The organism is Acinetobacter sp. WCHAc010052, assembly GCF_002165295.2.
GTDB classification, from domain to species: Bacteria; Pseudomonadota; Gammaproteobacteria; order Pseudomonadales; family Moraxellaceae; genus Acinetobacter; species Acinetobacter chinensis.
Genome location: NZ_CP032143.1, coordinates 2935725 through 3051067 on the forward strand (window position 1 = coordinate 2935725; position 115343 = coordinate 3051067).

107 protein-coding genes, 1 tRNA gene and 1 pseudogene (2 of these 109 cut by a window edge) are annotated in these 115343 nt (G+C 42.0%); 44 read left to right on the plus strand and 65 right to left on the minus strand.

Features of this window, described 5'->3' with window-relative positions; genetic code table 11:
- On the minus strand, positions 1-1317 hold the 5' portion of the coding sequence (gene znuD, locus CDG61_RS14335) for a zinc piracy TonB-dependent receptor ZnuD (RefSeq protein WP_087550599.1). 792 nt of this gene lie to the left of the window's left edge; 1317 of the gene's 2109 nt are visible here — the first part of the coding sequence; its start codon is at positions 1315-1317; the stop codon falls past the left edge of the window.
- Between the two features lie 144 nt (positions 1318-1461).
- Here znuD and CDG61_RS14340 point away from each other — a divergent pair, with 144 nt between their 5' ends.
- The 6 genes from CDG61_RS14340 to CDG61_RS14365 all read left to right on the plus strand — a co-directional run bounded on the left by CDG61_RS14340 (position 1462) and on the right by CDG61_RS14365 (position 8725).
- Positions 1462-2226 (plus strand): DUF4184 family protein, encoded by a 765-nt coding sequence (locus CDG61_RS14340; protein ID WP_087550648.1) that lies wholly within the window; start codon positions 1462-1464, stop codon positions 2224-2226.
- A gap of 236 nt (positions 2227-2462) precedes the next feature.
- The gene (gene aspS / locus CDG61_RS14345; protein WP_087550598.1) at positions 2463-4250 is read left to right on the plus strand and encodes an aspartate--tRNA ligase; all 1788 of its coding nucleotides are present in this window, start codon (positions 2463-2465) and stop codon (positions 4248-4250) included.
- A 366-nt stretch (positions 4251-4616) separates the two neighbouring features.
- Complete coding sequence (locus CDG61_RS14350; RefSeq protein WP_087550597.1) at positions 4617-5495, plus strand: lysophospholipid acyltransferase family protein; 879 nt, start codon at positions 4617-4619, stop codon at positions 5493-5495.
- Between the two features lie 105 nt (positions 5496-5600).
- A complete protein-coding gene (locus tag CDG61_RS14355) occupies positions 5601-5819 on the plus strand; it encodes a hypothetical protein (RefSeq protein ID WP_087550596.1) in 219 nt (72 codons plus the stop codon).
- A gap of 113 nt (positions 5820-5932) precedes the next feature.
- Positions 5933-6955, plus strand: a complete 1023-nt coding sequence (locus tag CDG61_RS14360; protein WP_087550595.1) for a glycosyltransferase family 2 protein — start codon at positions 5933-5935, stop codon at positions 6953-6955.
- 69 nt (positions 6956-7024) lie between these two features.
- Entirely contained in the window at positions 7025-8725 is a 1701-nt protein-coding gene (locus CDG61_RS14365; protein WP_087550594.1) for a glycosyltransferase family 25 protein, read from the plus strand.
- Between the two features lie 58 nt (positions 8726-8783).
- Here CDG61_RS14365 and rfbC read toward each other — a convergent pair whose 3' ends face one another.
- Genes rfbC through rfbB form a run of 4 tightly spaced genes read right to left on the minus strand, consistent with a single transcriptional unit; the run spans position 8784 to position 12177 of the window.
- Entirely contained in the window at positions 8784-9338 is a 555-nt protein-coding gene (gene rfbC / locus CDG61_RS14370; RefSeq protein WP_087550593.1) for a dTDP-4-dehydrorhamnose 3,5-epimerase, read from the minus strand.
- Entirely contained in the window at positions 9335-10219 is an 885-nt protein-coding gene (rfbA, locus tag CDG61_RS14375; RefSeq protein WP_087550592.1) for a glucose-1-phosphate thymidylyltransferase RfbA, read from the minus strand. Before rfbA ends, rfbC begins: the two co-directional genes overlap by 4 nt.
- Positions 10216-11109 carry a dTDP-4-dehydrorhamnose reductase gene (gene rfbD / locus CDG61_RS14380; RefSeq protein WP_087550591.1) on the minus strand — a complete coding sequence of 298 codons (894 nt, stop codon included), beginning with the start codon at positions 11107-11109 and terminating at the stop codon, positions 10216-10218. Before rfbD ends, rfbA begins: the two co-directional genes overlap by 4 nt.
- A gap of 6 nt (positions 11110-11115) precedes the next feature.
- Positions 11116-12177 carry a dTDP-glucose 4,6-dehydratase gene (gene rfbB / locus CDG61_RS14385; RefSeq protein ID WP_087550590.1) on the minus strand — a complete coding sequence of 354 codons (1062 nt, stop codon included), beginning with the start codon at positions 12175-12177 and terminating at the stop codon, positions 11116-11118.
- 221 nt (positions 12178-12398) lie between these two features.
- On the opposite strand from rfbB, the gene CDG61_RS14390 reads away from it, so the two are divergent.
- Positions 12399-13277, plus strand: a complete 879-nt coding sequence (locus CDG61_RS14390; RefSeq protein ID WP_087550589.1) for a lysophospholipid acyltransferase family protein — start codon at positions 12399-12401, stop codon at positions 13275-13277.
- A 134-nt stretch (positions 13278-13411) separates the two neighbouring features.
- Positions 13412-14308 carry a glycosyltransferase family 2 protein gene (locus CDG61_RS14395; protein WP_087550588.1) on the plus strand — a complete coding sequence of 299 codons (897 nt, stop codon included), beginning with the start codon at positions 13412-13414 and terminating at the stop codon, positions 14306-14308.
- Between the two features lie 25 nt (positions 14309-14333).
- On the opposite strand, the gene CDG61_RS14400 is transcribed toward CDG61_RS14395, so the two are convergent.
- The 4 genes from CDG61_RS14400 to CDG61_RS14415 form a co-directional block, all read right to left on the minus strand.
- A complete protein-coding gene (locus CDG61_RS14400) occupies positions 14334-15110 on the minus strand; it encodes a glycosyltransferase family 25 protein (protein WP_087550587.1) in 777 nt (258 codons plus the stop codon).
- Between the two features lie 7 nt (positions 15111-15117).
- Positions 15118-15882 (minus strand): glycosyltransferase family 25 protein, encoded by a 765-nt coding sequence (locus tag CDG61_RS14405; protein WP_087550586.1) that lies wholly within the window; start codon positions 15880-15882, stop codon positions 15118-15120.
- Positions 15879-16877: a Stealth CR1 domain-containing protein gene (locus CDG61_RS14410; protein ID WP_087550585.1), complete on the minus strand. Its 999-nt coding sequence runs from the start codon at positions 16875-16877 to the stop codon at positions 15879-15881. Before CDG61_RS14410 ends, CDG61_RS14405 begins: the two co-directional genes overlap by 4 nt.
- 202 nt (positions 16878-17079) lie before the next feature.
- Positions 17080-17856 (minus strand): glycosyltransferase, encoded by a 777-nt coding sequence (locus CDG61_RS14415; protein ID WP_087513142.1) that lies wholly within the window; start codon positions 17854-17856, stop codon positions 17080-17082.
- Positions 17857-18141: 285 nt separating this feature from the next.
- On the opposite strand from CDG61_RS14415, the gene CDG61_RS14420 reads away from it, so the two are divergent.
- Both CDG61_RS14420 and CDG61_RS14425 read left to right on the plus strand, forming a co-directional pair.
- Positions 18142-19311: a nucleotide sugar dehydrogenase gene (locus CDG61_RS14420; protein WP_087513141.1), complete on the plus strand. Its 1170-nt coding sequence runs from the start codon at positions 18142-18144 to the stop codon at positions 19309-19311.
- Positions 19308-20330: an NAD-dependent epimerase gene (locus CDG61_RS14425; protein WP_087550584.1), complete on the plus strand. Its 1023-nt coding sequence runs from the start codon at positions 19308-19310 to the stop codon at positions 20328-20330. The genes CDG61_RS14420 and CDG61_RS14425 overlap by 4 nt, the downstream gene beginning before the upstream one ends.
- 151 nt (positions 20331-20481) lie before the next feature.
- Here CDG61_RS14425 and CDG61_RS14430 read toward each other — a convergent pair whose 3' ends face one another.
- The 3 genes from CDG61_RS14430 to CDG61_RS14440 all read right to left on the minus strand — a co-directional run bounded on the left by CDG61_RS14430 (position 20482) and on the right by CDG61_RS14440 (position 25563).
- Positions 20482-21408 (minus strand): branched-chain amino acid transaminase, encoded by a 927-nt coding sequence (locus CDG61_RS14430; protein WP_087513139.1) that lies wholly within the window; start codon positions 21406-21408, stop codon positions 20482-20484.
- Between the two features lie 35 nt (positions 21409-21443).
- On the minus strand, positions 21444-24188 hold the full coding sequence (gene glnE, locus CDG61_RS14435) for a bifunctional [glutamate--ammonia ligase]-adenylyl-L-tyrosine phosphorylase/[glutamate--ammonia-ligase] adenylyltransferase (protein ID WP_087550583.1): 2745 nt from the start codon (positions 24186-24188) through the stop codon (positions 21444-21446).
- 97 nt (positions 24189-24285) lie between these two features.
- Positions 24286-25563: a sensor histidine kinase gene (locus CDG61_RS14440; RefSeq protein ID WP_087550582.1), complete on the minus strand. Its 1278-nt coding sequence runs from the start codon at positions 25561-25563 to the stop codon at positions 24286-24288.
- A gap of 568 nt (positions 25564-26131) precedes the next feature.
- Here CDG61_RS14440 and CDG61_RS14445 point away from each other — a divergent pair.
- Both CDG61_RS14445 and CDG61_RS14450 read left to right on the plus strand, forming a co-directional pair.
- The gene (locus CDG61_RS14445) at positions 26132-26326 is read left to right on the plus strand and encodes a hypothetical protein (protein ID WP_087550581.1); all 195 of its coding nucleotides are present in this window, start codon (positions 26132-26134) and stop codon (positions 26324-26326) included.
- A 17-nt stretch (positions 26327-26343) separates the two neighbouring features.
- Positions 26344-26766 carry a hypothetical protein gene (locus CDG61_RS14450; protein ID WP_087550580.1) on the plus strand — a complete coding sequence of 141 codons (423 nt, stop codon included), beginning with the start codon at positions 26344-26346 and terminating at the stop codon, positions 26764-26766.
- On the opposite strand, the gene CDG61_RS14455 is transcribed toward CDG61_RS14450, so the two are convergent.
- Together CDG61_RS14455 and CDG61_RS14460 are read right to left on the minus strand one after the other, a co-directional pair.
- Positions 26763-27176: a TIR domain-containing protein gene (locus CDG61_RS14455; protein WP_087550579.1), complete on the minus strand. Its 414-nt coding sequence runs from the start codon at positions 27174-27176 to the stop codon at positions 26763-26765. The two genes, CDG61_RS14450 and CDG61_RS14455, sit on opposite strands and share 4 nt — an antisense overlap.
- Before the next feature lie 24 nt (positions 27177-27200).
- Entirely contained in the window at positions 27201-28031 is an 831-nt protein-coding gene (locus tag CDG61_RS14460) for a hypothetical protein (RefSeq protein ID WP_087550578.1), read from the minus strand.
- A 48-nt stretch (positions 28032-28079) separates the two neighbouring features.
- Here CDG61_RS14460 and CDG61_RS14465 point away from each other — a divergent pair, with 48 nt between their 5' ends.
- Entirely contained in the window at positions 28080-28379 is a 300-nt protein-coding gene (locus CDG61_RS14465; RefSeq protein ID WP_087550577.1) for a hypothetical protein, read from the plus strand.
- Positions 28380-28415: 36 nt separating this feature from the next.
- Here CDG61_RS14465 and CDG61_RS14470 read toward each other — a convergent pair whose 3' ends face one another.
- Both CDG61_RS14470 and CDG61_RS14475 read right to left on the minus strand, forming a co-directional pair.
- On the minus strand, positions 28416-28922 hold the full coding sequence (locus tag CDG61_RS14470; protein WP_087550576.1) for a TIR domain-containing protein: 507 nt from the start codon (positions 28920-28922) through the stop codon (positions 28416-28418).
- Complete coding sequence (locus CDG61_RS14475) at positions 28922-29917, minus strand: caspase family protein (RefSeq protein WP_087550575.1); 996 nt, start codon at positions 29915-29917, stop codon at positions 28922-28924. Before CDG61_RS14475 ends, CDG61_RS14470 begins: the two co-directional genes overlap by 1 nt.
- A gap of 166 nt (positions 29918-30083) precedes the next feature.
- Here CDG61_RS14475 and CDG61_RS14480 point away from each other — a divergent pair, with 166 nt between their 5' ends.
- Positions 30084-30692, plus strand: coding sequence for a recombinase family protein (locus CDG61_RS14480; protein WP_087550574.1), 609 nt, complete (start codon positions 30084-30086; stop codon positions 30690-30692).
- A gap of 71 nt (positions 30693-30763) precedes the next feature.
- Here CDG61_RS14480 and CDG61_RS14485 read toward each other — a convergent pair whose 3' ends face one another.
- The 3 genes from CDG61_RS14485 to CDG61_RS14495 all read right to left on the minus strand — a co-directional run bounded on the left by CDG61_RS14485 (position 30764) and on the right by CDG61_RS14495 (position 32851).
- Entirely contained in the window at positions 30764-31027 is a 264-nt protein-coding gene (locus CDG61_RS14485) for an AlpA family transcriptional regulator (protein ID WP_228199585.1), read from the minus strand.
- 99 nt (positions 31028-31126) lie between these two features.
- Positions 31127-32074 (minus strand): phage/plasmid replication protein, II/X family, encoded by a 948-nt coding sequence (locus CDG61_RS14490; protein ID WP_087550573.1) that lies wholly within the window; start codon positions 32072-32074, stop codon positions 31127-31129.
- Positions 32075-32320: 246 nt separating this feature from the next.
- Positions 32321-32851 (minus strand): hypothetical protein, encoded by a 531-nt coding sequence (locus CDG61_RS14495; protein ID WP_087550572.1) that lies wholly within the window; start codon positions 32849-32851, stop codon positions 32321-32323.
- A gap of 170 nt (positions 32852-33021) precedes the next feature.
- Here CDG61_RS14495 and CDG61_RS14500 point away from each other — a divergent pair, with 170 nt between their 5' ends.
- Positions 33022-33423, plus strand: a complete 402-nt coding sequence (locus tag CDG61_RS14500; protein ID WP_087550571.1) for a DNA-binding protein — start codon at positions 33022-33024, stop codon at positions 33421-33423.
- 9 nt (positions 33424-33432) lie between these two features.
- Here CDG61_RS14500 and CDG61_RS14505 read toward each other — a convergent pair whose 3' ends face one another.
- On the minus strand, positions 33433-34725 hold the full coding sequence (locus CDG61_RS14505; protein WP_087550570.1) for a tyrosine-type recombinase/integrase: 1293 nt from the start codon (positions 34723-34725) through the stop codon (positions 33433-33435).
- Positions 34726-34882: 157 nt separating this feature from the next.
- Positions 34883-34969, minus strand: a tRNA-Leu gene (locus CDG61_RS14510).
- Positions 34970-35145: 176 nt separating this feature from the next.
- On the opposite strand from CDG61_RS14510, the gene queA reads away from it, so the two are divergent.
- The 7 genes from queA to secF all read left to right on the plus strand — a co-directional run bounded on the left by queA (position 35146) and on the right by secF (position 42578).
- Positions 35146-36183, plus strand: coding sequence for a tRNA preQ1(34) S-adenosylmethionine ribosyltransferase-isomerase QueA (gene queA, locus CDG61_RS14515; protein WP_087550569.1), 1038 nt, complete (start codon positions 35146-35148; stop codon positions 36181-36183).
- 16 nt (positions 36184-36199) lie between these two features.
- Positions 36200-37231: a hypothetical protein gene (locus tag CDG61_RS14520; protein ID WP_087550568.1), complete on the plus strand. Its 1032-nt coding sequence runs from the start codon at positions 36200-36202 to the stop codon at positions 37229-37231.
- 17 nt (positions 37232-37248) lie between these two features.
- Positions 37249-37815, plus strand: coding sequence for a LemA family protein (locus tag CDG61_RS14525; RefSeq protein WP_087513134.1), 567 nt, complete (start codon positions 37249-37251; stop codon positions 37813-37815).
- 264 nt (positions 37816-38079) lie between these two features.
- A complete protein-coding gene (tgt, locus tag CDG61_RS14530) occupies positions 38080-39210 on the plus strand; it encodes a tRNA guanosine(34) transglycosylase Tgt (RefSeq protein WP_087550567.1) in 1131 nt (376 codons plus the stop codon).
- Between the two features lie 104 nt (positions 39211-39314).
- Positions 39315-39644, plus strand: coding sequence for a preprotein translocase subunit YajC (gene yajC / locus CDG61_RS14535; protein WP_087513132.1), 330 nt, complete (start codon positions 39315-39317; stop codon positions 39642-39644).
- A 53-nt stretch (positions 39645-39697) separates the two neighbouring features.
- Positions 39698-41599, plus strand: coding sequence for a protein translocase subunit SecD (gene secD / locus CDG61_RS14540; protein ID WP_087513131.1), 1902 nt, complete (start codon positions 39698-39700; stop codon positions 41597-41599).
- Between the two features lie 10 nt (positions 41600-41609).
- Entirely contained in the window at positions 41610-42578 is a 969-nt protein-coding gene (gene secF / locus CDG61_RS14545; RefSeq protein WP_087550566.1) for a protein translocase subunit SecF, read from the plus strand.
- Positions 42579-42676: 98 nt separating this feature from the next.
- Here the strand turns inward: secF and CDG61_RS14550 are convergent, their stop codons facing one another.
- From CDG61_RS14550 to cysM, 5 genes are all read right to left on the minus strand, one after another.
- Positions 42677-43324, minus strand: a complete 648-nt coding sequence (locus tag CDG61_RS14550; protein ID WP_087550646.1) for a 4'-phosphopantetheinyl transferase family protein — start codon at positions 43322-43324, stop codon at positions 42677-42679.
- Between the two features lie 81 nt (positions 43325-43405).
- Positions 43406-45712: a RelA/SpoT family protein gene (locus tag CDG61_RS14555; RefSeq protein ID WP_087550565.1), complete on the minus strand. Its 2307-nt coding sequence runs from the start codon at positions 45710-45712 to the stop codon at positions 43406-43408.
- Between the two features lie 29 nt (positions 45713-45741).
- The gene (gene rlmD / locus CDG61_RS14560) at positions 45742-47133 is read right to left on the minus strand and encodes a 23S rRNA (uracil(1939)-C(5))-methyltransferase RlmD (RefSeq protein ID WP_087550564.1); all 1392 of its coding nucleotides are present in this window, start codon (positions 47131-47133) and stop codon (positions 45742-45744) included.
- Between the two features lie 6 nt (positions 47134-47139).
- Positions 47140-47961: a 3'-5' exonuclease gene (locus CDG61_RS14565; RefSeq protein ID WP_087550563.1), complete on the minus strand. Its 822-nt coding sequence runs from the start codon at positions 47959-47961 to the stop codon at positions 47140-47142.
- Between the two features lie 32 nt (positions 47962-47993).
- Positions 47994-48914, minus strand: a complete 921-nt coding sequence (gene cysM / locus CDG61_RS14570) for a cysteine synthase CysM (RefSeq protein ID WP_087513126.1) — start codon at positions 48912-48914, stop codon at positions 47994-47996.
- 154 nt (positions 48915-49068) lie between these two features.
- Between cysM and CDG61_RS14575 the strand changes: the two genes are divergently transcribed.
- From CDG61_RS14575 to rsfS, 5 genes are all read left to right on the plus strand, one after another.
- Entirely contained in the window at positions 49069-51879 is a 2811-nt protein-coding gene (locus CDG61_RS14575; protein WP_087550562.1) for an ATP-binding protein, read from the plus strand.
- Positions 51880-52000: 121 nt separating this feature from the next.
- Positions 52001-52789, plus strand: coding sequence for a crotonase/enoyl-CoA hydratase family protein (locus CDG61_RS14580; RefSeq protein ID WP_087513124.1), 789 nt, complete (start codon positions 52001-52003; stop codon positions 52787-52789).
- A 26-nt stretch (positions 52790-52815) separates the two neighbouring features.
- The gene (locus tag CDG61_RS14585) at positions 52816-53685 is read left to right on the plus strand and encodes an NAD(P)-dependent oxidoreductase (RefSeq protein ID WP_087550561.1); all 870 of its coding nucleotides are present in this window, start codon (positions 52816-52818) and stop codon (positions 53683-53685) included.
- Between the two features lie 25 nt (positions 53686-53710).
- The gene (locus tag CDG61_RS14590; RefSeq protein ID WP_087513122.1) at positions 53711-54493 is read left to right on the plus strand and encodes a hydroxypyruvate isomerase family protein; all 783 of its coding nucleotides are present in this window, start codon (positions 53711-53713) and stop codon (positions 54491-54493) included.
- Between the two features lie 87 nt (positions 54494-54580).
- Positions 54581-54982, plus strand: a complete 402-nt coding sequence (gene rsfS / locus CDG61_RS14595; protein ID WP_087513121.1) for a ribosome silencing factor — start codon at positions 54581-54583, stop codon at positions 54980-54982.
- Between the two features lie 52 nt (positions 54983-55034).
- On the opposite strand, the gene CDG61_RS14600 is transcribed toward rsfS, so the two are convergent.
- The 6 genes from CDG61_RS14600 to CDG61_RS14625 form a co-directional block, all read right to left on the minus strand.
- Positions 55035-56276: an ammonium transporter gene (locus CDG61_RS14600; protein ID WP_087550560.1), complete on the minus strand. Its 1242-nt coding sequence runs from the start codon at positions 56274-56276 to the stop codon at positions 55035-55037.
- Positions 56277-56432: 156 nt separating this feature from the next.
- Positions 56433-57092, minus strand: coding sequence for a hypothetical protein (locus CDG61_RS14605; protein WP_087550559.1), 660 nt, complete (start codon positions 57090-57092; stop codon positions 56433-56435).
- Between the two features lie 10 nt (positions 57093-57102).
- Positions 57103-58395, minus strand: a complete 1293-nt coding sequence (locus CDG61_RS14610; protein ID WP_394357255.1) for an ammonium transporter — start codon at positions 58393-58395, stop codon at positions 57103-57105.
- Between the two features lie 277 nt (positions 58396-58672).
- Entirely contained in the window at positions 58673-60127 is a 1455-nt protein-coding gene (locus tag CDG61_RS14615; protein ID WP_087550557.1) for an NAD(P)(+) transhydrogenase (Re/Si-specific) subunit beta, read from the minus strand.
- Positions 60128-60130: 3 nt separating this feature from the next.
- Positions 60131-60451, minus strand: coding sequence for a proton-translocating transhydrogenase family protein (locus CDG61_RS14620; RefSeq protein WP_087550556.1), 321 nt, complete (start codon positions 60449-60451; stop codon positions 60131-60133).
- A gap of 11 nt (positions 60452-60462) precedes the next feature.
- Positions 60463-61590 (minus strand): Re/Si-specific NAD(P)(+) transhydrogenase subunit alpha, encoded by a 1128-nt coding sequence (locus CDG61_RS14625; RefSeq protein WP_087550555.1) that lies wholly within the window; start codon positions 61588-61590, stop codon positions 60463-60465.
- Positions 61591-62505: 915 nt separating this feature from the next.
- On the opposite strand from CDG61_RS14625, the gene CDG61_RS14635 reads away from it, so the two are divergent.
- The gene (locus tag CDG61_RS14635) at positions 62506-63429 is read left to right on the plus strand and encodes a DMT family transporter (RefSeq protein ID WP_087550554.1); all 924 of its coding nucleotides are present in this window, start codon (positions 62506-62508) and stop codon (positions 63427-63429) included.
- 48 nt (positions 63430-63477) lie between these two features.
- On the opposite strand, the gene soxR is transcribed toward CDG61_RS14635, so the two are convergent.
- Positions 63478-64011: a redox-sensitive transcriptional activator SoxR gene (soxR, locus tag CDG61_RS14640; RefSeq protein WP_322887954.1), complete on the minus strand. Its 534-nt coding sequence runs from the start codon at positions 64009-64011 to the stop codon at positions 63478-63480.
- Between the two features lie 65 nt (positions 64012-64076).
- On the opposite strand from soxR, the gene CDG61_RS14645 reads away from it, so the two are divergent.
- Both CDG61_RS14645 and CDG61_RS14650 read left to right on the plus strand, forming a co-directional pair.
- The gene (locus CDG61_RS14645; protein WP_317024027.1) at positions 64077-64505 is read left to right on the plus strand and encodes a RidA family protein; all 429 of its coding nucleotides are present in this window, start codon (positions 64077-64079) and stop codon (positions 64503-64505) included.
- 22 nt (positions 64506-64527) lie between these two features.
- Complete coding sequence (locus CDG61_RS14650; RefSeq protein ID WP_087550552.1) at positions 64528-65718, plus strand: MFS transporter; 1191 nt, start codon at positions 64528-64530, stop codon at positions 65716-65718.
- A 50-nt stretch (positions 65719-65768) separates the two neighbouring features.
- On the opposite strand, the gene CDG61_RS14655 is transcribed toward CDG61_RS14650, so the two are convergent.
- From CDG61_RS14655 to CDG61_RS14710, 12 genes are all read right to left on the minus strand, one after another.
- On the minus strand, positions 65769-66413 hold the full coding sequence (locus tag CDG61_RS14655) for a HEPN domain-containing protein (protein WP_087550551.1): 645 nt from the start codon (positions 66411-66413) through the stop codon (positions 65769-65771).
- 594 nt (positions 66414-67007) lie between these two features.
- A complete protein-coding gene (locus tag CDG61_RS17700) occupies positions 67008-67352 on the minus strand; it encodes a hypothetical protein (protein ID WP_004723194.1) in 345 nt (114 codons plus the stop codon).
- Positions 67353-67381: 29 nt separating this feature from the next.
- Complete coding sequence (locus tag CDG61_RS14665; protein ID WP_004644575.1) at positions 67382-68455, minus strand: ArsO family NAD(P)H-dependent flavin-containing monooxygenase; 1074 nt, start codon at positions 68453-68455, stop codon at positions 67382-67384.
- A 101-nt stretch (positions 68456-68556) separates the two neighbouring features.
- The gene (gene trxB / locus CDG61_RS14670; RefSeq protein ID WP_086178438.1) at positions 68557-69510 is read right to left on the minus strand and encodes a thioredoxin-disulfide reductase; all 954 of its coding nucleotides are present in this window, start codon (positions 69508-69510) and stop codon (positions 68557-68559) included.
- 17 nt (positions 69511-69527) lie between these two features.
- Positions 69528-70232 (minus strand): arsenical resistance protein ArsH, encoded by a 705-nt coding sequence (arsH, locus tag CDG61_RS14675; RefSeq protein WP_000174605.1) that lies wholly within the window; start codon positions 70230-70232, stop codon positions 69528-69530.
- A gap of 5 nt (positions 70233-70237) precedes the next feature.
- Positions 70238-71281, minus strand: coding sequence for an ACR3 family arsenite efflux transporter (gene arsB / locus CDG61_RS14680; protein ID WP_004723197.1), 1044 nt, complete (start codon positions 71279-71281; stop codon positions 70238-70240).
- A 7-nt stretch (positions 71282-71288) separates the two neighbouring features.
- On the minus strand, positions 71289-71762 hold the full coding sequence (locus CDG61_RS14685; protein WP_087550550.1) for an arsenate reductase ArsC: 474 nt from the start codon (positions 71760-71762) through the stop codon (positions 71289-71291).
- Positions 71763-71768: 6 nt separating this feature from the next.
- Positions 71769-72089 (minus strand): metalloregulator ArsR/SmtB family transcription factor, encoded by a 321-nt coding sequence (locus tag CDG61_RS14690; protein WP_087550549.1) that lies wholly within the window; start codon positions 72087-72089, stop codon positions 71769-71771.
- A 58-nt stretch (positions 72090-72147) separates the two neighbouring features.
- Positions 72148-72582 (minus strand): arsenate reductase (glutaredoxin), encoded by a 435-nt coding sequence (gene arsC / locus CDG61_RS14695; RefSeq protein WP_087550548.1) that lies wholly within the window; start codon positions 72580-72582, stop codon positions 72148-72150.
- A 167-nt stretch (positions 72583-72749) separates the two neighbouring features.
- Positions 72750-74579 (minus strand): ferrous iron transporter B, encoded by a 1830-nt coding sequence (feoB, locus tag CDG61_RS14700; protein ID WP_086178441.1) that lies wholly within the window; start codon positions 74577-74579, stop codon positions 72750-72752.
- Complete coding sequence (locus CDG61_RS14705; RefSeq protein WP_086178442.1) at positions 74569-74823, minus strand: FeoA family protein; 255 nt, start codon at positions 74821-74823, stop codon at positions 74569-74571. Before CDG61_RS14705 ends, feoB begins: the two co-directional genes overlap by 11 nt.
- A gap of 10 nt (positions 74824-74833) precedes the next feature.
- A complete protein-coding gene (locus CDG61_RS14710) occupies positions 74834-76129 on the minus strand; it encodes a cation transporter (protein ID WP_086178443.1) in 1296 nt (431 codons plus the stop codon).
- An 86-nt stretch (positions 76130-76215) separates the two neighbouring features.
- Between CDG61_RS14710 and cadR the strand changes: the two genes are divergently transcribed.
- A complete protein-coding gene (gene cadR, locus CDG61_RS14715) occupies positions 76216-76608 on the plus strand; it encodes a Cd(II)/Pb(II)-responsive transcriptional regulator (protein ID WP_005312186.1) in 393 nt (130 codons plus the stop codon).
- Between the two features lie 117 nt (positions 76609-76725).
- Here cadR and CDG61_RS14720 read toward each other — a convergent pair whose 3' ends face one another.
- The 4 genes from CDG61_RS14720 to CDG61_RS14735 form a co-directional block, all read right to left on the minus strand.
- Positions 76726-77655, minus strand: a complete 930-nt coding sequence (locus CDG61_RS14720) for a hydrolase or metal-binding protein (protein ID WP_087550547.1) — start codon at positions 77653-77655, stop codon at positions 76726-76728.
- A gap of 183 nt (positions 77656-77838) precedes the next feature.
- A complete protein-coding gene (locus CDG61_RS14725; protein WP_086178445.1) occupies positions 77839-78882 on the minus strand; it encodes a YqaJ viral recombinase family protein in 1044 nt (347 codons plus the stop codon).
- A 143-nt stretch (positions 78883-79025) separates the two neighbouring features.
- Positions 79026-80072, minus strand: a complete 1047-nt coding sequence (locus tag CDG61_RS14730) for a DUF932 domain-containing protein (protein WP_086178446.1) — start codon at positions 80070-80072, stop codon at positions 79026-79028.
- Between the two features lie 66 nt (positions 80073-80138).
- The gene (locus CDG61_RS14735) at positions 80139-80363 is read right to left on the minus strand and encodes a hypothetical protein (RefSeq protein ID WP_086178485.1); all 225 of its coding nucleotides are present in this window, start codon (positions 80361-80363) and stop codon (positions 80139-80141) included.
- A 699-nt stretch (positions 80364-81062) separates the two neighbouring features.
- Between CDG61_RS14735 and CDG61_RS14745 the strand changes: the two genes are divergently transcribed.
- The 3 genes from CDG61_RS14745 to CDG61_RS14755 all read left to right on the plus strand — a co-directional run bounded on the left by CDG61_RS14745 (position 81063) and on the right by CDG61_RS14755 (position 85116).
- Positions 81063-81479, plus strand: coding sequence for a hypothetical protein (locus tag CDG61_RS14745; RefSeq protein WP_087550546.1), 417 nt, complete (start codon positions 81063-81065; stop codon positions 81477-81479).
- A gap of 49 nt (positions 81480-81528) precedes the next feature.
- Positions 81529-82119 (plus strand): hypothetical protein, encoded by a 591-nt coding sequence (locus CDG61_RS14750; RefSeq protein ID WP_087550545.1) that lies wholly within the window; start codon positions 81529-81531, stop codon positions 82117-82119.
- 453 nt (positions 82120-82572) lie between these two features.
- A complete protein-coding gene (locus CDG61_RS14755; protein WP_087550544.1) occupies positions 82573-85116 on the plus strand; it encodes an AAA family ATPase in 2544 nt (847 codons plus the stop codon).
- Between the two features lie 61 nt (positions 85117-85177).
- On the opposite strand, the gene CDG61_RS14760 is transcribed toward CDG61_RS14755, so the two are convergent.
- Positions 85178-86092 carry a YagK/YfjJ domain-containing protein gene (locus tag CDG61_RS14760; RefSeq protein ID WP_087550543.1) on the minus strand — a complete coding sequence of 305 codons (915 nt, stop codon included), beginning with the start codon at positions 86090-86092 and terminating at the stop codon, positions 85178-85180.
- 475 nt (positions 86093-86567) lie between these two features.
- Between CDG61_RS14760 and CDG61_RS14765 the strand changes: the two genes are divergently transcribed.
- Positions 86568-87428: a hypothetical protein gene (locus CDG61_RS14765; protein WP_228199586.1), complete on the plus strand. Its 861-nt coding sequence runs from the start codon at positions 86568-86570 to the stop codon at positions 87426-87428.
- A gap of 20 nt (positions 87429-87448) precedes the next feature.
- Here the strand turns inward: CDG61_RS14765 and CDG61_RS14770 are convergent, their stop codons facing one another.
- Positions 87449-88354: a hypothetical protein gene (locus tag CDG61_RS14770; RefSeq protein ID WP_086178453.1), complete on the minus strand. Its 906-nt coding sequence runs from the start codon at positions 88352-88354 to the stop codon at positions 87449-87451.
- A gap of 141 nt (positions 88355-88495) precedes the next feature.
- Between CDG61_RS14770 and CDG61_RS14775 the strand changes: the two genes are divergently transcribed.
- Complete coding sequence (locus tag CDG61_RS14775; protein ID WP_086178454.1) at positions 88496-88768, plus strand: pyocin activator PrtN family protein; 273 nt, start codon at positions 88496-88498, stop codon at positions 88766-88768.
- Here CDG61_RS14775 and CDG61_RS14780 read toward each other — a convergent pair.
- Positions 88752-89900, minus strand: a complete 1149-nt coding sequence (locus CDG61_RS14780; protein ID WP_086178455.1) for a tyrosine-type recombinase/integrase — start codon at positions 89898-89900, stop codon at positions 88752-88754. The two genes, CDG61_RS14775 and CDG61_RS14780, sit on opposite strands and share 17 nt — an antisense overlap.
- 133 nt (positions 89901-90033) lie before the next feature.
- Here CDG61_RS14780 and dusA point away from each other — a divergent pair, with 133 nt between their 5' ends.
- Positions 90034-91056: a tRNA dihydrouridine(20/20a) synthase DusA gene (gene dusA / locus CDG61_RS14785; RefSeq protein WP_087550541.1), complete on the plus strand. Its 1023-nt coding sequence runs from the start codon at positions 90034-90036 to the stop codon at positions 91054-91056.
- Between the two features lie 6 nt (positions 91057-91062).
- Here dusA and CDG61_RS14790 read toward each other — a convergent pair whose 3' ends face one another.
- A complete protein-coding gene (locus CDG61_RS14790) occupies positions 91063-91731 on the minus strand; it encodes a CDP-alcohol phosphatidyltransferase family protein (protein ID WP_087550540.1) in 669 nt (222 codons plus the stop codon).
- Positions 91732-91761: 30 nt separating this feature from the next.
- Positions 91762-92169 carry a hypothetical protein gene (locus CDG61_RS14795; protein ID WP_087550539.1) on the minus strand — a complete coding sequence of 136 codons (408 nt, stop codon included), beginning with the start codon at positions 92167-92169 and terminating at the stop codon, positions 91762-91764.
- 135 nt (positions 92170-92304) lie between these two features.
- On the opposite strand from CDG61_RS14795, the gene CDG61_RS14800 reads away from it, so the two are divergent.
- The gene (locus CDG61_RS14800) at positions 92305-92979 is read left to right on the plus strand and encodes a lysophospholipid acyltransferase family protein (protein WP_087550538.1); all 675 of its coding nucleotides are present in this window, start codon (positions 92305-92307) and stop codon (positions 92977-92979) included.
- Positions 92979-93920 (plus strand): phosphatidate cytidylyltransferase, encoded by a 942-nt coding sequence (locus CDG61_RS14805; protein ID WP_416240691.1) that lies wholly within the window; start codon positions 92979-92981, stop codon positions 93918-93920. Before CDG61_RS14800 ends, CDG61_RS14805 begins: the two co-directional genes overlap by 1 nt.
- Positions 93921-93947: 27 nt before the next feature.
- Here the strand turns inward: CDG61_RS14805 and CDG61_RS14810 are convergent, their stop codons facing one another.
- The 9 genes from CDG61_RS14810 to CDG61_RS14850 all read right to left on the minus strand — a co-directional run bounded on the left by CDG61_RS14810 (position 93948) and on the right by CDG61_RS14850 (position 108155).
- A complete protein-coding gene (locus tag CDG61_RS14810; protein ID WP_087550644.1) occupies positions 93948-94724 on the minus strand; it encodes a ThiF family adenylyltransferase in 777 nt (258 codons plus the stop codon).
- 112 nt (positions 94725-94836) lie between these two features.
- Positions 94837-96024 carry an MFS transporter gene (locus CDG61_RS14815; RefSeq protein ID WP_087550536.1) on the minus strand — a complete coding sequence of 396 codons (1188 nt, stop codon included), beginning with the start codon at positions 96022-96024 and terminating at the stop codon, positions 94837-94839.
- Between the two features lie 107 nt (positions 96025-96131).
- Positions 96132-98891, minus strand: coding sequence for an aconitate hydratase AcnA (gene acnA / locus CDG61_RS14820; protein ID WP_087550535.1), 2760 nt, complete (start codon positions 98889-98891; stop codon positions 96132-96134).
- 119 nt (positions 98892-99010) lie between these two features.
- Positions 99011-99832 (minus strand): TatD family hydrolase, encoded by an 822-nt coding sequence (locus CDG61_RS14825; protein WP_087550534.1) that lies wholly within the window; start codon positions 99830-99832, stop codon positions 99011-99013.
- Positions 99832-100785: an RsiV family protein gene (locus tag CDG61_RS14830; protein ID WP_087550533.1), complete on the minus strand. Its 954-nt coding sequence runs from the start codon at positions 100783-100785 to the stop codon at positions 99832-99834. The genes CDG61_RS14825 and CDG61_RS14830 overlap by 1 nt, the downstream gene beginning before the upstream one ends.
- 64 nt (positions 100786-100849) lie before the next feature.
- Entirely contained in the window at positions 100850-101668 is an 819-nt protein-coding gene (locus CDG61_RS14835) for a hypothetical protein (protein WP_087550532.1), read from the minus strand.
- A gap of 91 nt (positions 101669-101759) precedes the next feature.
- On the minus strand, positions 101760-103349 hold the full coding sequence (locus CDG61_RS14840) for a peptide chain release factor 3 (RefSeq protein WP_087550531.1): 1590 nt from the start codon (positions 103347-103349) through the stop codon (positions 101760-101762).
- A 268-nt stretch (positions 103350-103617) separates the two neighbouring features.
- The gene (locus tag CDG61_RS14845) at positions 103618-105687 is read right to left on the minus strand and encodes an EAL domain-containing protein (RefSeq protein WP_087513737.1); all 2070 of its coding nucleotides are present in this window, start codon (positions 105685-105687) and stop codon (positions 103618-103620) included.
- 272 nt (positions 105688-105959) lie between these two features.
- Positions 105960-108155 (minus strand): carboxy terminal-processing peptidase, encoded by a 2196-nt coding sequence (locus CDG61_RS14850; RefSeq protein WP_087550530.1) that lies wholly within the window; start codon positions 108153-108155, stop codon positions 105960-105962.
- A gap of 234 nt (positions 108156-108389) precedes the next feature.
- Between CDG61_RS14850 and nagZ the strand changes: the two genes are divergently transcribed.
- The 4 genes and pseudogenes from nagZ (at position 108390) to CDG61_RS14870 (ending at position 112532) form a co-directional block, all read left to right on the plus strand.
- Positions 108390-109412, plus strand: a complete 1023-nt coding sequence (nagZ, locus tag CDG61_RS14855; protein ID WP_087550529.1) for a beta-N-acetylhexosaminidase — start codon at positions 108390-108392, stop codon at positions 109410-109412.
- 99 nt (positions 109413-109511) lie between these two features.
- A complete protein-coding gene (locus CDG61_RS14860; protein WP_087550528.1) occupies positions 109512-110384 on the plus strand; it encodes a class I SAM-dependent methyltransferase in 873 nt (290 codons plus the stop codon).
- Between the two features lie 248 nt (positions 110385-110632).
- Positions 110633-111950 (plus strand): annotated as a pseudogene (locus CDG61_RS14865) (alpha/beta hydrolase).
- Between the two features lie 222 nt (positions 111951-112172).
- Positions 112173-112532, plus strand: coding sequence for a hypothetical protein (locus tag CDG61_RS14870; RefSeq protein ID WP_087550527.1), 360 nt, complete (start codon positions 112173-112175; stop codon positions 112530-112532).
- A 46-nt stretch (positions 112533-112578) separates the two neighbouring features.
- On the opposite strand, the gene wrbA is transcribed toward CDG61_RS14870, so the two are convergent.
- Positions 112579-113175 carry an NAD(P)H:quinone oxidoreductase gene (wrbA, locus tag CDG61_RS14875; protein ID WP_087550526.1) on the minus strand — a complete coding sequence of 199 codons (597 nt, stop codon included), beginning with the start codon at positions 113173-113175 and terminating at the stop codon, positions 112579-112581.
- Between the two features lie 110 nt (positions 113176-113285).
- Between wrbA and CDG61_RS14880 the strand changes: the two genes are divergently transcribed.
- Positions 113286-114533, plus strand: coding sequence for a YihY family inner membrane protein (locus CDG61_RS14880; protein ID WP_087550525.1), 1248 nt, complete (start codon positions 113286-113288; stop codon positions 114531-114533).
- Positions 114534-114579: 46 nt separating this feature from the next.
- Here CDG61_RS14880 and CDG61_RS14885 read toward each other — a convergent pair whose 3' ends face one another.
- Positions 114580-115343, minus strand: partial view of a DMT family transporter gene (locus CDG61_RS14885; RefSeq protein ID WP_171405651.1) — the 3' portion only. Its footprint extends 148 nt past the window's final position; the window shows 764 of its 912 coding nt (coding positions 149-912); its start codon lies off the right edge, out of view; its stop codon occupies positions 114580-114582.

The following is a 115343-nucleotide window of genomic DNA, read 5'->3' on the forward strand; positions in this document are numbered from 1 at the left end:
CAGTCGCGTCCCAAGTTCCACATGGAAATCTCCGAACTGCTTATGTTCCAGTGCAAACAGCCCCCATTTCTGGGTTTTATTCGGATCAAGAAAAGATTCTTCGCCCGTAATATTCAACTTCTGCTGGCTGTACTGCATACCGAGCACACCTTCCCAGTCGGCTACAGGGTTATGAACAAGCTCCAGGCGGGCATCATATCCTTTACTTTTAAACGTGGTTGCAACTTCATTTTCTTCAAGCTCATCATGCTTATAATCTGTATAGCCAGCATGTACGCGTAACTTTTCAAAACCTGCAAATGGCTGGTTCAGTTCACTACGGAAGTCGTAACGCTCAGACTTCAGATCCACCCAGGGACCAGTATGATCTTCTTCATCATGTGCATGTGCTGAATGATCATGACCATCGGCATGGTCACTGTGTCCATCACAGTGCAGATGGTCATCATGTGGATGACAGGACTCATATTCATGACTGTGTCCTGGCAAACCATACTGATCTTCACGGCGGCTATAGGAAACGCCGACAAAACCACGATCATGAATCCATGACAGCCCTAAACCTGTGCTTTCACCTTCGGCAAAGGTGTTGCCGACTCTGCGATGTTTTTCGCTGTGTAATTCGTGAATATGGTTTCCACTGGCATCTTCAGACTCATGCATATGCTCAGTGACATAACCAGGCGCGATATAATCATTTGCCTTTCGTTTCAGACCCTCAACATGTACAGCGAACTGATCACCAAGTGCGGCAGTTACAGATGCTGCTGCAAGCTTTTCATCACTGCCTGAGTTATAACGCAGTCCCACCTGCCCTTCGTATCCCTTTTCAGGCATCTGAGTCGGGATTTTCTGATCCGTGACATTGACCAATCCTCCCACAGTCCCTGCACTGTACAGCAGCGTCGAAGGACCACGAATCACTTCCACCTGCTTCGCCAGAACCGGATCGACTGTTACTGCATGATCGGGGGACAATGCCGATGCATCCATCACATCTGCCGTATTCTGCAGTACTTTGGCTCTGACACCATCCTGCCCACGGATAACAGGTCGGCTTGAACCTGAACCGAACTGATTACTGTAAATACCAGCTTCCTGTCCAACAGCATCCCCAATCGTAACCCCTTTTTCCTGTAACTGTTCATGTTTCAGCACAGTATCAGCCACAGCAAAATCAGCAGCACTCTGTTCAAGTGGATGTGCTTTAAAGCGTAAAGTTTCCAGTTGCTGTGCCTGTCTGGATGGTTCATCAGCGAAAACAGCCGGTGCAATCACTGCAAAAATGGAAAGCGTAATCAGATTTTTATAAAACATGAGCGGTCAGAATGAATAATTTAAAGTAATGTTATAATATAACATAAACATTATTTTGCAATAAAAAACAGCTTATTCATTTATCTTTCATTTATGCTGTTCAGCTCACTTCTATCTTTCATGATGTATTTCAAAGATTTTTTAATGCCGTTTACACTTTCTCATGCCGTGCTTGCCCCACCACTTGCCAAACTCAGCCGGTATACCTTACCGACCGCAGCTTTAGCTATTGGTTGTATGGTGCCCGATTTAATCCGTCTTTTTATCAATGATCACAGTGGCTTTACCCATCTATGGCGCTCTGTTCTTTATATTGACCTGTGGATTGGACTGGCATTCTGCGTACTGTGGTATGGGCTTTACCGCCCTGTTGTTTACCGTTTCCTGGGTATACAGCACAGTCTGAATCTGAACAGTTTCAGTACATTGCTGAAATTCAGTGCAGGAACGGTCATTGCCATCGTTGTGGGAACGGCAACGCATATTATCTGGGATGGTCTGACTCATGTGGATTTTCGGACTTTTGCCTTCAGGGAATTTCTCAGTCAGCCTGTAACACTGTTCAATGCAACCTACCCCATGCACCGTGTTCTTCAGATTGGAACATCCTTTGTGGCTTTGCCCTTTTTACTGTGGATGTCTGTTCATTATTATAAAACTTACCGTCAGTACCGACCTGTTCAGTCCAAAGTTAAATATTATGCCCACTGGCTGATCATACTGAGTATCTGTGCAGGCAGTTTTTCTGTATGGGATTATGCACAGTATTTTTCATCTGAACTGTGGAATTCTGATCTGTATTTCTTTACAGGAAAATCCATTAACGAATTTACTCAGGCAGCTCTGCTTGTCTTCAGCTTTGGCTGCGCACTGTTTCTGTTCCTGGATAAAAATGGCTACCTGGACTGAGTTGCAGCAGTAAAAGCTCTCCTCCTGTTTCCATTCTGAATATCAGGCATACCATAAAAACACAGCGACCTGTATCCCGATCAGGAATAGCTCAGCAATTTTTGCGTTTTATCACAGTTTTCCCCTTTGCTCCTTGAGACTGAACGTTCAAAGAGGCATAATCGTACCTTATTTTAAAGGCGATACGCTGTTTACGTACCCGCTTCCTTAACCCATATAGTTGGATTTCTAACGCTATGATGCGAACTCATTACTGCGGCTCATTGACTGAAGCCCAAATAGACCAGACCGTAACTTTATGCGGCTGGGTACACCGTCGCCGTGACCACGGTGGTGTAATCTTCCTTGACATGCGTGACCGTGACGGTCTTGTGCAGGTCGTGATTGACCCAGATACCCCAGAAGCATTTGCAACTGCGGACAAAGCACGTTCAGAATTCGTATTAAAAATCACTGGTCGTGTACGTCGTCGCTATGAAGGCACAGAAAATGCCAATATGGTGAGTGGTCAGATCGAAGTTTTAGGTAAAGAAATTGAAGTTCTTGCTGCGTCTGAAACTCCTCCATTCCCTCTGAATGATGAGAATGCCAACATTTCTGAAGAAGTACGTCTGAAATATCGCTTCCTTGATATCCGTCGTCCTGAAATGATTGACCGTTTACGTTTCCGTTCAAAACTGACTAACCTGATCCGTAACTATTTCGAAGAAAATGGTTTCTTAGACGTTGAAACACCTGTATTAACACGTGCTACACCAGAAGGTGCGCGTGACTATTTAGTGCCAAGTCGTGTATCCAACGGTAGCTTCTACGCACTTCCACAGTCACCACAGCTGTTCAAACAGTTGTTAATGGTGGGTGGTATTGACCGTTATTACCAGATTGCGAAATGTTTCCGTGACGAAGATTTACGTGCAGACCGTCAGCCTGAATTTACTCAGATCGACGTTGAAACATCGTTCATGAGTGACGATGACATCATGGATCTGATGGAACGTTTAACAGTGAAGATGTTCAAAGAACTTCTTAATGTTGAATTCGACAAATTCCCTCGTATGACTTATGCAGACGCAATGCGTGACTATGCATCTGACAAACCGGATATGCGTATTCCTTTGAAACTGGTTGACGTTGCAGACATGATGCAGGACGTTGAGTTCAAAGTGTTCGCAGGTCCTGCTAAAGATCCTAAAGGTCGTATTGTTGCACTTCGTGTACCAGGTGCAGGTGCGCTTCCACGTAGCCAGATTGATGAATATACTAAATTCGTTGGTATCTACGGTGCGAAAGGTCTGGCTTATATCAAAGTCAACGAACTTGAAAAAGGTATCGAGGGTCTTCAGTCTCCAATCGTTAAATTCATCGAGCCAATCGTGCTGGATCTGTTGAAACGTGTTGGCGCTGAAAATGGCGACATCGTATTCTTCGGTGCAGATAAAGCCAAAGTTGTGAACGATGCAATGGGTGCTTTACGTATCAAAGTCGGTCATGACATGAAACTTGCAACTTGCGAGTGGGCACCGCTTTGGGTTGTTGACTTCCCAATGTTCGAAGAAACTGATGATGGTAAATGGACTTCTGTTCACCACCCATTCACACTGCCAAAATCAAGTGTTGAAGAAGTGAAAAACAATCCAGGTGCTGCGCTTTCAGTTGCGTATGACATGGTACTGAACGGTACTGAAGTGGGCGGTGGTTCACTGCGTATCTTCAACCTTGAAATGCAGAAAGCAATCTTTGAAGCGCTTGGCATTGGTGAAGAAGAAGCAGAAGAAAAATTCAGCTTCCTGCTTAACGCTCTGAAATTCGGTGCGCCTCCTCACGGTGGTCTGGCATTCGGTCTTGACCGTTTAGTGATGCTGATGACGGGTTCATCTTCAATCCGTGACGTGATTGCATTCCCGAAAACCAAAACAGCTGAATGTCCATTGACACAAGCGCCTGCACCAGTTGAACCAAATCAGTTGCGTGATCTGGGTATTCGTTTACGTGAAAAACCAAAAGCTGAAAACAAAGAAGCTTAATTCTTTCTGATCAGTAAAAACCCTGCCATCGCGCAGGGTTTTTTATTGATCACACAACTGGACTGATAACCAGTAAACATATTTCAGAAATATAAATGCAGAATGATATTTTCAGATAGCTTATTTTAAAAAAATTAATGTATGATCAATCCCTTATACTCATTCAATGACAACTTATTCCAGTACTGCTTTATCAGTTTGTTCCAGCTGTTCTTTTAGTAGGTGAATAGATTTTATTTCATTGTTTTATATCAACTTTAATATATTTTTTAAACACTTTATGAACACCCTCTGCGCTGTCTCATCAGATGGGCTTTATATCCGTGTTTTATCAAAAAAATATGTGCCGTGCAGGCAATTTTATTTATGTATTTTTTCCTTAAACTGATTGCACAGTTACCCCTGAACTTTTTACAGTCTTTTGCGGCTGCCTTTGCCTGGTTACTGTATCGCACCAATTCCAGCATGTGCAGAGTCACGACTGTCAATCTGCAGATTGCCTATCCTGAACTGGATCAGGAACAGCTCCAGCAGCTGGTTCAGACAAATCTAAGCAGCCAGTGCATGACTTATCTTGAGTTTATTAAATGTTGGGGAAATTCTGCCGAATACAGCTTAAGTCTGTTAAAAACAGTTCATGGTGCCCATTATTTTGAAGAAGCGCTGGCGAGTAAAAAAGGAGTCATTCTGGTCGTTCCACACCTGGGGAGCTGGGAATTACTGAATGCCTGGATTAATGTATTTGCCAATCCGGTCATCATGTATAAACCAGCAAAAGAGGAAGGCTTTAACCGCTATATGCTGGAAGCCCGTCAGAAATTCAATGCAACGCTGGTACCTACAGATGATACGGGTGTCCGGGCTATTTTTAAGCACCTGAAACAAGGGGGTGTAACGGTCATTTTACCCGATCATATTCCTAAGGCTTCTGGAGGCATTTACTCTGACTTTTATGGTGAACGTGTTCTGTCCACAACTCTTGTGTCCAAACTTGCCAGTAAAACTCAGTGTCATGTTCTGGGCTTGAGCTGCCTGCGCAATACTGACCGATCAGAATTTACTGTCCACTGCAAACCACTCTCTGATGAAATTTTATCTAAAGACCTGCAGCTTTCGGTCGATACCTTAAATGCTGAAATGCAGCAGATGATTGATGTTGCACCGGAGCAGTATATCTGGGGTTATAAACGCTTTCGTAATATTGAAGGAAAAGAAAATATTTATCATCGTCCCTCTGAAAAATAAAGTCCGGTCAATCATATTTCCACATACAATACCGTACAGCTTTTAATTTGAGATATAGTTTCTAAAATGACATAATGAGCGGGTTAAATTCAGAGGTGAAACCACATGGCCATGCGTCCTGCTGTCCTTCGTCATACCATTATTATTATTGTATTCTCAGTTGTACAATGGGGTTTCATGCGTTATATCCTGAACCATCAGCTGTTTAACCTGGATACTTACCAGCGCATTCTGTATTTCAGTATGAGCAGTTTTATTGCAGGTTTCTTTATTATTGCCGCGCTGATTTATCTGGTACTGAAAGGCAATACCGATACAAACTGATGATGTAAAAGGCAATTACACGGCGTTTATTACACATTACATGCTCTATTCCTTTGTAATTACTGTATATTACTCACGATCATTTAAATACTTAAAAAAAGGTTTTATTTCAAGTGTTTGTCAGTGTAATTGTACCAAGCTACAACCATGCGCCTTATTTAAAAGAGCGCATCGACAGCATTCTTCAGCAGAGCTACAGTAATTTTGAGCTGATTCTGCTGGACGATCTCTCACCTGACAACAGCTCAGAAATTTTAGAAACATATAAAAACCATCCTAAAGTTTCACACTGTATTATCAATGAACAGAACTCCGGTTCAACATTCCATCAGTGGAATAAAGGTATTGCTTTAGCAAGGGGTGAACTGATCTGGATTGCAGAATCAGATGATATTGCCTCACCTGAATTTCTGGAAAAACTTGTTCCTCAGTTTGATCATAATCCCAGCCTGGTTCTTGCCTACTCTCAGTCATACAGAATGAGCAGCGAAGGGGTCGTTACAGGTGACTGGAAAGACCATACAGATTCACTGGATGCTGAACAGTTCAGCCATGACTTTCACATGAATGGCTGGGAATACATTGACCGTTTTCTGAATACAAAAAATACTGTTCCCAATGCCAGTGCTGTGCTGTTCAGAAAACAGACCTATCTTGATGTTGGAAAAGCCTGTTCACATCTGAACCTTATTGGAGACTGGTCAATATGGGCAAAGATTATCTCTCAGGGCGAGCTGTTTTTTTCCAGTGAATGTCTGAATTACTTCAGATACCATACTTCCAGTGTAATTGCCAAAGCTCAGAAGACCGCAGGTCCTTTTAAGTTACGCAGACAGGTGATTCAGTTCCGACTGGAAATTTCAAAGTTCTGGGAGTCCCATAAAAACAGCAACCCTACCGCTTTAAAGATCTACCAGGATAATCAGAAACACCTGTTTAAAGAAGTAAACAGAAACTGCTCTTTTGCAGTCCGCCGCAGACACTTTCATGAAATTATCCCAACGGCGCAACAGGCACTCCAGATATTACCGGTCTATTCACGCCCTGTGTTTATTTTAAAGTTCACAGTGAAGCTGGTATACTCTGTAATCATTGATGCGCCGATACAAAAAATTGTGAAGAAAAACCAGAGTTAGTCCAGTCAGACCTCCTCTGATATAAGTACAAGTTTTCCATTCCTGACCATCTAATTCTGAGTCCTTTCAATGAATGAGTTTCTAAAAAATTTACGTTACATTTACAATAAACAGGGCAGCATCGGAAAAACATGGCAACTCTTCAGACGGGAATTCAATCAGAATGGTATGCAAGGGGTCAAAATCATCTGGAAAAAGTCTGAGTGTGAACATTATTTTAAACAATGGAAAAATCAACCAGATCAGACGGTCACTATTGTTGCTACACCGCATACCATCTTCATTTCTGAACTGATTTCACAGGCATTAAATCAGATCAGCATTAAAAATAGCATTAAAATCGGCAATGACTTTAATGAGTATGATCACTCACTGCATATTGTTGTCTGTCCCCAGTCATTCAAACATTTACCCAAAACCTATATTGCTTTTCAGATGGAGCAGACTGTTTCTGATCGCTGGTTTGGTCCTGAACAGATGAATAAACTGAAACAGTCTCTATTGGTAATGGATTATTCTCTCAATAATATTGAATTTCTTGGACAGCATTTACCCCTGTCCCAACTGTACTATTCACCAATTTCACCTATAGAACTGAATACATCTGAACCCCTGGAAAACTTTGAATATGATGTTCTGTTCTATGGCGATACCAATAATGAGCGCAGACAGCAGTACCTTCAGGAACTTCAGAAAAAATTCAGAGTTAAAATCATTAATAATGCCTTTGGTAAAGAAATATGGCAGGAAATAAAAAAAGCCCGTATTGTTATCAACATTCATTATTATGAAGGTGCATTACTTGAAACAACCCGTCTGTATGAATGCCTTTCAAATAATGCCTTAGTCATTTCAGAAAAAAGTGCAGACTTTGATCAGCATGATGATCTGATCAATCTTGTCGATTTTGTTGAAATTGGTGATATTGATCAGATGATTCAAAGAGTTGAATACTGGATAAACAACTCCGAAAGCTATACTGATCAAAAAAATAAAATTTCTGCTTATATCCAGCAGGATCAGAACGTCTTTAATTTTTATTTTTATCGAATTCTGCTGTCACTGGGATTAATTGATTTTAAGCTGATGTACGGCATGACCAGTAAAATATGGCAACCTGATTCACAGTTCTGGTGCCTGGGCTTACCAGAATCCACGCTCAGACAAAAAGAATTCACCATAGAAAAACAGAAATACAGCAAAAATATCTGGCACTTCCCTGGTATCAGGCACAGTACCCCCTGGATTGGTTGTGGTCTCAGTTATAAGTATATGTTGCAGTATGCGAAAGATCATCAATGGAAGCAGATCACGATCTGTGAAGATGACGTTCTGTTTCCTGAACACCTGAATAAGAGTCTTGAACAGATTGAGAAATTTCTGATCAACCAGGAAATAGAATGGGATATTTTTTCAGGGCATATTACAGACCTTGATGATCATGCCAGAATTAAACCACTCCATAAAACTGCTGATTGCGATTTCATTGCTTTAAACAAAACAACGGGAATGGTATTCAATATTTATAATGATAAATTTTTCAGTTATTTAACACAATGGGATGAAAATGATGAAAATCTTTCTATCAATGCCATTGATCGCTATATTGAACGTAAAGCAGATTTAAGTGTTATTACGACCTTGCCCTACCTTGTAGGACATAAAGAAGATGTAGAGACTACGCTTTGGGATAGAAAGCACTGCAAATTCAGCTATCAGGATATGACCGAAAAAAGCCAGCAGGCATTAATCAACAAACTGGATCAATAAATTTCAACACAATAAAAAGCCTGATAACTCATCAGGCTTTTTATCACTTAATTTTTATTTATTGCGTCTTAAATGGACTGGCAATCTGATCCTTTTCACTGACCAGTACATTTTCAACAGATGCCAAAGGCCATTCTATTGCAAGGTCAGGGTCATTCCAGATAATTGCACCTTCACTTTCTTTATTATAGTAATTGGTTGTTTTATAAAGAAACTGAGTATTATCTTCGAGTGCAATAAAGCCATGAGCAAATCCCTCTGGAATCCAGAACATCGTTTTATTTTCTGCACTCAGTTCCACACCAACCCATTCACCGTATGTTTCTGAATCAGGTCGAATATCAACAGCTACATCCCAGGCTTTACCCTGTACCACTCTGACCAGTTTCCCTTGTGCAAAAGGTTCACGCTGATAATGCAGTCCACGTAAAACACCTTTCTGAGAAAGTGAATGGTTATCCTGGACAAATTCAGGAACAGGCAGATTCAATTCCTGTAATGCAGCAGAAAACTTTTGCTGATTGAAGCTTTCCATAAACCAGCCTCGTTCATCACCAAATACAGCGGGTTGCAGGATTAATAAGCCTTTAATTTTTGTTGTTTCAATTTTCACTTTATTTCTTCCAGCACTTTATACAGGTATTGTCCATATTCGGTTTTCTTCAATGCATCAGCGCTCAGCTTAAGCTGTTCTGCACTGATCCACCCCTGATGAAAGCCGATTTCCTCAAGGCAGGCAACTTTCAAAGACTGACGTTTTTCAACGGTATATACAAACTGACTGGCTTCAAGCAGGGACTCATGAGTACCCGTATCAAGCCATGCAAAACCACGCCCGAGCAGTTCAACATTTAAAGAGCCATCTTTCAGATATGCATTATTGATATCTGTAATTTCCAGCTCTCCCCGTGCAGAAGGTTTAACCTGTTTAGCAAATTCAACGACTCGCTGATCATAGAAATACAGCCCTGTCACTGCATAGGCAGACTTTGGATTTTCAGGTTTTTCTTCAATACTCAGAACTTTACCGTCTGCATCAAACTCCACAACACCAAAGCGTTCCGGATCAGTCACATGGTAACCAAATACGGTTGCACCCTGTTCCCGTATATTTGCTGCACTCAGCTGTTTACTGAAACTTTGACCATAATAGATATTGTCTCCCAGAATCAGGCAGACATGATCATTTCCAATAAACTCTTCACCTATAATAAAAGCCTGAGCCAGTCCATCTGGAGACGGCTGTTCTTTATAACTGAGTTCAACACCAAACTGTGAACCATCACCCAGCAGCTTCTCAAAATTTGGCAGATCTTCTGGTGTGGAAATAATCAGCACTTCACGGATACCTGCAAGCATCAGCACTGAAAGCGGATAATAAATCATTGGCTTATCATAAATTGGAAGCAGCTGTTTAGAAACGCCCTTAGTAATCGGGTGTAAACGTGTACCTGATCCACCTGCCAGAATGATGCCTTTACGTTTAATACTCATGTGTTGAGTAACTCCATTAATGTTCTTTTTACACCTGCCTGCCACTCAGCCAGATTCAGGTTAAATGTCTGTTGAATTTTCTGATTGTTCAGTCTTGAATTATGGGGACGTACAGCAGGTACGGGGTATTCTGAAGAAGGAATCGGTTTTACATTCTGAATTTTCAGCGTATGTCCGACTGATTTTGCCTGTTCAAAGATATACTGAGCATATCCATACCAGGTCGTTTCCCCACTTGCAACAAGATGATAAACCCCCAGTTTTTCATCACCTATGCATACCTGTGGAATAATCTGTGCTGTCACATCTGCAATCAGTTCAGCAGATGTCGGTGCTCCATGCTGATCATCAATAACAGATAACTCTTCCCGCTGAGCTGCCAGGTTCAGCATGGTTTTCAGAAAGTTTTTACCTTGCCTTGCATATACCCAGGAAGTTCTGAAAATCATATACTTACAACCAGACTCAATAATTGCTTTTTCGCCTGCTGCTTTTGTCAGACCATATACATTCAAAGGCGCAATACTGTCAGATTCTGAAAATGGTTCTGTACCCTGCCCATTAAATACATAGTCTGTAGAATAGTGAATAAGCAATGCACCCATCTGCCTGCAGCTATCCGCTATGCTGGCAACAGCATCTGTATTTACCAGCTGCGCAGTTTCCTGATCACTTTCAGCCTGATCCACAGCTGTATAAGCTGTCGCATTCACCACGATACCTGGATTCAGGCGGATCAGGGTTTCGCATACTTTTTCAGGCTGAGTCATATCTCCTGAAAGACCTGATTCACCATGCCGATCCAGGGCAATCACCTCACCTAACGGAGCTAAAGCTCTTTGAAGCTCCCATCCAACCTGACCATTTTTACCGAGCAGTACTATTTTCATGATCGGTCAACCCTGATACTGCTTAGTTAACCAGGACTGGTATTCGCCACTCTGAATATTCTGAACCCACAACTGATTGTTCAGATACCACTCCACTGTTTTACGGATACCAGACTCAAAGGTCTCCTGTGGTTTCCACCCAAGTTCAGTGGCAATTTTTGAAGCATCAATCGCATATCTTAAATCATGCCCTGGACGATCTTTCACAAAAGTGATCTGATCAGCATACGGTTTTCCACTCTTCGATGGACTTAATTCATCCAGAATACCGCAGATGGTTCTGACCACTTCAATATTCTGTTTTTCATTGTGACCACCAATATTGTAGGTTTCTCCCACCACACCCTCAGTCACGACTTTATACAGTGCGCGGGCATGATCTTCCACAAACAGCCAGTCACGGATCTGCTGACCATTTCCATACACAGGCAAAGACTTACCCTCAAGTGCATTCAGAATCACCAGAGGAATCAGCTTTTCAGGGAAATGGTACGGTCCATAATTATTTGAACAGTTGGTGACCAGCACCGGTAATCCATAAGTTCTGTGCCATGCTCTGACCAGATGGTCTGAGCTGGCTTTACTTGCAGAATAAGGCGAACTTGGCGCATAGGATGTAGTTTCAGTAAACAGATCTGTCGTCCCTTCAAGATCACCATAGACTTCATCCGTCGAAATATGGTGAAAACGGAAACTGTCTTTCTGCTCAGCAGCTAAGGCCATCCAGTATTTACGGACAACTTCCAGTAAAGTGTACGTCCCAACAATATTGGTCTGAATAAATGCGGCAGGACCATCAATTGAACGGTCTACATGCGACTCAGCCGCAAGATGCATGACCACTTCAGGTTGAAACTCCTGCACCACCTGCTCAAGTGCAGCTTCATCACAGATATCAATCTGTCTGAACTGATAGGCAGGTGAGTTTTCAATTTCTGTCAGCGATTCGAGATTACCGGCATATGTTAATTTATCTACATTACAGACTTGATTGGCAGTATTTGAAATAAGAAACCGAATCAATGCTGAGCCAATAAATCCAGCCCCGCCAGTCACAAGAATACGCATGTTTTTCTAACCCTTTAATCCGGTGATCCTGAATATCAATTATTTAAAAAATAAAAAGTTACTTATCGCATTATTCTATCAAAAAAATAGATATTTTCGTTGAGCACTTTGAATTAAATTACACTGTTTTACTGTGTTACAGCACAACAACCACGACTGTCTTTAAGTCAAAAGAAATTTTACAGTAGAATAAAGTCATTAATTTTTTAAACCGTTGATACATGAGTTTACTGTCTATCTTCCGCTTTACTCCAATGCCTGCACTGAGAGCTGTTGCCAGAACAGCTGCCAGCATCATCAACAGTCAGAAAGATAAGGGAATGTTATGGAAGTCCCGTGTCAATATTGCGCTGTGTTATCCGACACTGAGCACAGATGAACAGGAACAGCTGGCACGCAGCAGCGTTGTGCACCAGTGTCTGAGTTATGCTGAATCGCTCAAATGCTGGGCTATGCCAACAGAGTGGAATATCCGACAGATTAAAAATGTACATAACCTGAGTATTCTTCAGGATGCATTGAATGACCCCAGAGGGGCTTTGATTATTACACCGCATCTGGGCAACTGGGAAATCATGAATCCATGGGTACATCAGTACGGCACACCCACCATTATGTACAAGCCTATAGATAACCCCACAATGGAAACCTTTGTGCGTAAAGCCCGTGAACGTCTGAATACCACTATGGTTCCGACAGATGCAAATGGTGTTAAAGCGCTGTTTAAAAATCTGAAACAGGGTGGATTCAGCGTAATTCTCCCCGATCATGTGCCTCAGCCTTCTGGTGGTATTCCCTCTCCGTTCTTTGGAATTCCAACTCTGACCAGCACTCTGAGCTCAAAACTTGCGCAAAAAACACATTGCCGTCTGATTTCAATGGTCTGTTTAAGACGGGCTGAAAATGATGGCTTTGATATTTACATTGAAGATATAGGGACTGAAGAGATGTATAGTCGGGATACTGAAACCGCTGTAGCAGAACTGAATCTTGCCATCGAAAAAATGATCAACCGCTGTCCTGAACAGTATATGTGGGGATACAAAAGATTCCGCGGTACAGCTGAAACCCGGAATCTTTATTCGGCAAATCATGGATAACTCCTTTCACAGATACTGACATCTTCAGGTTATATTTCGTTCTGAGTACGTATCATGAGCTTAATTTTCCTGAGGTGTTTACAAATATGTTAATCTCTGACTATCACTGAAACTCTGTATCAAACTGCCCGCTCATGCAACTTTCCATACTCATTGTGAATTACAATACCGAAAAATTTATAGAGCAGTTCCTGCTGGATCTGACTCAACAGACACTGCCTCATTCTGAATATGAAGTCATCATTACCAATAACGTACAGAACAGCACACTCCACGATACCCTGCAGCAAAACAGCTCACTTGAACAGATTAGTTTAAAAATTATTGCTTCTGAAACCAATATCGGTTTTGGTCGCGCCATGAATCTTGCTGCATCACATGCACAGGGCGAGCATCTGTTAATTGCCAATCCTGATCTCAGAATGCTGCAGAATGACTATCTTGAAAAACTTCTGAATCAGGCTGAGACTTATAATAATTATGGCGTGATAACCACTCAGCAAATCAATGATGATCAGAAAGACACCTCTGAATATCATCAGTATGAATTTGGACATACGATTCCAGCAACTGAACAGTCTTCTGAAGCAGTATGGTTCTGCGGTGCTCTCATGCTGCTGAAAAAATCTGTCTATGAAAAAATTTCCGGATTCGATCCAGATTTTTTTATGTACTGTGAAGATGAGGATCTTTGCTTAAGAGTTAAAAAGTTAAATCTGCCACTGGTTAAAATTAACGAATTAAAAATTTATCACAAAGGTGGTTCCAGCGAACCTTTAAAAAACTATGCGTTTTATCACCGCTGGTTCAGATCACAGGTTTTATTTGCATATAAGCATTATCCTGAGAGTGAGTTTCAGCAACTTCTGGAAAAACTTGAAACCCGATCCCGCAAAAAATCTTTTCTTTATTATCTTTTAAGCTTTACCGGAAACAAAAAATATATCAGCCGTAAAGAAAAATGGGCAGCTATGCTTGACTGTGTCCGTAAGACAAGACAGGAGTCTGTGGAATGGCTCTACTTTAAGTAAAGCCATCTTCAGCGAATTTTTATATCTAGCGGAACTCAATACTTTTTTTGAACAGAAAGGTATTGAGCTGACTCCAAACCCTTTTGAGCTCACGCACCAGCTTCATTAAAGGTGTACGGGCTTCACTTTCAGACTTCCGGCGTACCACCCTTTGTTTCTCAAGCGTACTGCCAAAATTATCATTTTTATTTTCAATCAGATAACTCTGCATACAAAGTGCAGGCTGTAACTGATAGAGACCTGAAAAAAGATCAGCATGATAAATTTTATCAAAAAGAATATGATCCAGTGGTTCAGTAATCCTGTGTTCTTTCAAAATGGCAAGCAGGCTTGCAGCGGCATATCCAGACAATATATAACCCGCCGCTCCCAGGTGTCTTGAGCGCAGTTCATACATACTCCGCCCATCTGCCAACTCACTGACCCTGTTTCCCAGAATGGCTTTTTTAGAAAATGCTTCGAGCTTAATCACATCCCATCCCGACTGAATCCATTCTGCATCATTCAGAAACTGTGCTGCATTTTCTCCAAGGTAGACATCATCTTCAAATACAGCCAGATAAGGAATATTCTCATCCACCATTTTTTTCCAGATAGCAACATGGCTCATAAAGCACGCCAGTTCACCTGGTGAAAGCAGCTGCTCGTCGACTTTCAGCTGCATTTTTTCTGCAAGAGGTGCAGCCAGATCAGGCGTCAAAGCATCAAAAAACTCATACTTAACCAGTTGCTGTGAAAACTGCCGTTCAATATGTTCTCTGCGCTCTGTTGCCGTTTTTAAACTGATAACTAAACTTTTCATGCTTCAATTACTGACCTGTCAATAAATGCTTAACGGCATAGATACGGTCACGCCACATCCGTTTCTGCTTTTTCAGCTCGTACGATGAACTGCGGTTTTCTTTCTGTTTTCGGGAAATACCCTGTGAAGCCACTGTCCCCAGAATGTCACTGTCCAGACCTGCAGGTCTGACCAATGCAGGCCATATACCCAAGCCCTTACCATTTTTACTCAGCCAGGTCTGGAAAAAAATATCTACCGGCATGGTCATGGTTCTACCCTGACGGACAAACTCCTCAGCACCTTTTCTGGACCAGATCAGTCCCAGTCCCCGAATCGGGAAATAATAAGCATGCCAGAGACTGTGCTCTCCAATCTGAGTCACATCTCTGGACAGTTTTTTCTTCTTTGCAGCAATATTGATCAGATACCAGTCCAGTTCTGGATGGGTATGCAGATAATCAAGCAACGCATCCAAGGTGGTTTTAAATTCTGAAGTGATTTTCATATCATCTTCAAGAACCACCAGATAATCAGCATCCGATTTCAGGAATTTTTCAGCACAGCCATAATGACTCAGATAACAGCCCAGTTCAGAATTGAGCAGGCTTCTGCCAATCAGACGCTGAGTTTCAGCAACATCATGATTTTCAAAATCAGCTAATGCTTTGCCACGACCGTCATAAGCCGAAAAGCGCTGAAAAGGCCAGTTAACATCATTTAACTGTGCAGTTGCTCTGGCCAGTCGGTCATCACTGCCATCCAGATTAATCAGATAAGTTTCAACTTTCATGCATGATTTCCTGCTGCGTCAAATGAAAGAACGGATGCCGGCAAAAAGTCACCCAGTTTATTGATCATTGCCTGACGGATCTGTGCTGCCGGTTCAGGCTGTAACTGATCCAGACTTTGGATACAGCCATACAGAATATTTTCGTTTTCTGTGGCCTGAATAAACTGCTGCACACTGGCTTCATTTTTCAGATATGCCAGATCCAGATCAGCTTTCAGCACCGCCTGATCTGCCTGAATTTTCAAATGATTCATCAGTGTGACAGGATTAATCTGCTCCACACTTCTGAATCTGAATTTAATCTGTGTTTCAAGCCGTTCAGGGTGTGTCAGCAGATAATCTTTCAGTATGTTCCGATCAATAATGTGCGGATAATGGTGTATCTCAAAAAACCTGTTCATGCCCAACACGTCTGCGCTCAGCATCTGAGCAATCATATGTTTAGGCTGGACAGGCTTTCCTGTCTGTCGCTGTAGAAACTGACGGTATTTCAGCTTCAGTTTCAGGGCAAAATTACTCTGCCAGTGACCATAAGTCACAATCTTATGATTTTCAAGAAAATTTTCGACTTTTGCAGGCGCATTAAAGAAAAAATCATCATTCAGGTAAATAAAATAATCAGACAGCCCCTGAATATTCCACAGCATGGATTCAATCGAACGGGTATTGAACGTTGGCAGATACTGGGCATAACCTGCAAAAATTTCCTGATGATCAACAACACGGATTTTATCGGCAGCACAGAGTCCCTGCTCTGCAAATTCATCAATAAATGCAGGTCTTTGCTGATCAGTTACAACATAAATATTTCGACAAAACGGTACATATTTCAAAATAGACGCAATATTGAAATAAATTTCATCATTACTGGCAAATCGGGTGTCGCTGACTGCATCAGATGGATCTTCGCCGGTCAGGAACTGATGACGCTTGCGCTTTAAAGCCTGATCATTTCCATCTACCCATGCAATCACAATATCAACTGGCTGCACCATTTCACCTCTATTACCCATTCTGAAACAACAAACCTCACAGCAACCGGATCATCTGTATCCGCCTTTTGTGTATGAGGATATGCATCTGTATTTTTAGAGCCCGAAGGTATGTATCAGATACCTCAGGTCAAGTCTGCCAGACTGTCCATTTCTGAATCATGATCATGATGCAGAAACGATGCATTATCTGACTGCTACAGCATCACTGCCATGCTGCTTTAATCCAGTCTGACGGCAGAACATAGCGGTACCATTTCCCACCACCACCATTAATGGCATCAGGTGGGTTGATTTCACCATGAAATATAATGATTTTGACATCTTTCGGTTTAACCGGTGGTTTGAAATACGCCATTGGGATTTTCTGGAGACAATGATACTTGTAGCTTTTACACCAGCTGTCAGGCCAGTAAGACAGCTTTTTCTCACGGTCTACATACCAGGACAGATAAGCCTGCTCATTACGGAATTTTTCGCGGATTTCATCGAAATGCTCACGGAAATACGGCATCAGCCCAGGGAAAGCCCCCAGTTTAAAACGGTATACCGAACTGTTACCTGTAATCCGCCATGGACGTTTCCAGTCATGAATAATCAGGAAGTCTCCGGGATGCGTAAAAAAACTGTCAATGTTATCTACAATCACCACATCCAGATCCAGGAACAGCGCATTGCCTGTCAGTCCATACAGATCGGGTTCAAATGTGGACAGTTTATTCCAGCCACGCTCAGGGCTGCCCGGTGGTAAATCCAGAGGAGGAATAGGAAAGCATTTTACTTCAGGCACAATACCTTCGGTACGGTCAGTCAGGCAGACGAGCTGAAAATCGACAGTCGTATGTCTTTTCACCATATTATAAAGGCGGTTGACATACTCTGCGCCATATTTGGTTCCCCATTTCATGCACAGCACAATATTCTGATTCTGCGTCTGCTGTTCTGAACCTGGGGACAGAATTTCATTTTCATTTAAAGACATGTCTGACCATCCATCATTTTTACTCTGCCATCATACCATCAGTCACAAAAAGTTACTGTACTGGTTTATGTTCTGCACAGCATCTCAGCTACAGGATTATGATATTATGCTGTCATATCTCATCCCACATGCTTTACTTTGAATATCAGGTCTATAAACGCCTTCATTCAGAATGACAGCCTGCGCACAGCTCATGCAGAGATGACATGCTGATATATCATAAAACATGACAGGGAAACTTTTATACTATCTGGTTCCTGGAACCTATCTCAACATCGGGTTTTTATGAAAATAGCAATTGCCGGTACAGGTTACGTTGGATTGTCCAATGCCATGATATTTGCACAGCACCATGAAGTTGTTGCGCTTGATATTGTGCCAACGAAAGTCGAGATGCTGAATAATCGGATATCCCCGATTCAGGATGAAGATATTTCTGATTTTCTGAAAAATAAAAAACTGAATTTTAAAGCCACGACAGATCAGCAGGAGGCTTATGCCCATGCTGACTTTATTATTATTGCAACACCAACCGATTACGACACCCGAACCAATTATTTTAATACGCAGAGCGTTGAAAATGTGATTCAGGATGTCATCAAGATTAATCCTGATGCGGTCATGATTATCAAATCCACTGTTCCTGTGGGCTTCACTAAAAATATTAAAGAACAGTTCAACACCTCCAACATTATCTTTTCTCCAGAGTTTCTGCGTGAAGGAAAGGCGCTGCATGACAACCTTTATCCATCACGGATTATTGTCGGAGAAAAATCTGAACGCGCTGAGACCTTTGCTCAGTTGCTGATTGAAGGTGCGATCAAAAAAGACAGCCCTGTACTTTTTACAGATTCGACCGAAGCAGAAGCAATTAAGCTGTTTGCCAATACTTATCTTGCCATGCGAGTTGCTTATTTCAATGAACTCGATACTTATGCGCAGATGTTTGGACTGGATACCCATCAGATTATTGAAGGGGTCTGTCTGGACAGCCGTATCGGAAAACACTATAACAATCCATCATTTGGTTATGGCGGTTACTGCCTGCCAAAAGACACCAAACAGCTGCTGGCTAACTACAATCACGTTCCAAGCAATCTGATCCAGGCGATTGTGGATTCCAACCGCACCCGTAAGGACTTTATTGCAGATTCTATTATTGCCATGAATCCATCTACAGTCGGTATTTTCAGACTGGTCATGAAAAGTGGTTCAGACAATTTCCGGGCTTCCGCCATTCAGGGTGTGATGAAACGTCTGAAAGCCAAAGGAATTGAAGTGATTGTCTATGAGCCTGCGCTCAGCGAATCTGAGTTTTTTAAATCAAAAGTCATCAACGACATTGAACTGTTCAAAAAGTCCAGTGATGTCATTGTGGCAAACCGCCTGACATCTGACTTAACGGATGTACAGGACAAAGTGTATACACGGGATATTTTTGGAGGAGATGAATGAAAGTTTTAGTCACAGGTGCAGCCGGATTTATTGGCTTTCATGTCTCAAAAAAACTGATTGAACGTGGCGACAGCGTTGTCGGGATTGATAACTTCAATGATTATTATGATCCAGCACTGAAAGAAGCCCGTGTTGCCTGCTTAAATGAGACCGTACAGCGTTCATCAGGTTCATTTACTTTAATCCGCGGCAATATTGCAGATAAAAACCTGATTGATGAATGTTTTAAAACTCACACTTTTGACCGTGTGATTCATCTGGCAGCTCAGGCGGGTGTCCGTTATTCACTGGAAAATCCATTAAGTTATGTGGAAAGCAATATCGTTGGTTTTACCAATATTATTGAAGCCTGCCGTTACTCCAAGACACCACACCTGACCTACGCCAGCACCAGCAGTGTTTATGGGGCAAACACCAGTATGCCGTTCAGTGAAAAGCACGGTGTAAATCATCCTGTTCAGTTCTATGCTGCGACCAAACGGGCAAATGAACTTATGGCTCACAGTTACAGTCATCTGTTTGGTCTGCCAACAACAGGACTGCGCTTCTTTACCGTGTATGGTCCATGGGGTCGTCCAGACATGGCGCCATTTAAATTTACCAGAAATATTATTGAAGGCAAAACTATTCAGGTTTATAACCACGGCAATCACAGCCGTGACTTCACTTTTATTTCAGATATTGTTGAAGGTGTGATCCGCTCCAGTGATCAGATTGCTCAACCTAACCCTCAATGGGACAGCAATCATCCAGATCCTTCCACAAGCTATGCGCCATTCCGTATTTTCAACATTGGCAATAACTCTCCTGTTAAATTAATTGATTTTATTAATGCGATTGAAACATCAACAGGAAAGACTGCGATTAAGGAATTACTGCCTCTGCAGCCTGGCGATGTTCAGGACACCCTGGCCGACAGTACCGCTTTACAGCAGGCAGTGGGTTATAAGCCATCGGTATCTGTTGAAGATGGTGTGCAGCAGTTTGTAGATTGGTATCGTGAGTTTTATAAGATATAAACAGGTTTCTCTCCAGGGAGAAACTGACAGGGTTCCTGGATAAAACGTCAGGAACCCATTAAAACTGAATCTTAAAACATCTCATAAATTAAACATAAAAAAAGGATCCCTGTTTTATAAAAACAGGGATCCTTTTTCAGCATTCAGCCACTTATTTTACATAAGTCAGCCAGTGTGCATATTTAGGGTCTTTGCCCTGAACTGCATCAAAGAATGCTTTCTGAATTTTTTCAGTGATCGGACCACGTGTACCTGAACCGATTTCACGGTCATCATATTCACGGATTGGAGTGACTTCAGCAGCAGTACCGGTAAAGAATGCTTCATCACCAATATAGAATTCATCACGGGTAATACGGCGTTCAACCACTTCATAACCCAGATCTTTCGCAATGGTAATAATCGTCTGACGGGTAATACCATCCAGCGCGCCACCAGCGATATCAGGCGTATGTAAAACACCATCTTTCACCAGGAATACGTTTTCGCCAGAACCCTGACAGACATAACCCTGTGGATCCATCAGCATAGCTTCATCATAACCAGCCTTAGCCACTTCCTGATGTGCAAGAATGGAAAGCGTATAGTTACCCGCAGCTTTCGCTTTACACATGGTCACGTTAGGGTGATGGTGTGTAAATGATGAAGTTTTAACGCGGATACCCTTCGCCATTGCTTCATCACCGAGGTATGCACCCCAGCTCCATGCAGCTACAGTTGCATGAATGGTGTTGTCAGTCGCAGCAATACCCAGTTTCTCTGAACCAATGAAAATGATTGGACGTAAGTAGCAGGACGCTAATTTATTTTCACGAACCACATCTAACTGAGCCTGTTCCAGTGTCGCCTGGTCAAAAGGAACTTTCATCTGATAGATTTTTGCAGAATTCAACAAACGCTTTGTATGATCCTGGAGACGAAAAATCGCGGTACCATTCGGGGTTTCATAAGCACGGACACCTTCAAAGACACCCATACTGTAATGTAAAGTATGAGTTAAGACGTGGACTTTTGCCTCACGCCAGTCAACCATTTGTCCATCTTGCCAGATAAAACCATCACGATCAGCCAAGTTCATGGCGCACACTCCAAATTTTTATATACAGTCATTACCTATCCAGCTACAGAAGTTGCACCTGGATCAATTAATCTTTGCCATAACTTGCAAACTACCTCTCTGGTGTCGAACCACTCTGCGGCACTGACCTGCATCGTTTGATTGGCAAGTGCCAGACGGTGGCTCTCGGCTCGTTCACTTAGATAAGCTTGAATCAATGCTGTCGCGTCGTCGCTGGATAAGCAACCTGCTTTTGCGGCGTCTTCAAGGATTCGTACATTGTCGGAATAATGGGCGAGATCAGGATTCGACCCACTCCAGGCTAATACAGCATACTGTGCCATAAATTCGATATCAACGATACCACCCGCATCCTGTTTTAAATGAAAAATCCCATCTTTTTGCTGCTCTTTGGAAGAACCCAGATGATCTTTCATTTTCTGACGCATCTTCAGTACTTCTTCGCGGACATGAGCTTCTTCCCGAGGCTGGGTCAGAATCTGACACCTTAAAGATTCAAATTTTTCGATTAAATCTTTTGCTCCTGCAATGGAGCGGGCGCGTACAAGTGCCTGATGTTCCCATAACCATGCACTTTTCAGCTGATACTGCTCAAATGCTTTCAGACTGGTCACCAGCAGACCCGCTTCTCCAGATGGTCTTAGACGGGTATCAATTTCATACACCCGACCATCCAGTGTCTGTGTGGTCATCAGAGACATAAATTTCTGTGCCACACGCATGGCAAATTCAAAACTGCTGATCGGCTTCATTCCATCGGTGTCACTTTGTTCATCCATATAATGAATAAAAACCAGATCCAGATCTGAGCCATAACCAAGTTCAATACCACCGACTTTTCCATACCCGATCACACTGAAAGCCAGCTGATCCAGTGAACAGCGCTGACCATCGGCATTGACTGGATATCCATGTTTTTTTGCTGTGATCTGATAAGCCAGCTGCAAGGTGGCATTGACCGAAACTTCAGCAATATCAGTCAGTGCATCAGACACTTTCATGAGCGGGCTTTCAGCCAGTACATCACTTGCTGCAACCGTCAGAACATTGGATTTTTTAAACAGTCGCAGTACCCGCATCAGGTCTTCCACTTCATCCAGTTCTATACGCAGCAGCTGTTGGCGTAATGAGTCTTCCAGATCTTTCCGTTTTGGCAGTTCAAAATCCATGGAAAGAAACTCGTCCAGCAATACGGGATAATGCGTCAGTTCCTCACAGATCCACGGGCTGACGGTTGCCATTTTCACCAGACGCTGTAATGCCCCCTTACTTTCGATCAGCATCACCAGATAAACCGTTCTGCGCAGCACCGATTCCACCAGTGGCATGAGACGGAGTAAAGCAACCTGAGGTTTGTCTGACTGCAGAATGGCTTCAATCAGATGAGGCCAGAATTCCTTTAAACGCTGTACGGCTTTGGCAGGTAATTTTTTAATGGCATGCCCATACCAGAACTCATGAACCAGGTTTTTGGCACTATCATCCAGCACATCATTCAACTGACTTTCAAGCTGACTGAAACTCTCTGTTGGAGATTCAAGTCCTTTTTCCTTGATCAGATGCTCAAACTGAAAAGTGACCTTGCGACGTTTCTGATTTAAAAACTCAAGGAAACTGTCCCAGTCAGCAAAACCCAGGGTATCGGTAATCCGTTGACGTAATTCAGGTTCACTCGGAAGTGACTGTGTCTGCTGATCATTCAGTGCCTGGATTGCATGTTCAACACGGCGCAGGAACAGATAGGCATCTTCCAGATCCAGAACAGACTGATGATCCAGCAATCCAACTTCCCCCAAATGACGCAGACTCACCAGACACTGACGATCCTGAAGTTCAAGTTTTGAACCACCGTAGATCAACTGGAACACCTGAACAATAAATTCGACTTCACGGATTCCACCCGCGCCCAGCTTAATATCATCCGCAATATTACGACGAGCCACTTCACGCTCAATCATGGCTTTCATTTCACGCATCGCTTCAAAAGCGGTGTAATCGACATACTTACGGAACACAAATGGACGCGTCATACCGAGTAAGTCATCGCCTACTTTTCCACCCGTGATAATACGCGCCTTGATCCAGGCATAGCGTTCCCATTCACGCCCATGCTGACTCAGATATTTTTCCAGTGCGACATGACTGATTGCCAGAGCAGAACCGTCTCCCCACGGGCGCAGGCGCATATCCACACGGAAGACAAACCCATCTGCCGTAATATGATCGAGCAGATAAATCAGCTTCTGCCCCCAGAGAATACAGAACTGCTGGATCTCTATACATTTACGCCCGCTGGTTTCACCCTGTTCATCAAAGGCAAATATCAGGTCAATATCACTGGATAAATTGAGTTCCTGTGCCCCCAGTTTCCCCATACCAATAACAATAAGATCCTGAACTTTACCGCTGTAACTGACAGGCTCACCATGTTTGGCAATCAATGGCTGAAGTGCAAATTCTTTAGCAACAACTATGCTCGCATCGGCAAAATCAGAAAGCTCGCGGGTTAATGTCACCACATCGGTCAGCTGATTGGCATCCTGCCAGATCCAGCGGAACATCAACCGTGCACGAAGTACCCGCAGCTCTTTCATCCATAGCTGCTCATCCTGAATGCCATCAAGCACTTCATGGACATACTGCTGTATCTGTGTTGTGGAAAGATGCTGCTGAAACTGATCGAATGCATAATCCTGTTCCAGTATAGGTTGATGCAGGCTCAGTACCTGTTCTGCATATTGACTGGCGCGTAATGTTTTTTTTAACTGTTCTGCATTCATTAAGGGAAAAGCCCGTACATCAGATATATCTCAAAATATATCATCTGCCCCGACTAAATAAAGCCTGAAATTTATTATTTTAATTCCTGGTGCTGAATCAGTCAGATCTGGAATATCTGACCATCAGCTCCGTATTTGCAATAGTCTGATGACCACTGGTCGCAGGTGGCAGTGTAACGGTAAACTGAGTTCCCCATCCTTCCTGAGAAGAAACACTGATGTCACCCTGATTCAGATCGACAAAACGCTTACACAGTACCAGTCCAAGTCCCGTCCCTTTTTCACCTGAAGTTCCTTTCAGACTGACATTCAACTGCGGTTCAAAAATATTCTGAATCTGAGATTCAGTCATACCAATTCCAGTATCATGAATTTTAATCTGCACCACACCATTCACATTTGCAGCGGAAACCGTCACTTTTCCAGAACCATCTGTATGTGTAAATTTCAGCGCGTTGGAAACCAGGTTCTGAATAATGGATGTCACCATATTGATATCTGCATGGACTTTTAAGTCATCTGGAACCAGGTCTATCAACTGAATATTTTTCTGAACAGCAAGCGTGTTTAAAACATTGCTGACAATCCGTGTCGTCTGTTTCAGTTTAAAATTGATCGGATGATAAACAAAACGACCACCCTCAGCCATTGCCCAGTTCAGCAGATTTTCAAGCAATGTATAGGTGGATTCAGCCGTATCATGCAGATAATCAGCAATATTCTGAATACTGTCCTCATCCAGTGTCGCCCGCTCTTCTGCCAGTACCTCTGAAAAGCCAAGCAAACCATGAAATGGTGCTCTTAAATCATGTGCAATAATCTGAAAAAATTTAGTTTTACTGAAATTCAGTGCCGACTGCTGTTCAAAGCGTTCTTTTAATTCTTCATAGTCTGCATTCATTTCAATAATTTTAGCCAGTCCCTGTGCAAATTCCTGGACCAGCTCAATACTTTCATCATCAAAACTTACAGTACCGTCATCATAAAAAGACACCTGTCCAATTGACTGTTTATTACTGAGTTTCAGGTCAAAACAGATCAATCGTTCATGGTCCACACCCAGATGATCAATATGTTTGGAAAATTCCTCATAATTCCAGTGGCGGGAATCAACAAATGGCGCACCCTGAAAATAAGGAAGTAATGATGCTTCTTCGTGTGCATGTAAAGCTTTGAAGCCAGCAGCAGATGACAGCCAGACATAAGGTTCTTCAGGAAATGCCAGAATTGCATTCTTCACATTCAGTACTTTCCGACCAATTTTCAGAAACCGTTCAATACTGTTTTCATTACTGAATACACCCAGCAATAATGAAACTTTACAGGCACTCAGTTGCTCTGTTCCAGCACCCACTTCCAGCAGCTTTAATCTCATCATCGCCTCTTACAGTGTTGTATTCAATTAAAACCAACTGAATCAGTTAACTTAATTATCAAACTTACGGAGTAAACTCAATAACCTTCTGATAAAAATAATATATTTTGCTGAGCTTTGATTTAATCTGCCTATAAAACAGTATCTGTATACAACCAACCCGGCTTTATCGTTATTCCACTATACATCATTGATGATTTATTAAACTACATCCTGTCCGGATCCAGACATAAATAACCATTTTTGATTTTTCTGGATACTCAGGATTAAAAACATGAATACATCTTTTGAGTAGAACTGAATATATAGCCATAAAAAAACCCCTGATCATTTGTGCAGATCAGGGGTTTTGGAATTCTTGGTCCGATGGTCGGAATCAAATACATAACACAACCAATTGTTTTTAATTAAATTTAAATTACAACAATTAAAAAAGGTGCTTATATAGGTGCTTATTATTTTTAGAAAAAAGTGTTCTAATACAATAACTTTAGTCAAATGAGAATAGTACAATTTCATAAAATATTGTAACTTAAAAATATAAACCCTAAATTATAAAAGGTGTCACATGGGATTCATCGTAAAACTACTTGATTCAGGAAATTACTTTACCGCAGGTGAAGATGACATAGATACCACTCCTTCTAGAGAAGAAGCTGTAGCTAATGGACAATTTACTCACTATGAAGAAGCAAAAGAAACAGCAGAAACATGGTCTGGACAGATGGTCTTAGGTGAAGATTACACAATCGAGTCGGTATAAGATTTTAGGAATTAACAATGAAAGATAATGAGTTAAGGAAATTATATACTCTTGAGGCTTTCCTTGATTACGGAGATTTACCCAATACTTTTCGGGAAGGCTGGTCGCCAAGTTATGGTCTTCATTTCGAAGAAATAGGCATTAATAATGATGAAAAAGCCCATGTCTACATCAGCTTAAATGGCAGGTTGAAAAAGGCAAAATGTGAATTTATTCAAGATAAGGCTTTAGCTGAAAAGCTTCTGAGGCATGTTGAAGTAAAACTAAAAAAGCTTTATCCAAGTCTTACATTGAATATTAGAACAGTTAAATCAAGAGAACTAGACTACAGAAGAAAGAAAGCTTTAAATGAAGCAATTGAAAATGATAGAAAAATTGAAAGACTCATGAATGAAGAATTTAAGGCTAATAAAAGTATTAGCCTTAAATTAAAACTCTAAACCACTTTTAAAGCTTTAATTGCATTTACGACAGAAACTCCATACCATCCAACGATATGGTCTGCATTTGTTTTAACTTTCTCAGAAGTTCTTTCAGCTCGATAAGGTTGCACAGCAATAATTTTCTTACCCATCTCTTTAGCCAACTCAATTTCTATATTAATCCATTTACTATAAGTTGCGTAAACTCCCGCCAATATAACAATATTAGAACATCTGACCATCTGTGCTCTTATAGCCTCTTTAAGAAGCTTATCATTTGGTGCATTATGAATAGGGCTATCTTTAGGCACACTATAATTACTATAACTAAAGTTATTGCCTGTTTGTTTATCTAATAATGCTATTAGATTCTTATATTCATCATCGTATTTCCAGCTATGGCTGAAAAATAAATTGTAATGACTCAATTTTTCTTCCTATAAAGTTAAAGTCTAATTTTTATACTTCAAATAAATTAAGTATACAAGACTAAAAACTACCACCATAGTCAAGAAAAGCCTAAAAATATTAATGATTTGCTTTTCAGTTTCTGTATTGGATTGATATTTTAATTTATCAACCAGAATTTGCCACTCTTGCTCAAAATAATTTATTCCTAATTGTTTTTCTAGCTTATAAACTATTTCGAACTTTCCTTTATTGAGAACACCATAAGAGTCCACTAATTTTTTCCATGATTGTATTAAAAATAAAGCTACAAATGACAATAAGATTATTGCTATAACACTTGATTCATCAAAATTTTTTGCTTTAGCAATTAAAAAGCTTAGAGTCATCAGTGAAGCTAATAGTGTAAAAAACAATGTATGAATTTTACTTCTTTGATCTGTTACTTTTTCAGTCGATCCAACAAAAATCTTATAGCTTTCTAATCTAGTTTTTTTTAGTTCCACCATCTCATTTTTAAAGTAGGTATATAACTCATCAGTACTTTCAAATAAAGGAAATTCCATACAAAAATTACGTACTTCTTCGGTATTTCTAAAATTATTTAATTTAGCTCCACAAAGAATAACTCCTGATGATCTTGCCTGTTCCATTTCCCATCGAATGTTAGCATTTTTTAAAGTATCTTCACCTATCATCACTATAAAAAAATCAGCTTTTTCTAATTTATCAACAACCTTAGATTTCCATGCTGGTGAATTTATCTTTTCCTGAATAACAATAAGTTCTGGACTTAAACTTGATAATTCAATAATTTTAGGCTCTACGAGTAACAAATCTTTTGAACAATTAGCTACAAAAACTCTGATGATCATAATTTAGAAACAAATACACTAATATTAAGTGGATATTAGACAACTAACATGCAAATTAATAGAAATATCATAGATGAAAAATTTCATGAAAATTTAGATACATTGGCTTCAATTTCTCATGAAATTTGGGCACATTGGCAGAAATATTTACATGATCAATGTGAAATTATGCCTGATGGCTCTTTTAAAATTCCATCAACACTTGTGGCTAAATGGACTGAACAGATCAATCTAAACTATGATGAATTAACACCACAAGAGAAAAAAAGTGATATTGAACAAGCTTTAAAATTCAAAAGTGTTTTTTGTAAAATGATGAATGAAATTCTTGAAGATAAGAGTGCCTAATTTATATTGCAAAAATATAAGCACTCCTACTATTAATTAAAGTATGTTTTTCAATTTTCTATGGAAAGCATCCGCACCACTTCGTGTAAGTGAACTAAATGTGGTGCTTCTAGTGTCATCAAACATAGCTCTTTCATTATCCCTCCTATACTCTTGAATAAAGGCATCAAGATCTGCATCAGATAATAACAAGGGCCATTTTTGCAAATATTCAGGTAGAAAACTCTTATAATTATTCAAGAGTGACCGAAATATAAAAGTAGACTCCTTATACGCATAAGAGCATATTCTTCGATCAGCGATAGTTGCTTCACCTATTTCAAATGGAACCCACCATGATCCATTTGTATTTGGAGAAATTATAGCTAATAAATGAGTACATTTTTTAATATTCTTAGTGATAACTTCTGTAATATCATCAGTAGTTCTTGACTCTTCATCAATTACATCTAAATAGTAAGTAATATTATTTAAACGTAGCTTTGTTGCCACCTCTAAAGCCTTTTGTCTATCTGAATGTCTATAACTAATGAAGACTGGCATTAAATATTCCCCTTTAAACAAACTTTACGATAATAAGCCCCTAGTGCTGTCAGCTTACAACCTTTTGAATTAATTGCTGCATAATACATATGTTCTGCTTCATGTGGAATGACAAGACCATACCGATTACATTTCTGGAGTTTCTTAAATATTTCAATGTGTTCGTCATTCACTGGCAAATGGCGAAATTCTTCAGGAACATTATTTCGATCTGGTTCATAAGATGGATCTAGTTGATATATATCAGTTGGGTCTTTAAACCATTTTGGTAGTTCCCTTAAAATTGATCGATCAATCAACGGAAAGTTGTCTCTTAAACTAATGAATTTTGAAACATTTGTTTTGAAAACAGGCCTTTGCTCCCAAGAGTTTAAAGCATTATCAATAAAACTATACAAACTTCCTGGGGTTACCTGTCCTAATATATTCACTGCCCCACCAAATAGACCTTCTAATAATAGACTAGTAAACAATCCGTGTTGATCATCGCTATTTTCCTGTGCAGATTCATTTTTGGTGCATGCCGTTAATATAGTTACACCATCACCAATTATACTTGCTTCTTGTTTAATAAAGCGATCACCACCTGCTGCACCAGAATTGCAAGAGTCTAAAATAATAACTTTATTTGTTGCTTTTGAATTGTTTGCAAAGTTTAAAATGTCTGAAATTCGGATGCTTCCAGTAAGACTATGTGAGTAATTTTGTGCACAAAGAATACCTTCACTCATATTTTCATCAAAACCACCATGCCCTGCAAAGTAAAAAAGTGCAACATCAGGATTTCCAGAAAATAGCTCTTGAATTTGTTGAATAATTAAATCACTTGTTAAATTTAATTTATTATTTGTTGTAAATAACTTAACGGAAAAATTAGGATCACCAGAAGCATGACGTTCTAATGCCTGTGAAACACTGATGGCATCATTTTCACACCAATTTAATGGTCTAATATTATCGTAATCGTTCACCCCAATAATTAATGCTTTTCTCATTCCCGACCTCCTCTTTTTTAAATTCAATTATTTAAAATAAAATATTATCAAAGAACTATACAACAAAGAGAAATTTATTAAATAATAAAATAGCTATCATTAGACTTTAATTAATAATTAAATGATAGTATTATCACAACACTTAAATATCATTGTCTAAACAATAATGATTGTTAGAATTTATGTTAGAGCTAGTACTAAGGAACAAGATGCAAGTAGAGCACTGGATGATTTAAAAAAATTTGCTCAAAACATCTCACATGAACAAATTGAATACGTAGAGAATGAATCAGGAACTAAATTAGATCGTCCTATATTGAACCAGTTATTAAATGAAGCAGGTAACAACGATATCCTCCTTGTTGAAAGTGTAGATCGCCTCTCACGACTTACTCAAAGTGAATTCAAAATATTGAGAGGTCGGATTGAAAGTAAAAATTTAAGGCTTGTTGTCGCCGATTTACCCACAACTCATACATTAATAAATAGTGAAGATACAATTACTAACTCTATATTAACTCTCATTAATAATCTTTTGATCGATCTGCTAGCTACTATGGCAAGACTGGACAATGATAAACGCAAGGAGCGTATAAGACAGGGCTTAGAAAGAAGTGGGTATAAACCTACTGGAAAAAAATCAGATTTAGCCAAACATAATAGAATCGAAGAATTAAATAGAAAAGGATTAACAAAAGAAGAAATTGCCAAAGCTGTAGACTGTGGTATAGCTACAGTATATAGAGTCTTAAAAAACAAAAAAACGGCGTATTGAACGCCGTTTTTTATTTTCTTTCTTATAAAAATTCCGTTGATGCCTTATTTCATACATCTAAAATAATCTCATTAAGAAGCTAACATTTTACGATTTACTTTTTTCCAATTGTTATACCAGTCCATAACCTCTTGGTAATCATAATAAACGGCGGATTGCCTTTTTTGACCATCTTTGATTGGTGTTGGAAAAAAATGATCTTCTTTTTCTAATTTTTTTAACTTATCTCTACGTATGCTCAACATATCGCAAACTTCATTAATTGTTAAACGAAGCTTTGACAACCTGTTGGACTGAGATTGCGTTACTACCATTTGTTTTTCTGATGCTATCATTACTTTCTCCTCTTTTATTATTAATTATTATTATAATTTCTCTTTCTTTTTTTACTTTATATACATTTTCTTCAAAAATAAATTTATTCATAACTCCCTCTATTTAGCACGTAAGTCATCAATATCTATACCGTATTCATTCAAAAATTTAGTTTTCTTGCTCGATATTGTAGCACGACAATAAAAATCTTCTGGACAGTTATTTTTTATTACCGCATAAAATTTTCTATCACTTTTATCATCTATATTTAGTATTTTTTCGCGCTCCATTACGTCTGGCAATTTTAATTCATTAAACTTCTCTAAAAAAATTAAATTAATTTTTTCTAAATTTCCCCAATGATAGCCATAAGATAGACACCAATCCTTTAATTGAGGATTCAAAACTCTAATTTCGGATCTGACCATTAGTTCAGCTAAAGCAAATAGTTCTTTCTCCGTATAGAATCTTCTATTTTTATCCCGTAGCTCTGTCCCTTTATGATAATACCTGATATTCCAACGTTTACTAGTCATTCCAAAATAGCAACCATTTTTATATTTATCTTTCTTTTTATAAGGGTAAGTACCTAATTTAATAACATGGTCTAAATACCTTAAGGCTTCATCCTTACTATAAAAAATTAAATCCTGTTTAATATCAACCCTATAAACCCTAAAATTACCTTTTTTAATTTTAAACATTTGAGCTTTAGTAGGATAGAAAAAGCCCAAATTTTCTAATTTTTCTACAAAATTACAAATAATTTTAAGTAGATTAGATTCTCCTGTGACATTCTGCCCATGAAGCCATTTAAATATATTCCCCTGAACATTTACTATATTTTTTTTAGACGTAAGTTTGATAGGATCTCCTTTTTTTGAAAGAATAATTTTAGACTTATTTCTAATTTTTGCACTTCCTAAATTAAGATCACCATTAGACAAATCATCAATATTAAAATTAGTATCTATAATACATCCATCTGATATTTTACTTACATCATGATCAATACAAATATCAAAATTAACCCAATCAATTTCTAAAGTATTTCTTATGTATTTCATTTTATTCCTTAACTCCTTTTTTTATTTTTGTATAAATTTAAAAAACAACAAAGCATCTTTAACTGTAAAAGCTAAAGATTTAAAAAAATAATTTATCTGAGATATAGAGAGTTATTATTTTATACAAATGTCGTCTTAATATATACATAATATTATACTTGAAAATATCATCAAGCGCAAGGACTTCTTTAGTTTAGAGCCTATTCTTATTCATCCCAATCAGAATAAGCTCTATTTAGCTTCAGTTTAACGTCTTATAGCACCAAATTGGTAATTACCATAATTCGTCTTTACTTCTATTTCTTTTGCAAAATTTGCATCACAATTTATTGAAAGCTCAACCATCTGTCCAAATTTCAAATTAGCAGGTAATTTCTTATTGTGATCATATTCACCTATGCCGCAATTATTACCACGATTAATAATAATATCGTTGATCGTAACGTCATCTACTTTAGATTGAATAACAATATTATACGCTAGCTTTCCATAAACTTTTGTATTGAACTCATTCATATTAAAAGAAACCTCAACTGGTTCTCCCTCTAAAATTTGCTTAATTGGATTGGCTGCACCTTGATCCTCATATCCTAAATTTTCATCAACTGCACTATCATCTGCTAAGGCATCTGCACCTGCCAATGGATCAGTTTCGGCTGCCGCCGCTACCGCTTCTGCAACTTGTTCTTGTGCTGTCTCACTTTTAGATTCACTACATCCCCATACGAAACATAGCGATGTCGCCATTAATCCCCAATACGTTGATCCTTTTAGCATAATTGCCCCACTATAAATTTGATATTAATTAATTACTTACCCTGTAAACCTATGGATATCTTGGAGTTAGATTTGAAAAGTTAAGTAAATTACGTAACTAAAGTTTAATAATCTACGTAATTAAAATCAAATATTACGTAACTATTAGTTAAGCTAATTATTTTGAGGTAATGAAAAATGATGATGAAAAAACTTTATTTGCAAATCGCTTGATAAAAGCTATGCAAGCCAAAGGTTACGAAGCTAAAGCTTCTGTTTTAGAAAGAGAGTTCAATTTGAACTATTCTGGCAGACCTATGACTTTACATGGAGTTCGCAAATGGCTCATCGGGGAATCTATCCCATCTGGTGACAAACTTCTTACGCTTGCAAAATGGCTAGATGTACCGCCAGAAGAACTAGCTTTTGAAAAGGACATTCAAAAGGCAATTACACAACGAGATGCTAGATGGAAACAGGAATTAGGCTATAAAGATAAAGAAGTTTTTGAAGCTTTTATTGATCTCCCTTCTCCACATAAAAAACTTGTTAGAGAATTAATTATGGCTCTTTCAAATCAAAATAAATCATGAAAATTAATTTTATATTTGTATTGAGTCTAATCGAGCATAATCATAAGGCGTGATATAAGCTTTTTCTTGAATAGTATCTAACCAATTGCTCCAAGCATTCATAATTTTTATACGTTCTTCAATATATTCTGCAATATGTGTGTAAGCTCCAACCGTATTATTCCTTTCCTGATGGCTCATCTGCTTTTCAAGCGCATCTCTTTGGAAAATCCCCATTTCCCCTAATGCAGACCTTGCTAATGCTCTAAAGCCATGCAGACTAATTTCTTCTTTAGAGTATCCCATGCGGCGTAAAGCATCATTCGGCGTATTCTCACTAAGAAAATTACTTTTATTATTAGGACTTGGAAAAATTTTGTCGCAGCTACCACTATATTCACGTATTTGCTCAAGTAAAATAATGGATTGAGGAGATAAAGGCACAATATGGTTATCCCTCATCTTAGCCCCTCTTGATGAATGCTTACTTCCTTCTACAAACTCTCTATTAGCAGGTATTACCCATTGTTTCCTATCAAAATCAATCTCTGACCATCTTGCAAATCTTAACTCACTAGATCTTGCAAAAGTATGTAAAGCAAATTGTAAAAATAATTTAGTAATGCTATGTCCTGTATCCGCTTTTATTCGCCGAATTAGTTCAGGTATAGGTTCTAGACTCTTAAATGTAGCCCTATTATTTTTCTTAGCTGATAAGTCCATATCCTCTAATTCACGAGCAATATTAAGATCAATGAAATTATGCTGTAAAGCATAACTAAAGATTGAAATAAGGTCAGCTCTAATTCTTTGGGCGTTATCAGGAGAGTCCTTATAGATTATGTTTAAGGTATTTTTTAATTCATTTAAACCAATTTGATCAATCGCTTTATTTTTAAATTTGGGGAATAAATGATTTTCGAACTTTCTTAAACGCTTATGTTTGGTATCCTCACTTAAAGGCTTCTTTAAAGCGTAAGCTTCTAACCAATTTCTCGTCATACTCTCTAAAGAATGATAATTATTTTCCTTTTGACGAAGCATTTCTTTTTGCTGTTTTGGATCTTTACCTTCAGCTAACGCTCTTCTATATTCTGCTCTCTTTTCTCTAGCCTTACTCAAACTTAAATTTGGATAAATTGCTATAGTCAGTTTAGTTACCTTATTTGTGCTTTTATTTTTATATTTGAACTGCCAACTCTTCGTACCAGAAGTTCTTACAAGGAGATATAAACCATCACCATCATGTAAAGAGTACTCTTTATTCTTAGGCTTTGCAGAAGAGCATTTAGTATCTGTAAGCGGTTTAACCTTTATTGCCATTGAATACAAACATGTCTATACGATGAGGTGCTCATAAAGGTACTCATTTTGTACATGTGTATCAAGGCATATAACGTGATATAAAGATGGGATTTTCAGATAAAGTAAGGTATTTTAACGATATTTTATTATAATACTTAGTATATCTTTAAAGATATGGTCCCGAGGGTCGGACTCGAACCGACACGTCATCTCTGACAGCGGATTTTGAATCCGCCGCGTCTACCAATTTCACCACCTCGGGAAAGGTTGTGTTGCGTATAATAAACTGTTTCAAAAAGTTGTCAACGCAAGATTCTTCATTTGTCTATTTTTGAATCATCATGGTTTTTTTTGAGCCAATACCCCTCAATACCGTTCATAAAACCAAAAAAAGCATATACTAAGCACAGTTCTTTATTTCTGTTTTTATTTATCATCATGCAACTTTCAGATTTTAATTTTGATCTCCCTGACGAGCTGATTGCCCGCTATCCACTGGAAAGCCGCAGTGCATCCCGACTGCTGCATCTGGATGCACAAGGACAGTATCACGACTGTCATTTCACCGATATTCTTGAACTGCTTTCACCAGGTGATCTGCTTATTCTGAATGATACAAAAGTCATGAAAGCCCGCTTAAAAGGTAAACGTGCTTCTGGGGGGGCTGTCGAAGTTCTGGTCGAACGTATGCAGGACAGATTTATTGCACATTGTCATATTAAAGCCAGCAATTCACCTAAAGCAGGTGCTGAGTTGTTTATTGGTCCTGATGAAGTGAAAGTCACGGTTCAGGGTCGTCATGAAAACCTGTTTATTGTTGAGTTTTCACAGCCTATTCTGAATGTGCTGGATCAGTATGGACAATTACCTATCCCGCCTTATTTCAACCGTGAAGCAGAAGCGATTGATACTGAACGCTACCAGACCGTGTTCAATGACCCGAGCAAACTTGCCAGTGTTGCCGCTCCAACAGCCAGCCTGCACTTTGATCAGAACTTACTGGAAAAACTTGAAGCTAAAGGTGTCCAGAAGACCTTTGTGACCCTGCATGTGGGCGCAGGGACTTTCCTGCCCGTCAGAACCACTGATATTGAAAACCATATCATGCACAGTGAATGGTGTGATGTGCCTGAGCATACCGTGGAACTGATCCATCAGACCAAAGCCCGTGGCAACAAAGTCATTGCTGTCGGTACAACCGCAACCCGTGCTGTGGAAAGTGCTGCACAGGCACATGATGGTGAACTTGCAGCATGGACGGGTGATACACAGATTTTTATTTACCCAGGCTATGAGTTTAAAGTGGTGGATCGTCTGATCACCAACTTCCACCTGCCTGAATCCACCCTGCTCATGCTGGTTTCTGCTCTGTCCAACCGTGAAAACATTCTGAATGCCTACCGACATGCTGTTGAATGTCAGTACCGTTTTTTCAGTTACGGTGATGCCATGCTGATTGACCAGGCAGCGTCCTGATTTCACGGAGTTATCCATGCCGCTGGACAGTGTCAGACAGACCATACATATCCGTCGAAAGAAAAATCAGGTGGTTTTTCATAACATTGCCCGATTATGGGATCTGGCACGTAACAGCCATTCCCATCAGGATCTGCTGGATGGTCTGCATCCGTGGAATGCTCCTATCACGCTGAAATTTGAGAATATTCAGCCCATTTTACTGGGAATATGCGGCATCTTTATCAGCCTGATACTGTTTATTCAGCCTGAGGCTTTCTGGGCTCAGCTCTGTCTGCTGGCAGGACTGCTGATGATTTTCTGGGCATTCATCAGCTATGAAAATGATGACCCTGTTGAAGAAGTCATTGCTCACCTTGAAAAAGAAGCGATTGCGAAAAAGTATCAGCTGAACTTTCAGAGACAGCCTCAGCATCTTTCTGTACCACTGAACCCTGTACTGTTTATTTCCCAGTTAAAACAGATGTTTCCAGTGTTCAGCCAGGGCAATATTTCCAATGATTTTCCCTGGTATGCCAGCACCGTCTGGCAGGATGATCAGGGCAAAGATCATCAGGTGATGCTGTTTCAGTATCGCTATATCAATGAAATCCGTGCCAAAGATAAAGATGGCAATGACATTAAAATTAAAGAAGTACAGCGTGACCTATGGGGCGTGTTTATTTTTGATATAGAAACGCGGGGGCTCGCTGTCACCACTGCCAATAAATCTTTTTATTATCCCTACAGTTTCCCCTGGCAGACCAGTGATATTCAAAGCAATGAAAAACTGCGCTTCTTTGGCAGTGACCGGCTTGAAGTGGTAAAACTGCTGACCCCTGCCATGGTACTGAAACTTTCGGACTTCTTTGCACAACGTCATGGCGATCTGATGTTTCACCCGGACAAAAACATGCTGTGCTTTTTAGGTCCCTCCAATCTGTTTCATATGAACAGCCGTAACACAAAAAAAATAGAAGATATCTCTGCTTTACGTGGACACCTCCGCACATTTAATTTACCTTATCTTGAAAAACTGCAACACGATTTAACACAGTTTTTAAAATAACAATCCTGGGGAAGAACATGGGCTTACTGATTTTTTTACTGGTCATCATCGCCATCGTGGTCGGATGTGTGCTGGTGCGCAACAATATAGTCAGACATCACAATGCCACCGTTCGTGCCTGGTCAGATGTTGCCAGCTACGAACGTCAGAAAGTAAAAATACTCGATGCTCTGCAGCCGTTGGTCGAACAGTATTCTGCTTTTGAAAAAGGCACACTGGAAAAAGTCACAGAACTGCGTCAGAACATCATGAGTCTGAACATGAAAACTGCCGATGTCTCTCAGTTACAGCGTATTGAAGCACTGAACCGTGAGCTGATTCAGAACTTAAATATCGTGGTGGAAAATTATCCTGAACTGAAAGCCAACGAAATTTATCTGAGAATGATGAATGAAATCGATGAGCAGAATGAAAATGTCGGTGCTGCTATTACGATTTTTAACCGCAATGTAGAGCTGTTCAACAACCATATTCAGATTTTTCCGAACAATATCATCAACACCATGACACTGGGCAAAAAAGCCATCCGTCCTTTCAGAGACAGTACAACTCTACAGAATTTTGATTATCGTCCAAATTTCTGATCTGAACCCACAGTTGAAGCCCCGCAAAAATCCAGTCACTTTTAAAGTCGGCTGGATTTGTTTTTTCAGCAAGTGTCACCATTTATATAAAGTCCCTTTTTTCTGATGTGTTCATGCAGCTTCAGCAGTGTCAGTGTTCAGTCGGTAACGAATTGATGTTTCTGCGCAGTAACACTGGTAATTGGATGCAGAATCCAGGAAAATGGTGGACTTTTAGCCCTGACAATCAGCGAACTGTTTTTTCGCCATGATTTTGGAACCTGTATGAAGTTTGAAAAACTTGGTCAGTCGGGTCGCGCCCGTCGTGGCCGTCTGACCCTCGAACACGGTGTGGTCGAAACCCCTGTGTTTATGCCTGTTGGCACTTATGGAACTGTCAAAGGCATGCTTCCTCGTGACATTGAAGACATTCAGGCACAGATCATTCTGGGCAACACTTTCCATCTGTATTTACGTCCAGGACTGGATGTGATCAGAGAACATGGCGGTCTGCATGAATTTATGAAATGGAACAAACCCATTCTGACAGATTCAGGCGGCTTTCAGGTGTTCAGCCTGGGTGCCATGCGTAAGATCAAGGAAGAAGGGGTGACTTTCCGTTCTCCTATTGATGGTTCTAAAGTATTTCTGTCCCCTGAAATTTCCATGGAAATCCAGCAGACATTAAACTCAGATATCGTCATGATTTTTGATGAATGTACACCTTATCCTGCCACTCACGAAGAAGCACAGAAATCTTTGCAGCTTTCCCTTCGCTGGGCAAAACGCTGTAAAACTCATCATCATGATGTCCTGAAAAATAAAAATGCCTTATTCGGTATTATTCAGGGTGGTATGTATGAAGATCTTCGTGATGAATCACTCAATGGACTCAAAGAAATTGACTTTGACGGTTTTGCCATTGGTGGACTTTCTGTCGGTGAACCGAAAGAAGAAATGATCAAGGTGCTGGATTATCTTCCTGCAAAAATGCCTGAAGATAAACCACGTTATCTGATGGGTGTAGGTAAGCCTGAAGATATCGTTGAAGGTATCCGCCGCGGTGTTGATATGTTTGACTGTGTGATGCCGACACGTAATGCCCGTAACGGACATTATTTTGTGACTGATGGTCTGGTGCGTATCCGTAACAGTAAATACCGTCATGATCAGAATCCACTCGACCCACACTGTGACTGTTATACCTGTACCAATTTTACCCGTGCTTACCTGTTCCATCTGGAAAAATGTGGCGAGATGCTGGGTTCCATGCTCGGTACTATTCATAACCTGCGTTATTACCAAAGATTTACACAGGACATCCGTGATGCACTGGATAATGGCAGCTTCGATGCATTTGTTGAAGACTTTTATACACGTCGCGGACTTGAAGTACCGCCCTGTCCACAAGATTAATTCTTTCAGCATTTGCGCTGAAGAAAAAGACAGGGTAAATTGCTGAACAAACCAGTTTATTATGATTGTATTGATATACAGTTTTATTAGTTTAGGAAATTGAAATGAGCCTTTTTATTTCTACTGCTCACGCAGCAGGTGAAGCCGCACAGCAGCCAAGTATGGTCGCTAACCTATTAATGATTGCTGTTTTTGTTGCAATTTTCTACTTTCTGATCTGGCGCCCTCAGGCAAAACGTGCCAAAGAGCACCGCACTCTGGTTGAAAGCCTGGGTGTAGGCAGTGAAGTTGTTTTTGCCGGTGGTCTGATGGGCAAAATTTTAAAAATTGAAGGTGATTTTGCTGTGGTTGAACTGAACCGCGGTAATGAAGTAAAAATCCAGCGTGCAAGTGTCATTTCAGTACTTCCTGAAGGCACATTAAACAACCTGTAATTAAAAAACAGTCGTGCGCGAGCACGACTTTTTCATTTTAAGAAGAAAATTAAATGCGTTACCCAGCATGGAAATATCTGCTGATCCTGGTTGTCCTGGTTATCAGCACGTTATATGCCCTGCCAAGTTTGTATCCTGATGAACCTGCTGTTCAGATTTCAGGCGCCAAAGCCGGAACTCAGATTGACAGCAGCATCATACAAAAAGCAGAGCAGATACTGAAAAGCGAAAATATTAAAAGCCATGACAACAGCTTTACCAACAATGCGGCACTGTTACGCCTTGATTCATCTGAAGCTCAGCTGAAAGCCAAGGAAGCATTACGTCGCAGCCTTGGTGATGACTATGTTGTTGCACTGAACCTGGCTCCAACAACACCTGAATGGCTGCAGAAAATTGGTGCAAAACCAATGAAGCTTGGCCTGGACTTACGGGGTGGTGTTCACTTCCTGCTGGAAGTGGATATGGATAAAGCCATTTCACAGCGGATGGAAACATCAGAAACCGACATCCGTCGTCAGTTCCGTGACAACAAGATCAAGTTCAACAGTCTGTCCATGAACAACAACGTCATTACGGTGCAGTTTGCCAGCAATGATGACCGTTCAAAAGCGATGGACTTCCTGCGCAGCAATGGCAATGAATTCACTCAGCAGGCTGTAGCAACTGATTCAGGTTCTACACTGCGTCTGAGCTATACAGATGTCCGCAAACAGGAAATTCAGTCCTATGCAGTCAATCAGAACTTAACCACACTGCGTAACCGTATTAACGAACTGGGTGTAGCAGAAGCACTGGTACAGACTCAGGGCAGTAACCGTATTGTCGTTGAATTGCCTGGTGTACAGGATACAGCTGAAGCAAAACGTGTTCTGGGTCGTACTGCGAACCTTGAATTCCGCCTGGTTTCAGACCTGAATGATCAGTACATTGATTCCTATACAGGTAAATCCAACGGTCAGCCTTTACCTCCAGGTACAGCAGCCTTTGCATACGAGTCACTGGACAGCGGTCGTGAATTACTGCTGAACCGTAACCGTATCCTGACAGGTGAACGCGTTCAGAATGCAACTTCAGGTTTCAGCCAGGACACGGGTGGTGCTGAAGTGAACATTACACTGGATGCTGCTGGCGGTAAGCTGATGGCAGATGCAACCCGTAATGCTGTCGGCAAACGCATGGCTGTTCTGTTCATCGAAAACAAACAGAAAATCAGCTATGTTGCAGACCCGGCAACAGGTACGCAGACTGAAGTCCGTACACCTTATACTGAATCTGTGATTATCAATGCTGCAACCATTCAGGCTGTTCTGGGTTCTCAGTTCCGTATCACAGGACTGGATTCGCCACAGGAAGCTGCTGAGCTGGCATTGATGCTTCGTGCAGGTGCGCTTGCTGCGCCGATGTACTTCGTGGAAGAACGTGTTGTTGGTCCAAGCCTGGGACAGGAAAATATTGATAAAGGTGTAACATCCACTATTGTTGGATTTATCCTGGTCGCTTTATGGATGGTGGTGTTCTTCCGTCTGTTCGGTCTGATTGCCGATTTTGCCCTGATCATCAACCTTGCCATGCTTTTAACAGTCATGTCCTGGATCGGTGCCTCACTCACCCTGCCCGGTATTGCCGGTATCGTGATCACCATTGGTATGGCAGTCGATGCCAACGTACTGATCTGTGAACGGATACGGGAAGAACTGCGATGGGGAGCCTCACCTAAGCAGGCGATTGTGGCGGGTTATGATCGTGCCTATAACACCATTTTCGACTCGAACTTAACCACATTCCTTGTGGCGTTCATTCTGTTCGCAATTGGTACAGGTCCGATTAAAGGCTTCGCGGTTACCCTGATGATTGGTATTGTCTGCTCGATGTTTACTGCAATTACAGTAACACGTGCAATCGTACAGATTATTTACGGTAAAAAGCGTAACCTGAAAAAGTTGAGCATATAGGAGATCGAAGATGACTGATGTGACTCAACCGAAAAAGTATGGTCGCCCAGACGATGAAAAAATCATAAACTTTATGAAGATTGCCAGACCAGCGGCAATCATTTCCATCCTGCTGACACTTGCGAGTATCTTTTTCATCTCGACCAAAGGTCTGAACCTGGGGCTTGATTTTACTGGCGGGATCTCTGCCGAGCTGAACTATCAGCAGGCTGCTGACCAGAAAGACATCATCAATGCACTACAGGGCGCTGGCTTTGAAGATGCCGTTGTACAGACCCTGGGTTCCAATAAAGACCTGCTGGTCCGTATGCCCGTTCAGGACAATGTACAGGCTGAAGATCTGACCCGTACCATCACCAAAGCAGTACAACTGCCTGGCAATACTGCCGAAGTCCATAAAGTGGATGTTGTGGGTGGACAGGTCGGTAATGAACTGTATATCCGCTCTGCAGGTGCTGTTGCACTTGCAATGCTGCTGATGCTTGTTTACGTGACCATCCGTTTCGAATTTAAGCTCGCACTGGGTGCTGTCCTTTCCCTGCTGCACGACGTTATTGTGACTGTTGGTATTTTTGCCATGATGCAGTGGCCTTTTGACCTGACAGTACTGGCTGCAGTACTGGCATTAATTGGTTTCTCGCTGAACGATAACATTGTTGTATCTGACCGTATCCGGGAAAACTTCCGAAAAATCCGTGGTGCTTCGCCACTGGAAGTTGTGAACTCTGCACTGACAGAAACATTAAGACGTACCATTCATACCTCCATGACCCTGTTACTCGTTGTGGTTGCCATGATGATCCTGGGTGGGGATGGTCTGAAATGGTTCTCCGTTGCCATGTTTATTGGTGTATTTGTGGGTACATATTCTTCTATTTATATCGGTACAGCCTTTGCCTTATGGCGTGGTCTGAACCGTCAGGACTTCATTGTTCAGGTTAAACCTGAATTTGAAGAAGAAGAGGAAATCCCTTCTTAATACTGAATTTCAGTTCCTGTCCAATACAAAACCCAGGCGACTTCTGTTTCCTGGGTTTTTCTTTGCCATCACTCTGAAAATGTATGATTTGCCCAATATCAGGAATGACGTACCAACTCAATCTTCGGAAAATTAAAACCTTTACAGGACAATTCAGAACGCCACGCCACTGTCAGCATACTGCCCATAACAACATAGCTCTGAAATGCAAAAACACCCAGCCGATCATGACTGCAGACTCCACCAGTCATGCCACTGGTCAACCGCACATTCAGCTCATTCAGGTTCATCCGTATACCCAGCCCTGCTGCCTTTAAAATGGCTTCTTTGGCTGTCCATATACGGAACCAGTATTCTGAATCACAGTCATATTCCTGCCACAGCTGTATTTCTTCTGCATGAAAAGCATGTCCTGCCAAAGCCTCAAAACGTACCTGACGGTTCAGATCTTCAATATCCACGCCCAGATCGCGTACCTGATGACTGCTGGCCAGTGCATAATGCTGTCTGCTGTGGCTGTGATTAAAACTGAAATCAGGAAAATCTTTCAGATAAGGCTTTCCAAACTCAGTAACAGCAATATCTTCTGGCTGAATGGTATGACTTAAATACTGACTCAACAGACTGTTACGAAAGCCATGAATCGCCTGTTTCTGTTGCTGAATACGGAGCTTTGGCACATCAGACAGATTATCTGCATGCACAATGTATCCTGTTTCACATACATCCAGCCGAATCGTTTTCATCTCTGCTGCCCTTTCATATTTCAGATCACAATAAAAAACCAGCAAATCATTGCTGGTTTTCACTACAGAAGTACTGAAAAATCAGTTCCCCTGCACAAGCCGTCTGGCACTGATAATACCAGGCTGCTGCTCAAGTCGGGCAAGCAGACGCGACAACTGCGCCAGCCCTTTAACTTCAATCAACAGCTTCATATTGGCAATACCGTCTGCTTCTGAAATTGTATTGACCTGACGGATGTTGATCTGATCTGAGAAAATCACCTGAGTCAGATCTTTAAGCAGACCACGGCGGTCATATGCTTCAACCACAATCTGCACACTCTGACCACGTGTCGGCTGCATTTCCCAGTCCGCTTCCACCGCACGCTCAGGCTCCAGACTGATCATACGGACATAATCCGTACAGATAACCTTATGGATGCTGACACCACGGTTTAAGGTGATATAGCCTCCGATTGACTCACCATGTACAGGCTGACAGCACTGTGCAACATGCAGTTCCACATTGTCCAGACCATCAATCAGAATGCCATGGGCAGACAAAGTATGACTTGCGCGTGGATTCAGCGTTGGCTTCAGCACCAGTTCAGGCTCATCCTGATCCAGATGCATATGTTTGTTGACCTGATTGATCAATGCATGAAGACTGATGTCACCATTCACCAGACCAATCAGAATATCATCACCGCTTTTTACATTGAAATGATTGCAGTAATCACTCAGATCAATACTTTTCGGGTGTATCGCAAGACGTGAAAGCTCCTTGTTCAGGATTTCACGACCCACTTCGAGGTTCTTACTTCTGTCCTGCTGACGGAACCAGTGACGCAGCTTGTCCCGTGCACGGGCAGTTTTGATATAGCCCAGTGAATTGACAAGCCAGTCACGGTTTGGTTCCCGGTCTTTTTTGGTCAGAATTTCGACCTGCTCCCCTGTTTTCAGAGTATAGGTCAAAGGTACATAACGCTGGTTCACCCGCGATGCATAGCACTTGTTTCCGACCTCTGTGTGAACATGGTAAGCAAAATCAAGCACCGTTGAACCACGAGGCAACTCTTTGATATCACCATCACGACTGAACACATAAATCTTTTCAAAATCTTCGAACTCCTGAATCTGTTCAAAGTTTTCTTCAGTGTCTTCGTCTTTATATGCACTGGCATCATTACGTTCCTGATAATGTTCCAATACAGCTCGTAATGAATGCAGACGGTGGTTAAATGAATAATCTGTGGACTTCGCACCTTCTTTATAGTTGAAGTGCGAACAAACCCCCAGCTCCGCTTCTTCATGCATTTCCATGGTACGGATCTGCACTTCAAGCGATTTGTTTTCTGCAATCACCGCAGTATGCAGTGAACGGTAACCATTGGCTTTGGGGTTGGTGATATAGTCATCAAACTGATGAGGAATATGACGCCAGATCTGATGCACAATCCCCAGTGAGTGATAACATTCAGGGACTGTTTTGACCAGCACCCGCACAGCTCGGATATCATACAGTTGGTCAAAACTCAGATTTTTACTCTTCATTTTGCGGTAAATCGAGTAAATATGTTTTACCCGACCCGAAATTTCAGCCTCAATTCCATCATTCAGCAGTTCTGCGCGAAGCTTATCTATGACAAACTGAATATAATGTTCACGTTCCAGACGCTTTTCATTCAGTAAGGATGCAATTTCTTTATAGCGTTCTGGTGCAAGATAGCGGAAAGCCAGGTCTTCCAGTTCCCACTTCAGCTGAGCAATGCCCAGACGGTGTGCCAGTGGTGAGTAAATCGTCAGAATTTCCCGTGCTACACGCTCCTGCCGCTCTTTGGAAGCCTTTGCAAGTTCCCGCAGTGCATAAGTACGTTCAGCAAGTTTGATCAGTACAACCCGAACATCTTCCGTGACTGAAATCAGCATTTTATAAATACCGGTCAGATGCTCACGCTGGTTGTTGTTAAAATGATCTTCAAGTCGTTTATTTTTTTCAATCAGTTCAGAGAGCTTACCCATGGCAAGCGTACCTTTCACCAGACTGTACACCTGCTCACCAAATTTCTGGCGGATTTCTTCCAGGGTGGTCAGTCCTTCACGGACACTACGGTACAGCATTGCAGCAGATAAAGTGTCTTCATCCACATGTAAATGGGCAAGGATATCTGCCATTTCAATACCGGTATAAAAAGTATTGGAACGGTGACTGGGCGCTGCATCCAGTTCACGCTGCAGTGTCAGGCAGGCAACTTCTTCGAGCTGCTTCAGTTGTGCCCCATCCAGTATGCTTCTGACCCGATCCAGCCATTCCGCCAGATCGTGCTGAGCTTGCTCGGCATGTTCTACAGTCGCTTCCTCTGACAGTTCATTCAAACGCCCGGGAAGTTGCTCACGTACTGTGACCATACCGTTCTCCTAAATATATATGCTTCATATTATAGATCGTTTATTTCGTTCTCTTTCTCAAACAGAGCAATGGATTCAACATGTCCAGTATGCGTGAACATATCCATTACACCTGCTTTTTTCAATTGATACCCCTGTTTCACCAGAATACCGGCATCCCTTGCCAGTGTTGCAGGATTACAGGATACATAAACGATTCTTTTTGCACCAAATTTGGGCACGTAATGCATCACTTCCTCTGCACCAGAGCGCGGAGGGTCTATCAATAATGCCTCAAATCCTTGATTTGCCCAAGAATGATGCGAAAAATCTTTTGTTAAATCTTGTGAATAAAAGTTAATATGCTGAATCTGGTTACGTTCTGCATTTTCAGTGCCACGTTTAACCATTTCCTCACTGCCCTCAACCGCAACTACCCGTCCTGTGTCTCCAACACATCTTGCAAGTGGCAGGGAAAAATTTCCAAGCCCACAGAACAGATCCAGAACCCGTTCTCCCTGCTGTAACTGAAGCAAATCACATGCCAGCTTCACCATCTGGGGGTTAATGGTCGAATTGACCTGAGTAAAGTCCTGTGGATGAAAACCAAATTCAACATTAAAATCATCCAGACTGTAATGCAGACGCATTTCAGCAGCTGGATCATCAACACGATGAACACTTTCAGACCCTTCAGGCTGCAAATAAAGCTGCCATGCCTTATTTAACGCAAAGTTCTTCAGCAGGTTGACATCTTCCGCCGTTAATTCTTCCGTATGACGGATCAACAGGGCTTTTTCCTTGTCCCCCATTGCCCATTCTATATGACCAATTGCAGCTTTGGCTTTTAGACTTTGGAGTAACTGCTTAACATGCGTGACAGAGCCAAACTCATGATCGAGTATCATACAACGATCGATAGATGTGAGTCTGTTGGTCTGGCGTTCACGAAAACCAACCACCAGTTTATCTTTCGCAGGTATGTAACGCACCCCGATCCGTGCTTTCCGACGATAATCCTGACGTAACGAGCGCAAAGGAGACAGCCATTCTTCCGGCTGTATACCGGCAAAATGCTCCAGATGTGATTTCAGCACATCCTGCTTCAGCCTGATCTGTTCATCCTCACGGACATGCTGCATGCTGCATCCACCACAAACCGTATAGTGTGGACAGGCAGGTTCAACCCGATCCAGAGAACTGTCAGCCAGCACTTTTTTACAGTCTGCCTCTTCAAGCCGTTTTGCCTGATGCGTAATCTGAGCGAAAACTTCTTCACCAGGCAATGCATAACTGATAAAGACCTTTTTGCCCTTTTTTTCCTCAGGGTGGTCAGGATGCGTTCCGTAATGTGCAATTCCACGACCTTCATGTGAAAGTGACTCAATCCGAAAAATATAACTGGACTGAGGAGCTGTACGAGGTCTGGCTTTGTATTTCATGGATACCTAAGATGTGGGAGAGGAAAAATCAGAAGCTGTGAATACAGTCTGAAGAGAGGTTTCATGCCAGACGTTCAGAAAATCTGCATGCTGAGGCTGGGTTTTCAGATACTGAATGGTTGCCTGAATCCAGAGACCATGATCATGATGGTTTAACTGACCTTTCAGCAGTAACCACCGCAGATAGATCAGCCATGTATTCAGCACATCACCTTCACAATAACTGGTCAGCTGCTGCCATTGCTGTGCTTTGACATATTCAGGCACATGGTAAGCACCGTCACCGCGTTTACCTGGAAAGCCCAGCAGATGTGCCATATCATCCAGTTTCTGGAAATTACGGCCATTGAACATTGCCATCACATCCATCAGATCAACATGACGGTGGTGATACCTGTTCTGATAGTTATTATAGCGTTTCTGCTGATCAATTTCTCCCTGATCGAACAGACCAGGAGCGGACAGACCATGATACATTGCTCTGTACAGAATCACTGGAATATCAAACTGAGAGCCGTTCCAGCTAACCAAAGTCGGATGCTTTCTGTCAAAAATAGCCAGAAAGCGGGTCAGAATTTCTGCTTCCGAATACTGTTCACGACTGAACGAAAACAGTTTCATCATGCCAGTTTCATCAATGCCCAGTCCAGATATGCAGACGATTTCATGCAGCGGTAAACGCTGAAAATCCATACCTGTTTCCTGACGGCGCAACTTGGTCAGCGCCGCTTCAAGGGCAGGTTCCGGCAGATCCAGATGGTACAGATGTGCGCCTGATTTCAGATCAGTCAAGGTTTCAATATCAAATATCAGTATTGGTAAACGCATTTCATCTCAACTGAGTAAAGGGCTGAACAGAATTATTCTGCATCCACAACTGAAAACAGACCTGTAGACAGATAACGGTCACCACGGTCACAGACGATGCAGACAATCACGGCATCTGGATTTTCTTCTGCAATTTTAATGGATGCCCATACAGCACCACCTGAAGATGTCCCTGCGCTGATGCCTTCTTTACGCGCAAGCTGACGTGCAGTTTTTTCTGCTTCAATCTGTGGAATATCCATAATGCGGTCAACACGCGATGGATCAAAAATAGTCGGCAGATATTCTTTAGGCCAGCGGCGGATACCTGCAATGCTTGCACCATCTTCTGGCTGTAAACCAACAATCTGAATATCAGGATTCTGTTCTTTCAGATAACGGGAAATCCCCATAATAGTACCTGTTGTGCCCATGGAGCTGACAAAATGAGTGATTTTTCCACCGGTCTGCTCCCAGATTTCAGGACCGGTTGTCAGATAATGTGCCTCTGAGTTATCAGGATTGCCAAACTGATTCAGCACCAGTCCAACGCCATCCTGCTGCATCTTTAAAGCCATGTCACGGGCAGTTTCCATATCGGGTGCTTCAATCAGTTCCGCGCCATAAGCCTGCATGGCATCTTTACGTTCCTGACTGGAGTTACCTGGCATGATCAGCTTCATTTTATAGCCACGCATGGCAGCGACCATCGCCAGTGCAATCCCTGTATTTCCGCTCGTCGCCTCAACCAGTGTGTCGCCAGGCTTGATCTGACCACGCTTTTCAGCCTGCATGATCATGTTGTACGCTGGACGGTCCTTGACTGAACCCGCTGGATTATTGCCTTCCAGTTTTGCCAGTACGGTTGCTTGAGTGTGACTTGCCAGACGCTGTAGACGCACCAGGGGAGTTTTCCCTACATAGTGATCCAGTAAAAATTCGTCTGCTTGAAAATCAGGGGTTGTATTACTCATTATATGTACCTGTATCGAGGTGCGACTATTGTATGAAAAAATGACTTCTCCTGCACCCATTTCCCAGGCTTTTTATCGAATGTGATTAAAGCTCAGTCAGTTCCAGTTTAAAGCATGCTAATATGCCTGACTAAGGGAATTAACAGCTTTCACCATGTCAAATATCAATAAGAAATTATTTAAGCGGCTACACTTAAATCATGCTTATGGGCAACTGATTGCCCTGATTTTTGTACCGATTACCATTCTGGCATGCGTGGGTACTGTCCTGGTTCTTTCTGAAACCTCCAGTGCTGCCAAAGCACAGCAGAAACAGATGGCTATTGCCATTCTGACCCGTAACCAGTCTGCTGCTGAAAATGCACTGATGCAGCTCGACCGCTTTCCCTGGCAATACGATCAGGCACGTTTTTTCATGCAGAACATGATGAATGAAAAACACCTGATCCGCACTGCAATTATTGATTCAAAAAACTCAAACCGCCTGAGCATGGGCTACCAGGATCAGTCTGCCTGGCCTGAATATGACACCAGACAGTCTTTTATTGGTCCTGTTGAACATAAAGACAGCCATGTGTATGGGCTTCAGATCAACGAAGGCGTGGGTGATCATGCCTGGTTGCTGATTGAACTGGATAACCAGCCTTTACAGATTGCCCGATACAGAGTCCTGATCGTGCTGGTTGCAACGGGCTTGCTGACGTTGCTGCTGTTACTGCTGTGCCTGAATTTCTATTCGCGCCGCTGGATTGCACCCATGTATGAAATCCGCATGCAGCTACAGCGACTCAATGCAGATACGCTCGATCAGCACATGGTCATTAACAGTACCGGTGAGCTGCGCCTGTTACAGCGTGATATTGCCAATGTCGTCAAACGGCTGCATTTCAGCTTTCTTGAACTGAAAGAACACACCGAACAGACCGAAGATGACTTACGCAGAACTTTAGATACCCTTGAAGTACAGAACATTACTTACCGTCAGGCACGGGATCAGGCCATTTCTGCAAACCAGTCCAAATCAGTCTTCCTGGCGAACATCAGCCATGAGCTGCGTACACCACTGAACAGTATTGATGGATTTATTCATCTGTTACTGCGTCAGGGCAACCTCAGCAACGAGCAGAATCTGTATTTACAGACCATCCGTAAGTCTTCTGCCCATCTGCTGGCACTGATTAATGACGTTCTGGATTTTTCCAAAATTGATGCCGGCAAACTGGAACTTGAAACTGCACCGTTTGATCTGGAAGAAGCAATTTTTGATGTGATGGATATGCTGTCTCCACCGGCAGCGCAAAAACACATCAACATGACCTTCTATTATGCAGATAACGTTCCTAAATATCTGATTGGTGATGCATTACGCTTTAAACAGATTCTGACCAACCTGATTTCCAATGCCATCAAATTCACACCGGATGGGGAAATTATTGTACGTGCACGAATGGAGCAGGATGATATTGGTCAGTGCCTGCTGCATTTCAGCGTGCAGGACAGTGGTATTGGTCTGAGTGGCACTGACCGTAAAAAACTGTTTGAATCTTTCTCTCAGGGCGATGCATCCGTTACCCGTCAGTTTGGCGGTACAGGACTTGGACTTGCGATTTCCAAACAGCTTGTCCATCTGATGCAGGGACAGATTGGTTTTGAGGATAACCAGGAACGCGCACCGACTGAAAAAGGCTCAACTTTCTGGTTTACTGCCATGTTCAATGTCGATGAAGATGATGGCATTGAGCATCCTGATTTCAGCCACATGCAGGTTGTTTCCTATCTTGCGCACCCTGCGACAGCGAACGTACTCCGACATTATCTTGAAGACTATAAAGTTCAGCATACTGAAACTTCATCCATTCTGGATCTGTTCAGCCGACTGAACCATTTAACTGGCAACGTTGAAAACACCTGGCTGATTGTGGATCACAGTGGCGACTCCGAAGCACTGCTGACTGAGATTCGCACCCGTTACAATGGTAACCTGGCAGTCTATGGCTATCAGATGGTACTGGACCCAGGAATACTCAATGAACACCGTGCCCGTCCACTGTATCAGCCACTCAGCCGCAGTGCTTTAATTCAGCTGCTGAGTAATCAGCCTGTCTTCGATCAGGATGAACATGAGGACTTCAATGGTCAGGGTTTGCACATCCTGGCGGTCGATGACCATTTGCCAAACCTGATTGTTCTGGAAGCGTTACTTGCTGAGCTGAACGTCAGAACCACCAAAGCGCTGAGCGGACAGGAAGCTCTGGAAATTCTTCAGAATAACCTTGAGAGCAAGGCGCAGCCTTTCGATCTGATTTTCATGGACATTCAGATGCCTGTCATGTCTGGTATTGATACCACCCGTGCCATCCGCTCACTGGAATCCACACTTGAAAATCACAAGCGTTTACCTGTGATTGCACTGACTGCACATGCATTGTCCGATGAAAAACAGAAACTGCTGAAAGGGGGTATGGATGATTACGTCACCAAGCCGATTCAGATTGAACAGATTATTCAGATCCTGACTCAGTGGACCACACAACAGTTCAACAAAGTCAGTACTGTGGAAAAGGCTCATGTGATTGAAGCGCTTGACCCTCAGATTATGGACTGGCAACAGAGTCTCCAGCTGGCTGCCAATAAGGAAGACCTGGCCGTGGATCTGCTGAAAATGCTGACGGACAGTTTTGAAGCTGAAGTGAATGAAATGGAACAGCTGATTGCACTTGAAGATTTTCCTCAGCTTGAGCATGTACTGCACCGTCTGTATGGTGCAACCCGTTATGTCGGTGTACCTGCCTTACAGGAAGCAACAGGTTCATTTGAACAGTTTGTTTCCACTTTACGCAAAGAACGGCGTAAGGCTGACGAATACTTTGTGCAGGAAACCCTGAACCGCTTCAATGACCTGAAAGCAGTCATCCAGCAGGTGGAACAAGCCGCTCAGATTATTCTGAACAAACATAATCTCTGAAGCACCACGGGCGCTACACGACTAAAGTCCACTACGTCCATTCATGGATGTGACTGTACTGTCATGTATCCTGTACGCCCCCATGTTATGCTCAGAAACAGGACAATAAAAGGTTTTTACCATGGCTTTACTGCGCATAGAAAAAAATAACGGCATCGCTACAGTTTCCCTGAACCGCCCTGATAAGCGAAATGCAATGAGCTTTGCATTACTGCGGGAACTGGTCAGTACCGCTGAAAAAATTAAAAAAGACCGCAGCATCCGTTGCGTTATTCTGACAGGTGAAGCAGGTGTCTTCAGTGCAGGTATTGATTTAACAGACCTGAACAATCCTAAAAACACCGCCTATGCTGCATGGGAACTCATCAAACCAGGACAAAGCCTTTTCCAGAAAGCATTTCTGATCTGGCAGGAACTTCCTGTCCCTGTGATTGCTGCAATGGAAGGCTTCTGCCTCGGAGCAGGTATGCAGCTTGCACTGGCAGCGGATATCCGCATCAGCCATCCTGATACAAAAATGTCCATTATGGAAAGTCGCTGGGGACTAGTTCCTGATATGGGACTGACCCGCTCCATCAAAGGCGTGATTGGACTTGATCTTGCCAAAGAGCTGACACTGACTGCCCGTGTTTTTGATGGTCACTATGCCAAAGAAATTGGACTGGTGACTCATCTTGATGAAAATCCACTGAACAAAGCAGTGAGTATTGCACAGGAAATGCTGCAACGCTCTCCAGATGCCCTGATGGCTGCAAAACGCGTACTGGATGCAATGGAACATCAACCGACAAGATCATTACGCCTTGAAAAAATATGGCAGTTAAAACTGCTGATGGGCAAAAACAGTAAACTTGCACGTAAAAAGGATAAAAATCCGGATGTGCAGTTTTTACCGCGCCAGTATAAGTAATTCAATTTCAGAACAGGAAATGGAACATGAGTTTTGATCGCAGTACCCAGATTGCATTTTTAGGTATGGGACTGATGGGAAGCCGCATGGCAACCCGACTGATTCAGGCAGGCTTTAACGTTGCTGTATGGAACAGAACCCTCAGTGCCTGCGACTCACTCATAGACATGGGTGCTGTATTGCTCGATCTGAAAAATATCGGGCAATACCCTGTCATTCTGACCTGTCTTGCAGATGATCAGGCGGTTCATTCCGTTTTTTCACAGATATCTTCCTCTTTAAATCCTGATCAGATCATCGTCGACTTTTCCAGCCTGTCTGTGGACCAGACCCGTCAGCTGGCAAAACAGGCAGCACAGTCCGGTGTCGAGTGGATTGATTCCCCTGTTTCTGGGGGCACTGCTGGTGCTGAAAATGGAACCCTGGTTATTTTTGCAGGGGGCAACCCACAGTCCATTGAACGGCTGGCGCTGATTTACAATGTTCTTTCCCAGCGGGTCACCTGCATGGGTGAAACAGGAACCGGACAGGCGACCAAAATCTGTAACCAGCTGATCGTTGCTGCCAACAGTACACTGATCGCTGAAGCCGTGGCTCTTGCAGAAAAAGCCGGTGTGGATACACGACTGCTGGCACCGGCACTTGCTGGCGGTTTTGCTGACTCAAAACCCTTTCAGATCCTGGCTCCACGTATGGCGACCCATACCTTTGAGCCCGTTCAATGGAAAGTTCAGACACTGTCCAAAGACCTGAACAATGCCGTGAAACTTGCCGCTGAATATCAGCTGGATATACCTGTTGCAACTACAGCACTGTCTCAGTTAAATACTCACCAGCAGCAGGGATTTGCCGAATCAGATCTGGCAACCGTCATCCACCAGATCAAATCTTTATAATGTCAGCCAGACAGGGAACCGACCTATGACCAGACTTGCAGTCAATCTTTCCATGATTTTCACAGAAGTGCCACTCATTGAACGTTTTGCACTTGCACAGGCTCAGGGGTTTGAACATGTGGAAATTCAGTTTCCCTACGAACTCAGCATTGAAGCCATTCAAGAGCAGTTACAGCTGCACAGGCTCAGTCTCTGTCTGATCAATGTCCCTGCTGGAGACCTGATGCAGGGTGGAAATGGACTGGCAGGTATTCCTGGTAAAGAACTTGAATTCAGCCGTGCACTGGAACAGGCTGTGCATTATGCCAGAGCACTGGATGTCCCCCGGGTCAATATTCTTGCAGGTAAACAGCCTCAGGATGCTGATCTGCTGCCCTGCCTGAACACACTCGCTGAAAACCTGAAACTCGCCTGTCATATCCTTTCAGAACACGACATAGAACCTGTATTCGAAATGATCAACGGTACAGATATGCCCCGTTTTCTTGTACAGAATATTGCTCAGGCACAGGAAATGCTTGAAGCAGTTCAGCATCCAGCCCTGAAAATGCAGTACGACTGTTACCACATGGCAATGATGGGGGAAAATGTACTGGAAGCCCTTCAGGATAACCTCCATGATATCGGTCACATCCAGTTTGCAGACTGTCCTGGTCGTCATGAACCGGATACGGCTCAGATCATGTGGGCAGAGATTTTCAACTGGTTACAGCACAGCAGTTATCAGGGCTTTATTGCCGCAGAATACCGCCCTCAGTCACATTCGGTAAACTCTTTCGCATGGAAGAAAAAATACTTTTCTGAATAAGCCCGAAGCAATACTGGATTGATTTGAAATCCACCAGTAAAACGGCTATATTAGATGATGAGTAATTGTCAGGAAATGATACCCTTTATGAATTTAGAACCATCGCCCAGCGCTTCTAATTCTCACGATTTCACAATGAATTCCCAGTCCCAGGATGTACAGAACTGCTTAAAAGTCGTACAGGAAGCCCTGCAGGATGTAAAAGCCAAAGATATTATTGATATTGATGTCAGCCGCATCAGCAATGTCGCAGATGCGATTGTCATTGCAAGCGGTACATCTACACGTCATGTTAAAGCACTTGCTGATAACGTTGCTGAAGAAGCACGTAAAGCAGGTTTCCGCCCTTTAGGTGTGGAAGGTGAGCGAGACGCAGAATGGATCCTGATTGATCTTGGTTTTGTTGTTGTTCACGTAATGCTGCCAACAGCACGTAAATTTTATGACCTTGAAAGCCTATGGCGTACAAGCCCAAATACAGTGGCATAAAATTTATCCGGTAAAAAAAGCGACCATCTGTCGCTTTTTTTATGACTGAAATTCAGACTTTATCCGTCACACTGGAAGTTCTGAACTTTATTCCCAGCATTTTCATACTCCAGAATGCCACAAATGCCGTACCGAAACTCCAGATAAAACAGACCAGAATACCCGTTAACTGAGTTTTCAGACTGACAGCATGCGTCATATTTCCAAGCACCTGCCCACTCAGAGAGACAGCCAGTGTTCCCCATATTCCACACAGCCCATGCACCGCGATCACTTCACGGATATGTTTTGAATCAAGCCATTTTTTCAGCAGATTCGGACTGTACAGTGTAATTAATCCTGCCCCGCCACCAATCACCGCCGCAGTTGAAATACTGACAAAACCACAGCTGGCAGTTACAGCAACAAGTGCCCCAAGCGTTGCTTTCAGCATGGCCTCCCAGGCAATCATTTTATTAAAAAACAGAGAGAAAACGACTACGGTCACAATTGAGCCAATCAATGCTGCCACAGCACTGAGCACAATTGTTGCAATGCTGACAGGAATATCTGAAATATAAATAATATTCAGACCTGACCATGCCAGCCACAGAATAAAACCCGCCAGCGCAAAAGACAGAATTTTATAATCATCAAAGATCACATCCCGCTTTTCCATCTGAATCTGTGAGGTTGAGCGGAGTACCAGATAACCTGCCAGTACGACCCAGGCTGCCGAAGAATGCACTACTGTAGAGCCGGCATAATCAATAAAACCTAACTGTTTCAGCCAGCCACTGTCATATAAAATGCTTCCCCAGACCCAGCAACTGAAAAAAGGAAAAATCACACCCGCCACTAAAAAGCTGATAAACGCATAGGCCGGAACACTGTAATCAGCCGGAAATATTCTGCCTACGATCGTGGTAATGGTTGTTGCCATAAGCGTATAAAAAAAGATGACATTCCAGTGCCACCCATGAATATTCGACAACACCTTCAACGCATGCTCTGCCCCCTGAGGGTCAAATGATACTGAATACACCAGACCAAAAAAGAATGTTCCCAGTATTGCCGCCAGATAATTGATGCACAATCCATAAAAAGATTTCAGACTCTTTTCATAACCACCTTCTGCGACCGCGAAACCCGCCTGAAGCAGTATGACAAATACCCCACCCAGAATCAGCAACTCAAAATCAGGAATAATGTCGAACTGTTCAAAATCCTCACCTGCAACAATAACTGATGCATGCCCCTGTACTGCCAAAGCAGCAAGAATACAGATCATCAAATATTTAGCAGCTGACGTCATGTTTAATCCGACTTAATAAATAAAGCACAATAATGATACACACTTAACATTTTGATTAATTTTTTGATGTTTAAGCATCATTTTATAACAAACAGTATAGTGATTTATTAAAAAATAAAAAACCACCCTAAGGTGGTTTTTATTTTTTAATTTCAATCACAACAGGTCATGCAAACTGACATCCATAAACTTCTGTTTCAGCTCTTCCTTTCTTCTGGCATACACCCTGTCTGCTTTGACCGGTCCATAAAATTCACAGTACGTTTCATATAATGCAGTGATCACCCGTGAATAACTCCGTACTGGTAGAAAATTCATCAGCTCAGTGTCATATAACTTTGCCTCCATATTGATCGACAGCCCCATTTTCAGGATTCTTTGCCTGATCTCTGTATCAAACTCCATCTGATCATCCACAGGTACATCGTTATAAATACTGACGACAAAATACTGAAAAGCATCCATCAGATTTTCAGAAACCGAAACTTCTCCTAACCCTGCTGTTTTTTTATTCTCCGGTGGATTGATTCCTGATTGTGGAACTGCTTCATCTGTTCGGATATTCAGCCTGATCTGTCGCTCCACTTCTGAAATTTCAGACAGTACCTGTTTTAAAATTTCTTTCCGGTATAAGCGCAGATCATCTGTATTACATATTTCACTTAAAAACCGGTTCAGTACAAAGGATGGTTTATTTCCATATTCCACTTCCCAGTAGCGAATGACCCGCTCCAGGACAGAGTCATTAAAGTAAGGTCTGAGCCCCCGTTCCACTGCATTACGTTTCTGTGCCAGACTGAGCAGTTCTGTTGTCATATACTTATCCTCAGTGTCTTCTGGTTAAATCATCAGTTTCAAAGGTCACATCACGCTGAAACTCCGGATAAGACAGTTCCGCATGCTCGGTATAATCCAGCCCTCTCTGCTCATGCTGTGAACTGACCCGAATCCCCCCAGGCATCAGATCAAGCAGTTTAAAAACCATAAATGCCACACCAAATCCCCATACAAATGCCATAGCAACACCAATTGCCTGAACTGAGACGATCTCCATGCTGAACATATTTTTTTCAAAGAACAGACCTGCGGCCAGTGTGCCCCATGCCCCACAGACACCATGAACTGTAACGGCATCCACCACATCATCCACTTTAAATTTTTCCAGTACAGCCGGAACAATACTCACAATCAGTCCCGCGACAGCTCCCGAAACAACAGCAAAAACAGGCGTCATTGTGGCGCATCCTGCCGTAATAGCGACCAGTCCACCCAAAGATGCATTAATTGTGGTGCGCATTAAAATTGCTCTGGAACGGATCAATGCATACAGCATATAAGTCGCTGCTGCTGCACAGGCAGAAAGATGGGTATTCAGTGCAATTCTGCCTACGCTGACATCTGCACGGACGGTCGAAGCCGCATTAAAACCAAACCATGCCAGCCACAGAATAAAACCACCCAGTGCAACCAGTGGTAAATTGTGACCCGCCAAATAATGGCTCTGACCATTACGCCCAAAGCGACCCAGTCGTGGCCCCAGTACCAGTATACCTGCCAGTGCAACCCATCCACCTATGGAGTGCACAACTGTTGAACCCGCAAAATCAATAAAACCTTTCGCTTTCAACCAGCCTTCACCATCAAAAATGCTGCCCCATGCCCAGCTGCCAAAAACAGGATAAATCACTCCACTGACCACAATGGCACTGACCACATAGGCCACGAAGTGAATACGCTCAGCCATCGCCCCACTGGCTATGGTTGTGGCTGTTGCGGCAAACATGATCTGAAAAAACAGTAAATTCCAGTACCATCCATCCAGTTCATCCGGTGCAAAATGGCTCGTACCGATCCATCCTGAAGCATTGACACCAAACATCAGACCGAAACCCACCAGCCAGAAGACCAATCCGCCCAGACAGGCGTCCATATAATTTTTCATCAGGACATTAATAGTATTTTTACTGCGGACAGAGCCACTTTCGACCAGCGCAAAACCTGCCTGCATAAAAAAGACAAGAATCCCACCTATCACCACCCATATACTGTCCAGCGATATCCGGATGTCCTGTATATTTTCAGCCGCAATAGCGGAAACAGGTAAAACTGTCAGCGCCATTAAAATCAATAAATACTTTATATTTTTCATGAACTATCCCCAAAGAATAGCTCATGGTTTGCAAATTCAGTGCCAGTTATTCATCTGCAGTTAATTTATAAGTACCGCAATCCTGTGTACTGAAGATTTATTAAAAAACTCAGCTGTCTTTTTATGATTCAAACAACTCTGACCGCCATGATGAAACAGAAGATAAATGCATAAAAAAACCACCCGAAGGTGGTTTAAATCTCTCAAAGTCCCTCTTTATGAAAGAAGGGCTTTCAGAAGTCGATACTCAATGACCGCCGCCATTAATGGCTTTCGTCATATCTTCAACAACTTTCTTCGCATCACCAAAGATCATCATTGTTTTTTCGTTATAGAACAGATCATTGTCCAGACCCGCATAACCTGTTGCCATAGAGCGCTTGATCACCATAATGGTACGTGCTTTATGTGCTTCAAGGATTGGCATGCCATAGATTGGTGAACTTGGGTCATCTTTTGCCGCTGGGTTCACAACGTCATTTGCACCAATAACAAGCACCACATCTGTTGCTGGGAAGTCTGAGTTGATCTCATCCATTTCCAGAATGTCTTCATAAGCAACATCTGCTTCAGCAAGAAGTACGTTCATGTGACCAGGCATACGACCAGCAACCGGGTGGATCGCAAAGCGGACTTTTACACCCTGCTCTTTTAAGATTTCACACAGTTCTTTTACTGCATTCTGTGCACGACCCTGTGCCATACCATAACCAGGTACGATCACAACGCTGTCTGCATTTGACATCAGGAAACCGGCATCATCTGCTGAGCCTGAACGGTGGTTACGCTGAGCTTTTTCACCATTATCAGATGCTGCAACTGCTGCACCACCCATCGCACCACCAAACAGTACGTTGATGATTGAACGGTTCATTGCTTTACACATAATATAAGACAGAATCGCACCTGATGAACCTACCAGCGAACCCGCAACAATCAGCATGTTGTTTTCAAGTGTGAAACCGATACCCGCAGCAGCCCAGCCAGAGAATGAGTTCAGAAGCGATACCACAACCGGCATATCACCACCACCAACCGGTGCAATCCATACCCAGCCAAATGCAAGTGCAAGTGCTGTCATTGCCCAGAATGCCTGCATATTACCTGTCGTAAAGAAGCAGATACCACATGCCAGCATCGCAATGAAGATAATTGCTTGTACAGGTTTAACCCAACCACCAGAAATGGTTTTTGCCCATTTTTTCGCAGCCAGTTTACCGTAAGCAAATACAGAAGCTGTGAACGTGATCGCACCCACAAAACAGCCCACGAACAGTTCAAACAGATGAACTTTGCTCATGTGCGCATGCTGAACGCCTGCTGCAGTTAAAGCAGCTTCATTCTGTGCGAACAGTGCAGTCAGCTGGTTATTGTGCAGAATAGCAGCAATTGCAATCAGTACCGCCGCCAGACCAACCAGTGAGTGCATCAGTGCAACTGTTTCAGGCATCTGTGTCATTGGAACTGTACGTGCACGGGCAATACCCACAACCGCACCCAGTACCATCGCACCACCGATCATCCAGACCACCGGATGGTCAGCAACAAAGAATGTTGTGATGACAGCAATCGCCATGGCGATCATACCGTAACGGTTACCCTGAATTGCTGTTTTAGGACCCGAAAGACCACGTAAAGTCAGGATAAAAAGGACTGCACCTACCAGGTAGAACCAATCCGCATATTCTTTAATGAATTCCATGGATCAGCCCTCTTTTTTCTTTGGCTTTGGCTTGAACATTTCAAGCATACGCGCAGTCACCGCGAAACCACCAAAAATGTTGATACTTGCAAGGAATACAGCAACTGCACCCAGCACACTGACAACATTGATCTGCTGGAACTGTACATTTGCATCCACAATACCTGGAATACCGACAGTCTGAATCATCGCACCCACAATAATAATGGATGACAGTGCATTGGTTACCGCCATTAACGGTGTATGTAAAGCTGGTGTTACACCCCAGACCACGTAGTAACCCACGAAAATGGCCAGGACGAAAATCGTAATAGTTTCAACCATGATTAATCTCCTTAACCACGTTTCAGCAGCACCTGGCCGCCATGAGTCACTAAAAGAGCTTTTTGAATTTCATCTTCCTGATTCAGTTTAAAATTCTTATCCTGATCAAATAAAGTTTCAACGAAATTAAAAACGTTACGTGCATACAGTGCAGAAGCTTCTGTCGATACGGTGGAAGGAATATTCGGAATACCTAAAATCGTAACACCATTGTCTGTGACAACATTTTCACCGTTTTTAGAGCCTTCCACATTACCGCCACTTTCAACCGCCATATCAAGGATGATTGAACCTGGTTTCATTTTGGCAACTGTTTCAGCTTTGATTAAACGCGGTGCATCACGACCTGGTAACAAAGCTGTCGTAATCACGATGTCAGCATTGGAAACTGCTTTATCCACAATAATCGCCTGATCACGGATATAGTCTTCACCCGGCATCCAGCCATAACCGTTTTTAGCAGCATCCGCAGCTTTCTGTTTTTCTTCATCAGACATCGGTACATCCAGCCACTTACCGCCCAGGGATTCCACCTGATCACGTGCAGTAGGACGTAAATCTGTTGCTTCAACCACAGCACCCAGACGTTTCGCCGTTGCGATCGCCTGTAAACCTGCAACACCCACACCCATGATTACAATACGGGCTGGTTTCACCGTACCCGCTGCTGTCATCAGCATTGGGAACATACGCTGGTACTCAGCAGCCGCAAGCAGAACAGACTTATAACCTGCAAGGTTCGCCTGTGAAGACAGGACGTCCATGTTCTGTGCGCGGGATAGCGTACGCGGTAGCAGCTCAAGTGCAAAAGCATTGACCTGCTGTGCAGCAAACTTGTCCAGTTCCGTATTACGGTATGGGTCAAACATTGCAACCACAGTCGTTTCTGGTGCAAGTTTTTGAATTTCATCACCCTGAGGTGCACGAACTTTCAGAATAATCTGACTGCCTGTATAGGCATCGTCGGTAATTTTTGCACCAACCTGCTCATAGGCACTGTCAATGTAAGCAGCTCTAACGCCTGCTCCACGTTCAATAACAATACTATGACCAGCACTGATTAACTTTTTTACAGTTTCTGGCGTAGCGGCTACTCGGCTTTCACCGACGACAGATTCTTTTGGGATTCCAATCTGCATGAGCGTTCCTCAAGCTAAATTTTTCTTCAAGTAAACATCGTGGATAACCGATGTTTCCCCCAGGATGCGTTCTTATGAATTTTTGGATTCTAATTGAACTTTTATAAAATACTACCCAATATTTATTTAATAAATACCCATATTTTGAACTGATGATTCATAAAAATAATCGTACGATATATCCTATATTCATTCTGCCTTGATTTTATGACAGGTTAATTTTTACCTTTCAATCAAATCCCAGCCATTCCTGTCAACATTTCAGCTGTTCCCCTGATCATTCCAGTTCCACCCCAGAACATAACATTCCTGTCGTTTGACTTTTTAGACCAGATTCAGCGCATTATTCACATTTTTATCGCATCTCAATTTTGCAGCTAAAACAACACACTCAGCCTTTTATCACTGATAAATTAGCTTTTCTGACAATTTACAGTGAAATAAGCTGTACAAAGATTGGCTGAATATTCATTAACTTCTGTCAGTTTTACGAGTCAGCTATCATTCCATTTTTTAATTTAATTAATAAAAAAAAGTACTTAAATGCAGTTATGGTTTCTTATACGCCTTAAGTACAAAACAGGAAAAAAATTTTTTAAACTTTTTTTATTTGCCATTTTGACAATTGATATTCATAAAGGTCAGACATGTATCCATGCCTAAAAACGCACCAAAACAACGCATAAGTATGTCAAAAACCCCACGCCTTTGTTACATCTGAAACCAATACCAATTTCTTCTGTATGTTCAGACAGTCCTTTAAAGTAGATATAGAGAGAAAATGCTGAAAAACTGTGCATTTTTTAACTGTACTCATTCCATTTATTGCCTTCACTGATTCTTTTTTTGCATTTCTATTCCCATGAACTGGAATTTATACTGAATGTTCAATAAGCCTGAACCGACCGATCAGATATGAAGTTTTCTTTGAGCAGTACTCAGCTGGGTTCCCTGTTTGCACTCAGTGCAGCATTCCTGTTCAGTACCAAAGCAATATTTATCAAACAGACTTATGCTATGTCGCCTTTAGTGGACGGCACTGTACTCATGGCTTTAAGAATGGGCAGTGCCCTGCCTTTTTTCCTGCTGATCTGCTGGATCAACCGTCATAGAAACAGGCAGATTGCTGCCAGAGACTGGTTGCTGCTGATTCTGGCAGGTCTGATCGGTTATTATTTTTCAAGCTGGCTGGATTTTACAGGCCTGATGTATATCAGTGCCTCGCTGGAGCGGATTATCCTGTTTCTTTATCCAACCCTGACAGTGATTGCCACCAGTTTTATTCTGAAACAGAAACTGAGTCTAAAAAGTGTACTCGCCATAGCACTCAGTTATGGCGGGACAGTCATTGTGATGCTTCAGGAACAGAGTACGGTGCCACATGAAGGAAACTTCTGGTTAGGTGTCAGCCTGGTGTTTGCCAGTGCCGTGTGTTTTGCATCTTATCTGCTGCTGACACCACGACTGATTCAGAAATTTGGCTCATGGAACTATACGGGGCTTGCACTCAGTATCGCCTGCATTGGCACACTGACTCATTTTATAATCGTAACACCTCAGCCTGTCGCACTGCTGTCCCAACTCCCCTCAACTGTTCTGTGGTATGGACTGGCTCTGGGTCTGCTCGTGACTGTACTTCCTACAGTCCTGATTGCCCAGAGTATTTCCCGTCTTGGCGCTGCACAGTCCGCCATGATTGGTTCAATTGGTCCTGTGCTGACTATTCTGCTTGCCGTTGCTTTTCTGGGTGAGCATCTGAATTCATTACAGTGGTTTGGATGTATTCTGAATATTATTGGGGTACTGATGATTACTCTGTCCAAAAAAAGACTGTCCTGAAATACATGACTATTCATGAATAATGCAGCCCAGCATTATTCATGAAATCTACTGAATACCTGCTTCTACATTTCCCGTTTCAACCCATGCTCTGTCAGCTTCCATTTTCAGTAAAAGCTCCTGAAAATGTGCTCCCGCAGATTCTTCAGCTAGACAATCCCCTGGATTTCGTAGGGGACATTGTGTGAGCGACAGACAACCGCAGCCTATACATTTATCCAGCTGCTGCCTGAGCTGCAAGAGACCTGTGATCCGTGCATCCAGCATTCCCTGCCAGGCAAGGGACATATTTTTCCAGTCCTGCTGTGTTGCCATATCGTTGCGTGGCAGTGCTGAAAATGCTTCCGCCACCTGTGCCAGACTGATTCCCACCTGTTGAGCCACTCTGACGATTGCAACACGGCGGAGCATTGCCCTATGGTAACGGCGTTGATTCCCCGCAGTCCTTGTACTCCATATCAGTTGTTTTTCTTCATAAAAACGGATGGCAGGCACACTGACTTCACTGCGTGTGGCAAGCTCACCAATACTCAGCCATTGATGAATCCGATGTTCTTCAGCTGGTTTTTCAATCTTTTCCACCTTGACCTCAAGTTAACCTGAGCTTTGATACTGAGCACTATAACAAATTGTGTGCAGGAAAGATGATGAATGCGGAAATAACAATTCATACACCATGTTTCAGACTGATGAACCCCAATACGCTTTATAATCCACGCCCTTTTGCGTATAGTCACATCGCAGAAGTTAAACACTTTTCACGTTTACTTCACATCTCAGGACAAGGTGGTGAAAACCAACGAGGACTATTATCCAGAGATTTTTCTGAACAATGTGATCAGGCTTTTCAGAATCTGCGAAATGCCCTGCAACATGTTCAGGCTGATCTGATGGATATCGCTGTGTTAAGAGTTTTAGTGGTTGATCACAGCCCTAAAAAACATCAGTTTTTAATTCAGGAAATGCAGAAACGCTGGAAACATCATGATTTTCCTGCCTGTACCCTTATTCCTGTTCCGTGTCTTGCCATACCAGGTATGCTGATAGAAATTGAAGCAACCGCCTATTGTAAATAACAGAACAATAAGGTGTTTTCACATGAATTCTCCTCTCGATATCAGTCAGGACAGAGCCTTGCTGTGGCTCATGGCAATTGCCTGCGGGCTTTGTGCTGGAGCCAACTACTACTGTCAGCCACTGGTTCATTCCATACAGCAATATTTTGATGTTCCTGAATCTCAGGTTGCCCTGACCGTGACTTTTGCTCAGATTTCTTATGCTCTGGGGTTATTATTCATTGTTCCTGTTGGAGATATTGTCAATAAAACCCGCTTTATTCCCCTGCTGATGTTCCTGGCTGCCATTGGTCTGCTGATCTGTGCATTTGCAGTCAATCTGCCGATGCTGTGGCTCGGAACGGTCATTGCGGGTCTGTTTTCAGTAGCGGCTCAGGTACTGATTCCACTTGCAACGATGGCTGTTAAACCTGAAAAAACCGGTGAAGTTGTAGGTTTTCTGATGAGTGGATTACTGGTGGGCTTACTGCTGTCCACCAGTCTGGCAGGATTACTGTCAGATCTGTTCAGCTGGAAACTGATCTATATACTCAGCTCTGTACTGATGCTGATTCTGGCTTTCATGCTGAAATCACGGCTGCCTCAGGTACCGCTGATGAAAATGAGCTATCCCTCTATTTTCAGATCCATGGGAGTACTGTTAAGGGAAGAACCCCGTCTGATCTATCGCTCCATGACAGGTGGTTTTGCTTTTGCAGCCATGAGCATTCTGTTTTCAACCATTGCTGTGCTGTTAACCTCTGAACCCTTTAAACTTCCCGATGTGATGGTCGGTGTTGCTACACTGATCGGTGTATTTGGTGCGCTGTCCACAGCATATATTGGTAAAATCGCAGACCGTGGTTATACAAAAATACTGACCTGGGCAGGAGTCGCTGTACTTGCAGTCAGCTGGATATTCCTTTATTTCGGCGGTCAGTCACTGATCAGCTATGTACTTGGATATGGGATCATCAGCTTTGGACTGGCAATCGTACACAGCAGTAATCAGAATATTATTTTCCGACTGCGCCCTGATGCAAAATCACGGATCAACTCCATTTATATGACTGCCTATTTTATTGGTGGTGCCTGTGGTTCTGCACTGGGTGTGTATGCATGGCATCATGGAGGATGGAGCATGACCTGTCTGGTTGGGCTTTTACTGGTCACAGGTTCCGCACTGTTTGCACTGCTGGATACCTTACATCAATCCCGCCAGCAGACCGCTTAATTTCAGTGCAGAGCAGAGACAGCCTGATGCTGTCTCTGCTCTGTATATTTTCATGACATCTGCACCACAGGATAAAAAGGTTTTCCCTGATCCAGTATTGCTGCATTTTCAAGCAACAGAAAAAGAAATGCCGAAATCAGTGCAGATAACAAATGACAGCCATCGTACAGCTGCTTACGGTTAACCGTACTGTTATGTGTTGCACCACCATGTATAAGCTGAGTTTTTAAGGTAGACAGACGACTGAACAGCATCATGAGCATTTCAGGCGTGTTTTTGTTTTCAAGCGCCTGAAATGCTCTGTTTTTTTCTGATTCAAAATCTTCTTTCCATTCAGACTTACTGATTTTCTGATTCTGAAAATCCCAGAATTCCTGAAATGCATAAGGATTTTGCATAAACAGACGGACAGGCTGGCTGTATTTTTCCCAGATGATCTTATAAATTTTATGTTCATGATCAGCATGGCAGATTTTATCAATAAACTGCCGGAGAATCTGTTTATCCTGAACGGCAGTTGTGTCCTGCGCATATACAGCGTTAAATGAAATCCACAAAGTGATAAATTTCAGGTCAATATCCTGATCCAGATCTATGGCTTTTTTCAGCCAGCTCAACCCTCTTTGGATTCTGAGATTAAACTGATCTGTATTTTCATGTTTTCTGTCCTTAAATATCTCTTCCAGCACAAGCATTGTATCCCTCTCGAATATCTTTAATATTTTTATAAAATCACCATAACCTGCTTTAAACTTTCATTCAATCAACACAAAGTCATAGTTCACAGTAATATTCATCGGGCATCAGTACTGATATATCTCCACCCAGTCTATTGTTTTCGTTCAGTTAAAATATGTAGCCCCCTGAAGGCTGCATAAACAGGTCAAACGTGCTGTCGTGTTGTGTTTCGGATGCAGGGTGTCAGTTTTAATGGAAAGCACGTATAATCCGCAACCTTGTTGTATCTTCCCAATTTCAGTGTTCTACGGTTTTTAATTATGTCCGCCATTTCAGCATTGCAGCCACGTATTTCAGTCGCACCTATGATGGATTGGACAACAAGATAAAATAATCCATTAATTTACAGCAACTTAAAATAAAAAAATTAAGTTAAGGTATAAATTTGGAGTAAACTTTATTTTTATGTATCAAAACATAAATCTTCAATATTTTCACTCCCCAATAGATTATTCACAGTTACAAGAGCTGTATCAGATAGTGTTTGAGTAGCTAACACAGCTAGCCTCGTCATTGGGCAAGAAATGGAAACATAAAAAAGATTACGTGCTCTATAAAAAACCTTTCGTATTTGCTTTAGTCAATTTTTTAGTCTCAAGTAACTCTAAAAGCTGTGGCCACTTATAGTGATTCCAGCCACCACCTAAGACCACTAATACATTCTCAAACTCAGCCCCCTTTACACTATGCTGCGTTGCAAAAGGAGTCTGTTTTTCAATAAACCTTGTAACCTCGATAACTTCCTTATATTCGATTTCTCTTAATTTATTATAACGTTGTAGTGTTGAAGACCATTCCTCTTTAGGTGTATCTATAAATGAAAGAAGCTCCTCCTCCCTTCTAATTATTCGATCTGGTGGTAATGGCCGTTTTGTAGTCTTTAAATGATCTATCACTTGACCAATAGTTCCTTCAGTCCTTAACTTTAGTAATTGATCCTAGCCAAATAAGCAGCTATTTGATCTACAGTTGCTCTTGCTGTTCTAGAAACCCCAATGAGTGTTGCGGATGCCATGCCTGTCCATTCCCCATAGCCAACCAACCAAAGGTTATTTATTTTTACTGAGCGCCCATCATTCACAGTAACTGTCTGATCAGGCTCTACCACATCAAGACTTCTTAAGTGAGTCAATGAAGCTTTGAACCCTGTACACCAAATCACAGCATCTACTGCTTGTCTTGTACCATCAGCCCAAACAACGGAATGCTCCTCAAATGAGGTAAAAGGCTCTCTACTATGTAGTACGCCACGTTCGCGGGCCTCTTTGACACTGTCTATCATGACAATATCACCCAGACCACCAACGGGTTGATCAATCACACGACCTTCCTGTTGGGCTTTTAAACGTTCAGTTGCCCGAAGAAATAAAACACGCCCATCAACATCATCCGATAAAAATTGAGGTGGTGTTACTGTGACCCAAGTGGTATCTGCAACTTTTGAGACTTCGGCAAGAATTTGTGCCCCTGAGTTACCACCACCAACTACAATCACTTTCTTGTTGATAAAAGGCTCTGGATTTACATAATGTGCTGAATGCGTTTGTAATCCTTCAAATCGTTCATATCCTTCATAATGGGGAATATAAGGCTGACTCCATGTCCCAGTAGCACTGACCACCGCTTTAGCTCGCCAATATTGATCGCCAGCATACACATCTAAATAGCCATCTTTTTGTTCTATATGGTCGACATGAATTGGTCGAATAATTGGAAATTGATATCGTTGCTCGTATGCTGACAAGTAGCCAATCACTTCATTTCGCGTTGGGTAAGTCTGCTCAGTTGTGGGCATCATCCAACCTGACAATGAACTCCAAGTATTTGGAGAAAAAAGACGAAGAGATTCCCAAGCATGTGACCATGCACCACCTGCCTGAGATTGGTCATCTAAAATAATAAATGGAATTTTCTTACGTTTGAGGAAATAAGCTGTGGCAAGGGCTGCCTGACCACCACCAATAATGATTACATCGACTTCAGTTTGTAATTGAGTCAAAGCTTCTCTCCTATTATTTATAGTCATAATCAAAATAACGCCCAGTCTACTCAACAGACTGGGCGTATTTTATAAAATTTTCAAGCGTTTAAATGAGCCTTTCAATTGCTCAATTGATCAAGATACTTTTCTGCATCCAAAGCTGCCATACAGCCTGAGCCTGCCGAAGTGATTGCTTGGCGATAAATGCTGTCAGCAACGTCACCCGCAGCAAATACTCCTGCCACAGAAGTTGCTGTTGCATTGCCTGAAGTACCACTTTGTACTTGAATGTAGCCTTCACGTAGGTTGAGTTGACCGTCAAACATACCTGTATTCGGTTTGTGACCAATAGCAACAAATAAGCCCTGTACTTCAACATCTTGTATAGTTTGGTCCAAAGTTGATTTCAAGCGAACTGATGTGACACCAGTATTATCACCTATGACCTCATCAACTTGATTGTTCCAAAGAATGCTAATTTTGCCATCTTTTTCTTTGGCAAAAAGATGATCCTGTAGAATTTTCTCTGAACGTAAACTGTCTCTACGGTGAACTAAGGTGACATGCTCAGCAATATTAGAAAGATAAAGTGCTTCTTCAACTGCTGTGTTACCACCACCCACGACCATGACTTTTTGGTTCTTATAGAAGAAACCATCACAAGTTGCACATGCACTGACACCTTGACCCATGAATTTAGCTTCAGATTCAAGACCCAAGTATTGTGCTGTCGCACCTGTTGCAATAATCAGTGCATCACAAGTAAATTCTTCCATGTCGCCTTTTAGTACAAATGGACGGACGCTTAAATCAACTTCATTGATGTGATCATACACAATCTCTGTACCAAAGCGTTCAGCATGGGCTTGCATTCGTTCCATAAGTACAGGACCAGTTAAACCTTCTGGGTCGCCCGGCCAGTTATCTACCTCAGTGGTCGTTGTTAATTGACCACCAAGTTGTATACCCGCTATCAATGTAGGTTTTAAGTTTGCACGTGCTGCATACACAGCAGCGCTATAACCCGCAGGCCCTGAACCTAAGATCACTAATTTAGAATGTCTCTTTTGCATTTCTGATCACCTAAAGTTTATAAGCTACGTTGATTGACACGCTTAGATAATTCTTCTGCCGACTCTTTTCGCTCTGAATAACGGTCCGTGAGGTACTGACTCTGCCCACGAGTGAGCAAGGTGAACTTATATAGTTCTTCCATTACATCGACAATTCGATCATAGAAGGATGAAGGTTTCATCCGTCCATCTTCTTCAAACTCTAAAAAAGCTTTGGGAATAGACGATTGGTTTGGAATGGTGATCATCCGCATCCAACGGCCTAAAATACGCATCTGGTTTAAGCTGTTAAAAGACTGTGAACCACCACTGACCTGCATCAAAGCCAAAGTCTTACCTTGGGTTGCACGAATTGCACCGCCTGCCAGTGGAATCCAATCTATTTGCGATTTAAAGATTGAACTCATGGAGCCATGACGCTCAGGCGAGCACCACACCATTCCTTCTGCCCAAGCGAGTAAATCATGCAACTCTTTAACCTTTGGATGTTCAGTGTCCGCATCTTCAGGTAAAGGCAGCCCTTTAGGATGAAAGATTTTTACTTCGGCACCAAACTGCTCCAAGATACGACCAGCTTCCATCACCGCCAATCGGCTGTATGAACGCTCACGGTTAGAACCATACAGCAGCAAAATACGGGGTGGATGATCCAATTCTTTAGCTTGTACCTTTTCTAAAGTCGGTTGATCCAAAAGATTCATATCTACATTTGGGAGAGTCATAGAAATTACACCTCTGCTTTAAAAAACTTTTTTCTGAGCCACAAAGACACACTGACTAAAGCAATTAACACTGGTACTTCAACCAATGGGCCGATTACCGTGGTAAATGCGACTGGTGAAGCTAAACCAAAGGTCGCAATCGCGACGGCCAGCGCCAATTCAAAGTTATTTCCCGCAGCAGTAAAAGAAATTGCTGTGGTTTTAGGATAATCGTTCCCCATCCATTTGCTCATGAAGAAGCTGATGAAGAACATCACGATAAAGTAAATGGTCAATGGGATCGCAATACGCAAGACATCCATCGGTAAGCTCACCACATCGTTCCCTTTCAGGCTAAACATCGCCACAATCGTGAACAATAAAGCCAGTAGACTCAGTGGACTAATCTTAGGTAAGAAGACATTTTGATACCAATCCAGACCTTTAGCTTTCACTAGAGTGAATCGCGTCATAAAGCCAAGGAAAAATGGAATCCCTAAGTACACCAGTACCGCATGGGTAATCGTCCAGAAATCGACATTGATCACTTGCCCTGCAACGCCAAAATAAGGCGGTAAAAAGGTCAAGAATAGCCAAGCATAAGTACTAAAGAACAAAATCTGAAAGATACTGTTAAAAGCAACCAGTGCTGCGACATATTGGTTATCACCACAGGCCAAACCATTCCATACCAAGACCATTGCAATACAACGAGCTAGTCCTATCAGGATTAAGCCAGTCATATACTCTGGATAGCTATGTAGAAAAATAATGGCTAATGCAAACATTAAGACAGGTGCAATCACCCAGTTCTGTACCAAAGACAACGTTAAGGTTTTCTTGTCTTTAAACACTTGTGGCAGAGCTGCATAATCCACTTTGGCTAACGGTGGATACATCATCAAAATCAAACCAATCGCAATTGGAATATTGACGGAATCCACACTCATTTTATCCAAAGCCACTGAAGCTTGTGGAAAGAACACACCGATCGCTATTCCCAACCCCATCGCAATGAAAATCCATAGCGTGAGGTTACGATCTAAAAATGACAGTCTTTGTTGAGCCATGATGTTCTCATTCAATATCTGAGATGTGATTGATTGAAGCAATCAATTCAGGACGAGACATGTGCGCTGTATCCAGTGCAAATAACGCATCTAAACGACGGTTGATATGGTCAACAGTGACTTGGAATGCTTTGAGCTTTTCTTCTTTAGGTAAATCCAAATGTGAAGGATCAGCCAAACCCCAATGTGCTTTGATTGCACCACCTAAATACAGTGGACATGCTTCTTGTGCTGCCGAATCACAGACGGTAATCACAACGTCAGGTTGGTATTGTTCGCAGTCATCAATGGTTTTACTCCACAAACCATCTGTTGAAAGACCTAGATTTTCTAAAGTTTCTATGGTCAATGGATGTACTTGCCCTGATGGCTTACTACCTGCACTAAAGGCTTTCCAACCCTCTGGGGCACGACTATTAAACAGCACTTCTGACAGGATGCTACGGCAACTATTTCCAGTACACAAAAAAAGGAATTTCATGTTGTTCTACTCGCAATAACTATTGATTTGTTGAAATGATGGAGCAACTTTTGGCTGTAAATCAGCATTTTTAAGGGTGTTAAGTACTTCTACGCACCAAATGGGTAAATTGGGATTGAGACTGTAATAGACCCATTGCCCTTGGCGTCGATCTTGTAAAAGACCAGAAGAACGCAGTAAAGCTAAATGCCGTGAAATCTTGGGTTGGCTCAACTCTAGTTTTTCAGTCAAATCACAAACACACTGTTCATTATTTCCAAGAACCAACATGACGATATTGAATCGCGTTTCATCAGCTAAGCATTTAAAAAAATTGATTTGATCCATATTTTTTACTCACTCAAACATATGGATATATCAATATTCACATATATCCATGAAATTTTTATTTCAATCGCTGCCCATTTGCATCCAGTACTTGTTCACCATCTTCTTTAGTGAAAGCACCCTTTTGCGGGAGTGGCAGAATTTCTAAAACCAGTTCTGACGGACGACTTAAACGAGTTCCTAGTTCAGTCACCACGAATGGACGGTTAATCAAAATTGGATACTGAAGCATAAAGTTAAGCAATTGATCTTCAGTCCAATCCTCTTGATCAATTCCTAAATCTGTATATGGAGCAACATTTTTACGAATCGCTTCTCTCACCGTTAAACCCGCATCCGCAATCAGCTGAATAAGCTCACTTTTAGATGGAGGATTAACAAGATATTCAATAACTTCAGGTTCAATATTGGCATTACGAATTAATGCCAATGTATTACGTGACGTACCACATTCAGGGTTGTGATAAATCTTAACGTTTGGAGTAGCAGACATTTGCTCAAACTCAACAGGATCTTTGAATATATTTATATACGAATAAACATATATATGCAATTCCCAATATACCCATTTTCATAATAAAACTTCTACTTCAAAATTCTAACTTTAATTATGAAGATACAAACAGCGATAATTTCACCGCTGTTCGATATTCAACTTAACTATATGCGGCTAGCAATCTGATACGTAACAAAAGAGAAGAAATATGCTAGTGAAAACAGATAGGTAGCCATAATAATTGGTTGTTTCCAACTACCTGTTTCACGCTTGATTGTTGCTAATGTTGCAAGACAATGAGGTGCAAAAACAAACCAAACCAAAAGTGATAAGCCTGTTGCAAGTCCCCATCCATCAGGCCCAGAAATTTGACTGAGCAGAGTTTGTGTGACTGTATCTTCATCCCCAGACATAGCGTAAATCACACCTAATGCAGCAATAATTACTTCACGGGCTGCCATTGCCGGAATGAGCGCAATACAAATTTCCCATGTAAAGCCGATTGGGGCAAAAATAGGGTGAATGATGTGCCCCAATTGCCCTGCTAGGCTGTAATTAATTGCAGGCATTGTGGCGTTATCTGGTGGCTGAGGGAATGTCACGAGTACCCATAACAAAATTGATAAAGCGACAATAATTCCACCAACTCGCTTTAAGAAAATTGTTGCTCTGTCATATAGGCCTAATGCCACATTTCTAATATCTGGTAAACGGTAAGTCGGCAATTCAAAAATAAAAATACTTTCAGTTTTATCTTTTCGAACTAACTTTAAAAATAAAGAAACCAATAGCGCAGATATGATTCCTGACATGTAAAGTCCGAACAGAACTAAACCTTGTAAGCTGAGCCACCCATAAACCAACTTATTAGGAATGAACGCGGCTATTAATAAAGCATATACAGGCAGTCGAGCAGAACATGTCATTAATGGCGCAATCATAATCGTTGCTAAACGATCTCGTTCAGAGCTAATACTTCTTGTTGCCATGACTCCGGGAATAGCACAAGCGAAACTGGAAAGTAATGGAATGAATGAACGACCGCTTAACCCTGCTTTAGACATAAGCTTGTCTAATAAGAAGGCTGCTCTTGGCAAATAACCCGATTCCTCTAAGATCAAAATAAAGAAGAAAAGGATAAGAATTTGTGGCATATAAGCTAGAACGCTGCCTGCACCCGCAATCACACCATCAACAATCAAACTTCTTAATAATGGATGCGAAATCAAGGGGCCAATTGCACCACTTAGCCAAGTAATTGAGTCTTCAATAAAAGCAATGAAAGGCTGTGCCCAAATAAAAACGGCCTGAAACATGACAAACATGGTCAGCGTCAAAATTAGTAGGCCAAAGACAGGATGTAAAAATATTTTGTCTAAAAATGCAGTTCGTTTATCACCACTGTCATTTTTTAAAATAACTTGCTTAGTAATGTATTTAATCTGATCAAAATGATTTAGCTCAGAATGATAAGGTGCAACAAATAGATTTTTTTGATCTAACTGCGTTAATAGCTCCTGAATCCCTTTTGTTTTCACAGCGACGGATTCAACAACAGGCACTCCTAAAAGTTGTGATAGTTTTGAGGTGTCAATTGAAATTCCACGTTTTTTTACTTCATCCATCATATTCAAGACAAGTAACATCGGTCTATTTAACGCTCTGACCTCTAGTACTAGGCTTAAATGAAGGTGAAGATTTGTAGCATCAACAACACAAACAAAAATGTCAGGTAATACTTCACCTTTTAGCTCACCGAAGCAAACAGCTCTTGTTACTTCTTCATCTAAGCTACTTGGTTTTAAACTATAAGTCCCCGGCAAATCCAATACTCGAACGGAATCTCCTGAAGGTAACTTAAAGAAACCCTCCTTACGTTCAACAGTCACACCCGCATAGTTTGCAACTTTTTGTCGAGTACCAGTAAGAGTGTTAAAAAGTGAGGTTTTACCACAATTGGGATTACCAATGAGTGCAATATTTTTAGTGTTCATTGATGATCTCTACAAAAACTCGTTCAGCTTCATTTTTTCTTAGGGCAAAGCGTGATGTTTCGATTTGAACTAAGATTGGATCGCCACCAAATAACCCCTTTTCAAGAACTTGTAGAGATTCCCCAACTCTAAAACCCAGTAACTCAAGTCTTTCAAGTACAGGGTCTTTGTTGGTGTATTGATCCCCTTTTTTGAGATCAACAATCTTTGCAAACTGATTTGGTTTCACTTGAAATAAGTTCATTATAAAAGTCCTACTTCAAGGCCAAAATCTTTCGAGCACCATTCAGCACGAATAAAGAAACAATAATTCCAATAATCAGGTCAGGGTAAGCTGAGCCTGTCCAAGCAACGAGTACTCCTGCGAGAATTACACCCATATTAACGATCACATCATTCGCTGAGAAAATCCAACTTGCCTTCATGTGAGCACCACCATCTTTGTGCCCAGATATGAGATATAAACAAGTGACATTCGCGGCAAGTGCAAAGAAGCCGATGATAATCATGAGATTAGATTCAGGTTCACTACCAAACATAAAACGTCTAACGACATCAACAATAACAATTACAGCTAGTAAGAGCTGAATCCAACCAGCGAAGTGAGCTGCTCTAACTTGATATTTTGCTGCTTTACCTACTGCATAAAGTGCAATGCCATAAACGGCAGCATCAGCAAACATATCCAGAGAGTCGGCGATTAATCCTGTGGAAGCGGCAATAATGCCACTAATAAACTCAATGACAAAAAGCACTGCGTTAATTGCGAGTAGTATTTTGAGAACTTTAGCTTGACTAGTTGGATCAGGACTGTCAGGTAAAACTCCTGTTGATTCAACAGTACTTTCGAGCTTCGCTCCAAAACCTAGACCCTCAAGTTTCGTTGTGATTTCTGAGATTCCATCGGTATGGAAAACCTGTAACTTTCTATTTGGAAGATCAAAAGCTAAAGCTTTGACCTCACTTAGTGGTGCTAAAGCCATTCGCACCATTTGTTCTTCTGCGGAACAATCCATTTTAGGTATGATATAGGTGCTGGTCTGCTTCGAGCTTTTGTTATCAATATAGGTTTCAGTTGAATTTAACTTTGCTCCAAAACCGAGTGCTTCAAGTTTTGAAGTAATTAAATTTGTATTGCCTTCATGCAAAACTTTTAGATTTCGATTTGGTAAGTCAAAAATTAAACTATTAACGCTTTCTAAAGAGGACAAAGACATTCTGACCATCTGTTCCTCTGCGGAACAATCCATTTTAGGAATGGTGTAATCGCTAATGAGAATTGCTTTGCCTATTTCTTTATGTATGTCTTGTTGCTGATTACTTGTATCTGTTCCACAGCATGATTTAGCCTTTGTTGAACAAGGCTGACTACCACCACAAGCATCTACAATGATCTGCTCTTTAGACTCGCTAGCAATACCTTTATCACAACAAGACTTTTTATTTGTTTCAGTTTTTAAATCTGTACCACTACAAGAATCAGTTTCAGATATATTTTGTTTGGGTTTAGTATCGTCACAAGAACTTTCATTACAACCGCAACCACTCATGGATGTACCTATAGTCATATTTTCACTTATTGCATATTAGAATCCCTATAGCTACTATAGAGTCAAGCTAGATTTGGTTGATTTCAATGTTTTTAAAAATAGGTGAGTTATCTGAGAAAACTTCTTGTTCAGTACTAACTATTAGATTCTATGAGAAGGAGGGTCTTATTCCTCAACCTGAAAGAACTGAGGGGAACTATAGAATGTACTCCGAAGCTTATATCGACCGATTAAAATTTATAGTTAATTGCCGCTCTCTAAATATGAATCTAAATGAAATCAAAAGATTGCTTTCTTATAAAGATTTACCTACCCAAAACTGTTCAGAAGTAAATGAATTAATTGACGCACATATTGTAGATGTACAAGAAAGTATCAAAAATCAGCAAAAACTAATTGAACAATTATTAGATATAAGAAAGACATGCGATGGTTCATGCACAGTTGATAGATGTGGTGTATTGAAAAATTTAGCTTGAATAAATACAAAGTTTAGACTTAATACGATAGCTCTATAAGCTATTGATACTAAATATGATAAAAAATAAATCGAGTGTATAACTCGTAAAGAATCTAATGATTTTTTACGATTAGCTTCAATTCACTGTCCTCACACTCCCCTGCAACCCTTGCTGAATATCCTGCACAAAACCATCCCCATGATTGAACTTTGCTTTAACCTTAGGTTTCGACTCAGGTTTCATTTGCTCAGATTCAACAAGTCCATCTGTATAAAACTCATCTACCAAATCCAAGCCTTCCTCCACATTCACCTCAAACTGCGAATTTACATAGCCCTGTAAAGCGGCCTGATCTAAGGCATGTTGATTAAAACCACACAACTTACTCTTCTGATCAATCTCCTTAGCTGTATGTATCGCGTCTTGCAAATGAATGCCTTCACGTAAAGTCAAATCCACGTAATAGACAGGGGTGCGATAACTTTGAGTGGTGCTCTTGCCTCTCAGTGTGAGTTGTAGAGGTAGGCATGAAAGTAAGCCATTGGATGCAGCATGGTAGTAACTGAGCCGAGCAGCTAAGGTACGAATACTGTTAAAGCCGGTGGTTCTAAAAACGAAAGTCCCAAACTCATCCGATTCATCGAGATTCACATAGAGACGACCATAGGGTTTACACAATCCTCCTTGTGCCAATGGACATAAATCTGGAGATAGGCATGGATGATGCTCAACCCCTTGATTGGTTAAGCGCTGACATGTTTCTCCATTACCAATACACACAGGTCGGCCTGTCTGTCGGTCAAATAAGCTGTACTCTGCACGTAAGTTCAGCTCAGGATCATTAAAGAGCATACGTACTGGAATGCTTCTGAGTTTTTGATTTTGAGCTTTAGCTCGTAGTTGCTCATCTAAGGGGTGTTTGACCCAACCCTCTTTATTTTGGATTTGGCTGGTAATAGTGAACTGATCATCTTTTTCAGGGACACGTTTACCATTCTTCTCCGCCATCTTACCGATGCTGATCCGACCTAAGATCGGTGGTGTAATCGCTAAACCTTTAATCATGTGAATGCCCTCAAGTTATTTCTAACTTTTGTCTGGTTAATATGTAGAAATCATTTATTTTTCAGATGTATAAAAATCTTCGCAAATCAGTCCATTTTGTTCTCTGTAAGTACCTCAGTGCTTACAGGGAGCGGGGGCTGTTTTGCGCTTTTTTGCAGATATGCGCTGAGTTGAATAAAGCCTTTAGTCATCATGACAATAGATGTTGAAACGTCGTGTACCCTGCTTACTTTGTGGAAACTGACTTAGATATTCAGGGTGTGATTTCAGTAAAGCCTTCGTATCTAAACTGATTGAATCTTTCGACTTCTTCCACGTGACTGAGCCCGCTTTAAAGGTGGCACGCTCAGCCTCTTGCATCTGGCCTTGTAATTGGTGTTTGAGTAAGTCAAATTGCTGTTGGTACTTCTCAACTTGATTGCGTACTCGAATTAGCTGTTCAAACTGTTGATTGGCTTGCTCGTCTTCAGATAAGTCCGTAGTACTCAGCGGTACATGCTCTGGATAAAGCAGTTGTAGAGCTTTGGCTGCCGAATCACTGGCATCCGCTTCAGGTGGCGTATCCTTTTCTACACAGTCCCAGAAGTAACGTTCGGCATTCACAATATGCTGAATCACCGACTCAGAACGTGTCACTTTAAAAATGCGCGTTTCATGCCCACAGATCAGCACACAGATATGTGCCGCTTGCTTGCCTGTGACTGCTAACTGATGTTGTACCTGACAGAGTACATATAAAGGCACACCATCGCGCCACAGCTTGGCCCCATATTCCCCTGCGGTTTTACACTCCAGAATTTGTACATCTGCATCCCCAACAACTGAGTAATCCAAGTTAGCCAACATAAAATGTTTGTCTGGATCCGGGTGTTGCAGGACTGCATTGACCCGACGCACTTTATAGTTGGTATGGATGCTGTAGTATTCAGCAACGAGCGGCTCTAACTGCTTGCCCCAATACAAAGGTGCATGGCCTTCGCTGTCATCTTCAATGTTTTGTTGAATCCGTCCGGTCTTGATCATCCACAGTTCAAGCATCGACATATACGGATTGAGTCCACAGGCTGCGGCACAGTCACTGCTGCCGATACCTTGTCGACGGACTTCGAGCCATTCGGCTTGAGTCATATTTTTAGTCTCTACGAAACGTTTTGCGGTAAACAGCTTTGGACGGTCGGCATGGAGATTGGCTTTGGTGTGACTTGAGTGAATTACGGCTGAGTTCATAATATTTTCCTGTAATTGTTAAATTTTGGGCATAAAAAAAGCCACATCTGGAGATGTGGCAAAGAGGTGTCTAGGTTTAAGGAGAGTTACAGGATCATATTGATCTCATGTCCTGATCTTAAATCCTGAATCTGAATCGAAACTTAAACAACTAAGCGTAGTGCTTGTTCAAGTCCACGTTGTTTGAGGCCTGCCCCTGCACCGAACCATGCTGAATCTAAGCGATGATCCTGACTCATGGCACGTCGCTCGTGGTCTGCAAATTCCGTGATTGAGCACAACAGGCCATAAGCGGTGTCTTTGGCTGAACTGAGTTCTGCGCCACGACCGTGTCCATTAAACATGGTCATGACTTTAGACATGGCACGTCCATTCGGTTCAGTCTTGTTTTCAGCTTTGGTTGTGTGGTTGGCTTGTGATGCCACATTACGATAGAACTGAATAATGCCCTCATCTTGTTCTACATTGCTTAGGCTAGTGTTGTTAAACACGGCATCAAAGTAAGCTGCTGCTTCTGTCTGAGTGACTTTACGTTGACTGAGTTGCTTCATTTCATACATGTGTTCATCCCATGTACGGACTGAAATGCCGAGTTGCTGTTTGATCTTCTGCGCATCAAACTTGGTGCTGTGTGGTACTTTCACCACACCTGCACTTGAGTTTTGACCTTTTAAAGCAATCGCTAAGGTGTTATTACACACCACACGAATACTGGTGAATTGCGCCGTGGTCGCCAGTGTGCCATCGCAAGCTGTAGCTAAGAGAATGTAACCATTACTGACATCTTTACCCCTTAAAGCAGATGTTTGTCCTGTTCGAGCTAAAGCCCAGAATTTCTTACCGCCTTTCAGTACCCCTGCGGTTTCCAGTTCAAAGCCTGATTGCTCCGTCAAATCTCGGTAAAACTCCAAGATCTGTTTCGGTTGGACTTCCTGATAACGCTGACTGACCACAGACAAGGGTGCATGAGTATCAGAACGATACAATACGCGCTGTTCTTCATACGGCATGATGATGTTTTGACCCCGTTGGTTTTGGGCCATGTAACTAACATCGGAGGACTCAATCCTCCAATCCATCCCTGCCTGCTTTGCCCAGACTTCAATCGGTTGGTTTTGAGTCAGTGGGTTGCCTAGACCATGCCAAGGGGTTTCACCGACATAGGCCATTTGTTCTAGTTGATGTGCCATAAAATAATCCTGCTTGTAAATAATGAATAATTTGAAACGTGTGAAGAAGTAGAAATTAGATGCATGTTATTTGTGGAATGGTGGACGGCAAGCCGCCTGTGTCTGATCCGCAATCACGAGAATCACACCACCCAGCATGGCCCCAGCAATCCCGCCAATGAAAGGTGAATAGCCCAATGACTTTGCCAACGACATGCCCAGCACAGCTAAAGTGGTCGGTGCATTGCTGAGACCTAAGCTCTGCATCATTGGCTTGATCGGTTCACGCTGCGGGAACATGGCATCTTCCATCTGATCAAAATCTCGATACGGCATAAAAAAACTCCTAAATATGGGTGCTATCGCTCAGCTGCGCATTCATCCTGAGATGAAATCAATGTTCAGCTTCTGCTTCATTCAGGTGTTATGTATCTGAAATTATTTACAATCTGTTTTGAGTATTATTTAAGCCACAGTGATTTAAGCATTAAGAAATGAAATTGACCCGCTTTCAGCTTGGCATTATGATGGGCTTGCTGGCCTACATTGCCAGTCGGTTTTAGCAGACCGTTGATCCGAGCAGAAAATAGTCTAACTATTTTTTGGGAACTCACTCGTCCCCCTTTTTTCTTAATGGTAGGACGGAAGGGGGACACCTTCGGGTGTGCTGGTTCCTTGGATCCCAGTCTGCTAACCCTCTTTCGTTCTGCCACCATTATTTAGCAGTGATGCGGTAGAACTTCTTATAATTCCAAGGAGTCAATCATGACTGTTTTTATTCTTGCTACGTATTCCCCGCCCGTGCTCCATTTCTATGGCACGTTGCCTGATCTCGTCGATCCACTGGCGGAATAATTCGGCATAGCTACACCTTTGTAGATCATCAGCCATGCTCATTAGAATTGCACAATACATTGTCATTGTGATGGACAGACTCGTCTAAACATTGCTGTCAAGCCATTGCTGCGCGCTCTATAAAGTATCTAACAACAATAATCAGGATCTAACTTCATGAATAAACAAATCAAAACCTTTCTACAATACGGGGCAATTGCAGCCTGTTTAGCTGGTTCCAGTCTAAGCCATGCCGATATGAATCAAGTGATGGCACTCATCAACAATCCATCCACGGCACCTGTAGTGAAACGCTGTGAGGGCAATGTAAATTGCAATGCGTTTGTGGCGATTAGCAAACAATGGCAGATCATCCCTAAAGATGATCCACTGCGTTATTTCATCTACAGCGGTGATTTGAATGCCCTCATTCGAGAAGGCAAAGATTTACATAAGCAGCAACTCTTAGACCTTGATGACTTTGCGTATCAAGTTTTTGATTATCGTGCTGAGAATTTTAATGACCGATGGCTGTATGTCAAAGGGCTAAGCGTTCTGAAATATGTGCAACGTACCCAGTTTGCAGCTCAGTAAGCCTGCCCTTTGGATTCCCCCCATTATCGATTTAAAAGGACATTCCGCCATGAAAAAACTGATTATCACGGCTGCGATTTTTACCCTGCTCACCGCATGTAGTAAAACCCCTGAAAACACAACCTCTGCAACAGATACCACAACTGAATCAGCAGAGCATGAATCCAATGCTCAGCCCAATGACAAGGCAGCTCAGGATCAAGCCAAAGAACGCGAAGCTGAAGCTGCTGCGATAGCGCATGACCGCTATGACCCAGACAGCATTTACGAAGGTGCTGAAAATATTGATATCCCACCACCCCAACTCAAAAGAAAACTGCTCCCGGGTGAAGCCCTTGAAGTGAAGTTCAGACCTGCCGATACTTATGTTGGATTTACAGTCATTACGTCCACGGTCTTAGACAGTACCCGCTTAAAAGTGGTCTCTGAAGTTGACGATGTGCTGGATAAAGTCGAAATGAACAATCCAAACTGCAAGGTCATTGGCGTAGAACCATATACGGTCGAATTTCCTAAGCGAGTCTACTATGGCAATACCTTCAACCTGATTTTGGATGGCTGTACAGCTGATGAAATCAGTGAAGTTTATCTGTATACCACACGTGGCAAACTCACCCATCGCGCTATTGTTGAAGAATAACCTCACAGAAAATTCTGTCTATTTATTTACCTAGGGATTAACTGTGTTTACAGCTCTTACTTTGACCGAACCTGAATCAGTGGCTGTTAACAGCCACTGTAAAGAAGATTGGGGCTTAAGGTGAGTCAGGTGATGCCTTCAGCTTTAAAAGAGTCTCTAATCAGCGCTGAGCCTAAACACAGCTGGATCAGCATGCATGCTGAAGAGCTCAATGGCTTTGGTTACCTACGCCGTAAGATCCAGCGCATCCATGAAGTCAGCATGAGCACAACCAACGAGACTTATGCTTAGAGAATTAGTCAATTTCTACATAAAATATGTAATCCAGTTATGAATTACGCACCCTCAAACTCCCCCCTAAATTTAAAGAAAATTAAAATAGATTTTGGCTAAATTACAAGCAATAATCATTAGAGAGCTTTTAAACTTCTTATAATTCTAAGGAATAATTAAATGAATAATATCTCAAATGATATTAAAAATTGGCTATACACTCAAAAAGACTGGTTACAAGAAGCTGCGGAACGTTTATTAAAAAACGATGACCTGACTTCCCATGATATCAATGAACTTGTAAACCTATTAAAATCCCCTTCTATCCCGCAACCTCAGCCTAAAAAAGTATTTGCTGAATTAACATCGGTTAGTGTTCAAAATAGTGAATTAAGGCTAAAAAGTATTGGGAAAATTTCTGGAATTGAAAATTTAGCACCTAGACAACCACTGACTTTCGGGACAGATAATTTAGTAGTGATTTTTGGACATAATGGTTCAGGTAAATCTAGCTATTCCAAAATAATCAAAAATATCTCAGGGAAGCCACGTACTAGCACTTTAAAAGGAAATGTTTTCAAAGACCCACCAGCATCGCAGAACTGTGAAATCGTATACACTCAGGAAAAACAAGAGCATACTTTGGATTGGCACACTCATACAGGTCCAGTTGATGCTTTACGGGTGATAGATATTTTTGACACTGATGAATCACAATATTATTTAGGAAAAGAGAATCCAATATCATATACGCCAAGTTTAGTAAAACTGTTTGAAGACCTAGCAAAAACTTGTGATGATATTAAAGACAAATTACTGTTTGAACGAAATACTTTAATTTCAACTTTACCCGATATCCCTGAAATTTACCTACAAACAGAAGCAGCAACACAGTACCGAAATTTAAGTTCATCTATGTCTGAAAATGACGTACAACTATTAACCACATGGGGTGATCAGCAGGAGGCTGAAATTAGAGCATTAGATGATCGCTTAAAATCAAGTAATCCTTTGGAAGATGCTAAGAAAATTCAAGCTACACTTAGTCAACTAAATTCATTAATCAAAAGAATAGAAGAAGTAGCATCCCACTACAACAAGCAAAAAAATGAACAGATCAAAATTATAAAACGAACTTTTGAAGAGAAAAAAAAGCAAGCAGAAGATTCAGCTTCGATTATTAACGGTCAGTTACTAAAAGGTGTTGGTAGTGATGTTTGGAAATCAATGTGGGAAGCCGCTAGAACTTACTCAACAAATTTTGCATATCCTACAGAGCATTTTCCAAAACTAGACAGTGCAAAATGTGTTTTATGCCATCAGGAGTTATCTTTTGATGCACAACAAAGGTTGTCTAATTTTGAAAAATTTGTTCAAGGAAAATTAGAATCAGATGCTAAAGTCGCAGAAGCAACATATACCCATAATCTAAATTTATTGCCATCAATTCCCTCAGCTATTGATACCCAAACTTTTTGTATTGCATCAGGGCTGAAAGAGGATTGGGTGAATTACCTGAATGCGTATTTTGATAACGCTAGATTAATTAGAGCTGTAATTCTAAGCGAAGAGAAGCAAGATATTACAGAGATCAATACAATTGCTGACGCTATTCATAACTTAAAACAACATTGCACGTTTTTTGAACAACAAATCACCCAATTAAAAAAAGATGCAGAGAGCTTTAATCGCTCATTAGTAGAGAAAAATAAAGTAAATTTAGAAATGAAACGCTGGATATCACAACAGCGGGCTCAGATTCAAACTGAAGTAAAACGTTTAAAACAAATCAAGCAATATGACCAATGGATAGCTTCAACCAATTCCAGAACTATTTCTGCTAAAGCTGGTACTGTTGCCGATGCATTAATAACTGAGTCATATGTTGCAAGGTTTAACCAAGAACTTCAAATGCTTGGTGCAAAGCATTTAAAAATAGAATTGATCAAAACAAAAACAGCTAAAGGACGTCCACTCCATAGGCTTCAACTAAAAGCAGCTAAACATCAGTTTCCAATTGAATCCATCTTAAGCGAAGGAGAACGTCGTATTATTACCCTTGCTGCCTTTTTAGCAGATGTCTCAGAAAAACCTTTCAAAGCACCTTTCGTTTTCGATGATCCAATATCATCTCTTGATCAAACTTGGGAAGAAAGAACTATAGACCGTTTAATTCAATTAAGCCAAACACGTCAGGTAATTGTATTCACACATCGTTTAAGTCTGTTAGGTATGCTCTCTGAAAAGGCTGATAGCATTCATACTATTCATATTAGACAAGAAGCTTGGGGAGCTGGAGAAGCTGGTGAAATCCCGTTATATGGGAAAAAACCAGAAGCCGCTCTTAAAGATCTAAAAGGTAGAAGAATTACACAAGCACGAAAGATATTAGAAACAGAAGGCCAAGAACTATACTACCCGCTTGCAAAAGCAATATGTAGTGACTTAAGAATCCTAACAGAACGGATAGTAGAGTTCGTTTTTCTAGCGGATGTTATCCAGAGACATCGCCGAACTGTTAATACTCAAGGAAAAATACATAAATTAGCTCAGATTAATTCAAGTGACTGTGAGTTAATAGAAGAAATCATGACCAAATATTCCTGTTATGAACATAGTCAATCTTTAGAAGCTCCGGTACAAATGCCTGAACCCAATGAATTAGATACTGATGTAGATAAACTTTTGGAATGGCATGCTGAATTTAGTAAAAGAGTCGCTTAATTTATTGTAGCTAAAGCAGGAAATGTGTATTCGAAATGAATACACATTTCTTATAAATATCTCATTTTAAACACGTTCGTCGCTTATCAATCTCATACTGACCTTTACCAAAGCTACGCATTCTCAGTGTTTTAACTCGAAGATATTGGTTGTCTTTTTCTGGATTTACTAAGTACATCGCGGCATTAATCGCATTTTGCACCTGTTGAGGATTCTTACGGTAGATCATACCAATACCCAGCATACCCTTTTGATCAAACTTGTTTTTGTATTCAGTTGAATTAGACGTAAAAAAGTAACCTTTGTTCTCTGTGATCTGTTTCCAGCACTGGCCGACCTGTAAGGCAATACCGAAATCATTTTGATGCTTATGTCCATCGTAGATGAGTAATACATGGCAGTGATACCCCTTTTTCTCACCCTGCTCTATTGCCCATGCATAACCCTGCAAGTCTTTAAAGCAAGTATCTTGATTCTGTACACGGTTAATGAAGATGCGTAGGTAATGATTAAACTGTTCTATACCAACTTCATGCTGATGATCTAGTGCTATACTTAAATCAATGCGTATAAACAGCAATTTCGAGTAGTGTTTAGTCAGTTGAATTAGGTACTCTTCTAAACCATTACGATTTCTTTTTTCTTGACTCTTAAATCCTAATAACTCTAAATTAACATCATTAAAGTAAATTAAAGCATTATTCCATAAAAACCTTAATTCAAAGTTACTTAGTTCATCAATACTCTTATGTCCAAGCAATATTTCATCTAATGAGTACACCATTCTCTTAAAGATACAAACACTCTCACTATACTTTAAATGGGCTTTATAAACTGCTTTGAATTTAGGAACTAGATCATTTAATATACTCTTAAACAGAGTTTTATTAAGTTCAGTTTTATATACTGACTGTATAAACTGATCTACATCAATCAATACTTTTGATTCGTTATCATTTGGTAGCATTAAGCACATATAATATCCTAGTGAATATTTAACACATATCACTAGGCATTAAGTTATCTTTTACATACAAATAAATAGTATGTAATAAACCTAAGTGATTAATATAATAAACATACTAATATATTAAAAATAAGATATATATTCATTATATTAAAAACCCATTAATCCTTCATAAATAAAGTATCGTATTACAGAATATCAATTTGTAATTCCACCCCACTAAAAGGTCAATTCTCGACCACATAAATCAAGCTAAAGTTAAGTCAGAGCTTTTCTTATCTTTAGGAATTTTCCTCATTTCTTCATACAGCACTATTGATACTTATATCTCATAAAATAATTAAGCTATTGTTTTATTTATTTTTATTATTAATATCAACATCTATAAAACTCTTATATTTCATTAATAAAACACTAATTAACGACTCGTATATTTTAAGTTTTTCACTTATAATTTCACTAAAGTTTCTACAAGGAGATAAGAATGATTCAAGGAAAAGATGCCAAACCTTATAAGGATGACCGAGGTTTTACGGATAGGGAAATTAACTGGCTATGGAATTTCAATCAGTTATATATGCAATATATGCAAGTCTATAACAGTGATTTCTCTACAAAAAGAAAAATCATATTTGAAATTTTTGACAACCCTACAACTGGTTATAACCATTACCAAACAGCAATAACTAATAAAAACAGTTTTTTAATTAATGAGAATGATTTAAAATGGGCAAAAGATCCACAAAATGAGCAATTATTAATATTCACGATAAATATGTTACTAAAGTTCAATAATTTAACACTTAGTAATTTATTTTACACAAACAACTACGAATATTTCGTAGATCTTGTTGATAGATTAATACTTACTAAAGAAATGAAAAATAGCCAAATAATTGAAATAAAAAATACATGGTCAAGTTTAAAAACTTCTAAAAGCCATACTAATTGGATAGATATAAAAGAAATAGATCAAATTAATTGGGCATGGGATTATTTAAAAAAATCTTACAAATTAGCATCGATACCTAACCTACCAATTAACGAAAAGCAACGTTATAATCATATTGTTTCATCCATAGACTTAATGGGTTTTATAAGTTCCCCTGATGCTAAAGAGCTTTTTTTAATTAAAATGAAAAAAACCTGGTCTCAAAAGAAATTTAGAGATTCTGGAAAAATTAAAAAACCTCACCATCTCCCATTAACAAAAGAAAGGCACGAGCAATTAAAAAAATTATCAGAATTATTTAATAAACCTATTCCTGATGTTTTAGATTTCATTATTGAAAAAATTTATAATGAGTGCACAACTGATACAGATGGAAAGTCTAAAAATTTCTAAATTCAATTTGTGAATACAGATCAGTTTTCTGTTTGTTTTATTAAAATTTCATTTAATAGACTGGGCTCTTTTCTTAACAAATTTTTTATAACCTCTGGTTGATATGCTGTATTAAACGGAAGCTGCTTTTTTAACAATAAAGAAGGGTCATCCATTTCTAAAGCTCTATCTAAATCACGGCACTCAACCTTGAGTGCTCTTATTTTACCTATATAGGTTTCATGTCGGGTTGCAGTGATCGTCTTGGGTGAACCTAGCTTATAGTGCGGCGGATGGGCTTTATATTTTTCAAATTCTTGTTCTATTTGCTCCAGTTCTTTAGTTTTTTCTGCCATTTTTAATATAATCCAATCTTTATCAAATTTTTTTAATTCAATATCGAGTTGTGGCAAAACACTTTCAACAGCAACATTCAAATTCGCCCATTTCCCCTGTTCTTTAGCCTTATTCCGCATAAATTCAAAAATGACTTGATGCTTTTTATATAGAACATTTGAATAACGTTTATGCGCTCCACGTATCCCTCTAATTCTGGTATATATCTTTTTACTATATTGAATATCAGCATTCATCATAGCGTATTTATGCAGTATTCTTTGATATTCAGTCTTTAGCTCTTTCTCTGTAAGCTCATCATAATGATCAATCAATTCCAAGGTTTGCACTAAAGTTTGCATAAAATCATGGCTGGAATAAGTTAAACCAAACCGCTCAACCGTAAAAGGAAACTTCATAATCTGAAAAATTTTATGGAATTCATCTTCCGTAAAATTTCTATTCAATTCCAGTATATAAGTAAAGTTCAGAGCATCCCGGTCGGGTGCATCAACATCATATTCTGTTGAATGCTTTGTGCAGTAACTCAAAAATCCCTGACAGACCTCAAATGCAAACATGCCAAGCTCATCTACTTCTACGTATACCATAAAAAAATTATCAATTATTATCAATAAATTATCATATCATTATAGTTAGGTTATTTATTACTTTAGCTCAATCATATAACTTATTTATTGCAATGAATACGATGGAACCATCTAAAAAATGCTATTCAGGAAAATATACATATGGGAGCTATCCAGTTAAAAACTGCCGACTATCTATTTATGAGGTATCGCTCTATGACCATTGAGCTGATGACAATTGTTGCAGACTATTATCCTCATCTTAGTAAAGCTGAAGCATTGAGAAAGGCAAATAATCAGGAATTCCCTTTCTCTGTATTTAAAATAGATCAAAGTAAACGTGCACCTTTTTTAGTGCACATAAAAGATCTAGCAGATATTTTAGACAGTAAGTATTCAGAAGCTTCTAAAGATTTTGCTACGTTTCATCGATGAGGCGTAGCACCTCCTCTAACTGTATAATATTCCTTCTAGCCTTTACCGACACATAACGCTGTAAACTACTCCAAGAATCATGCAAGCTTACTTTCTGAATTTCTGGGATAGTAAAACTCTGTTCTGCTAGTCGAGTACAACCTTCATGTCTCAAATCATGAAAGCGTAAATTATCAATTCCTAATATTCGGCATGCTTCTCTAAACTCCTTACCTATACTTTTAGGATTCAAAGGCAGTAGTAAGTTTTCATCATGCCCAAGCTTCAACATCCGTTCACGAACTTCTGAATGCCTTAATCTTTTAATAATTTCCTTACATGGTTCAAGTACGTCAAATGACTTATGATTGCCTTTAGAGCCATTGGGATTCTTTAGATCATGTACTTTCCATGTAGAATGATGTGAATCATAGTCCCGCAGATACAGTCGTGTTAATTCAGCTTCACGTCTGCATGAAAAAATAGCAATCCACATAATCAAATGCATTGGATACTTAGAGCCATAACGATTTATCTTCCATCGTTCTGTAAAATACTTAGTCAATGCAATCAGTTCATCCGTAGAAGGAAGTCGGTCTATTTTTTGACTAGAGGATATTTGACGTGTTTTTCTTAACTGAGCCGTAGCCTTATCAAAACCATTTAAATCAATATCCATTTCCCACATAACAGCAGCATGAGAAAGTACACCACGGATATGTAATAGCTCATGTTGCTGCGTACTAGTCGCGTTAGGTTTCAGCTTGAGATGAGGAACTCCCTCCTTTCTCAAAGCAACATGCTCAGCCAAATGTACTGATTTTATTTTTGTGATAATATTGCGCGCGATTGGCAGCTTCTTGATTAGGAGCAGAGAATAGCGTTTCGTCCTTCCGTACTCGCTCCCGACTTCATCCAAATATTTATCTATGGCATCTGATAAGGTCAGATCAATGAGTTGCTCTTTGCCCAGTAAAATATCAGGATTCTCTTGAATTTCGACTTCTCGTTTCTTAATCCAGTTTTCAGCCATCTTCCTTGAATGAAAAGTTTTACTGTCAGAAAAAGTAGGAAAACCCTTTCGATTTATTCGAATCGCAGCACGATAGTTAACCTTCCCATCTGCGCCTTTTCTTGCTGTAATTGACCCCATAATTTACACCACAAACTGTTTTTTTGATTATGGTGTAAAATTTGGTGTAAATGCAAATCGATTAACTCACCTAAATATAGGTTCACACAGATTCGCGCAGGTTGCGAAACATAGATTAAAGGCATGATTTTTAATGACTATTGTTAAAAACATTGAAAACACTCAATCTCCGCGAATCAGTGTGGCACCGATGATGGACTGGACAACCCGCGATTACCGTTTTTTTGCACGCCTGTTTAACCCCAACATCATTCTTTATACTGAAATGGTCACCACCGGTGCCATCATTTATGGTGGAGCAAACCGCCACCTGGACTACAACAAAGAAGAACATCCGATTGTACTGCAGCTGGGTGGTTCAAACCCGAAAGACCTGGCAACCTGCACAAAAATGGCGCAGGACTGGGGATACGACGAAGTCAATCTGAATGTGGGCTGCCCAAGCGACCGTGTACAGAACAATAAAATCGGTGCCTGCTTAATGGCAGAACCAGACCTGGTTGCAGAATGTATTGCTGAGATGCGCAATGCTGTGGAAATCCCTGTGACAGTGAAACACCGCATTGGCATTGATGATATGCAGTCCTATGAAGAAATGCTGCATTTTGTTGATACTGTTGCAAAAACAGGCTGTAATAATTTTATTGTGCATGCTCGAATTGCATTGCTTCAGGGACTGTCTCCAAAAGAAAACCGTGATGTGCCACCCCTGCGTTATGACGATGTCTATCGTTTAAAGCAGGAACGTCCTGACCTGATCATTGAAATCAATGGTGGCATCAAAACTTTTTCTGAAACTCAGCAACACTTAAAACATGTCGATGGTGTCATGATTGGTCGTGAGGCTTATCACAATCCATACCTGCTGGCGGAACTTGGTCAGTTATGGAATATGGAAATGCCTGACCGTTTTGAGATCATTGATCAGATGCTTCCATATATCGCAAAGCGTATGGAAGAAGGCGCACCATTGTCGATCATTACCCGTCATATTTTAGGTTTGTTCCAGAATTTACCGGGTGCCCGTAAATGGCGTCAGGCATTAAGTGGTGGCAATGCAAAAACTTTTGCAGATGTGGAAAATGCCATTCTTAACATTAAAGAAGCCATGAAACGAACTGAAGAATATCTTCAGGAGCATCAGGATCAAGCCTGACACCTGTCAGGAACGATGCTCCAGAAATCTGTAAGCACCTGCTGCCCTGCGCCAGCAGGTGATCAGAGCACCCAGGTTCAGAGTCACCAATGCTCCCAGCATGACAAAATCATGCTGCCAGACATACTGTTCAACCGCTGCTGCAACACAGGCAACGGTCAGTAAAGCCATGCGGTGCTGCTTTGCCATCGGCCCTGCAAAACTGGCTGGTGCACCAATGGAAACCGCCAGGGTACGGATATAAGCTGTCAGTACTGCAAGCAGCGCACCACACCATCCCAGTTCCACACCATAACTGCTGGAAACAATGGAATAGCCTGCAGCCACAATAATCAGCGGATCAGAAATACGGTCTGGAATATCATTGAACAGCTCGCCAGACGGTGTGGACTTCCCACCCTCCACAGCCACCAGCCCATCAAACAGATTACACAGCAAACGCCCCTGAATAAATACAGCCGCCAGCAGATACAGTGCCACTTTCCATAGCCCTTGAGCATAAGGTGTGGCAAACAGATACACCGCAGCAAGTGCCGCAAACAAAATACTCAGCAGTGAAATATGGTTCGGTGTAATGGATTTCTGACTCAGCCATCGGGCAAATCCATTGACCATTCCTACTTCGCGTACTTTGAGTGGACGGCGGTTTTCAAGAGAGGGTTCCTGTTGTGTCATCGTATTTATTTTCCAGATTATTTTATTAAATTAATGGGTTGCCTGAGTTTTCAGCTGTTTATACAGCTTAATATTTGTCACAAAGGCAAACAGCAATGCAACGGTTAATGCAGGGGCAACCGTTTTTAAAATCGCAGGGGTCTGAATCAGTGTGTGCACCAGTACCAGGCAACTTCCTGTAAACAGTACGGTACAGACAGGAGGTAAAATCAGTCTGGCAGGGACAGATTTATAAAAATTAAACTGCTTTTCAATTAAAAAGGTAATAAATAAAGTAATAATAAAACTGCAGATTCCCTGTGCCAGTCCTGAAATAACACCCGCCTTTAGACCACCCTGGCTCATATTGATATAAAAAGACCAGCCTCCCCACAAAAGAAAAGCAAAAAAAGCAGAAAGAAAATTATAACGCTGAGTGTTTCTGATTTTATTATTCATAGGCGAAACTGGAATATTTGTTTAATATAAGATCACTTTAGTGGATTGGTCTGCATCAGGCAACCTGTATGCACTCAGCTTTAATACAGCAAAAAAGATAAACCAGTAAAACAAAGAGACGATCAGAATACAGATATGACAGAAAATCAGCCAACAAAATCTTCTTCAAAACTTGTGTCCCGTCCCATTGCCAGAAGTATTTCCTTTGTGGTTCGCAGAGGCGCACGACTGCTGACAGGTGCCCGCAGTTTATGGACCGGATGTGAACCTGAACTGAAACAGCGGATTTATTATGCAAATCACAACAGTCATATCGACTTTATTCTACTGTGGTCATCACTGCCAACCCCTGTGCGCCGTATGACCCGTCCTGTTGCTGCATCGGATTACTGGTTAAAAGATGGTATCCGACGTTTTCTGATTCAGGAAACTTTTTCAGGCATTACCATTCAGCGTCAGGGCAATACAAACAGTGATCCGCTTGCCAGTATCAAGGAAGCCTTAAGTCAGGGCGATTCCATTATTTTTTTCCCTGAAGGTACGCGAAATTTAAGTGATGATACTGAACTGTTAAATTTTAAAAGTGGTCTGTTCCATTTAAGCCAGCAGTTCCCTCAGGTTGAAATCATTCCCGTCTGGATCAGCAACTTAAAACGGGTCATGCCGAAAGGTGCATTTTTGCCGCTGCCTTTATTATCCACCGTCATTTTTGGTGCACCTTTGACACATTCAGCAGACTGGGACAAAACTCAGTTCCTTGAGCATGCCAGACAGCAACTCTTAGAATTAAAACAGAAAGAGCTTCAATAATGTTTAATCATATTCAACAGACTTATCTGCTTTTTTCCATTTTCAGTGCAATCCTGGTTATTGCATCCACCATCGGTTTTATTTTAAAACGCAAGGCAGGTTCACAGCCTGCTCCTGTCATTGACAATTTAAATGCCAGAATCAATGCCTGGTGGGTCATGCTGATTGTGCTGGCCGTGGCAATCACCTTGGGTAAAACAGCATTTATTATCCTGTTCGGTATTATTTCACTGTTCGCACTTCGGGAATTCATCAGCCTGCTTCCTACACGCCGTGGCGATTATTTTCCTTTACTGATCGCCTTTTATTTTGTTATTCCCTACCAGTACTACCTGGTATATACCGACTGGTACGGACTGTATTCCATTTTTATTCCACTTTATGTTTTTTTACTGGTGCCGATTGCCAGCCTGAAAGCAGAAGATACCACCCACTTCCTGGAGCGCAGTGCAAAAATACAATGGGGGCTGATGGTCAGCGTTTTCTGTATTTCGCACGTTCCTGCTTTACTGAATCTGAAACTTCCAGGATTTGACGGCGAAAAAATCTGGCTGGCAATCTGGCTGATTATGGTGGTTCAGGCATCCGATGTTCTGCAGTATGTCTGCGGAAAGCTGTTCGGAAAACATAAAGTTGCCCCTGTACTTTCGCCATCAAAAACCATCGAAGGCTTACTGGGCGGGATTGTTCTTGCAACTGCACTCGGTGTGGCTATGGCATGGTTAACGCCATTTACTTACTGGCAGGCTGCACTGATTGGTTTTATTGTCTGTATCTTCGGTTTCTTTGGTGGACTGGTCATGTCAGCCATCAAACGTGACCGTGGTGTCAAGGACTGGGGCAACCTGATTCAGGGTCACGGCGGAATGCTCGACCGAATTGACTCGATCTGTTTTTCAGCGCCAATTTTCTTCCATATTCTACGTTACTGGTGGAGCTGAAACTTACTGATCGGGTGCGCTGAAGCATTAAAATTTTTTCTTTGCATTCAGCGCATCCAGTTTTTTCAGCACTTCTGCCACAGCAACCATGGCAAAACTTGAAGTGACCACCACTGCCGAACCATAACCACCACAGCGTAAACCTGCACTCGGACAGACATCTGCACTGGAAAATGGGTTATCAACTGAATACACGCAGGTAATTCCAAATTTATCTTTCGGCTTTTTACAGATGCCCATGCCCCGTAACTGAGTCCGGAGTTTCGCCAGCATTGGATCCTGTTCTGTTCTGGATAAATCCGCAACCCTGATTTTTAAAGGATCAAGTTTTCCACCTGCCCCACCTGAAACAATCAGAGGAATTTTATTGAAGCGGCAATGCAGCATCAAAGCCAGTTTTGCTTTCACGTCATCAATACAGTCCAGAATTAAGTCAGGTGCTTCCACCAGCAGTTCCTTAATATTTTCAGGACTTAAATAATCTTCAATCAGATTGATTCTGATCCGTGGATTGATCTGACGGCAGCGTTCTGCCATGACTTCAATTTTTTCATAGCCCAGCGTTGATGTCATGGCCGGTAACTGACGGTTAATATTGGATGCTGCAATCGAGTCCATATCGACCAGTGTCAGCTCACCCACGCCTGTACGTGCCAGGGCTTCCACCGCCCATGAACCGACACCACCGATACCAATAACCATGACATGACTGTTTTCATAATGATTAAATGCTTCATCGCCATAAATTCTGGCAACACCGGCAAAACGGCGGTCATATTCATCATCATGAGGAAGATCAGTCATTACATACATCGGCTTTAAAATATTGCTGCCATTTTAGCAAAAATACACACTGAAAATGAGAAATAAAACCTGATCCCCGAACAACTGAAAACTTAGCACGCTATCCCTTACTTCAGGAAGATACAGCTTCTGTTCCCTGCTTCATCTTCCAGTTTAAAAAAATCAGAATCATAAAAACAATCACGCAGATGGACAACGCCAGCAGGTTTGCATTTTTCCATCCAAATGCAATCAGGATTGGTGCAGGTAAAAATGCTCCCAGTGTTGCAAACAGTGCAATCACCGTTTCATTCAGTCCCTGTATACGATGTTTCTGCTGTTCATTTAAACCTGCAATAAGCGTCGATGCCCCTGAATATGCAAAATTCCACCCCACACCCAGTACAATCAGAGAAATATTGATATACAGACTCGCCTGAGTAAATGCAGGGACCAGTGATGACAGCATCAGCAGAATAAAACCGCAATAAATCACAGACTGTGTACCCCAGTGCTGTATCAGTCTGGGCACAAAAAATGAAGGGATGAACATTGCAAGTACATGCAGCTGAATGGAAACCGAAGCGTACTGAAATGAATGATGTTCCTTTAAATGCAGGGAAGACATAATCATCATCACATTCATAATATAAAATGCGAATGCACCACTGATGACCGCAACAAGTATCAGACTGACGGATAATCCAGGCTGTACTGATGATTCAGAACTGATCTGAGGTATCTGCTGTACTTTAAATTTCTGATTCCATACATACAGAACAGGTGAAAGCAGTAAAGCCAGCCCACTGAATATCAGATAAATAGCCGTAAAATCAGGTAAGCCATGCACTTGCTGAAACTGAATAGCCAGTACCGGAGCTACGATTGCTGCAATCACACCACCGGAAATAACCATTGCAGTTGCTTTAGGAACCAGGCTTGCCTCAAGACGGTCAGATGCTGCGAAACGGTAAAAATTTGCCGTAGAAATAAACAGCCCCAGCAAAAAATGGCTCAGACACAGTAAATAAAAATGCTCATACTGAAGTGCAAAAAAGCCGGTCAATCCTGCAGAAAAAAGACAGAGACAGCCAAACTGAAAAACAGTATGGCGACCCATTTTTTTCATTAAACCAGAAAAAATAAAAGTGGTCAGCAGCATAGCAAGGAACTGCAAGCCATAAGGCGTGGTCGCCAGTGCCTGACTCGGTGCAAGTTTTAAACCGACAATGGCTGCAACAGTAACGGACAGTACTGCTGCAATTAAATTAAATGCCTGAGCAATCAGCAGGTAATAGACATAACGCGGTAATTTTTTCAAAACAGGCTTCCAGCTTAATCAGGCTTAAATACATTAACGCACATCGGACAGATATACATAAAAAAAGATGAAAGCAGAGCTTTCATCTTTGACAGTATTTTTCAGCATTAAGCCGTAATCAGATTCCGCAGTACATAATGCAGAATCCCGCCGGCTTTGAAATATTCCACTTCATTCAGGGTATCAATACGGCAAAGAACTTTAAAATGCTCGACCGAACCATCTGCCCGTCTGGCTTCAACACTGAAATGCTGATGCGGATGAATTTCGGAGGAAATTCCCAGAATGGATAATGTTTCCGTTCCAGTCAGATTCAGGCTCTGTCGGGTTTGCCCATCCACAAACTGCAATGGAAAAACCCCCATCCCCACGAGGTTTGAACGGTGAATGCGTTCAAAACTTTCCGCAATCACAGCTTTTACTCCCAGTAGGTTTGTTCCTTTGGCAGCCCAGTCACGGGATGACCCTGTACCATATTCCTTACCTGCAATAATCACCAGTGGCGTTCTATCCTGCTTATACAGCATGGCAGCATCATAAATGGACATCTTCTGCCCATCAGGAATATAAAGCGTATTACCCCCTTCCTCACCACCGAGCATTTCATTTTTAATCCGGATATTGGCAAAAATTCCCCGCATCATGACTTCATGATTACCACGGCGTGAACCGTAGGAGTTAAAGTCTTTCGGTGCAACACCATGATCCTGTAAATACCTGCCCGCTGGACTGTCCTGCTTAATGTTCCCCGCTGGCGATATATGGTCTGTGGTGACTGAATCTCCCAGCACCGCCAGGATACGGGCAAACTCAATATTCTGTACAGGTGCAGCAGGACGGTCTATGCCCTCAAAAAAAGGGGGATGTCGGATATAGGTTGAGTCCTGATCCCAGCTGTAAGTCTGGCTCTGAGGAATCTGTATGGATTTCCAGTTTTCATCCCCCTCAAACACTGCAGCATATTCCTTATGGAACATTTCTGTATTGACCTTTTGCAGTACCTCATCAATTTCAGCCTGAGATGGCCAGATATCTTTCAGATAGACCACCCGCCCGTCAGTACCTTCACCAATAGGCTGCGTGGTCAGATCTGTACGGATATTTCCTGCAAGTCCGTAGGCAATCACCAGTGGTGGCGATGCAAGCCAGTTGGTTTTGACCAATGGATGCACCCGTCCCTCAAAATTACGGTTACCCGAAAGTACCGATGCAACATTCAGGTCATAACAGGTAATCGCTTCCTCAATCGGGGCAGGCAAAGGTCCTGAGTTACCAATACAGGTGGTACAGCCATAACCGACCAGGTTATAACCCAGCTGATCCAGATAACTGGTCAGTCCTGCTGCATTCAGATAATCCGTCACCACTTTTGAACCAGGTGCCAGTGAACTTTTGACCCAGGGTTTACGGTGTAATCCTTTTTCCACCGCTTTTTTTGCCAGCAAGCCCGCTGCCAGCATAACACTTGGATTGGATGTATTGGTACATGATGTAATTGCGGAAATGACCACATCACCATGAACCAGCGGATAACGCTTACCATCAATTACGCAGAAACTGCTGTCCTGCTGATTCGGAAGACTGGCTTTTTTCACATCTACAGCCGTTCCCCCACCTTCATTTTCAAGCCGTGCCTTTTCTTCTCTGGCAGGTTTTAAACTCAGTTCCATCAGCTGGCTAAATGTTGAAGGTACATCAGCAAGCAGCACTTTGTCCTGTGGACGTTTTGGTCCAGCCACACTGGCCTGAACACTGCCCATATCCAGGCTCAGCGTATCGGTAAATACCGGTTCATCACCCTGATGACGCCACAAGCCCTGCTCTTTACAGTAGGCTTCCACCAGTGCAATCCGCTCTGCTTTGCGTCCTGTCAGTCTCATATAGCCAAGCGTGACATCATCCACTGGAAAAAAGCCACAGGTTGCCCCATATTCAGGTGCCATATTGGCAATGGTTGCACGGTCTGCAAGCGGTAAATCTGCCAGCCCATCCCCATAAAATTCTACAAATTTTCCAACCACACCTTTCTGGCGCAGCATCTGGGTAATGGTCAGTACAAGGTCGGTCGCTGTGATCCCTTCATTGAGCTTACCGGTCAGCCTGAAACCAATCACTTCAGGGATGAGCATGGATACGGGTTGTCCCAGCATGGCGGCTTCTGCTTCAATTCCTCCAACGCCCCACCCCAGAACACCCAGCCCGTTAATCATGGTGGTATGCGAGTCTGTTCCCACCAGTGTATCTGGAAATGCAAACTGCTGTCCCTGACTTTCTCCCAGCCATACGGTCTGAGCGAGATATTCGAGATTGACCTGATGACATATCCCCGTTCCAGGCGGAACAACACTGAAATTGTTAAATGCAGACTGTCCCCAGCGTAAAAACTGATAACGCTCCCCATTCCGCTGCATTTCAATATCAACATTTTCAGAAAATGCACGTGAACTGGCAAAGTGGTCAACCATCACAGAGTGGTCAATCACCAGATCCACAGGCGACAGTGGATTGATTTTTTCAGGGTCTGCTCCAGCATTTGCCACTGCTGCGCGCATGGCTGCAAGATCCACTACCGCAGGAACACCGGTAAAGTCCTGCATCAGTACCCGGGCTGGACGGTACTGAATTTCCTGATCAGAACTGCGGGTATTCTGCCATGCCACCACAGACTGTATATCTGAGGTTTTTACGGTCATCTGATCTTCAAAACGGAGTAAGTTTTCCAGTAAAACTTTTAAGGATTTGGGTAGCTTCGAAATATCGCCCAGTGTGTGCTGTGCTTCTTTCAGACTGAAAATCTGATAACTTTCTGCACCGACATTCAGCGTCTTCAAGGCATTAAAACTGTTGATCTCACTGTACTTTGCCATAGGGTTTTCCTCCGGCTGACCGAACCTGTTTTTGGTATTATGATGATTTACAGATTCTAATTTAGGCTAAATTCTGATCTAAAAATGTTATTGATTGGTAAGCTGTCACAGCTTTATTTTTATATTTTAAGATTCAGCACATTATGAGAATTTTCCCATAATTTATACGTAAGCTGTTCACGATCCATCTGAAGACTTTGCGCCAGTCCATCCAGTATAAAGGGTAAGTTGGCAGGTGTATTACGGGTTCGATGTTGATCTGAACGCTGACAGCATAAGGGTGTCATATCTGGACAGTCTGTTTCCAGCACCAGGTGCTCTGCCCCCACCGCCTGTACCACCGTATGCAGTTTTCTGGCATTGGGATTGGTAATCTGTCCCGTTACACCAATTTTAAATCCAGCACGGATAAATGCTTTGGCTTCTTCCACGCCACCACTGAAAGCATGTGCAATCCCACCATTTTTAAAATGATGCTTTTTCAACAATGCAAGTACATCTGCATGGGACTTCCGGATATGCAGTAACACAGGCTTACTGTACTGTTCAGCCATCTCCAGCTGTGCAGAAAAAAAATCTTTCTGCTTTTTCAGTACCACAGGTTCTTTATGTTCTGGCAAAAAAGTATCCAGTCCGATTTCCCCAATGGCAACACAGTCTTCTGCCTGTAATAACTGTTCAAGCCAACTTAAATGTTCAACACTGTGCTGTTCAATATAAAAAGGATGCAGACCAGGTGCCAGTAAACTCTGAGGTGCATCATTCAAGCCATTCAGAAAATGATGCGTATTGAGCATATCCTGAAAACGCTGCTGTAAAAAACCGATCAGAATCAGTTTTTCCACGCCCACCTGTTTTGCTGCATACGCCAGCTGCTCCCGATCTGAATCAAAGTCAGGAACATCAAAATGCGTATGCGTATCAAACAGCTGGATTTTCATTAAGATTGTGCTTTTTCAATCTTCGGCTCAGAAGCCGGCTGCTCACTGGCAGGTAAATATTCTTTTTTCAGAATGCCCTGTAACTGACTGTATGGAATAGTCAGGCGCGGAAGTCCAACCACATAAGGTCCAATTTCATATTCTGCATACTGCAGAATCAGTCCATCCTTACCCAGATAATAGTTTTCAGACAGTTTAAATTTCCATGCCTGCTCATATTCATCCACACTGCCAGCCAGTTTCGAATCCACCACCCAGAGCTTAAATGCTTCATGCGCCAGCTTATCCAGTGCAGGTTGCTTGCCAGCCTGTAATACCTGACCCAGTGGAATCAGTTTTTTCTTTTCCAGATCAAAATTATAATACTGCTGCGCTGAAGAACCATGTGCTCCGCCCAGATAACTGCTGCTGTTCAGCACAACCGTCACCAGTGCACCTTCAGAATTCAGAATTTTAGGCTTAACCATCACACTGATCTGATGGCTTGAACTCAGCTGTTTCAGTTCACTGTCCATACTGAGCAATGCTGCGACAAAAGGTTTTAACTGCTGTTCAAGCTGCTGCTTAGGCAAAGGCATCTTTGCTTCTGCCTGAGATGCAGGCAATGACTCGGATGCAGCTGTGCGCTGTTCTGCTTTGACCGCTTCCTCAGGAGCCACATCCAGAATCTGATTTAACTGTTTCAGAATTTCACGGTCAATCAGTTCATCAATAAAAGGCTGATTCGTGCTTAAGCGTTCAACTGAAACTTCCGGACAGCTGTTACCATCACACTCAGGTAAATTCAGTGCAAGCTTTTCGGTGTCCCCTTTCAGCTTCAGCGCATCGTTTTCAACAACAGCAGCAGAAGCAGCCTGTGGCTGTTCCGGTTCTTTCTGCTTAGGCTGACATGCACTCAGTGCCATTGCAGTTGCAAGTAGACTGACTGTCCATTTTATTCTGTTCTTTAACATTGATCTGACCTGTTATTTTAAAACTGAACACACCTGCTGTGCAGATATGAACTGAAGCTGTTGACTAAAACATATTTTGATAAACATCAGCTTTTAATACTTGTTGAGTTTGTGCTTTCGTTAAGTAAATATCAAGCTGAGTCCCATCTTTTACAATTTCACTGGTCCTGAAATGCAGTCCCAGTCCTTCCTGATCAAAAAACCAGTCTGATTGCCCCCAATACAGTTTGGCAGGTGCTTCTTTTCTGATATCTGCTTTCTGTTCTTTTAACCATTTCTGATATGCCGTCTGAATATAGGTATTCAGTGCTGTCTGCTGTTCAGGTTTAATGCTTTCCAGCAAAGTCACGCTCTTTTTATTTTTCCGGTCTGCAACAAAAAAGTAATAGCGCTCTTTCACTTTAATATCTTCCTGTTGCGTATCCACCCCCAGCTGCAACAACAGATACTGATTACGCTGATAGGCAACCCGTGTATACATATTCAGGGCATAAGGTTTATTTGCAGAAAACTCATTCTGCCAGGTATCTGACTTTTTAACATAGGCATTTACTGCCTGCTGTAACGTCATATTCTGTTTTAAACCAATCTGATTCTGAATGACGGTTGCCTGATTTTTTGCAATCCACTCATTCAGCCAGCTGTCCTGAGTTTTAACCGTCTGAATATCAATATCAATACAGTTCTTACTTTCACAGAATGGCAAGGCAATCTGTGCTGGCTGTTCCTGTATATTCAGATAAGGCAGCACCTCAGCCTTGTCCTGCTGAACTTCATCCTTTGCCGCTGTATTTTTCTGACCATCTTTCCCAGATGAGTCACATCCACTGAGTGAAATCAGACTGATGATCAGAACCGAACAGAAAGGCACATTCCATTTCATGGACAAAACTCTTCATTAAATTACAGCTTCAGGGATTTACATAGTAAAACAGCTTCCACGGGAAGCTGTTTTATCTTTAAGTAACAATTCTTTAATGTTCGCGTGTAGCACGGAACTGAATATCAGGATAACGCTCCTGCATCAGCTGTAGATTGACACGGCTTGGCGCAAGATAAGTCAGATGACCACCGCCATCAATTGACAGCTGGTCATGTGCTTTTTTCTTAAATTCATTGAATTTCTTTTCATCATCACAGGAAACCCAGCGCACGGTATTGATATTTACAGGCTCGTAAACACAGTCCACTTTATATTCTTCTTTCAGACGGTATGCCACCACATCAAACTGAAGCACACCAACTGCACCAACGATCAGGTCATTATTGATCTGTGGCATGAAGACCTGAGTCGCGCCTTCTTCAGAAAGCTCTTTCAGACCTTTCTGCAGCTGCTTGGATTTCAATGGATCTTTCAGACGCACACGGCGGAACATTTCAGGAGCAAAGTGAGGAATCCCTGTAAAATGCAGGTTTTCACCTGAGGTGAATGTATCCCCAATCTGGATTGTGCCGTGGTTATGCAGACCAATAATGTCTCCAGGCCATGCTTCTTCCAGCTGCTCACGCTCACCCGCCAGGAAAGTCAGTGCATCACTGATGCGGACATCTTTTCCTAAGCGGACGTGATTCATTTTCAGTCCTTTTTCATATTTCCCTGAACAGATCCGCATAAATGCGATCCGGTCACGGTGTTTTGGATCCATATTCGCCTGGATTTTAAATACGAAACCTGAGAAACCTTCCTCTGTTGCTTCAACCGCACGCTCATGAGTCGGATGTGCTTTCGGTTGTGGTGCCCACTGAATAAACGTATTCAGAACATGATCCACAGCAAAGTTACCCAGTGCAGTACCAAACAGCACTGGAGTCTGTCTTCCTGCAAGGAACTCTTCTGCATTCAGTGGTTCATTTGCCATCTGTACCAGTTCCAGCGACTCTTCAAATGCGGCAAATGCCAGTTCACCAACCTTGTCACGCAGATCCGCATGATCATAACCATCACGGATTTCAATATCAGTAATGGTTGAACCGAAACCAGCCTTATACACATAGAATTTGTTTTCAAGCAGGTTATACACCCCTGCAAAATCACGCCCTGTTCCCATAGGCCATGTCAGTGGTACACACTGAATTTTCAGAACATTTTCAATTTCATCAAGCAGTTCAAGTGGCTCACGGATTTCACGGTCCATCTTGTTGACAAAAGAAATGATTGGGGTGTCACGCATACGACACACTTCCATCAGTTTGATGGTTCGTTCCTCGACCCCTTTCGCACCATCAATCACCATCAGTGCTGAGTCAACAGCTGTCAGAGTACGGTAGGTGTCTTCCGAGAAATCTTCGTGTCCCGGTGTATCCAGCAGGTTGATCACATGATTTTTATACGGAAACTGCATCACGGATGTGGTAATGGAAATACCCCGCTCCTTTTCCATTTCCATCCAGTCGGAGGTTGCCCCACGGTCTGACTTACGGCTTTTAACCATCCCAGCCACCTGAATTGCCTTACCCCATAGCAGCAGTTTTTCTGTCATGGTGGTTTTACCGGCATCGGGGTGGGAAATAATAGCGAAAGTACGTCGCTGTGCGACCTGTGCCGCCAATTCGTCTTTAAACATATAAAAAATCTGCAATGTATACACAGTTATGTACACATCGGAAAATATGTACTTAAACTGAAAAAAAGGAAATTCAAAATTGGCGCAATTGTAGCAGATTTAGAAAATAATTTTACGATTGTTGAACTGGCTTAATTTGCATGCCATCTGCTCTTTATTCTTATCTATAACCTGCATCCGCACTCCATCTGTCAGAAAAAAAGCGACCTGAAACTGTTCAGACCGCTTTTAATTACTTTTTAAACCCAGGGTTTTACCGTTCAGGTATTTATGTTGTCAGGGTACGGAACTCCATTGCTTCCAGCCGTTCCACTTCCACCGGTATGCCCAGTAAATATCCCTGTAACTGCTGACACCCCAGTCTGGTCAGAATTTCTGCCTGTAATGGACTCTCCACACCCTCAGCAGTCACTGTCAGACCCAGTTTGATTGCCAGCTGAATAATACTTTCAAGAATCAGTTCATCTTTTGAGCCTGTCGCCAGATCCTGAATAAATCCACGGTCGATTTTCAGTTCATCCACAGGCAGATTTTTCAGATACAGAAAGCTCGAGTGCCCTGTTCCAAAATCATCAATCGCAAGTTTGATGCCCATCTTTCTCAGGTGTTCAAAACTGCGGATACTTGAGTCGATATGATGCATCGCCGTTGACTCAGTGATTTCAATCATCAGATGCCCAGGGTTGATTTCATATCGCTCAAACAGCATTTCCAGTGTACTGAACAGATGTTTATGTTCAAACTGAACAGCAGAAAGATTGACCGCAACCGGGAAAAAATCTGAACCGCTTTTTTCCCACTGCTGAATCTGCTTGCACGCCTGTTCAAGTGCCCAGTAACCCATTGGAATAATCAGTCCGGTTTTTTCAGCCCCTTTAATGAACATGCCCGGTGTCAGCAGCCCCAGACCTGGATGCTTCCATCTGATCAGCGATTCCACACCACAGATATCATAAGTACCTGTTTTAAATTTAGGCTGATAAAACATAACAAACTGCTGTTCATCCACAGCTTTATACAGGTCATTGATCAATCGGGTCTGGCTGCGGGCTTCCTGCTGATCATAGGAATAACTGAATACAGAGAACGTATTGCGTCCCTGATATTTGGAGGTCAGCATCGCAGCATCGGCATTGATCAACAGATCCTGTAAGTTATTGCCATGATCAGGATACATGGAGATACCAATGCTCGCTGAAACATTAATATCTTTGCCAGCCACCTGAAAACTTTCCTGAATCAGATCCAGTGTTTTTTCAGCCAGCTGCATTGCATAATCCACCGTTGCATCTTCCACAACCAGTAAAAACTCATCTCCACCGATACGCAGTAGTTTTTCCTTGTCATTCAGTCCACGATGAATACGTGTTGCCAGCTGAATCAGTAACTGATCACCAATATGATGCCCAAACACATCATTCACCGCTTTAAAGCGATCCAGATCTATATACAGAAATGCCACTTTGGTATTTTTCTGACGATGATCGACAAAAAGAAAATGTGAATATTCGGACAGATACATACGGTTGGGTAAACGGGTCAGACTGTCCTGGATCGCCTGATTTGCCAGCTCACGGTTGGCTTTGGAAAGCTGCTTGTTGCGCTCTTCCAGGCGCTGCTCCAGTACAGCCACGCTGAACGCTGCCACCAGAACCAGACTGGTAATGAAAATAATCGTAAACAGGATAATGCCCTGACCTGCCTTAAATGGTTCAACCATCAAACCATTATCAGGATAGAACATGACTGCGGACATGCCTGTGTAGTGCATACCCACGATACTGAGCGCCATCATGGAGGCAATCATGAACTTCAGGGTTTTTAAGCGTTTTACAGAATTTTTATATTTAAAAGTCAGCCAGAAGGTCAGTCCCGAACCACTGATGGCTATCAGAATGGAAAATACAACAATCAATGGATCATGGTAAATTTTATAATCATCCAGGATCAGTCCCATCATGCCGGTATAGTGCATCCCTGAAATACCCAGTCCCATCAGCACTGCACCGAGAATCAATCTTGGCAAAGGCAAAGTCGGTCTTGCTGTCAGCCAGACGGCAAAGGTCGATGCAATAAATGCAATGACATAGGAGACAAAAGTCAGCGGATAATCAAGATGATAGGTGGATGGTAAATGACATGCGAGCATCCCTACAAAATGCATGCTCCAGATGGCAGCACCCAGTAAAGCCCCACACCCGATCAGGATGAGTTTTTCGTATTTTTTCCGGTTTCCCCAAAAAAGCAGCTGTTCCACTGACACCGCCAGATAGCAGGTCAGTATTGCGACAGCGACAGAACCCAGGACAAGGCCTATATCATAATGTACATGAACCATACAAAGCTTCCGTACAGGTTATATTTGTTGTTATTGCCAAACTCAATATGGATTAATCTTAAATCTTTCACATCTATCTTCAACAGGCTGGAACTTCAAACCCACTCAATCTAGAATCCAATACAATTGGAATCAGGTCAAGTATCAAAACTACAATTCATCAATTAAATAGCTGAAATATTTCTCAAAAAAAGCACAATATGTCTTTTTGCTGTAATAATTCAGACCACAAAAAAACAGCCAGGTAAACCTGACTGTCTGGATGTTGCTGTTTATTTTGCAGTGGGTGCCTGTAACTTCGAATAATCAAGCAGTGTATTTGCCGCTTCAACGACAAATGCTTCATCTTCTGGTAAAGGCGGACGCTGTGCTGCTTTCATTTTCGCTCTGCTTTCCGCAAGTGCATCAATCGATGCCTGATAGCTTTCCCAGTTGGCATAAGGTTTTAAACCCGTTGCCTGACGGCGCTGATTTTCAGCAGTCAGGGTTTTCTGCTCCAGGGCTATCAGCTCTGCTTTCCGCTGTTCCAGATCCAGCACTGCCGTCTTTTTATCTTCAGTCGATTTTGCAATCTGTTTACGCTGTTCAAGATATTTAAACTGAGGGTCAACTGCAACACGCTGTTGAGACAACTGGTTCAGCTGTGGCAGATACGGTTTAATAGAGCCCTCACGTTTAAACGGTGCGGTTGGGATAGTGTCCCATTTCAATGCATTTTTGGCTTTACGCTCACCAAATTCTTCATTGTAAATATCCACCAGCTGTACATCAGGAACTACACCTTTGTTCTGCGTACTTCCGCCCGTAATCCGATAGAACTTACGCTGAGTCAAAGTCGCCTGACCATAGGCAAGTGAATCCAGCTGCACCTGAGCTGTCCCTTTACCTGTGGTGGTACTTCCAATCACGATACCACGCTCATAGTCCTGAATCGCAGCAGAATAAATTTCACTGGCAGAGGCTGAAGCCAGATTGATCATGACCGCCAGCGGACCTGCATAAGTCTGCGCTCCACCATCTTCATCTTCAAAAACGCTGACATTGCCATTGCCATCACGGATCTGAACCACAGGACCGGATTTTACAACCTGCCCCAGCATACGTGCCACTTCTTCAAGTGAACCGCCTGGATTATTTCTCAGGTCAATGATAATGCCGTCTACATTTTTAGCTGCAAGACTTTTCAGTGCATTGTTGGTGTCCACAGCAACAGAACGGTATTCAGTTCCTGCACGGCGGGCACGATAGTTCAGATAGAACGACGGAATTTCGATCACACCCAGCGTATGCTTTTTGCCATCACGGGTCAGCTCTACGGTACGTGAACGCACACCGGCATCTTCTTCCTGAATCACATCACGGACAATGGTGACATTGCGTGCCTGATTCATCGCAGCACCCGGCCCAAGCAGACGGACAGTCACTTTGGTTCCTCGTTTACCACGGATCAGACCCACAATTTCATTGCTCGGCCATCCAATCACATCCACCATTTTGTCACCATCCTGCGCGACACCAATGATGCGGTCACCGGACTTCACCTGACCAGTCTTACCAGCAGGTCCACCCTCAACTATGGTTTCGATTTTAGTGTAATCTTCATTGCCACGCTCTGGACGGATGGATACCCCAATCCCCTCAAGCTGCAAGGTGGTCTGACGGTTCAGTTCCATTGCATCCACAGGTGGAAAATAGTTGCTGTGTGGATCATAGGTCAGCATCATCGCGTTCAGTGTTTTGTCGAGCACATCATCACTTTTAATCCGGCTGATGCGCTCAAGCTGACGGGTATAACGTTTGGTCAGTGTCTGAACCGGTGTCAGATCTTCAGGTCCAGCAAGATCCTGTCCATTGGCAAGTTCTGGATTATCTTTCAGTGCTTTCTGCTTAGCCTGCTCTTCCTGCTTACTGATCGTGAGATTGATCAGCTGAGAAATCAGCATTTTACGCCACTGATTCTGCTGTTCAGCAGCTGTTTTAAAGAATGGTGCTTTTTCACGGTCTGTTTCAATCGTGACATTGGGCTGATTCAGATTCTGAGGTTTTTTCAGTTCATCCAGCATGAACTGATAGAACTGAGTCAGTCTTTCACGGTACTGAGCATGAATCGCATAAGGTCCAGACAGATCACCGCCTTTCAGCGCAGCACCAAATGTTGCCCCATATTTTTTCTTATAGCTGTCTACTTCTGGCGCAAGAAAAATCGTGTGTTCCGGATCCAGACTGTCCAGATAAAAATCAAGAATCCGTGCAGAGGTTGCCGCATCCAGTCGCATATTCAGATAGTGCTGACGGTCGACCAGTGTCGCAAGCTGACGTGAAACCAGAGCCTGTTCCTGAGTTGGAACAATCGTTCTTGCTGCGACCACAGTCGTATCATTTGCAGCTATAGCTTCATTAATGACGTGGGAAAAAAAGAAGCCACCAGTCGCGATGGCAACTGCACAAGCTATGGTTTGAAGTTTCATAAATAATCTGTACTTCCCTGGATTTAACCAATATAACGGTGTTGTTTTTCAAACAGAACTGAGCATATTCAAAATCTTAAACAACTTAATATGTTTATGTCGTGTAGTTTTATCATAATCTGTACTGGCAAAATGTAGCAAATCATTGCAGAATTCAGGTATTGTTTCGAGGTTTTCTGCTGTCTGCAAACAACAGCAGAAGTTCCTGATTAAAAAACCAATACGGACATCCCTATGATTGGCGCATTGATGCTGGATATTGCCGGCACAGAACTTACCCAAGAAGATATTGAACTCTTACAGGCTCCGCAAGTCGGTGGCATGATTTTATTTTCCAGAAACATCGAATCTCCTGCACAGGTTCGTGCCCTGACGGATCACATGCGCCGCATCCGCCCTGAAATTCTGATTGCTGTCGACCAGGAAGGTGGTCGTGTCCAGCGTCTGAGACAAGGGTTCACACTGTTACCAGCCATGGGCCGACTGGGAGAACTCTATCAGTCTGAACCAGCAAAAGCCATTGAGCTTTCGGAGCAGTGCGGCTGGTTAATGGCAACAGAAGTCCTGGCGGTCGGTATTGACTTCAGTTTTGCTCCTGTACTGGATCTGAATGATATCAGTGATGTGATCGGTGACCGTGGTTTTGCCCGTAACCCTGCCGATATTGTGACACTTGCAGGTGCATTTCTGAAAGGTCTGAAAAAAGCCGGCATGGCATCAACAGGAAAACACTTCCCTGGTCATGGTTCAGTAAAAGCAGATTCACATGTTGCAGCAGCCATTGACTCACGTAGTTATGACGAAATTTACCAGAAAGATATGCAGACATTTATTCAGCTGATGCCACAGCTTGATGCCCTCATGCCTGCACATGTCATTTATGATCAGATTGACCCAAATCCAGCAGGCTTTTCACCCTACTGGATTCAGAATGTTTTACGCCAGCAACTGAAATTTAATGGCGTTCTGTTCTCAGATGACCTGAGTATGCAGGCGGCCTGTGTTGCAGGAGGTGCTGATGCACGGCTTAAAGCTGCACTCGATGCTGGCTGTGATATGGGGCTGGTGTGTAATGACCGCGCTGCACAGTGTACAGCACTTGAAGGCATCAGCGATATTGCACTGCCTGATCAGCAGCGGCTGGAACGTATGCGTGGCAAAATTCCGGCATCTGTACCAGGTCTGAACATTGAATTGGATGGTGAATGGAAACAGATCAGGGATAATGTTTCAGAATTCAGAAGCATCTCCAGCTGAACCGTAAAAGGAGCACGACAATGTGTTCCTTTTTCTTTATCATCGGAAGGATACGATGATTCAACAGACATAAAACCAGAATAACAAGGTCAGGACGACATGACACAACCACTTTCAGAACACAGACATATTTCATTTACAGCCCACTACACCGGTTATATCTGGTACAAAATGGGCATTTCACATGCGGCTTTTGCCACATCCAAAGGCAAATTTCTGGCGAAACTGGTACATCCACTGGAAAGCTGGGCGGAAAAATTCGTAGGTGGCAGTATGCGCACCACGCTTAAGCTCAGACACACCATGATTGATGAACACCTGACTCAGTTGATCGAACAGCATCCTGATCTGCAGGTTCTTGAAATCGCCTGTGGTCTGTCTCCGCGTGGCTGGAGCTTCCGCCAGAAATTCCCTGCAATCAACTATCGTGAACTTGACCTGCCCGATATGGCACGTATCAAAACAGAAGCCCTGAAAACAATAGATACTGCCAGCCCAGAAGTGATTTCAGTAGATCTGTTCACTGCTGATTTTGAAAATGCATTTAAAGTATTTGACCAGTCACGTCCATTGGTGATTATCAGTGAAGGACTGATCAACTACTTTAGCAAAGACATGCTGCAGCAACTGCTGCAAGCCATGACACAGTATGGAAGTTCATTTCCAGAACTGCACTATCTGACCGATATTTATCCTGAACCTGTTAAAAACAGACTGGCAAATATTATCTGGAGTTGCAGCAAACTGCTGAAATGGATGTCCAGGAGTGCTTTCTCCTTTCATTTTGTTACCCCCGATGAGGTTCAGCACTTCTTCAGCACAGCTGGTTTCAGCAAAACTGAAACGGTACAACCGAGTCATTATTTTTCTGACATGCATGTTGCACAAAGCAATCCAGCTGAAAATGCAATGCAGAATGAACATGCAGGCGATCTGGTCTGGATGATTCATGCATCCGTAAAGCGAAACTGAAAATATTCCATACAAAATACGTGATCCTGTGATTTTCACGGGATCATGGATATCAGATATTTCACTTGTATATTCACATTAATATTCAAATTAAAATCACTGTTTTTTTTAATAATGATAAGTAAATCAAATATACATTTGTCAATTAAAACAACTGTCTGGTTTTAATATAGCCTGTTTATTTCTTTTATGTTTTCATTGCTCTGTCCTCATGATGAGGATGTAAATTCAACAGTAATGGATGTTGTATGAAAACGATATTTAAGAAATCTTTATTAGCACTGACCTGTTCTTCTCTGCTTTTGCTTACCGCATGTGGCGGTGACGGTTCAGACAGCTTTACCGGTGTCAAACCTGATCAGACGTTCATCTCCGAAACTCCATACAAACATGAAAGCATGGCTGAAGCGGATTCAATCAAAGTCATGACTTACAACATGGTTAATGTTCAGGGAAAAACAGCTAAAGCTACAGCCATTGTGATGTTTCCTAAAACACCAATGCCTAAAGATGGATACCGTACAGTCGTATGGGAACATGGCACGCTTGGGGTAGGTGATTTCTGTGCACCAAGCAACAATGTCCTGGGAACAAACTTCAGAGACCCGTTAGCTAAAGGCTTACTCAATGCAGGCTATGTGATTGTGGCACCTGACTATGAAGGTATGGGGACTCCTGGCATTCATCCGTATCTGCACCTGAAAAGTGAAGCGATGTCTGCAATTTCAGCAATGAAAGCAGCAAAGGATCACTACGGTTCCAAGCTGAATGGTGCGTGGATGTCAGTTGGACAGTCTCAGGGTGGTCAGGCTTCCCTGGGAACAGCCCAGTATGCCAAAGCGGATGAATCCTACAAAGGTGCAGTTGCAGGGGCTCCGGCTTCCAGCCTCGATACAATTATTTTTGATATCGCACCCGACCTGCTGATTGATACAGAGAAACAGGAAATTGCCGCTGGTATACCAGCCGACAAACGCCCTTCTGTGTCTGCTTATTCTACATTACTCAGTTATGCCGCAATAGCAGCTGTGGGTATTAAAGCCTCAGACCCTCGTTTTGACTATCGCGAAATTTTTGCAGATCCACGCTCTGGAGATATTGCTGCAACTGCCGAAGGCTCTACAGGTGAAAACGGTCTGTGTCTGGATATCAATGGTGGTCACACTGACAGCATCCGCAATAAATTCAGTCAGGATATCATCAGGTTCCTGTCCGAAGATACATCCAGAAGAATTATGGAATATCCAGGTCTGGATAAAGCTAAATTCAAAGCCAGCAAACAGGTTCAGCAGTTCATTCTGGACAGCCAGCCAGGTACTGAAAAAATTGATAAGCCAATCCTGATTATTCAGGGTACTCTTGATATGAGTGTGCCTTATCCTGTAACGAAAGGGCTGTATGACCGTATGCTTGCCATGAAGTCAAATGTAGCTTTCCTCCCTGTAAAAGATGCATCACATACTCAGGCTATTGTCTGGGCAAATGCCGACCTGATGAAGTTTGTACAGACACATATGCCTGCATCCAACTGATATACATGTCAGTCAATCAAAAATAGATCCATAAAAAAGAGCTTCGGCTCTTTTTTTAGAGCTGCGCTACAACAGCTTGTTATCAGGTCAGATTCATAATCTGTCCATTTTTCAGGGCTGTATTTACAACAGAGCTAAACAAAGAATGAATCTTTCGTATACAATCAGGGGCTTAATAAAGTTTCTGAAATTTAAGTCAGTTCACCTGACAGATTAATCTTCAGTTCGCCTGAACAGAATATACTGACAACAAAGAATGGAATCAGACATGCAATGTCCTAAATGTGGTTCATCCGATATAGAAAAACGCAATCATGAACAGATTCTGCAGAAAGCAGGAGGAGTCCTGCTGACTTCTGCCGGTGCTGCGGCTGGAACTGTCGGTGGTGCTGCATCCGGTGCATCCATTGGAGCTGCTATCGGAACGGTTGCAGGTCCTTTGGGGATTATTGTCGGTGGTACTGTCGGCACTTTTGTGGGTGCTATCAGCATTGGTATTACTGGTGGTTTTATCGGGCACCGCTTTGGTAAAAAAGCAGGTGTTATTGTGGATAAAAACATATTCCTTGAATATCAGTGCAAAAACTGCAACCACCGTTTTCAAAGCAAAACCTGAGCCTTTGCAGCAAAAATCCAGTCTGACTTTTGCTGCAATTCAAACTTTATACTGCCAGCAGTTTTTTGACAGTTTCCCCAAGACGCTTACCCTGCGCAGCACAAAGTATTTTTTCATCCTGGCTTAAGTCCATATCATGACGGGGACCACTGACATGGGATGCACCATAAGGCGTTCCACCTGTCTTCGTATTTGACAGTGCCGGAATGGCATTGGTCAGTCCCATGATCATCATGCCATGATGAAACAAAGGAGGCAGCATCGTCAGCAACGTACTTTCCTGACCGCCATGCATGGAGCCTGAGGATGTAAATACACAGGCTGGTTTATTATGCAGTGCCCCATTCAGCCACAGACTTGTGGTCTGATCCCAGAAATATTTCATTTCAGCAGCCATATTGCCAAAACGGGTAGGCGAACCTAATGCCAGTCCTGCACAGTTCTGTAAATCATCCAGAGTACAGTAAATATCACCTTCGGCAGGAATACTCGGTTCTGCAACAGCAACAGATGTAAATACCGCAGGCACCGTCCGGATTTTCACACTGACACCTGCCGATTCAACACCACTGGCAATTAAATGTGCCATTTCTCTTGTGGAACCATATCTGCTGTAATATAAAACAAGAACATAAGGTTGCATATTTTTAGAATCTGACTGAAAAAGAAAACTATACGGTATTTTTCCGCTTTTATGGTTAAGCTGATAGATGAAAATTCTTAAAGATTTAAAAAAAACTGAGATATGAAAGCATGATATTTGAGTATTTAAAGAAATTACCCTTTTATGACAAAACATGGTTTCAGTTTGTATTATTTGTCATTCGGCGTTTTGAAGCAGACCGCTGTCGTGAGCAGGCTGGCTCCCTGACCTATACCACGCTGTTTGCAGTCGTGCCTATGCTGACTGTATTTTTGGTGATTATTTCATCCATCAAAGCACTTGAACCTGCCCGTCAGCAGTTACAGCAACTGATTTACAGCAATTTTCTGCCTAAAACCACCATTGCCTTTGACAAAGCATTCAGCGCCTTTACTGAAAAATCCAGTAATTTAACCGTGATCGGTATTCTCTTTCTGTTTGTCACTACTGTTCTGATGCTGACCAGCATTGAAACAGTGTTCAACCGGATCTGGCGTGTACAGGAAACCCGTAACGGTATTGTTGGCTTTATGCGTTACTGGACCATTATTTCACTCGGTCCTATTTTACTGGGCAGTGCTTTTGTCATTTCCTCAACGCTTGCCTCTTTAAATGTACTGAGCAACAACTTCGCAGGTTATCAGGTAGATGGCTCTTTTCTGCTGTGGATTATTTCGTTTTCACTGACGGTTCTTGGTTTTTTTATTCTGTACTGGACCATTCCAAACCGCAGTGTTCCCATCCGTGCAGCTGCAGTTTCAGGGCTGTTCAGTGCTGTGATCTTTGAGTTACTGAAAAACCTGTTTGGTTTTATTATGACCAATTTCACCAGTTACACCATTGTCTATGGAGCATTTGCAGCGATTCCCATTTTTCTTTTATGGATTTTTCTGTCCTGGAATATCGTGCTGCTCGGTGTGGAAATCAGTTATGCACTGACCGCCTTTCATACCGGTAAAATTCAGACCCGCCATCCTGTTCTGATGATGCTGGATGTACTGGAACTGTTTTATAAAAAGCAGAAAACCGGTGAAACAGTTTCCGATGCCGAAGCCCTGGATATACTGGGTCGTGGTGAAATTGGGCGGTGGCCATCCTATGTGCGTCAGCTGGAAAAACAGAATCTGGTACAGCGCACCGACAACAATGAATATGTGCTCGCCCGAAACCTGGATACCGTGGATTTCTGGACCTTTTACAAAGCCCTGCCCTACACTTTGCCACGTCGTGAAGATGTCGGAAACATTCACCCTGATGATGTATGGATGCAGCGCATCGGTCCTGCGCTGATTGATGCGGATGATTATCTTGCGGCTAAACTGTCCGTACCGCTTTCCACCATTTTAGAAGATAAATAAAAAAACGGCTGAACAGATGACTGAATCATTCAGCATCTGTTCGGTTTCAGCTTCGACGACGGAACCAGCTCTGCATACTCACCACAAGCACCCCTGCCATCACCAGGGCTGTCCCGATAATAAAATTCATTTCGATACTTTCTTTTAAAAAGATCACGCCAAAAAGCATTCCAAAAATAGGGGTCATAAATGAAAATACCCCTAGTCGGTTTGCCAGATAATTCCGAAGTAGCCAGAACCACAGCATAAAGCTGATAAAAGAAACAATCACCGTATGAAAAACCAGGCTGCCAATCGCCAGTGCTGTCCAGTGAATGCCTGCCTGCCCCATCAAAAATGCCAATGGCAGCAGGAAAATACAGCCACCCACCAACTGATAAAACAGTGTCTGAGTTGGATGTGCATCGGACAGTTTTGTCAGACGCAGTGAGATGGTCGTCAGTGCCCAGAAGATACCTGCAAGCAAAGCCAGACTATCCCCGAACAGCTGCTGTGGCAGTACCTGCATGCCACTGGTTTCACGCCCCATAAACGTCACCACAATGCCTAGAAAAGCAATCAAAATCCCCATCCACTGCAACAGGGTCAGCCTTTCTGAAGGCAGTTTCCAGTGTAACCCCAAAGCAACGAAAATCGGTGCTGTATACAAAAGAACGACTGTATGTGATGCGGTGGTATAACGTAATGCTTCAGCCACAAGAAAAAATTCGGCTGAAAACAGAAATGCAATCCATATCCCAGGGATCAGATAAGTTCTGGTAAGCAGTGTTGTCCCCTGCTGAAGCTGAATCAGAGGATAGACCATCAGTG

Excerpts from the sequence above, each read along its gene's own strand:
- CDG61_RS14745 (WP_087550546.1), top strand. The coding sequence starts at position 81,063 with ATGAATAAACAAATCAAAACCTTTCTACAATACGGGGCAATTGCAGCC.
- CDG61_RS14860 (WP_087550528.1), top strand. The coding sequence starts at position 109,512 with ATGACACAACCACTTTCAGAACACAGACATATTTCATTTACAGCCCAC.
- CDG61_RS14340 (WP_087550648.1), top strand. The coding sequence starts at position 1,462 with ATGCCGTTTACACTTTCTCATGCCGTGCTTGCCCCACCACTTGCCAAA.
- secF (WP_087550566.1), top strand. The coding sequence starts at position 41,610 with ATGACTGATGTGACTCAACCGAAAAAGTATGGTCGCCCAGACGATGAA.
- CDG61_RS14355 (WP_087550596.1), top strand. The coding sequence starts at position 5,601 with ATGGCCATGCGTCCTGCTGTCCTTCGTCATACCATTATTATTATTGTA.
- CDG61_RS14500 (WP_087550571.1), top strand. The coding sequence starts at position 33,022 with ATGAAAAATGATGATGAAAAAACTTTATTTGCAAATCGCTTGATAAAA.
- CDG61_RS14750 (WP_087550545.1), top strand. The coding sequence starts at position 81,529 with ATGAAAAAACTGATTATCACGGCTGCGATTTTTACCCTGCTCACCGCA.
- glnE (WP_087550583.1), bottom strand. The coding sequence starts at position 24,188 with ATGAATGCAGAACAGTTAAAAAAAACATTACGCGCCAGTCAATATGCA.
- CDG61_RS14870 (WP_087550527.1), top strand. The coding sequence starts at position 112,173 with ATGGAATCAGACATGCAATGTCCTAAATGTGGTTCATCCGATATAGAA.
- rfbA (WP_087550592.1), bottom strand. The coding sequence starts at position 10,219 with ATGAGTATTAAACGTAAAGGCATCATTCTGGCAGGTGGATCAGGTACA.
- CDG61_RS14495 (WP_087550572.1), bottom strand. The coding sequence starts at position 32,851 with ATGCTAAAAGGATCAACGTATTGGGGATTAATGGCGACATCGCTATGT.
- CDG61_RS14575 (WP_087550562.1), top strand. The coding sequence starts at position 49,069 with ATGTCAAATATCAATAAGAAATTATTTAAGCGGCTACACTTAAATCAT.
- CDG61_RS14625 (WP_087550555.1), bottom strand. The coding sequence starts at position 61,590 with ATGCAGATTGGAATCCCAAAAGAATCTGTCGTCGGTGAAAGCCGAGTA.
- CDG61_RS14425 (WP_087550584.1), top strand. The coding sequence starts at position 19,308 with ATGAAAGTTTTAGTCACAGGTGCAGCCGGATTTATTGGCTTTCATGTC.
- CDG61_RS14405 (WP_087550586.1), bottom strand. The coding sequence starts at position 15,882 with ATGAAAGTTGAAACTTATCTGATTAATCTGGATGGCAGTGATGACCGA.
- CDG61_RS14705 (WP_086178442.1), bottom strand. The coding sequence starts at position 74,823 with ATGAACTTATTTCAAGTGAAACCAAATCAGTTTGCAAAGATTGTTGAT.
- CDG61_RS14775 (WP_086178454.1), top strand. The coding sequence starts at position 88,496 with ATGGGAGCTATCCAGTTAAAAACTGCCGACTATCTATTTATGAGGTAT.
- CDG61_RS14410 (WP_087550585.1), bottom strand. The coding sequence starts at position 16,877 with ATGGTGCAGCCAGTTGATATTGTGATTGCATGGGTAGATGGAAATGAT.
- tgt (WP_087550567.1), top strand. The coding sequence starts at position 38,080 with ATGAAGTTTGAAAAACTTGGTCAGTCGGGTCGCGCCCGTCGTGGCCGT.
- CDG61_RS14620 (WP_087550556.1), bottom strand. The coding sequence starts at position 60,451 with ATGGTTGAAACTATTACGATTTTCGTCCTGGCCATTTTCGTGGGTTAC.
- CDG61_RS14690 (WP_087550549.1), bottom strand. The coding sequence starts at position 72,089 with ATGGATCAAATCAATTTTTTTAAATGCTTAGCTGATGAAACGCGATTC.
- CDG61_RS14800 (WP_087550538.1), top strand. The coding sequence starts at position 92,305 with ATGACAGAAAATCAGCCAACAAAATCTTCTTCAAAACTTGTGTCCCGT.
- CDG61_RS14550 (WP_087550646.1), bottom strand. The coding sequence starts at position 43,324 with ATGAAAACGATTCGGCTGGATGTATGTGAAACAGGATACATTGTGCAT.
- CDG61_RS14790 (WP_087550540.1), bottom strand. The coding sequence starts at position 91,731 with ATGACACAACAGGAACCCTCTCTTGAAAACCGCCGTCCACTCAAAGTA.
- CDG61_RS14420 (WP_087513141.1), top strand. The coding sequence starts at position 18,142 with ATGAAAATAGCAATTGCCGGTACAGGTTACGTTGGATTGTCCAATGCC.
- trxB (WP_086178438.1), bottom strand. The coding sequence starts at position 69,510 with ATGCAAAAGAGACATTCTAAATTAGTGATCTTAGGTTCAGGGCCTGCG.
- CDG61_RS14645 (WP_317024027.1), top strand. The coding sequence starts at position 64,077 with ATGAATGCGGAAATAACAATTCATACACCATGTTTCAGACTGATGAAC.
- CDG61_RS14585 (WP_087550561.1), top strand. The coding sequence starts at position 52,816 with ATGAGTTTTGATCGCAGTACCCAGATTGCATTTTTAGGTATGGGACTG.
- CDG61_RS14485 (WP_228199585.1), bottom strand. The coding sequence starts at position 31,027 with ATGATAGCATCAGAAAAACAAATGGTAGTAACGCAATCTCAGTCCAAC.
- CDG61_RS14710 (WP_086178443.1), bottom strand. The coding sequence starts at position 76,129 with ATGAGTGGTTGCGGTTGTAATGAAAGTTCTTGTGACGATACTAAACCC.
- CDG61_RS14685 (WP_087550550.1), bottom strand. The coding sequence starts at position 71,762 with ATGAAATTCCTTTTTTTGTGTACTGGAAATAGTTGCCGTAGCATCCTG.
- CDG61_RS14765 (WP_228199586.1), top strand. The coding sequence starts at position 86,568 with ATGATTCAAGGAAAAGATGCCAAACCTTATAAGGATGACCGAGGTTTT.
- CDG61_RS14430 (WP_087513139.1), bottom strand. The coding sequence starts at position 21,408 with ATGAACTTGGCTGATCGTGATGGTTTTATCTGGCAAGATGGACAAATG.
- CDG61_RS14780 (WP_086178455.1), bottom strand. The coding sequence starts at position 89,900 with ATGGGGTCAATTACAGCAAGAAAAGGCGCAGATGGGAAGGTTAACTAT.
- rfbD (WP_087550591.1), bottom strand. The coding sequence starts at position 11,109 with ATGAAAATAGTACTGCTCGGTAAAAATGGTCAGGTTGGATGGGAGCTT.
- CDG61_RS14450 (WP_087550580.1), top strand. The coding sequence starts at position 26,344 with ATGAAAGATAATGAGTTAAGGAAATTATATACTCTTGAGGCTTTCCTT.
- CDG61_RS14725 (WP_086178445.1), bottom strand. The coding sequence starts at position 78,882 with ATGAACTCAGCCGTAATTCACTCAAGTCACACCAAAGCCAATCTCCAT.
- CDG61_RS14755 (WP_087550544.1), top strand. The coding sequence starts at position 82,573 with ATGAATAATATCTCAAATGATATTAAAAATTGGCTATACACTCAAAAA.
- CDG61_RS14810 (WP_087550644.1), bottom strand. The coding sequence starts at position 94,724 with ATGACTGATCTTCCTCATGATGATGAATATGACCGCCGTTTTGCCGGT.
- CDG61_RS14520 (WP_087550568.1), top strand. The coding sequence starts at position 36,200 with ATGCCGCTGGACAGTGTCAGACAGACCATACATATCCGTCGAAAGAAA.
- CDG61_RS14525 (WP_087513134.1), top strand. The coding sequence starts at position 37,249 with ATGGGCTTACTGATTTTTTTACTGGTCATCATCGCCATCGTGGTCGGA.
- arsH (WP_000174605.1), bottom strand. The coding sequence starts at position 70,232 with ATGACTCTCCCAAATGTAGATATGAATCTTTTGGATCAACCGACTTTA.
- CDG61_RS14580 (WP_087513124.1), top strand. The coding sequence starts at position 52,001 with ATGGCTTTACTGCGCATAGAAAAAAATAACGGCATCGCTACAGTTTCC.
- CDG61_RS14415 (WP_087513142.1), bottom strand. The coding sequence starts at position 17,856 with ATGTCTTTAAATGAAAATGAAATTCTGTCCCCAGGTTCAGAACAGCAG.
- CDG61_RS14565 (WP_087550563.1), bottom strand. The coding sequence starts at position 47,961 with ATGCGTTTACCAATACTGATATTTGATATTGAAACCTTGACTGATCTG.
- CDG61_RS14600 (WP_087550560.1), bottom strand. The coding sequence starts at position 56,276 with ATGACGTCAGCTGCTAAATATTTGATGATCTGTATTCTTGCTGCTTTG.
- CDG61_RS14805 (WP_416240691.1), top strand. The coding sequence starts at position 92,979 with ATGTTTAATCATATTCAACAGACTTATCTGCTTTTTTCCATTTTCAGT.
- CDG61_RS14720 (WP_087550547.1), bottom strand. The coding sequence starts at position 77,655 with ATGATTAAAGGTTTAGCGATTACACCACCGATCTTAGGTCGGATCAGC.
- CDG61_RS14835 (WP_087550532.1), bottom strand. The coding sequence starts at position 101,668 with ATGAAATGGAATGTGCCTTTCTGTTCGGTTCTGATCATCAGTCTGATT.
- feoB (WP_086178441.1), bottom strand. The coding sequence starts at position 74,579 with ATGAACACTAAAAATATTGCACTCATTGGTAATCCCAATTGTGGTAAA.
- arsB (WP_004723197.1), bottom strand. The coding sequence starts at position 71,281 with ATGGCTCAACAAAGACTGTCATTTTTAGATCGTAACCTCACGCTATGG.
- CDG61_RS14845 (WP_087513737.1), bottom strand. The coding sequence starts at position 105,687 with ATGGTTCATGTACATTATGATATAGGCCTTGTCCTGGGTTCTGTCGCT.
- CDG61_RS14825 (WP_087550534.1), bottom strand. The coding sequence starts at position 99,832 with ATGAAAATCCAGCTGTTTGATACGCATACGCATTTTGATGTTCCTGAC.
- CDG61_RS14635 (WP_087550554.1), top strand. The coding sequence starts at position 62,506 with ATGAAGTTTTCTTTGAGCAGTACTCAGCTGGGTTCCCTGTTTGCACTC.
- CDG61_RS14850 (WP_087550530.1), bottom strand. The coding sequence starts at position 108,155 with ATGAAACTTCAAACCATAGCTTGTGCAGTTGCCATCGCGACTGGTGGC.
- CDG61_RS14880 (WP_087550525.1), top strand. The coding sequence starts at position 113,286 with ATGATATTTGAGTATTTAAAGAAATTACCCTTTTATGACAAAACATGG.
- aspS (WP_087550598.1), top strand. The coding sequence starts at position 2,463 with ATGATGCGAACTCATTACTGCGGCTCATTGACTGAAGCCCAAATAGAC.
- CDG61_RS14770 (WP_086178453.1), bottom strand. The coding sequence starts at position 88,354 with ATGGTATACGTAGAAGTAGATGAGCTTGGCATGTTTGCATTTGAGGTC.
- CDG61_RS14615 (WP_087550557.1), bottom strand. The coding sequence starts at position 60,127 with ATGGAATTCATTAAAGAATATGCGGATTGGTTCTACCTGGTAGGTGCA.
- yajC (WP_087513132.1), top strand. The coding sequence starts at position 39,315 with ATGAGCCTTTTTATTTCTACTGCTCACGCAGCAGGTGAAGCCGCACAG.
- CDG61_RS14475 (WP_087550575.1), bottom strand. The coding sequence starts at position 29,917 with ATGAGAAAAGCATTAATTATTGGGGTGAACGATTACGATAATATTAGA.
- nagZ (WP_087550529.1), top strand. The coding sequence starts at position 108,390 with ATGATTGGCGCATTGATGCTGGATATTGCCGGCACAGAACTTACCCAA.
- secD (WP_087513131.1), top strand. The coding sequence starts at position 39,698 with ATGCGTTACCCAGCATGGAAATATCTGCTGATCCTGGTTGTCCTGGTT.
- CDG61_RS14470 (WP_087550576.1), bottom strand. The coding sequence starts at position 28,922 with ATGCCAGTCTTCATTAGTTATAGACATTCAGATAGACAAAAGGCTTTA.
- rsfS (WP_087513121.1), top strand. The coding sequence starts at position 54,581 with ATGAATTTAGAACCATCGCCCAGCGCTTCTAATTCTCACGATTTCACA.
- cysM (WP_087513126.1), bottom strand. The coding sequence starts at position 48,914 with ATGAGTAATACAACCCCTGATTTTCAAGCAGACGAATTTTTACTGGAT.
- CDG61_RS14395 (WP_087550588.1), top strand. The coding sequence starts at position 13,412 with ATGCAACTTTCCATACTCATTGTGAATTACAATACCGAAAAATTTATA.
- cadR (WP_005312186.1), top strand. The coding sequence starts at position 76,216 with ATGTTTTTAAAAATAGGTGAGTTATCTGAGAAAACTTCTTGTTCAGTA.
- CDG61_RS14555 (WP_087550565.1), bottom strand. The coding sequence starts at position 45,712 with ATGGTCACAGTACGTGAGCAACTTCCCGGGCGTTTGAATGAACTGTCA.
- CDG61_RS14480 (WP_087550574.1), top strand. The coding sequence starts at position 30,084 with ATGATTGTTAGAATTTATGTTAGAGCTAGTACTAAGGAACAAGATGCA.
- CDG61_RS14460 (WP_087550578.1), bottom strand. The coding sequence starts at position 28,031 with ATGATCATCAGAGTTTTTGTAGCTAATTGTTCAAAAGATTTGTTACTC.
- CDG61_RS14840 (WP_087550531.1), bottom strand. The coding sequence starts at position 103,349 with ATGTTTAAAGACGAATTGGCGGCACAGGTCGCACAGCGACGTACTTTC.
- queA (WP_087550569.1), top strand. The coding sequence starts at position 35,146 with ATGCAACTTTCAGATTTTAATTTTGATCTCCCTGACGAGCTGATTGCC.
- CDG61_RS14590 (WP_087513122.1), top strand. The coding sequence starts at position 53,711 with ATGACCAGACTTGCAGTCAATCTTTCCATGATTTTCACAGAAGTGCCA.
- CDG61_RS14465 (WP_087550577.1), top strand. The coding sequence starts at position 28,080 with ATGCAAATTAATAGAAATATCATAGATGAAAAATTTCATGAAAATTTA.
- CDG61_RS14365 (WP_087550594.1), top strand. The coding sequence starts at position 7,025 with ATGAATGAGTTTCTAAAAAATTTACGTTACATTTACAATAAACAGGGC.
- CDG61_RS14730 (WP_086178446.1), bottom strand. The coding sequence starts at position 80,072 with ATGGCACATCAACTAGAACAAATGGCCTATGTCGGTGAAACCCCTTGG.
- arsC (WP_087550548.1), bottom strand. The coding sequence starts at position 72,582 with ATGTCTGCTACTCCAAACGTTAAGATTTATCACAACCCTGAATGTGGT.
- dusA (WP_087550541.1), top strand. The coding sequence starts at position 90,034 with ATGACTATTGTTAAAAACATTGAAAACACTCAATCTCCGCGAATCAGT.
- CDG61_RS14505 (WP_087550570.1), bottom strand. The coding sequence starts at position 34,725 with ATGGCAATAAAGGTTAAACCGCTTACAGATACTAAATGCTCTTCTGCA.
- rfbB (WP_087550590.1), bottom strand. The coding sequence starts at position 12,177 with ATGCGTATTCTTGTGACTGGCGGGGCTGGATTTATTGGCTCAGCATTG.
- wrbA (WP_087550526.1), bottom strand. The coding sequence starts at position 113,175 with ATGCAACCTTATGTTCTTGTTTTATATTACAGCAGATATGGTTCCACA.
- CDG61_RS14650 (WP_087550552.1), top strand. The coding sequence starts at position 64,528 with ATGAATTCTCCTCTCGATATCAGTCAGGACAGAGCCTTGCTGTGGCTC.
- CDG61_RS14490 (WP_087550573.1), bottom strand. The coding sequence starts at position 32,074 with ATGAAATACATAAGAAATACTTTAGAAATTGATTGGGTTAATTTTGAT.
- CDG61_RS14830 (WP_087550533.1), bottom strand. The coding sequence starts at position 100,785 with ATGTTAAAGAACAGAATAAAATGGACAGTCAGTCTACTTGCAACTGCA.
- CDG61_RS14655 (WP_087550551.1), bottom strand. The coding sequence starts at position 66,413 with ATGCTTGTGCTGGAAGAGATATTTAAGGACAGAAAACATGAAAATACA.
- CDG61_RS14445 (WP_087550581.1), top strand. The coding sequence starts at position 26,132 with ATGGGATTCATCGTAAAACTACTTGATTCAGGAAATTACTTTACCGCA.
- acnA (WP_087550535.1), bottom strand. The coding sequence starts at position 98,891 with ATGGCAAAGTACAGTGAGATCAACAGTTTTAATGCCTTGAAGACGCTG.
- CDG61_RS14605 (WP_087550559.1), bottom strand. The coding sequence starts at position 57,092 with ATGACAACAGAACTGCTCAGTCTGGCACAGAAACGTAATGCAGTGGAA.
- CDG61_RS14440 (WP_087550582.1), bottom strand. The coding sequence starts at position 25,563 with ATGAGATTAAAGCTGCTGGAAGTGGGTGCTGGAACAGAGCAACTGAGT.
- CDG61_RS14760 (WP_087550543.1), bottom strand. The coding sequence starts at position 86,092 with ATGTGCTTAATGCTACCAAATGATAACGAATCAAAAGTATTGATTGAT.
- rlmD (WP_087550564.1), bottom strand. The coding sequence starts at position 47,133 with ATGAAATACAAAGCCAGACCTCGTACAGCTCCTCAGTCCAGTTATATT.
- CDG61_RS14735 (WP_086178485.1), bottom strand. The coding sequence starts at position 80,363 with ATGGAAGATGCCATGTTCCCGCAGCGTGAACCGATCAAGCCAATGATG.
- CDG61_RS14610 (WP_394357255.1), bottom strand. The coding sequence starts at position 58,395 with ATGGCGCTGACAGTTTTACCTGTTTCCGCTATTGCGGCTGAAAATATA.
- CDG61_RS14795 (WP_087550539.1), bottom strand. The coding sequence starts at position 92,169 with ATGAATAATAAAATCAGAAACACTCAGCGTTATAATTTTCTTTCTGCT.
- CDG61_RS14400 (WP_087550587.1), bottom strand. The coding sequence starts at position 15,110 with ATGAAAAGTTTAGTTATCAGTTTAAAAACGGCAACAGAGCGCAGAGAA.
- CDG61_RS14390 (WP_087550589.1), top strand. The coding sequence starts at position 12,399 with ATGAGTTTACTGTCTATCTTCCGCTTTACTCCAATGCCTGCACTGAGA.
- CDG61_RS14350 (WP_087550597.1), top strand. The coding sequence starts at position 4,617 with ATGTATTTTTTCCTTAAACTGATTGCACAGTTACCCCTGAACTTTTTA.